This is a genomic window from Pectobacterium sp. 1950-15, from assembly GCF_037136835.1.
In the GTDB taxonomy this organism is placed as follows: domain Bacteria; phylum Pseudomonadota; class Gammaproteobacteria; order Enterobacterales; family Enterobacteriaceae; genus Pectobacterium.
The window spans coordinates 57,672-159,254 of the sequence record NZ_JBBBQR010000011.1; the positions used below are offsets into that span (position 1 = coordinate 57,672).

The window sequence follows — 101,583 nt, forward strand, 5'->3', positions numbered from 1 at the left end:
CACTGGACAAGGTTGGCCTGCTGGATAAAGCGAAAAATTACCCTATCCAACTGTCTGGCGGTGAACAGCAGCGCGTTGGCATTGCGCGCGCGGTGGTGAACAAACCCGCCGTGTTGCTGGCGGATGAACCGACCGGCAACCTGGACGACGCGTTGTCAGAAGGCATTTTACGCCTGTTTGAAGAGTTCAACCGCGTCGGTGTTACCGTCCTGATGGCGACGCATGATACCGGGCTGATCGCCCGCCGTAATTACCGTGTGCTGACGCTGTCGGATGGCCGCATGGTGGGGGGAAACCACGATGGCGAATAACGTCCGTAATGCGAAAAAGCCTGCTGCAAAATCGAAAGCGTTGCGCGGCGGCTGGCAGGAACAGTGGCGCTATGCCTGGACGAATACGCTGGCTGATATGCTGCGCCAGCCGCTGGCGACTTTCCTGACCGTCATGGTGATCGCCATTTCGTTGGCATTGCCCAGCATTTGCTATCTGGTGTGGAAAAACGTCAGTCAGGCTGCTACACAGTGGTATCCCTCGCCTCAGCTAACGGTCTATCTGGATAAATCACTGGATGACAATGCGGCGCAGGCGGTGGTCACGCAGCTTCAATCTGAAGACGGCGTTGATAAAGTCAATTACCTGTCGCGCAATGAAGCGATGGGCGAGTTCCGCAACTGGTCTGGCTTTGGCGGCGCGCTGGATATGCTGGAAGAGAATCCGCTGCCGGCGGTGGCGATTATCACGCCGAAAATGAGCTTTCAGGATTCCACCACGCTGACGACGCTGCGCGATCGCGTGGCGGCGACGCAGGGCGTGGAGGAAGTTCGGATGGACGACAGCTGGTTTGCACGGCTGGTGGCGCTGACCAATCTGGTCGGGCAAATTTCCGCGACGATTGGCATTTTGATGATTGTTGCCGTCTTTTTGGTGATCGGTAACAGCGTGCGTCTGAGCATTTTCAGCCGCCGTGAAACCATCAACGTAATGAAGCTGATTGGCGCGACGGACGGGTTTATTCTGCGTCCTTTCCTGAATGGTGGCGCGGCAATGGGCGTCGGTGGCGCGGTGCTATCGCTGATTCTGTCGCAGGCGCTGATCTGGAAGCTGGATGCGGTGGTGGCACAGGTGGCGTCCGTCTTTGGTACGACGTTCGCCGTTAAAGGGCTGAGCTGGGATGAGTCTCTGTTGCTGCTGTTAATCGCTGGCATGATTGGCTGGCTGGCCGCCTGGTTGGCTACCGTGCAACATTTACGCCGTTTTACACCACAGTAAGCGTTTTCTGGTATAATTATCCCCTGTAATTCAGACCGTATTGCAGGGGAAATCTCCTCAGCGACATCTCTTCTTTGCGCTTCCCGCTGCGTTTTCCCCTTGGTTTTTCGTGCGTTAACGGTTCGTTTTCTCCCTGCTTGATCTCTGGCAGGAGGTGAATAAAATGATAGGAACTTGCGAGCGAAATCACAGTCTGAATAGACAGATTTTAGGATTTGAGTAAATACGTTTTAAAGATGTCGTGTTTTGCCATTTTCGCGCAAAACGATGCGGCGAAGCAGTGCTAAGATAGTCGACTGCAATATGACGAGTAGAGCAACTGAGAGGGTTGAATGACCAAAGATATGCAAACTTTCACCTTAGTTCCCCAGGGCAGTCTGGAAGGGTATATTCGTGCCGCCAATGCCTATCCGATGCTGACGGCGGAGGAAGAGCGGGCGCTGGCTGAACGGCTGCATTATCAGGGCGATCTGGATGCGGCTAAGCACCTGATTCTGTCACACCTGCGTTTTGTTATTCACGTTGCCCGTAACTATTCCGGCTACGGCCTGCCGCAGGCGGACCTGATTCAGGAAGGGAACATCGGCCTGATGAAGGCGGTACGTCGCTTTAACCCTGAAGTGGGCGTGCGTCTGGTTTCTTTCGCCGTGCACTGGATCAAAGCAGAAATTCACGAATACGTGCTGCGTAACTGGCGTATTGTGAAAGTCGCGACCACCAAAGCACAGCGTAAACTGTTCTTTAACCTGCGGAAGACGAAAACGCGTCTCGGCTGGTTTAATCAGGATGAAGTCGAACTGGTGGCGCGTGAACTTGGCGTGACCAGCAAGGACGTGCGCGAGATGGAATCCCGTATGGCGGCGCAGGACATGACGTTCGATCCAACGCCGGAAGAAGATTCGCACGACGGCAAGGCGATGTCGCCGATGCTTTACCTACAGGATAAATCGTCTGACTTTGCCGACGGCATTGAAGAAGATAACTGGGACACGCATGCGGCGGATAAGCTCACCTACGCGCTGGAAGGGCTGGACGAACGTAGCCAGCACATTATCCGCGCCCGTTGGCTGGATGATGACAACAAATCCACCTTGCAGGAACTGGCCGATCAATACGGTGTTTCCGCCGAGCGTGTGCGTCAGTTAGAAAAGAATGCGATGAAAAAACTGCGAGCGGCGATAGAAGCGTAATCACTCTCATCGTCTCTTTCTGTAGCGACCGGGTAATGCCCGGTCGTTTTGTTTTTGTCTGATGTCAGGCTTGGGCTATGGTTTATCTGAGTTGATTTCGTCAAGAATCAGCGGTGTTTCCTTTCTGCGAATATAGCGCCAGCCGCCGGATACCGGTGAGAAGCCACAGGACACCATAAACCGCGCCAGCACTTCCTCTTTGATCGCCGCGTAGTCAGCGGTCGCTAGCCACCACTCTTTAACTTCGGGAAGTTGACGGAACGCTTCATCAATTAAAAGTTTTCCTACCCCACGTCGGCGTGTGACTTCTCTTACCATCAAGTCGCTCAACTCTGCATACTCCCCTTCGATCTCAACCAGTACGCCACCGAGTAGTCGATCGTTAAAACGAGCAACAAACAATCGTTGATTGGGAGTGAGTTCTGCTTCGAGCAAATCAATATTTTGATGCGGCCAGATTTTCGCCAGGTCAATTTTGTCCTGGGGGCTGAATTGGGTGAGGCATTCGACGGTGAGTTTCATTTTTATCGGCACTCCATCATATGAGTGAAGAATAATGTAGTTGTTTTGTAGTGGAACGGTTGTGTAATTTGGGTGTTATGGTTAATAGGGCAAATGTTTTTCTCATTCTTTGTTTTTCGAGTAATCCATCAACAATTAATGCACAAAGTAGAATATCTGACTATATATAAATTAAATGCTGGATTTTGCATCTGGTGTTTTGTGCTGTTTGCTCCGCTTGTTTCTGACAATGTGAGTTGATTTGCAGCATAATATTCCTGTTTAATAATATGAAAAATAAAGCCTTATTAGAAACTATTACTAATAATAACCTAAGCCTTTCTTACTTATAAGAAAATAGCAGGTTATGGCAGAAGGCGGTCAGGTTTTCGGCAATATCCATAATGACAGATGGGGTAAAAAGAATGAAATTCAGTAAAGGTAAAGTATTGCTGATGGGTTGTATGGCTGCGGCGTTTAGCCATGCGGTCAGTGCTGCCGATATTAAAGTTGCGGTTGTTGGCGCGATGTCTGGCCCGGTTGCCCAGTATGGCGACATGGAATTCATCGGCGCGCGTCAGGCGATTGCTGATATCAACGCAAAAGGCGGCATAAACGGTAACAAACTGGTTGGCGTGGAATATGATGACGCGTGCGACCCCAAGCAGGCGGTTGCTGTAGCGAACAAGGTCATCAATGACGGTATCCGTTATGTGATTGGCCATCTGTGTTCCTCCTCTACGCAGCCTGCGTCTGATATTTATGAAGAAGAAGGCGTGATCATGATTACGCCTGCGGCAACTAATGCCGACTTGACCACGCGCGGCTACAAAATGGTGCTGCGTACGACGGGGCTGGATTCCGATCAGGGACCAACCGCAGCGAAGTACATCGTTGAAACCATCAAACCGCAGCGCATCGCCGTGGTGCATGACAAACAGCAATATGGTGAAGGCCTAGCCCGCTCTGTTCAGGATAGCCTGAAAAAAGCCGGTGCGAATGTTGTGTTGTTTGAAGGTGTGACGGCGGGTGACAAAGATTTCTCTACGCTGGTTGCGCGCCTGAAGAAAGAGAACGTCGATTTCGTGTATTTTGGCGGCTACTACCCGGAAATGGGGCAGATTCTGCGCCAATCGCGTCAGGCTGGCATGACCACCAAATTCATGGGGCCGGAAGGCGTGGGTAACTCCTCACTGTCCAACATTGCGGGCGATGCGTCTGAAGGGATGCTGGTCACGCTGCCGAAGCGCTACGATCAGGTTCCTGCTAACCAACCGATTGTGGATGCGCTGAAAGCTAAGAAGCTGGACCCGACTGGGCCGTTTGTCTGGACAACCTATGCTGCGCTGCAATCGCTGACCACCGCGATGGCGCGTACGGGTAGCAATGAGCCGGAAAAACTGGTCGCGGATCTGAAAGCGAACTCCGTGGATACCGTAATGGGACCATTAAGCTGGGATGCAAAAGGCGACCTGAAAGGGTTTGAATTTGGCGTATTTGAGTGGCACAAAGACGGTACCTCCAGCGCAGTGAAATAATCACCATGCCGGGGCGGATAACGGATGAATCGCCGTTGTCTGCCTCTTTGGCGTGAGGAGCATTCTCCGCCCGCTGAGTGTGTACCAATAATAATCCCTCAATACCGAGCCCCCGTTGCCGCAAGGCGCGGGGGCAGCATTTAAGGTTAAGGTATGTCCGAGCAGTTCCTTTACTTTTTTCAGCAGATGTTCAACGGCCTGACGTTGGGCAGCACCTATGCGCTGATCGCCATTGGCTACACCATGGTTTACGGCATTATCGGCATGATTAACTTCGCACACGGCGAAGTGTATATGATCGGTAGTTATGTCTCCTTTATTGTGATTGCGGCCTTGATGATGATGGGCATCGATGCTGGCTGGCTGCTGATTGGCGCCGCTTTCATTGCCGCCGTGGTCATTTCCAGCGCCTACGGCTGGAGTATCGAACGGGTGGCCTATCGACCCGTTCGAACGTCAAAGCGCCTGATTGCGCTGATTTCTGCCATCGGGATGTCAATTTTCCTGCAAAACTACGTCAGCCTGAATCAGGGCTCGCGTGATGTTGCGCTGCCGAGTCTGGTGACCGGCCAGTGGGTGCTGGGCGAAAGCAATGGCTTTGCCGCGACCATTAGCTCTATGCAGCTGATCATCTGGATTGTGACGTTCCTCGCCATGCTGGCCCTGACGTTGTTCATTCGCTATTCCCGTATGGGACGCGCCTGCCGCGCCTGCGCGGAAGACCTGAAAATGGCGAGCCTGCTGGGTATCAGCACCGATCGCGTCATTTCCCTGACCTTCGTCATCGGTGCGCTGATGGCCGCCGTTGCAGGCGTGCTGTTGGGGCAGTTTTATGGCGTCATCAACCCCTATATCGGCTTTATGGCCGGGATGAAAGCCTTTACCGCGGCGGTACTGGGCGGAATCGGCAGTATCCCTGGCGCGATGATCGGTGGGCTGATTCTGGGCGTAGCCGAAGCGCTGACGTCCGCGTACCTGAGCACGGAATACAAAGATGCGGTGTCGTTTGCCCTGCTGATTGTGGTGCTGCTGGTGATGCCTACCGGTATTCTGGGCCGTCCGGAGGTTGAGAAAGTATGAAACAGCTCAACCTGTTTAACGCGCTGGTTTCCGCGCTCATGTTGCTGGTGCTTGCCTCGTTCTTAATGGGCATGCAGTTGGCGCTGGATGGCACCAAACTGGTGGTGCGCGGTGCCGATCAAGTTCGCTGGTACTGGATTGGCGCAGGCTGCGTCGTGGTGTTCTTCTTCCAACTGATCCGCCCGTTCTTCCAGCAAAGCATCAAGAAATTTTCTGCGCCGTCGCTGGTGCTGCCGAGCTTTGATGGCAGTACGCCGCGGCAGAAAGTATTGGCAGCGGCATTGATCATCGCCGCTATCGCCTGGCCGTTTCTGGTGTCGCGCGGTACGGTGGATATCGCCACCCTCACGCTGATTTACGTGATGCTGGGTCTGGGGCTGAACGTGGTGGTTGGCTTGTCCGGCCTGTTGGTATTGGGTTACGGTGGGTTTTACGCCATTGGTGCGTATACCTATGCGCTGCTGAACCACTATTACGGATTGGGCTTCTGGGAAAGTCTGCCGCTGGCGGGCATGACGGCGGCGCTGTCTGGCTTCCTGCTGGGGTTCCCGGTGCTGCGGTTGCGCGGCGACTATCTGGCGATCGTGACCCTCGGATTCGGCGAGATTGTTCGTATCCTGTTGCTGAATAACACCGAAATTACCGGTGGCCCGAACGGCATCAGCCAGATCCCTAAACCAACCTTCTTTGGTCTGGAATTCAGCCGCAGCGCGCGCGATGGCGGTTGGGATACGTTCCACAATTTTTTTGGCCTGCAATACGACCCTAGCGACCGTATTATCTTCCTGTATCTGGTGGCGCTGCTGTTGGTTGTGTTGACTCTGTTTGTGATTAACCGCCTGCTGCGGATGCCGCTGGGCCGTGCCTGGGAAGCGCTGCGCGATGATGAAATCGCCTGTCGTTCTCTGGGGCTGAGCCCCACGCGCATCAAGCTGACGGCCTTTACTATCAGCGCCGCGTTTGCAGGTTTTGCCGGTACGCTGTTTGCCGCCCGTCAGGGCTTCGTCAGCCCGGAATCGTTCACGTTCGCCGAGTCTGCCTTTGTGCTGGCCATCGTCGTGCTGGGCGGGATGGGGTCGCAGTTTGCGGTCATTCTCGCGGCAATCCTGCTGGTGGTGTCTCGCGAGCTGATGCGCGATCTGAATGAATACAGCATGCTGTTGCTGGGTGCCTTGATGGTTCTGATGATGATTTGGCGTCCGCAAGGCCTGCTGCCGATGAAGCGTCCTGAGATGAAGTTGAAAGTCGCGAAGAAGGAAGAGCAAGCATGAGCACGCAGCCACTATTATCAGTCAGAGGTCTGATGATGCGTTTTGGCGGCCTGCTGGCGGTCAACAACGTTGAAATGGATATTCATGCGGGTGAAATCGTTTCGCTGATTGGCCCGAATGGGGCGGGAAAAACCACGGTCTTCAACTGCCTGACCGGTTTTTATCGCCCGAGCGGTGGCACCATCATGCTGCGCGATCGTCATCTGGAAGGGTTACCCGGACAGGCCATTGCCCGCATGGGCGTGGTGCGTACGTTCCAGCACGTTCGCTTGTTCCGTGAAATGACGGTGGTGGAGAACCTGCTGGTGGCACAGCATCAACACCTGAAAAGCGGCGTGTTTGCCGGGCTGTTGAAAACACCGAGCTTTCGTCGTGCGGAAGCGGATGCGCAGGAGCGTGCCGCGGTGTGGCTGGAGCGTATCGGCCTGCTGGATTTAGCGAACCGTCAGGCGGGGAATCTGGCTTACGGCCAGCAGCGCCGTCTGGAGATTGCCCGTTGTATGGTGACGCGGCCTGAGCTACTGATGCTGGATGAGCCTGCGGCCGGTCTGAACCCGAAAGAAACTGACGAGTTAAATCAGCTGATTGCGGAACTGCGCGATAGCCATCAGGTATCGGTGCTGTTGATTGAACACGATATGAAGCTGGTCATGGGGATTTCCGACCGGATTTATGTCGTCAATCAGGGCACGCCGCTGGCACAGGGCACTCCAGCTGAAATTCGTAACAACCCGGATGTCATTCGTGCCTATCTGGGTGAAGGATAACGTTTATGCTGTCATTACATCAGGTTTCGGCCCACTACGGAAAAATTCAGGCGCTGCATCAGGTTAGCCTGCACATTAATCAGGGTGAGATTGTTACGCTTATCGGTGCGAACGGCGCTGGTAAAACCACGCTGCTGGGCACGCTGTGTGGCGACCCGCGCGCGACGGAAGGCACCATCACGTTTGACGGTAAGGACATCACGAACTGGCAGACCGCGCAGATTATGCGTGAAGCTATCGCGATTGTACCGGAAGGCCGTCGCGTCTTTTCCCGCATGACGGTAGAAGAAAATCTGGCGATGGGTGGGTTCTTTGCCGATCGCGAGCAGTATCAGGAACGCATTGCGCGTGTCTACGATCTGTTCCCGCGCTTGTATGAGCGACGCGCCCAGCGTTCCGGCACGATGTCCGGCGGTGAGCAGCAGATGCTGGCGATTGGCCGTGCGCTGATGAGCCAGCCGCGTTTACTGCTGCTGGATGAGCCGTCGCTGGGGCTGGCGCCGATTATCATCCTGCAAATTTTCGATACGATCCAGCAACTGCGTGAAGAGGGCATGACCATCTTCCTGGTGGAACAGAACGCCAATCAGGCGCTGAAACTGGCCGACCGGGGTTATGTACTTGAAAACGGCCATGTCGTGTTGGAAGATACCGGTGCGGCATTGTTAGCTAATGAAGCGGTACGTTCGGCCTATCTGGGCGGATAATTAAAGTTTTGTTGAAAGGTTAAGAAGAGATGGCCATTGAAGGGTTGTTAGCGCACCGTATCGCTCAGTTAAAAAGTTCCGCCATCCGTGAACTGCTGAAACACAGCAAGATGGAAAACATTATCTCGCTGGCTGGCGGGATTCCGTCAGATGCATTGTTTGATTTTGAAGGATTAAGCCAGGCCACGCAGTTAGCGATTACCGAACAGCCGAAAACGGCATTCCAGTACGGTTTAACCGAAGGCAGCGGCGTGCTGCGCGATCGCATTGCCGAGCTGTGTGCTGTGCGCGGCGTAAAAACGCGCGGTGACGATATTGTTGTAACGGCCGGTTCACAGCAGGCGCTGGATCTGATCATGCGCTCGATGGTTGATCCGGGCGACGTGTTCGTCGTTGAACGCCCGACCTATCTGGCAGCGCTGCAAACGCTGGAACTGGCGCAGGCGCAGGTGATGTCTGTGTCATCCGATGCCGACGGCATGGTCGTCGATGAGCTGGAAGAGCTGCTGAAGAAACAGCGCATCAAAGGCGTTTATATCGTTCCGAATTTCGGTAACCCGAGCGGCGTGACGCTGAGCTATGAACGTCGCCTGAAATTGATTCAACTGGCGGAACGCTACGGTTTTGTCATTATCGAAGACGATCCCTATGGCGAGCTGCGCTTCACCGAGGAGCGCAACCCGACGCTGTTCCAACTGGCGCAAGAGCAACTGGGTAGCACGGAATACGTGCTGTATACCTCCACGTTCTCGAAAGTGCTGGCACCGGGGCTGCGTCTCGGCTGGGCGATTCTGCCGGACTGGCTGTTGCACAAAGTGGCGATTATCAAACAGGCCGCTGACCTGCACGCCAGCGCGCTATCGCAGACCGTCGCGGAATGCTATCTGGGTCTGGGTCGTCTGGATTCGCAGATCGAAAAAATTCGCCACGCCTATAAGCACAAAGGCGAACTGCTGGCGCAGCTGGTCGAGAAAGAATTGGGTGATGTGATCACTTTCAACCAGCCGAAAGGCGGGATGTTCCTGTGGGCGAAGTTCCGCCAGAACGATTTCAACACGACGGAGTGGCTGAAGAAGACGCTGGAGCAGGGCGTGGTCTTCGTGCCGGGCGAGTTCTTCTTCCCAGACAATCTCGATTACTCAACGCTGCGTCTGTCCTTTGCGACGGCGACAGATGAGCAAATGCATGAAGCGGTGGCTCGCCTGCGTCGGGCGCTGTAATCGCCGATAACAGGCTATCCGTTAATGTAAAAAACCGCTGAAATATCAGCGGTTTTTATTTATCAGCGCAGCATTAACAGGTGATAGCTTTAAAAGGTTTCCCAGTTTGTGTGACCCGAATTAGCGGCCAGCGCCAGTTTGGGCCTGGATAGCGTAGCGGCCCGTGGTGCGACCTGCTGTGGCTGGATACCGTCGATTTTGAACACGCTCATTAATTCAACCAAATGTCTGGCTTGTTGGTTCAGACTGTCTGCGGCGGAAGCCGATTCTTCAACCAGCGCCGCGTTCTGCTGGGTGACCTGATCGAGCTGATTAACCGCATCGTTCACCTGAGAAACGCCCTGTTCCTGCTCGTGGGTGGTCAGTCCGATCTCATTGATAAGATTGGCGACACGCTGCGACTGCTCCACGACTTCCTCGATGGTTGCGCCCGCTTCGTTTACCAGCAGTTCTCCCGCTTCCACTTTCCCAACACTGATGCTAATCAAATCCTTGATCTCGCGTGCCGCGGAGGCAGAGCGCTGTGCCAGCGAACGCACTTCTCCGGCAACGACGGCGAAGCCACGCCCCTGTTCTCCGGCGCGTGCCGCTTCGACGGCGGCGTTGAGCGCCAGAATGTTGGTCTGGAAAGCAATGCCGTCAATCACACCGATAATATCGCCGATTTTACGTGAGCTCGCGGTGATCTCTTCCATTGTCCGCACGACATTATTCACGACATCCCCCCCTTTGCGGGCGGCGGCGCTGGCCGTATTCGCGAGCTGTGCGGCGCTACGCACGGTGTCGGCGTTTTGTTTGACGGTGGTATTCATCTCCTCCATGGAGGCTGCGGTTTCCTGTAGGTTTGCGGCCTGTTCTTCCGTACGTTGACTCAAATCGGTATTGCCAATGGCAATCTGGCTGGCGCCGGTGGCGATAGACTCGCTGCTTTGATGGACTTGCCCGACAATACTGCTCAGGCTTTGGCGCATTTCCTCCATTGCGGCCAGAATGCTGGTGGTGTCTCCGTCACGCCGATCAATGGCGATGGCAAGATTTCCCTGTGCGACCTGACGGGTAATCTCCAGTGTATAAGCCGGTTCTCCGCCCAACTGACGCTTGATTTTCCGGGTGATCCACCAGGCAACAACGCCTCCCAGTAAGGAAGCACACAGTGTGAGAACCAGCATTAACGTACCGGCATTTAACGCTTCCTGCTCGGACTGGTTGGCGATGTCGACCGTGAGGTGTTTCTGTCTCTCGGCCATTTTATCCAGCGCGCTGAATACGTCAGCTTGCGTGGTGCGCACCTCCGTCAGAAGAAAATCGCGAAACGCGTCGTGTTGGCTGCTCATAGCCAGTTCGATGGCTTTTTTCATGTTGTTGATATAGGCCGGCAGCACCTGTTCCAGTGAGGCAATCTGCTCTTTAGCCTCACTGCTCATTGCGTTTTTACGTATTGCCGCCAGCAAATCGTTATTACGCACGATGGATTTATCAATACGTTCCTTTTCCGTCTTCATCTGCTGTTGATCGGTGAGAAGCGCAATATTTCTGATGGCGCGTGCTGTGTCGTTGACGTTGTCTTTAAATTCCTGCATCAGCAAAAGATTAGTAATACGCACTTGTGACAAGATCTGAATGTTTCCGCCAAGTTTTTCTAACTGGACACGACCCAGTATGGCGACTAAAAACCCAATCACGATAATTAGCGTAAAACCTGTGCCTAACATTTTTCCCAAGCTTATATTCTTCATGATGTACCTTTTTTATTTATTGAAATTTGACACGGCAGGTGTCGTTATTTTTTGTTAAGAGGCGATGGTACAGATGCGACTCACCCCGTGAACTCCATGGCTTTCATCATTCCCCTATCTCCCGATGTCTTTCTGGTACAGGAAGATCAGCGGCATTTATGCCCCGATCGCTACATTATCGAACGGAGCTCTCTGTCGCTTGCATACAGGTATGGAATGTTTGTTGGGAATATTTACAGACTAAGGGAATGACAAATAAAGTGTAGACAATAACGTGGTAGGTTGATGGGAGAATAAACGTAACAAAAACCCCTGATTTATTAGATGGGGAAAATTTAATATTATTTTCTTATGGTGATAAGAATAGATAATAAATATTAATCAATGATGCTCTACCTAATAAGAGTCAGATCTTTTCCTTATTTTTATTATTTTGTAACTTTTCATTTTTAATTGTGATATTTATTAATTGATGCGGTTTTTTTAACCTTATTATTTATGCATTTTATCCTTATACAATAAAAAGCCGCTGAAGACTCAGCGGCTTTATTCTTTTTCGACAAGACTGGGGAATCTGTCGATCGACCGTGTTCGTTAAAACGTTTCCCAGTTATTGCTGCTTGTGCTGCCCGATTGGCTTGCCAGAGCCAGTCTCGGCGCTGTTGGTTGCTTCACTTGTGCGCTCAGACGTGGCGCTTGGGCTTGAACGCCCCTGATTTTAAACACGCTCATTAATTCCAGCAGCGTTCTGGCCTGCTCACTCAAGCTGTCGGCGGCGGAGGCTGATTCTTCAACCAGTGCGGCGTTCTGCTGGGTCACCTGATCGAGTTGATTCACGGCATCATTCACCTGAGCAACACCCTGTTCTTGCTCGTGTGTTGTCAGGCCAATTTCACTGAGCAGGTTGGCAACATGCTGAGATTTTTCTACGAGGTCATTGATGGTGACGCCCGCGTCATTCACCATTTTCTCGCCCATTTCCACGTTAGCCAGGCTTACGTTAATCAGATCTTTGATTTCACGGGCGGCGGAGGCGGAACGCTGTGCCAGAGAGCGCACTTCACCCGCGACCACCGCGAAGCCGCGACCTTGCTCACCGGCTCTGGCGGCTTCAACGGCGGCGTTAAGTGCCAGGATGTTGGTCTGAAACGCAATGCTGTCGATAACGCCGATAATGTCGCCGATCTTACGCGAGCTGGCGGTGATATCTTCCATGGTACGCACAACGTTATTGACCGCATTGCCGCCTTTTTGCGCCGTGGTGCTGGCGGTATGGGCCAGTTCCGTTGCGGTGCGCACGGTCGCCGCATTCTGCTTCACCGTGGTATTCATCTGTTCCATTGAGGCGGCAGTTTCCTGAAGATTCGCGGCCTGTTCTTCCGTACGTTGGCTCAGATCGGTGTTGCCCATGGCAATCTGCGTCGCGCCGGTGGCGATAGATTCGCTGCTCTGATGCACCTGACCGACGAGGTTGCTCAGGTTTTGACGCATATCTTCCATTGCCGCCAGTACGCTGGTGGTGTCGCCATCGCGCAGTTCAATCGCGACGGCCAGATTCCCCTGTGCAACCTGACGCGTCACTTCCAGCGTGTAGGCTGGCTCACCCCCGAGCTGACGTTTAACGGTACGGGTAATCCACCATGAGATGATTGCGCCCAATACGACAGAAAGCAGAGCGATGATGACCATCAGCGTGCCCGCGTGAGTCGCATTTTTTAAAGACTGGTCGGCGATTTCGACCGTGAGTTTCTCTTGCCAGTTGACCATGTCATTCAGAGCCTTGAAGACGGTTTCCTGTTTCGCCCGCACGTCTGTTAATAACAGATGTTGCGCTTCGCTGTTCTTATTCGCCATGGCCAATGTGAGGGCGTCCGTATAGCTACTGCTATAGGCCGGGCGCACGCGCTCCAGTACCGCGACCAGGTCCTGAGCATGTTTGTCGACGGCGCTGTCATGGATTTTCGAGAGTAACGCGTTGTTGCGGGAGATGACCTCCTCGATACGTGCCTTCTCTACCTGCAGTTTCTGGAGGTCTTCCTCCATGGTCAGGTTTCTAATGGCGAGGGCATTGGCGTTTATGTTGTCTTTAAACTCCTGCATCATCAGGAGATTGGTAATGCGGACCTGCGACAGCAGTTGGATGTTTTCCCCAAGCCTATCTAATTGGATTCGACTAAATACCGCCACCAGAAAACCGATAGCGATGACTAGGGTAAAGCCTGTCCCTAGCATTTTACCCAAGCTGCTATTTTTTATGAGATTCATTGTGTCCCTTATTATATGCTGAAGATGAATATGGTTGGTGTAGGTGTGCTTTAAATGTGAAATAGGCGTTGCGCAAACGTATTTATTTTGCAAATGCTATCACGTTGCGGTTTGAGCTCTTTCAGGTAAATCCTTTCCTTTAATCACTGCCTGTTTCCTTTCGGCTATAAATGTATTTCACGTTACTTTTTCTGGTTACTCGCTTAGCAAAGTAGGGTTGTGTCCGGTGCGGTAGAACCTATTCTGATGACAGGGAAATGATGGCGCAGGAGTATAAAAGGCGGCGGTAAAAGCCGCAATATCTCTATGGGTTAGAGAAAAAATAAACTGATATCGTGCTGTAATGTTAAATTGACAGTCATGTTAATAAACACGGTGATGATGATTTGTTGCTTGTTTATTCAGCTTTCAAGGATGGTGTTATTCTTTTTGTTTATTCTTCTTTTTCGAAAGACATGCTGTTTTTACCATCATATATTTGATGTTTTTATCATCGCAAATTGTCATTCCTATTGTTTTTATTGGTTTTATTCTATTTTGCTTAATATGAAGCCAATTGCTGATTTTTCTTTTTTATTAATTGCTTTTCCCTATTGAAAAAAAACCGCTGATCGCTCAGCGGTTTCGGCATGTTTTGATTAACCGCTAAAAGGTTTCCCAGTTTTGCTTATCGCTTCCCGTGGCGCTTTTCGGGTTGGCGAGTGAAAGTTTTGCGCTGTCAGGCCTTTTTAACTGTGGAGCGAGGCGCTGCGGCGCCCCGCCTTCAACGATGAAGACTTTCATCAGTTCTACCAGATGGGCGGCTTGCTCGCTCAGGCTATCGGCGGCAGATGCGGATTGCTCAACGAGTGCGGCGTTCTGCTGCGTAACCTGATCGAGTTGGTTCACGGCATCATGAATCTGTGAGACGCCGGATTCCTGCTCCTGCGTGGTCACGCCGATTTCGTTAATCAGATCGGCAACGTGGCGCGCCTGACGAACCAGCTCTTCGATTGTCGTTCCCGCATCGCTGACCAGCGCGGAGCCTGCCTCCACTTTCTCAACGCTGTGGCCGATCAGTTCTTTAATCTCCTTGGCGGCGGTGGCGGAGCGCTGTGCCAGCGAGCGAACTTCGCCTGCCACCACGGCAAAGCCACGACCTTGTTCACCGGCCCGAGCCGCTTCGACCGCGGCGTTGAGGGCCAGAATATTGGTCTGGAAAGCGATGCCGTCAATCACGCTAATGATGTCGTTAATCTTGTGCGAACTGTCGGTAATTTCTTTCATGGTGACCACAATATTGCCGACGGCTTCACCGCCTTTAGCCGCGGTATTACTGGCGGCCTGCGCCAGTTGAGCGGCGTTACGCACCGTATCGGTATTTTGACGCACCGTTTGGCTCATTTCTTCCGTAGACGCTGCGGTTTGCTGTAAGTTGGCTGCCTGTTCCTCCGTGCGCTGGCTGAGATCAGCACTGCCTGCGGCGATCTGTCTGGCACCGGTGGCGATAGATTCGCTGCTCTCACGCACCTGTTCAACAATACTGCTTAAACTTTTACGCATGTTATTCATTGCGAACAGCAAACTGGTATTGTCGCCTGACGTAAGAGCGACCGGTATTGCGAGATTACCTTGTGCGATTTCTTGTGTGACCTGTGTGGCATAGGCAGGTTCACCCCCCAATTGCTTCTTAATATGGCGGGTAATCAGCCAGGCGATGCAGGCGCCGAATAATGAGGCGATGACCGCCAGAACCAGCAGGGAATTGCCATCGTAGTAGGACTCTTCAATCGCGTTGGTTGCCGTTTGCGTGGTGTAGTCTTTCTGCAACTGAATCATGGTGTTCAGATTGTTAAAAAGCTTGGTTTGTATAGGTTCAAGCTGGGTTTTAACTAACTCGATAGATTCAGCCTGTCTATTGCTGAGTGACAGTGCGACGGCCTGGCGGCCTACTCTGGCAAATTCAGTGCGGTTTTGCTGCAGCTCACCCAGAATATTGCGGACCTCGGTTGCCCGTAAATTGGTTTCCAGTTGAGTGACGAGCTGCGTGTTTTTGGCACTCGTGGTTTCAATCAGTTTTTGATTGTCTTCGAGAACCTTTTGCTCGGTAGCGATAAGCATACGCAGTGTGGCTTTGATCGTGACGTTAAGATTATCTTTCAGTTCTTGTAGCACGATGAGATTGGCAAGGTGGTGTTTGGCCAGCCTGTCCGTAGCATTACCGAGGCCAACCAGGTGCATTCTGCCGAAGATAGCCACTAATAGGCCAATAATAATAACAATGGCAAAACCTGAACCGACCTGAGTACCCAGTTTCATTTTTTTTGTATGCTGCATGTTATCCTCATGACTTATTTACAGTATTTATTGTTATTAAGCAGATTTTCCTTTGCACGATGGAGGCATGTGCTGCTGCGGTTTCTCGATCCCTCTGATGAATAATTAAGCACTTCACTCTAGAATATCGGCATGACCGGAGAAAACATTGATTTTAATTGCCGCCTTTTCAGCGTAGCGCACGTTGATGAGGAAAAACAGAAAACGTAGGGGATGGCGGAGACTGGGTGTGAAAGTAAACAGGGGGAGGTCATCCCCCTGTGTAGAATCAGAACTGTTCCCAGTTTTGAGTATCGCTTCCCGTGCGGCTTCTGGAATTGGCAAGCGAGAGTTTGGCGCTGTCAGGCCTTTTCAATTGCGGAGCAAGGCGCTGTGACGAGCCGCCTTCAACGATGAAGACTTTCATCAGCTCGACCAGATGGGCTGCCTGATCGCTCAGGCTATCGGCGGCGGACGCGGATTGCTCAACGAGTGCGGCGTTCTGCTGCGTAACCTGATCGAGTTGGTTCACGGCATCATGAATCTGTGAGACGCCGGATTCCTGCTCCTGCGTGGTCACGCCGATTTCGTTAATCAGATCGGCAACGTGGCGCGCCTGACGAACCAGCTCTTCAATCGTCGTTCCTGCATCGCTGACCAGCGCGGATCCTGTTTCCACTTTCTCGACGCTGTGACCGATCAGCTCTTTAATCTCTTTGGCTGCGGTGGCGGAGCGTTGCGCCAGCGAGCGAACTTCACCAGCCACCACGGCAAAACCACGGCCTTGCTCACCCGCCCGAGCCGCCTCGACCGCCGCGTTGAGCGCCAGAATGTTGGTCTGGAAGGCGATGCCGTCAATCACGCTGATGATGTCGCCAATTTTATGCGAGCTGTCGGTAATTTCTTTCATGGTGACCACGATATTGCCGACGGCTTCACCACTTTTAGCGGCGGTATTGCTGGCGGCCTGCGCTAACTGCGTGGCGTTACGCACGGTGTCTGAGTTCTGGCGTACGGTTTGACTCATCTCTTCCATTGAGGCGGCGGTTTGTTGCAGGTTGGCCGCCTGCTCTTCTGTACGCTGGCTGAGATCGGTGCTGCCTGCGGCGATCTGGCTGGCGCCGGTGGCGATGGATTCACTGCTCTCACGCACCTGTTCAACAATGCCGCTCAGGCTTTTGCGCATCGCATTCATGGCTGCCAGCATGCTGTGATTATCGCCGGGACGCAGGTTGACCGTGACGGCCAGATTTCCCTGTGCGACTGCCTGAGCGATTTGTGCGGCGTAAGCCACTTCACCACCCAGCAAGCCTTTGATGGTGCGGGTAATCAGTACGGAAACCAGAATGCCAACGAGCACCGCAATGGCTGCGAAGACGATCAGCATGTTGCCGTCTGAGCGCGCTTCCTGCATCGCGCTGGTTGTCATATCCAGCGTCCGTTTCTTCTGCAATTCCCTCATGCTATCCAGCGCGGCGAAAACCGGCGCCTGCGTCACCTGCATCTCATTGACCATGATCTGTACGGCACGCGCTCTTTCTTCTGCATTTTCGGACAGGCCGAGTTCAACTGCTTTATTTACGGCATCCCGATAGGCCGGACGCGCCTGCGTCAGGCTCTCCAGCGAGTCGCGGGTTTCTGGTTCAGACAGGTGTTCATACAGTTTGCTCAGGGTTTCAGTATTGCGGGCAATTTGCTGATCGATTAGGCGCTTTTCTTCCTGAATACGGTTCCTGTCATCGGTCAGGCCAATGTTACGCACTGAACGCGCCACGGCATCAAAGCCGCCCTTGGCGTCCTGTATCAGGATGAGACCGGCCAGATTTTTTTCGGCCAGCGATTCAATATCTTCCCCCAGATCGAGCAGATGGAAACGCCCCAGAACGGCGACCATCAGGCCAATGATGATGACAGAGGCGAAGCCGGTACCGAGCATGGTACCAAGCTTCATTTTTGCGAGAAAATTCATAATGTTCCTTTATTATCGGTGATGCAGGTTCTGCTTTGTGGATTGGGTCTCTTCTGCGACAGGTCAGGAATAGGGCGTACTTCTGATGACGTCATGTGTTGGTATGCAGACTTGCGTAGCGGTGGCAAGGGAACGCGCGGTTCTTTACCCCATGCACAGTATAAAGACAGGGGGCTGATAGGCAGATGTGGAATATAGAAGTAAAACGGGCGCATTTTCCGGCATAAGAAGAAAAACCGCTGAATATCAGCGGTTTTTCCTTTAGTGAAGCATCGTAAAGGGGGAAAAATGAGCGGTTTACATCACCAGCCACAGCGCCCAGGTGAAGAGGAATCCGGCTAGCCCGAGGATGGTCGTCAGTACCGTCCAGGTGCGCAGGCCATCGGCGACGGACAGCCCCAGATATTTGGTGACGATCCAGAAACCAGAGTCATTGACGTGCGATAGACCCAGTCCGCCAAAGCAGGCAGAGAGCGTTACCAGCACCAGCTGCATCTGGTTTAGGCCGCTGACGGCTTCGCTCAGTAGGCCGCAGGTGGTGAGAATGGCGACGGTGGCGGAGCCTTGCGAGGCGCGTAGCGCCAGTGAAAGAATAAATGCGGCAGGCACCAGCGGCAGGTGAATACTGGTCAACGTATCCGCCAGCGCTTTACCAATGCCCGATTCCACCAGCACTTTACCGAACACGCCGCCGGCACCGGTCACCATAATGACCATCGCCGCGGCAGGCATGGCATCGCCCATCACACCGCTGGCTTTCTCCAGCGACCAGCCGCGACGCAGGGCAATCAGCCAGAACGCTAACGCCAGTGCAATCAGCAGCGCCACGGCAGGAGAGCCGACCAGCGACATCACGTTACGCACCGGGTGTCCGGCAGGCAGAATGGTCGCAGACACGGTGCCGAGCATGATAATGGCAATCGGAATCGCAATCAGCGCGGCGATCAGCCCGGCGGAGGGGGCAGAGACGGGGGCCGTATCCGGCGTGGCATCTTCCGGCTTCGCCAGCTGTAGCTGCTCTAATACTTCGACGGAAAGCGCATACTTACGGCGGTTCATGGCCTTGGCAGCCCAGTAGCTGATGATGCCGACAGGAATCGACACCAGCAGGCCAATGATGGTCAGCCAGCCGATATCCGCATTTAACAGGCCAGCGGCGGCGACCGGACCGGGATGCGGCGGCAGCGCGACGTGCACTGTCAGCATTACACCCGCGACGGGCAAACCGAATTTAATCGGAGAGACTTTCGCGACTTTCGCAAAGCCGTAAATAATCGGGGCGAGGATAATAAAGCCGACATCGAAAAAGACCGGAATACCCAGAATAAAGGCGGCGATGGTTAATGCTGCCACCATTAATCCCGGCCCCATTAATTGGGCAAAGCGGTGCGCCAGGGATTCCGCGCCGCCGGATACTTCGATCATTCTGCCCAGCATGGCGCCGAGGCCGATAATAATCGCCACCGAACCGAGAATACCGCCCATACCGGAGGTAATCACCTTCATCACGTCGCCAGTGGGAATACCCGTTGCCAGGGCAACGAGTAAACTGACAACCAGCAGGGCGACAAAGGGCTGAATTTTAAATTTAATGACCATCAGCAGCAGGAGTAATACCCCGGCGATAGCGATGCAGAGTAAGAGCGAGGTGGCCATGTTCTTATCCTCATTGACCCATTTTGCAATTCAGAGGCTGAAAAGGTATTGGGTTATTGTTTTATTTGAAGAAAAGGGTGACCTGATTCCCACATTGAAATAATGCGGGAATCTGACCTTTTCTCGTATTTTATAAAGGTGTCTCTGGTGTTTGCTTTTTTATAAAATAGTCATGCATTACGGCGATAATTTATTTCTTCAGCCAGGGTTTAATCCATCCCAGCCCGTCTTCCGTTTTGCCACGCGGGTTATATTCACAGCCAACCCAGCCGGCATAATTCACGCGATCCAATTCGGCAAAGATGAACGGATAATTAATTTCTCCTTCATCGGGTTCATGCCGTGCAGGCACCGAGGCAATTTGAATATGTCCGATGCGGCCAGCCAAATCGTGAATAATTTGCGTCAGGTTGCCATCGACAATCTGCGCGTGGAAGAAATCCAGCTGAATATAGACGTTCGGCCGATCGATCAGGTTGGCTAATTCCAGCGCCTGATACTGACTGGCGAACAGATAATTCGGCTTCACTTTCGCGCTCAGCGCTTCAATCATGATATTGATGCCGTGCGGTGCAAATTTATCGGCGGCGTAGCGCAGGTTATCGATAAAGGTTTGCTGATAGGCCGCGCGGTCTTCACCGGGCGGGACGACGCCTCCCATCACCAGTACTGAAGGACAGTTGAGCGCCAGCGCGTATTCCAGCGCGTTATCGATATCCCGGCGAGCATCTTCAATGCGATCGGGCAGGGCGGAGACGCCCCATTCGCCCGCGGCGATATTGCCGGGCGCGGTATTGAACAACACCTGTTTCAGGCCATTTTCCCGCAGCTTTTCCGCCAGCAGCGGTGCCGGATATTCATAAGGAAACAGGTATTCGACCGAGGTGAAACCCGCATCGGCAGCGGCTTTAAAACGATCGAGAAACGGCACGTCGGTAAACAGCATAGAAAGATTGGCAGCAAACTTAGGCATAGTTAACTCCTCGGCTCATCAAGAGAGCTCGGCAATATCGTCAGCGGTGAGGTAGCGAATTTTTCGGTTACCGAGAATAAAAATCAGCTTGGCGGTTTCTTCCAGCTCTTCCATGTTGTCCGCCGCCGCGCGTAGATCTTTGCCGGTAACGACCGGGCCGTGGTTAGCCAATAAGAATGCCTTGTAGCGTGAAGCCAGCTTCGCCAGATCTTCCCCGAGCCGAGCATCGCCGGGGCGGTAATAAGGGACGACGGGCACTTTACCGACGCGCATCACCACATAGGGCGTGAACGGCTTGATGGCATCCTGCGTATCCAGCCCTTCCAGACACGAGAGCGCCGTCAGGTAAGTGCTGTGCAGGTGAACGATCGCCTTGCATTCGGGATCGTTACGGTAAATCGACAGGTGAAAGCTGACCTCTTTCGACGGCTTATCCCCGGAGATCCATTCGCCGCTCAGGCTGACTTTGGACAACCGCTCGGCATCCAGGTCGCCGAGACAGGAGCCGGTTGGCGTTGCCAACAGCGTGCCGTCATCCAATAGCAGCGAGAGGTTGCCCGCTGAGCCAGTGGCGTAGCCGCGCTGGAAAAAGGACGCGCCCAGCTTGACCATTTCCGCGCGTGCGCGCTGCTCGTTGTTCAGCGCGACTTCGGTGCTGTGGTGTGTTTCACTCATGCGGCAAACTCCTTTTGAGCGCGGGCAAAAAAGTCTTCATCACCGAAATTGCCGGATTTCAACGCCAGCGAAAGCGGATGATGGGTGGAACGCACCCACGGCACGCCAGGAGAAATAGACGGCCCGATATGGAACGCGTGAATGCCCAGCGTTTGCACCACAATGCTGGAGGTTTCCCCGCCCGCGATGATGAAGCGCTGGAAGCCGTCCTGCTGAAGCTGGTGGGCGACGGCGGCAAACAGTTTCTCCACCGCCTGGCTGCTGGCTTCTGCGCCCCAGCGCTGCTGAATCTGCGCCAGTTCGTCGGGTGATGACGTGGCGTATAGCAGCGGCGCGAGTGCGTCATCACGATGTGCTTTTACCCAGTCGGCCAGTTCCTGCACGTAGGCTTGCTGGGCATCATCGCTTTCCAGACAGCGAGCGACGTCAATCGCGCGACCCGCCGCCTGTTTCAGGTAGTGAGCAACCTGCTTGTTGGTCATCACTGAGCAGGAGCCGGACAGCACAACGCCTGAGCCGGATTGTGGCTTACCTGCCTCGGTGGCGGAACCGGTTTGTTTTGTTGAGTCTGCCAGCTGGCGTGCCAGACCCATCGCCAAGCCGGAACCGCCAGTGACCAGTTTCATGTCGCGCAGTGCTTCACCCTGTGTTAGCAGGTGTTGTTCGTTCAACGTATCCAGCACCACATAGCGGATGCCCTGTTCTTTCAACTGTGCCAGCCGCTGTTTGACGGCTTCCGCGCCCTGATCCATCACGGCATACGGCACCAGACCGCATTGCCCCGCCGCCTGCTGTTCCATGACGCGCATCAGGTTGCTGTCCGTCATCGGTGTAACCGGATGGTGGCGCATCCCGGATTCGGACAACAGCTGATCCATCACGAATAAATGCCCTTGATAGACGGTTCTGCCGTTCACCGGCAGCGCTGGAGAGATGATGGTCTGCGTTTCACCGAGCTGTTCCAACAGCGCATCGGTCACCGGACCGATGTTGCCTTTTGCTGTGCTGTCGAAGGTGGAGCAATATTTAAAGTAGAACTGCTGGCAGCCCTGCTGTTGCAGCCATGCCAGCGCCTTGAGTGAATCCGCCACGGCCTGTTCCGCCGGGCAGGAGCGCGATTTCAGGCTAATGACCACGGCCTGCGTGTCGACCTTAAAATCGGACGGCGGTACACCGTTGAGCTGCACGGTCGGCAGCCCGTTGTTGACCAGAAAGCTGGCGATATCCGTGGCACCGGTAAAATCGTCGGCGATGACACCTAGCTTGATCATGGTGCCTCCTTCTTTTCCGGCAGCGTAATGCCGTTAAAAATCTTGATGACCGCGCTGTCGTCTTCTTTACCGAATCCGGCGTTGCTGGCGGCGGTAAACATGTTGAATGCGGTAGAGGCCAGCGGCAGCGGGAAATGGAGTGATTTGGCGGTGTCGGTAACCAGCCCCAGATCTTTCACGAAAATATCAACGGCGGATTTTGGCGTGTAGTCGCCATCGACAACGTGACGCATGCGGTTCTCAAACATCCAGGAGTTCCCTGCGGCGTTGGTCACCACGTCATACATAATATCCAGCGGGATATCGGCACGGGCGGCTAGCGCCATTGCTTCCGCACCAGCGGCGATATGTACGCCTGCCAGCAACTGGTGAATAATTTTAACCGTTGCGCCCAGCCCGATTTCTTCACCGATGCGGTAAACCTTGCCCGCGACGGCATCCAGCACGGGCTTCAGTTTCTCAAAAGCCAGATCGGAACCGGATGCCATGACCGTCATGTCGCCTGCGGCAGCTTTTGCCGCCCCGCCGGATACCGGTGCATCCAGCATGATCAACTGATGCTCAGCCAGACGCTGTTCAATGTTTTTGGCATCCTGCGCGGAGATTGTGGAAGACACCATGACCACGGTGCCGGGCTTGAGTTTCGCGGCGACCTGCGGTTCACCGAACAGAATCCCGTTAACCTGTGCGGCGTTTACGACCAGCAGCACCACGGCATCCAGCTTGTCAACGAAGGCATCAATACGCGTGTCGGCCTGCGCCGCACCCGCTTGACGTAACCGTTCCAGCGCCTGCGGGTTGATATCGACGCCGTATGTCGTCAGGCCAGCATTGATGCAGGACGCCGCAGCGCCAAAACCCATGGAACCCAGACCGATAACGGCGACAGCATAATCAGAAGTCTTTTTCATCGTGGTTGCCTTGTTAAAATTAGTGATTTTTTGTTCTCTGGTGTTAAATATAAGCACTATCAGAACAAATTATGGTGATTTTTATCACATAAATTAACATTCAGATCGTGATGATTCAGTGTAGCTGAACACCGTCGGGAAAGAGGTGCCCTTAATTTTCTTTGTATATCATGTAATTAAACATGATTTCTCGCTGCGTAACGATGAATGCAATTATGTCTGGCGTGGTGTATGACGTGAATTTATGATAATTATCGTCATCAAACGGGGTATCTCTCACAATATTTATCAAACCAGAGTTATCAGACCAGCACTCTCAAACAGGGAACGAACAGCGTGATTCCAGTAGAACGTCATCAACAGATTCTGGCGCTGATCGCCGAACGCGGCGTGGTAAGCATCAATGAATTGACCGAGCGGCTGGGCGTGTCGCACATGACGGTACGGCGCGATGTGCAAAAGCTGGAGCAGGATGGCCTGCTGCTGAGCGTCTCCGGCGGCGTGCGCTCGCCCGAGCGTCTGGCGATTGAACCGTCGCATCAGGATAAATCCGTGATGTTCAGCCAGCAGAAAGCGGCGATGGGTAAACTGGCGGCGCAGCACATTCCGTTGAATAGCTGCATTTATCTGGATGCAGGCACCACGACGCTATCGCTGGCGCGCGAGCTGGCGGAACGTGACGATCTCCTGATTGTCACCAACGATTTTGCGATTGCCGCTTTTCTCATTGAGTCCAGCCAGTGCCGCATGATCCACACCGGCGGCACGCTGTGTCGGGAAAACCGCTCCTGCGTTGGGGAAGCCGTGGCGCAGGCGCTGCGCAACCTGTTTATCGACATCGCCTTTATCTCCGCCTCTTCCTGGAGCCTGCGCGGGTTGTCCACGCCGAATGAGGACAAAGTGGTTGTGAAACGCGCGGCGGTAGAAGCCAGCAGCAAGTGCGTACTGCTGTGTGACACCTCGAAATACGGCCGCATCGCCACCCATCTCGCCACGCCGCTCAGCGTATTCGACAGTATCATCACCGACGACGGCCTACCTGCCGCCGCCAAAGAAGCCTTGAGCAAAATGGGGGTGGAGGTGCTGGTGGCGGGATGAGGGGGCAGCTCATTTCAAAGGGAAGCGAAGAGGTGAAGGCTCTGTTTGCTAGGCATAGCGATGTTTTTGTAATGTAATAGACTAATCATTCATGATCATATCTGAGAGTTTTAATTTAGTTATGATATATTGTTTAGTACTCATTCCTTACAGTTTAACCACTTGAGAGAATACTATGGATATCATTAAAATAATTCTCAGTTTTTTTCTCACAGTTATCGTTGGGTCATATATGGCTCAACGTTATCAAAGGCGTAATTTTATTCATCAAATAAAAACTGCAAAAATAGAAAAGGAAATAGAAAGAATAAGGGTGCTGGCAAATAGCATAGAAAAAATGGCCGGAATGCGAATCTTTTACGGCAGACAACTTATTGACGTTTTTTTAGATGGAAATGATAATGTGCAGATTGATAAAAGTCGAGAAGATTACAGAAAAAGTATTAGAGATTGGAATGAGAACTTATCTTCATTTTATATAGAAATAAAAAGTTTGGGTCTTGGTGACTTGGATTTAAAACTAGAAAGAGGCGTCCACGATAATCTTCGTAACGCTCATCTTATAATTGATGATAAAGTCAGGAGAAATAAAGAAATTATTATAAGTGAAATAGGTTATTATCATTCAAGAGCATTTATTGAAATGAAAAATGTATCAAGGGAACTCATCTCAAATATTGATTTGAGATGGGATTCGATTGTGTCAAACAATGAGGTTAATCTTTCAATATCTAACCTAGAGCAAGCGAGTGTATATACTTTACTTATTGCGCTCTTTCACAAAAGGCCTCATACGTTGCGCATAAGAAGCTCTGTTGTTGACTGAATTGAACCACGTCTGGCTAGGGTTTAATGGTTTTGGCTTTAAAAGCATTGCTGCAATAAATGACTTTTCTTCAAATGTCAATTCATGGGTCATTTTATTGTAAATACTCAGTGATGCATTCTCATGGCCGTATAATCCTGAGCCAAAAAAAGCATGTCTTAAATAGCATCGTATAATCTGCTTTTTATTAAATTTGTGATTTATAAGATATGCTAAAATAGACTCGTATATCTTTCTGAATAAGGTATGTTCTTTGAATCCAGTTATTGTTCTAACCATTTGCATATCTATAGTGCTTGCCCCTCCATGTTTTTTGAAACGTATTGCTTTCAGTGCCTCTCTGACAAATGAGCGAATATCAATTCCGCAATGTCTCATATAACGTCTATCTTCCAAAGTCATAACTAGATATTCAAAATCATTATAATCATATGAATTATCGCCCTCATCCATATATCTTGCTATAAGAAGGAGGTCGAAATTTAGTGACACAAGAATATTTCTAAAATTACGAATTATTTTTCCGTTGTTAGGTTGACTATCCATTTCTACACCTTAATGCGCTGAGTTTAATTTTTTATTAAAGTATTTTGGGGTATCATCTATCCCCTTGGCTCTACACCCTTCTTCTTTAATTCCTCACGTGCGAGATTTTTAAACCAATTCGCTAGGCTGATCCCTTCTTCGGTAGCGGCAGCATCAAGTTGCTCACGTAATGCAGGATCTATGCGCATTTTGAATTGTGGGGATTGTCCGCCACCTTTTGGTTTTTTATCGCGTGTCGTGATTGACATGGGGCCACCTATTTATATATTCTGGACTAATAGGAGGCCACCTTAACATGTGATCACCTAAAGTCAACGCCCCGATGTGCGCCAACACAATCGGAGCGTCTAACCACCACCAACTATAACGGAGTTGATTATGGCTGAGAGACATTCTACCTCAACGAAGAGGATTTCAAGAACCGATCGGCAGGTCATTGTGGGATATCGCCCGCAACAAGGGGATACCAGTACGCCGAAGATTATTCTTTGCGGTAAGTGGCTACGTGACGCAGGCTTTGAAACGGGTCAAAATGTGACAGTAAAGATTGCTGATGGTTGTCTGACGCTGCTGCCTGTGATCGAATCGGATGTGTAAATAAGCCACAGATTCCAGCTTTTGTTACTATGGAAGCTGGAATTCGCTGACGACTTTGTTCGTGTAGCTTCCACGGCTTTCTTCCTGCGAATGTTTTAGAGATATGAAAAGAAGAATAAGAATACTGCTAAGTATATCGATCCTAATTGCCTTACCGCTTATCTATTATTGGCCTGCCATGGTTATTCTGACGGAGGGGAGTTCTCGCTACACGGAACAGGACACCCGACGATATGAAATGCTGACGGATGAGATCATTAAAAATTGCCCGCGTATTTCTTCTATCTATGATTTTGGCTATGCCACGGTTGATGGCCCTGCATTGGAAGTCAGCAATATTACGTTTCAAAACACCAATGACGCGACAAATATACGCGGCTATCTAGCGTCGCTTGGTTTTACGCTGAGCTACACAGACACGACGGGTGAGTATTGGAAGTCTACGGATTCAGATAAAACGATACATATAGGAATCATCAACGATCCGAAAACCGTTATCGTTGATGTCATACGAAAATAGCCCTGAGTAGAGTATTCAGTGCGTTTGAATGTATGGGTGATGTTCTCGTGTGTAGCATTTTTGTACACGTCATGTAGGGTTGTAGAGAGATTCACTACACAGGCATGATGATGAAACCTGAAACTAAAGAAGTACGAATCACTATTCGGGCCAAAGCCTCCCAGCGGGATTGGATCGATATGGCTGCAAACCTTGTGTCAAAATCACGTACCGACTTTATGCTCGAAGCAGCCTGCCGCGAGGCGCAGGACATCTTGTTGGATCAACGTTTGTTTATTCTGGACAACGAACAGTTTGATGGATTGTTGGCCGAGTTGGATGCACCTATCACCGCAGAGCGTCATGCCCGCATTAACGATCTTATGTGTCGTCAATCGCCATGGGAATAACAGCACCAGAGCCATTACTGATAATTGTTCTTGGTGGCATGCTATTTATTGAATACATCCTTATTTAGCCACTTTTTAAATATCAAAAAAGTGGCAAATAGGTTCCATCTGCTGATGCAGGATTCGGATGATAAGAAGATCTTCTTCTCGTATGCGGTAGAAAATAGCGTGTTGCCTATGATCGAATCGGCGCACACCCTGGCTAATTTCAGGGTACTCTTGGCCTATATAAGGGGATTCTGCTAGCAGAATCAGCGTATTCTCTAGTGACTCCGTATAATTGTCAGCCTGACTGATGCCAGAGTTGATCAATGTGTACTCAAAGATGCCTGCGAAATCTTCTGCTGCAAGATTAGAGAGTTTATACATTCCGTTCGCGCTTCTTTTTTGCCGCAATTTCACGCAGCGTCAACGAACTTTCTCCACTTTGCTCCCCTGCATAAATCGCTTTTTTCAGAGCCTCTGTTTTGGATTCTTGTTGTTCAAGAAGACGAAGTGCTGACCTGATGACTTCACTGGTAGAACTATAGCGACCGCTATCTATTAATTTGGAGACAAAATCATCCAGTTGTTCGCCGATCGTAATACTGGTCGTTCTAGGCATAAAAACCTCCTGTGTTATCTATTAACACAGATGGTAGCACAGAACAGCCTATTTAGTAGCCAATAAGAAGACCTTCTTTCCTTGTCACTTTCCCGTCATCTTCCAGTTATTTTTCTGTCATGCACTCATGTCATGTTTACCTTCGCATAAAAAACGCCGTGATGATGGCGCATTTAATTGATTGCAGGAGACAGGCATGTTCAACAACACAATTCGTAAAACACATGCTATTCGCACCGCCGCGGCGTGTGTGGCATTAGCGCTGATGAGCGCCAGTGCGCAGGCCGCGACAGAAATTCCTTTCTGGCACTCTATGGAAGGCGAGCTAGGGAAAGAAGTGAATTCTCTGGCTGACCGTTTTAACAAAGCACACAGCGATGTAAAAATTGTGCCGGTCTACAAAGGCAACTACGAGCAGAACCTGGCTGCCGGGATTGCGGCCTACCGCGCGGGGAATGCGCCCGCCATTTTGCAGGTCTATGAAGTCGGCACGGCCACCATGATGGCAAGTAAAGCCATCAAACCTGTCTATGAAGTCTTCAAAGAGTCAGGCATTAATTTCGATGAGTCGGTGTTTGTGCCGACTGTCTCTGGTTATTACACCGATGCGAAGAGCGGCCACCTGCTGTCGCAGCCGTTTAACAGCTCTACTCCGGTGCTGTACTACAACAAAGATGCCTTCAAGAAGGCCGGTTTAGATCCTGAGCAGCCGCCGAAAACCTGGCAGCAAATGGCTGAGTACACCGCCAAACTGCGTGCAGCCGGGATGAAGTGCGGCTATGCCAGCGGCTGGCAGGGCTGGATTCAGATTGAAAACTTCAGCGCCTGGCACGGTCTGCCAGTTGCGAGCAAAAATAACGGCTTTGACGGCACCGATGCCGTACTGGAATTCAACAAGCCGACGCAGGTTAAGCACATTCAGCTGTTGCAGGACATGAACAAGAAGGGTGACTTCACCTATTTCGGGCGTAAGGATGAGCCGACCGAGAAATTCTACAACGGCGACTGCGCCATCACGACCGCTTCTTCTGGTTCTCTGGCGAATATCCGGGAACACGCCAAGTTCAACTACGGCGTTGGCATGATGCCGTATGACGCTGATGCGAAAGGCGCACCGCAGAACGCCATTATCGGTGGAGCCAGCCTGTGGGTGATGGGCGGTAAAGATGCTGCGACCTACAAAGGCGTCGCTGAGTTTATGAAGTTCCTGGCCGAGCCGGAAAATGCTGCTGAATGGCACCAGAAAACCGGCTACCTGCCAATCACGACTGCGGCGTACGAGCTGACGCAGAAGCAGGGCTTCTACGAGAAAAATCCCGGTGCGGATATCGCCACGCGTCAGATGCTGAACAAGCCACCGTTGCCGTTCACCAAAGGCCTGCGTTTGGGCAACATGCCGCAAATTCGTACCGTTGTGGATGAAGAATTAGAAAGCGTATGGACAGGCAAGAAGACGCCTCAACAGGCGTTGGATAGCGCAGTAGAACGCGGTAACGCGCTGCTGCGTCGCTTTGAGCAATCGACGAAGTAATACGCTTCTGTTGAGCAATACCGGGCCGAAGGGAATCGGCCTGTTTCTTTTCTGTTTGCAATGAGTTACCGCATGACATCATCCCGCCCCGTTTTTCGCAGCAGTTGGTTGCCTTACGTGCTGGTGTTACCTCAACTGCTGATTACCGTGATTTTCTTTATCTGGCCCGCTGGTCAGGCGCTGTGGTATTCGGTGCAGAATCTTGATCCGTTTGGGTTATCCAGCGAATTTGTCGGCATGGAAAACTTCAAACAACTGTTCAATAACCCGTACTACCTCGATTCGTTCTATACCACGCTGATATTCAGCTTTCTGGTAGCCGGGTTTGGCATGTTGATTTCACTCTTTCTGGCCGCGCTGGTGGACTATGTCATCCGTGCCAGCCGCCTGTACCAGACGTTGATCATCCTGCCCTATGCTGTAGCACCTGCCGTCGCTGCCGTATTGTGGATGTTCTTGTTTAACCCCGGTCTGGGGCTGATTACCCATTTTCTCGGGCTGATGGGCTACACGTGGAACCACGCGCAGCACAGCGGTCAGGCGATGTTTTTAGTCGTCCTTGCGTCGGTCTGGAAGCAGATTAGCTATAACTTCCTGTTCTTCCTCGCGGCGTTGCAATCGATCCCTCGTTCACTGGTGGAAGCGGGCGCGATTGATGGCGCTGGGCCCGTGCGGCGCTTCTTCAATCTGGTGCTGCCGATGATTTCTCCGGTGAGCTTCTTCCTGCTGGTGGTCAATCTGGTGTACGCCTTTTTCGATACTTTCCCGATTATCGATGCCGCGACGGCCGGTGGGCCGGTGCAGTCGACGACCACGCTGATCTACAAAATTTATCGCGAGGGCTTCGCAGGGCTGGATCTGTCCAGTTCGGCAGCGCAGTCGGTGGTACTGATGATGCTGGTTATCGGGCTGACTATTATTCAGTTCCGTTTTGTTGAACGGAAGGTGAACTATCAATGAAGGTCGATAGCAATGATTGAGAATCGTCGCGGGTTGGATATTTTCAGCCATGTCATGCTGATTGTCGGCATCCTTGCCGTATTGTTTCCGCTGTACGTGGGGTTTGTGGCTGCCACGCTGGATAATCAGGAAGTCTTTCAGGCACCGATGACGCTCATCCCCGGTTCTCACCTGTGGGAAAACCTGCGTTATATCTGGCTGCATGGCGCAGGCAACAACACCACGCCGTTCGGACTGATGCTGCTTAACAGCTTCGTAATGGCACTGGCGATTACGGTGGGCAAAATCACCGTATCCATTCTGTCCGCTTACGCCATCGTCTATTTCCGTTTTCCGCTGCGCAACCTGTTCTTCTGGATGATTTTCCTGACGCTGATGCTGCCGGTGGAAGTGCGTATTTTCCCGACAGTGGAAGTGATCGCGCGGCTGGACATGATGGACAGTTACACCGGTTTAACGCTGCCGCTGATGGCCTCGGCGACCGCGACCTTCCTATTTCGCCAGTTCTTTATGACGCTGCCGGATGAACTGATGGAAGCGGCGCGTATCGACGGCGCCAGCCCGATGCGTTTCTTCTTCGACATGGTGTTACCGCTGTCGAAGACCAATCTGGCGGCGCTGTTCGTGATCACGTTCATCTACGGCTGGAACCAGTATCTGTGGCCGCTGCTGATTATCAGCGATGCCAATCTGGGTACTGCGGTCGCCGGGATTAAAAGCATGATTGCTTCCGGCGATGGCGCGACCCAGTGGAATCAGGTGATGGCCGCTATGCTGCTGACCATGCTGCCGCCGCTGCTGGTGGTGTTACTGATGCAGCGCTGGTTCGTTCGCGGTCTGGTCGACAGCGAAAAATAAATAGGTCATACCGTTGGTAAACCTCTTCATAGAATGAGAACGGTGATAATGGGATAGAAGAGTAAAGCGTTTGCGCCAGGGATGGCGCAATCCGAGCGTACAGGGATGTATTTACAGCGTCTTTACGATCTACCCATTATCACCGCACCGCTTATCAGGTTTAGCAGCGATTTATCGAGACGAATTTCGGAAACGCTTATGGCATGTTTAAAACTTCAGGCTGTCACCAAGTCTTACGATGGCAAAACACAGATTATCCAACCCATCGATCTGGATGTCGCTGACGGCGAATTCGTGGTGATGGTGGGTCCATCGGGCTGCGGTAAATCGACGCTGCTGCGCATGGTGGCAGGCCTCGAACGCACCACCAGCGGCGATATCTATATTGATAACCAGCGGGTCACCGATCTGGAACCGAAAGATCGCGGTATTGCGATGGTGTTCCAGAACTATGCGCTTTATCCCCATATGAACGTGTTCGACAATATGGCCTACGGCCTGAAAATCCGTGGTTTCGGCAAGGCGCAGATTCGTGAGCGTGTTGAAGACGCGGCGCGCATTCTGGAGTTGATGCCGCTGCTGCAACGCAAACCGCGTGAGCTATCAGGCGGCCAGCGTCAGCGCGTGGCGATGGGGCGGGCGATTGTACGTGAACCGGCGGTGTTCCTATTTGATGAACCGTTGTCGAATCTGGATGCCAAACTGCGCGTACAGATGCGGCTGGAATTGCAGCAACTGCACCAGCGCCTGAAAACCACCAGTCTGTACGTCACGCACGATCAGGTTGAAGCCATGACGCTGGCGCAGCGCGTCATCGTCATGAACAAAGGGATCGCCGAGCAAATCGGCGCACCGGCTGAGATTTATCGCCGTCCGGCCTCGCTATTTGTGGCCAGCTTTATTGGTTCACCGGCCATGAACCTGTGGTCGGGCCGCATTAGCGATGATGGCTGCCGCTTTGAAATCGGCGGCGACATCGCGCTGGCGCTGCCTGAGCCGAAGCCGCAGTGGCGCGGTAAAGCATTGACGCTGGGGGTACGACCAGAGCATATTCAGCTGGCAACGCGCGAAACCGACGGTATTCCGTTGCAGATCGACACACTCGAACTGCTGGGCGCGGACAATTTAGCGCATGGTAAGTGGGGCGGGCAGAACGTGATCGCGCGACTCTCTTATGAGCACTGTCCCGCCATCGGTTCGACGCTTTGGCTGCATTTACCGACGTCATCATGGCACCTGTTTGATTCGCAAAGCGGATTACGGATGGAATAATGGAAACAATCTGGCCTTACCCGAGCATTGTCGCCCATCGCGGCGGTGGTTCACTGGCACCGGAAAACACGCTGGCGGCGATTGATGTCGGCGCGAGCCTCGGTCACAAGATGATCGAATTTGATGCCAAGCTGTCGCAGGACGGCCAGATTTTCCTCCTACACGACGACACGCTTGAGCGCACCAGCAACGGCTGGGGCATTGCAGGTGAACTGCCGTGGGACAAACTGGTCGGGCTGGATGTCGGCGGCTGGTACGGCCATAAATTTGTGGGTGAACGCCTGCCGCTGCTATCGGAAGTGGCAAAACGCTGTGTGCAGTACGGCATGGCGGCCAACATCGAAATTAAACCCACTACCGGATATGAAACCGAAACCGGACGGGTGATTGCGCTGGCAGCGCGTCAGCTGTGGGCCGATCATCCGGCAGCACCGCTGCTGTCATCGTTCTCCATCGATGCCCTGGAAGCCGCGCAGCAGGCTGCACCGGAACTCCCGCGCGGGCTGTTGCTGGATGAATGGGACGAGGACTGGCTGACGCTAACGCAGCGCCTGGGGTGCGTGTCCATCCACCTGAATCACAAACTGCTGACGGCAGAACGCGTTGCGGCGCTGAAAGCCGCGGGTTTACGCATTCTGGTTTATACCGTTAACCAACCTGATCGCGCGCAAACTTTGCTGGATTGGGGCGTTGACTGTATCTGTACTGACCGGATAGATTTAATTGGGGCAAGCTTCGCGACCGGCTGAGGTCTGCCTCTTTCCCGTAATAGCGTGCTGCGGCGATATTGATATCGTCGCAATAAAGATAATGCGGCGATCCCCTTTCTGACTTGGTGCCGGTAATAAGGAAGTGGCTTCATGCCCGCATTTATTGTTTCGCTTTGGCACCAGATTTTTCTGTCGTTACCCCTCTTTGTTCTGATTGCGCTCGGCTATAGCCTGATTCGCTACGGTAAATGGCCGACCACCGTGACTGACGGCATGACGCGTTTTGTCTTCTCCGTCGCCATGCCCGCCATGCTGTTCCGCCTGATGTCGGATTTCTCCAAACGTCCGGTGGTGGATGCCCGGCTGCTGATCGCCTTTTTTGGCGGGTGCCTGCTGGTGTTTGTCTTAGGCCGCATCGTGGCGCGCAAGGTCTTTCATCTCGATGGTGTCTCCGGCTCGTTGTTTGCGCTGAGTGGCATTTTCTCCAATAACGTGATGCTGGGGCTGCCGATTGCCACGTTGATGCTGGGTGAAGAAGCGATCCCGTCGGTCGCGCTGGTGGTGGTGTTTAACGGGCTGATTTTGTGGACGCTGGTGACGGTGTCGGTGGAATGGGCGCGTAACGGGGCACTGTCGCTACAGGGCTTTACCAAAACCGCGCTGGGCGTGCTGAAGAACCCGCTGATTATCGGCATTCTGTCCGGTACGGCGTTCAGCCTGACCGGCCTACCGCTGCCGTCGTATGTCGATCAGCCGCTTTCCATGCTGGGGCAGATAGCCGCGCCGCTGTCGCTGGTGGCGTTGGGAATGGGACTGGCGGAATACCGCGTGCGCGACGGCTGGCAGATCAGCACGGCGATTTGCACGATCAAGCTGCTGGTACAGCCGCTGGTGATCTGGGGGATTGCGATTGCACTTGGCCTGCCGGAAATGGAAACGCGTGCGGTTGTGCTGCTGGGGTCGATGGCGGTGGGCGTCAATGTCTACCTGATGTCACGCCAGTTCGATGTACTGGGTGGCCCGGTGGCATCAAGCCTGCTGCTATCAACGGCGATGGCGGCATTAACCACGCCGTTGATTCTGACGCTGATGGGTGTGCGGTTATAAGGCCGCAGCAGCCTCAGGGGGTCTTTTGAATTGGCGGTGGCGGCGTGGTTCTCTGCGACCGTTGTAAATCCTGCTGTAGCTGCTGCTGACGTTGTTGATTCAACTGTTGATTACGCTGCTGGAGCTGCTGATTTAACTGTTGTTGCTGCAATTTCTGGCTCTGCTGCATATTCTGCTGCAACTGTTTCTGGCTGCTGATGCCGCTCTCAAACTGCTGCTGAGGCGTGGGCGCTTGTGTCGCGTTAGCGCTTGCCAGAAGCGGCAGGCCGAGCAGCACGGCACAGGCCAATAATGTCGTAGGGTGTTTCATTAAACCTCCACACAGGCTGTATGCCCGCATCGTGTTTTCATCAGTACATTAGCCTGATGTGTTTCCTTAAGTGTAATCGCTGAGGATGAAAACGTCGTGCAGAGTAATCCGCAATCCTGCACGCACAGGTTTTGGGTTGCCCTGTCGGAATGCGTTATACTGCGGCGGAATTTTCCTTCGTGGTTGACGTTATCTCATGTTCCATATCGCGCTCTATGAGCCTCAAATTGCACCAAACACCGGCAATATTATCCGACTGGCGGCCAACAACGGCTGTACGCTTCATTTGATTGAACCGTTGGGGTTTGATTTTGAAGAGAAAAAACTACGCCGTGCGGGGCTGGATTATCACGATCTGGCGAACGTCAGCCGTCATAAAAACTATCAGGATTTTCTGGCCGCGGTTCCGGGTAAACGCATTTTCGCCTGTACCACCAAAGGCAGCCGTCCTTATGATCAGCCGAGCTACCAGTCAGGTGATGTCTTGCTGTTTGGATCGGAAACGTCTGGTCTGCCGGATGAGATTCGCAATGGCTTCGAACCAGATTTCCGTATCCGCATTCCCATGCAGTCCAATAACCGTAGCCTGAATCTGTCGAATGCGGTTGCGATTATCAGCTATGAAGCCTGGCGGCAAAATGGCTTCGGCGGTTGCCTGTAGCCACGGCTTGCTACAGCCTGCCGGTGGCGGGTTTTTTCAGTGGCGAATTCACCAGAAAGACCACTTCCCCGCGATAATACGGTGAAGTGGCAAGGCGCTGCTGCCACTGCGGTTCCCACTTGCCGTTTTGTACCAGTCCTACCCGGAAAGGCAGAGCCAGTTTCATCAGCGCGGGCAGGTACTCGGCGTAGTTGGTAATGGTGTTACGCCCCTGATAGGTCTGCACCACCACTTCATCGAGCTTACCCTGTAAGCGGTTCAACGCCGACACATCCCCGGTTTTTGACCAGTCGAGCAGCCCGGTAATGCTGAGTTGACAATCCTCGGGTAAACGCTCACGCAGCTGTGTCAAAAACGCGACATAGCCAGCCAACTGATAGCTTTTCGCGTCAAAGTCGATCTGAATCCCGACAACCTGATTACCGTGGCGCTGCCATTTTTCCCGTAGCTTTAGCATCCGGTTCAGATGGCGATCGGAAAGTTCCAGCGTGGTCATGCGGAAAGCCAGCCAGACGCGGTTAACGCGCAGCTGGCTCGGCGGGATCCCCTGGCGCAGAAACACGACCTTGCCCTGACGGCGAGCCACTTCTCCCTGATGCAGGTACAACGTCTGGGCTTGATGCAGGATGGGCTGCGGCTTTACCGCTGCCCACAGCCAGAAATCCTGATAGCGTGTCGCATCGACGGTGGTGTTCGCCGCGTTGACGGTTGAAGGTGCTGCGTTAATGGAAGTGGCCTGCGTACAGAATGAGAGTATGCAGGCCAGCACGATTGACGGCGTTACCAGTAATAATCGAGCTTGTCTGCCCACACGCTGCCTTTGTATTTGGTTTTCAGTTGAGTAAACCAGGCTTTGCGGGTTGCCTTGCTGATTTCCTGTGGACCACAGTCGTTATAGCCGCTCGGCGCATAGCAGTAGACCGCGCGATACAGGGCATAGGTTTTATCTTCCGGTGGCGCTTTCGGATCGGCAATCACCTTCATATAACCATCCAGACGGTTATATTCGGTGCCGACGAATTGCGTTGGCGCGTTGGTGAGCCCGCTCAACATGCTGCCTTCACCCCAGTCGAAGCCCACGCTGTTATTGGTGCGCAGGAAGAACTCGCCGAGGCAGTTAATCGCACGCGCGTCATTCGGCCGTTGGTTCAGTGTTGTAACCACGTCGTTCAGCGCCGGACATTGATAGTCTTCTTCGGTGTCGCTGCCATCCCAGTCAAATGCCGTCAGATCTTCCTGATTCCAGCTTTGATTTTCGCTGCTGACCAGTGGTGCGATGTCTTTTCGCAGCTGAATATCCTTGAGATAGCTGGCGTAATCGCCGTGTGTCAGCGATTTGGTTAACAGCGTATGCAGCGCAATGGCCCGCTCCTCATGGCTCTGCTGCGCGCCCGTTTGCTGACGGAGCACATCGGCGTTGGCGCTAATCTTCAGCACGGCGGAACGGAAACGCAGGTTTTTCACCGGGCTATCGGCGGTAAAAATTCGCTCGGGATGGCCTGCCTTGACCAGCGTTTCTGCCAGCGCCAATTGCAGGAACTGATTCTGTGTGTACCCCATCTTGTGCGTTAACAGCTGGCGCCAGTGCGCTTCTGCCTCATCCCAGCGCTCCAGACGTACCAGCGCCCGACCGCGTAATACTTGCAGACTAAAACGCACGGTATCGGTCAGATCGTTCTCCTGCGTAGCGGGAACGCTGTTAACCACGGCGGCGTAATCTTTTTGACCATAAAACAGCTGGGCGGCTTGAAGGTAGCTGAACGCGTCCTGCATGTTGTCTTGCTCAAACAGCGGTTTCTGCGCGGCCAGTTCGTCGGTGGATAAGGCGGGTAAGGCCAGCCAACCTTCATCCGAACGCAAGCGCTTGAGATCTTGTATCATCGTCAACGGTGCGCTGCCGGGCGCGCTGGTGAACTGCCGATTTTCCAGCAGCTTATTGTCGATCTCATCGTTCAATTCAAGGAGGTCTTCGACGTCGGTGGTACCGTCCAGTTCGTGTTGGTACGTTTTCGCCAGGGCATCCGTATCATTCATGATCCAGTAGGCGCGGCGGTACAGTCCGTTAGCGGAATCGACGTATTGCCCCTCGGGATACTGTTTCAGGTAGTCATCAATATGCTGAACGGCCAACTGAGCAGTGGCCTTATCGGCTTTACCAGCGTCGAACATGTTGTATTCATCAAGCGCGTTTTCCATGGCTTTATTGATTGCCACGCGAATCAGCATATAGCGTGAAGTTTCGGCCACCCAGGGCTGTGGTGATGATACCAACGCCTGAAAACCGCTTTCCGCCTCATCAAAGTGACCCTGATAGAACGCCAGAACCGCGAATAAATATTGCATAAGTGCGCCGGCATGCCCTTCGTCCGGCAGGCTTACGAGACCCTCGTTCAGCGCGTCTTTGGTATACAACGGATTGAGGAGATTCACCCGCTGATGTGCCAGCAGCGTGCGCTGTTCCTCGGTGAGCTGTTTATCCGCCAACAGGACGTCGAAGAACGCCTCCAGCGTGGAGAGCGCATTGGAAATATGCCGTCCTTCGTTATCATCAGGCGAAAACGTGGATATAGTGCTCTGAACGGACAAAGGAAGGTGCAGTTGCTTCGCTTTGTTGAGCGTCGAGAGGTAAGGTGCATCAGCCGTGACGTCCTCTCCTGACTCTGGCGTCTGAGGCGTTTCCGTCGCCGCGATCCCCATGACTCGGTAGGCCGTGAAAGGGTCGATACGTGAACGTGCTTGATCGGGTAAAGGATGGGGTAACGGAAGCGAAATTCCGTGGAGACGGCTTTGCAGCAACATCAGATTCGTACGCGTGTCATTACCCGGTTGCAGGTAAGGCAGGGCGGACATGCCACATTCTGAGTCGGAAAAGCCGCACACTCCATCGCTGGAACTGAATGCCTGACTGCTCATTAACGCGGTCAGTACGCCAGCCAGCAGCGTTACTCCTTTCATGGTTGGTATCCTTCATTTAACACGGGTCTTGCCTGTTTTCGGCATGAGTGGCGATCACTCTACGCAATCGCGTAAAAAACGCAATCCAGTGTAACTTTGAGAAGGTAAACAGAAGATGACAGGTGCCCTATCGGGCACCTGTCATCTGAGTTGTTGAGGGAACGTCGGCAACGGGGGAAGAAGCTGCCCGATTTACCGTTGATGCAACGGCAGCCAGATGATCAAGCGCAATCCACCCAGCGGGCTGTCTTCTGCTTTGACCCAGCCTTTGTGCTGCGTAATGGCGGTTTCCACGATAGCGAGGCCCAAACCGCTGCCGCCGGATTCGCGATCGCGCGCTTCATCGGTACGGTAGAAGGGGCGGAAAATCTGTTCGCGATCTTCCGGGCTCACGCCGGGGCCGTCATCATCCACTTTGATGGTGATGCCCTGGTTATCCACTGAGAAGGCCACTTCGATGTGGTTGTGCGAATAGCGCAGCGCATTGCGCACGATATTCTCCAGCGCACTGTCGAGCGAAGCAGGGTTGCCAAAGAGCGTCCACGGCCCCGGTGGGTAAGGCACTTCCAGCGTTTTTCCCATCTGCTCGGCTTCAAAGGCGGCATCGTCCAGCACATTGCCCCACAGTTCATCGGCACGCAGGAACTCACGGGTCAGTTCGTTCTTGTGCTGATTGCGTGAGAGCACCAGCAGATCGTTGATCATGCTGTCGAGTCGCTGGGTTTCCGTCTCGATGCGGTTCAGTTCATTGCCTTCCCCCTGACGCCGACGCAGCAGCGCCGTCGCCAACTGCAAGCGCGTCAACGGCGTGCGCAACTCATGAGAGATATCCGAGAGCAGACGTTGCTGTGCGGTGACCATCCGTTCCAGTGCGCTGACCATCTGGTTAAAGCTGACGCCCGTCGCCTGAAATTCCTGCGGGCCGGACTCCAGCTCAGGGTGCTGGCGTAAGTTGCCTTTAGCGACTTCGTCGGCCGCGTGTTTGAGCTTACGTGCGGGTTTCGCCAAACTCCAGGCGAGCCACAGCAGCAGCGGTGAACTGATCAGCATGGTGAAGATCAACAGCAGTAGAGGACGGTCAAACAGCAGGCTGATGAAATCTGACTGCGGGCTGCTGGCAGGACGAATCAGGTAGAGCTGATAGTTGTCATCACCATCGCGGATCGCAAAAGGGCCGAGAAGCTCAATGCGGCCGTAATTTTTCTTTTGTGGGTGATCGGCGTTATCCGACAGCCCGATAAAATTACGCACAATTGGGGTTTCATGCTTCTCTACGCCGAAGATACGGCCTTCACTGGTGACCAGAAAAAGGCGCTGTCCCGGCGGAGCCCACTTCTCCAACACCCAGAACAGCCGTAGCCACCAGCGCAGATCGTTGGCGGGCGTGTTGGCAAGGTCTGCTTCAATATGCTGTTCCAGCATGATGCCCTGCCGCTGCTCGTTTTCCAGCAGGGCGGTAAGCTGGCGCGAGTCCAGCTTGGGCACCATCAGAACCAGCATGAGTACCAGCGCCAGCGTTAACCAAAAAATGGCAAAAATACGGGCGGTCAAACTATTGATCATGCAGCCGATACCATCAAATAGCCTCGTCCACGCAGCGTTTTAAACCAGGGCAAGCCGTCCTTGCGTTCTGGCAGTTTACGACGCAGGTTCGAGATGTGCATATCGATCGCACGGTCAAACGGCGTCAGTCGTTTCCCCAGCACTTCCTGGCTTAAATGTTCGCGTGAAACCACCTGTCCCAACCGCTGTGCCAGCAGGTAGAGCAGTGTGAATTCGGTGCCTGTCAAATCCAGTACGATATCGTCAAAGCTGGCTTCCTGACGCCCGGGGTTCAGACGCAGGCCGTCAACTTCCAGCGTCGGCGCGCTGTTATCGCCAGCTTGCTGCTGATCGGTCCAATTGGAACGGCGAAGAATCGCGCGAATACGCGCCACCAGTTCTCTGTCGTTAAAGGGCTTCGGCAGATAGTCATCCGCACCCAGTTCCAGACCAAGAACGCGGTCTAATTCACTGCCGCGGGCGGTCAACATGATGACCGGCGTTTGATGCTGCTGTCGTAGTTCTTTTAATGTATCGATACCGTTTTTCTTCGGCATCATCACATCCAGTAATAACAGGTCAATGGTGTTATCTAATATCTGTAACGCCTGCTCGCCGTCATAGGCGACAACGACGTTAAAACCTTCCATTTCGAGCAACTCTTTCAATAAAGATGTCAGCTCTCTATCGTCATCAACCAGCAGAATTTTATTCATGTTTTCTCTACCTCCAAGGGCAAAATACGACATAGATTAGCGCTATTCCATGACTTTACGTAGTTTTACATCCTCTGACGCATGTTTGCAGCAAGATGCGTAAACTCCTGCTCATTGATTCACAAAATGACGTACCGCTCTGGAGAGTTATCGATGCAACAGTTCGCAACCTTATCTCTTGCTTCACTGCTTATGCTAGGCACTTTTACCGCCGTCGCAGCAGAAAGTGGAGACGCCCCGGCGAGCGGCTGGCATATCGATGATTCCGCCATAAAAGGGGTCTCCGGCCAGCAAGGTATGTTCGATGGCGTGAGGTTGACTGAGCAACAGCGCCAGCAAATGCGTGATTTGATGCACCAGAGTCGTCAGGACAAACCGGCGTTTAATGCCGAAGATGTTAAAGCCATGCACAAGCTGGTGACGGCAGAAACGTTTGATGAAGCGGCGGTGCGAGCGCAGATAACCCGAATGATGAGTGTGCAGATTGAGCGTCAGATTCAGATGACCCGAGTGCGCAACCAAATGTATAACCTGCTGACGCCGGCGCAGAAAGAGATCTTAGATGTGAAGCATAAGCAACGCATGAAAGAGATGCAGCAGCAGATATCCATGTTTAACCAGATGGCCGCGCCAGCACCAGGCACGACAAACCAGACTGAGACAGAGAATCCCGAGTAGTAGCGCTAGTGTAGTAAGTAGTCTGTAGTAAACGTAGTGCAGTCCGAGTAGTAATGTGTAGTAGGTACACACCCTGTTTTTCCTTGCCATAGACACCATCCCTGTCTTTTTGCCCTCCATGATGGAGGGCTTTTTTTTGCCTAAAATTCGGCACGAAAAAATCAGCACAATATGAGATATAACGCGTAGAATATGAACACCAAAAATGATGCTCATGAATGCTCCCTTACCTGTCTTCAGGCTTTTGGCTGACATCCTCATAAAAGCACGCTGAAACACCCTTGGCCGCTCGCCGATTACATGGCGATGTCATACTTTCCCTGTACCATTGCTCCATCGCGCTAGCCTCTGCCACGACAGAGGGCGCATTCTTTTATTTTAACTTTTGATATCAATACCATGACCCGTTCTTCCCGTTCGACCGCCTGGTTACGCGTCGTCAGCCTTTCTCTGGCGGCATTCATTTTTAACACCGCGGAATTTGCCCCTGTTGCGTTGTTGTCAGATATCGCCGCCAGCTTTTCCATGAGCGCCGCGCAGGTTGGGCTGATCATTACGATTTACGCCTGGGTGGTCGGGCTGATGTCGTTACCCTGTATGCTGCTGTCCAGCGATATGGAACGACGTAGCCTGCTGATCAAAATCTTTATCCTGTTCGCCATCAGTAATGTGCTATCCGGTCTGGCCTGGAACTATTGGGTACTGGTGATCGCCCGTATCGGCGTGGCGCTGGCTCATGCAATATTCTGGTCGATTACGGCATCGCTGGTGGTGCGTCTGGCGCCTGCGGACAAAAAAGCGCAGGCATTAAGCCTGCTGGCGACCGGCACGGCGTTGGCGCTGGTGCTGGGGTTACCGCTGGGACGTGTGGTCGGTCAGTATCTGGGGTGGCGTGTGACGTTTGTCCTGATTGGCCTGATTGCTGCGGCGATTATGGTGGGTCTGATGAAACTGCTGCCCGTGTTGCCAAGCAGCAATTCCGGTTCATTGAAGAGTTTGCCTCTTCTGCTGAAACGTCCGGCACTACTGTGCGTGTACGGCCTGACCGTCATGATCGTGACGGCGCATTTTACCGCCTACAGTTATATTGAGCCGTTTATCCAGAAAGTGGCGTTGTTGAGTGAGAACTTCACGACCATCTTGCTATTGATTTTTGGCGGTGCCGGAATCATTGGTAGCATGCTGTTTAGCCGTTACAGCAGTAAGTATCCGGCGGGCTTTCTGATTGTTTCCTTCGCGTTTTTAGCGGTGTGTTTGCTGCTATTGCTGCCCCTGTCATTCAGCGGTTGGAGCCTGTCGACGCTGTGCATCGTCTGGGGCATCGCGATTATGGCGCTGAGCCTGGGTATGCAGGTCAAAGTGCTGACGCTGGCATCGGATGCGACCGACGTGGCAATGGCGCTCTATTCGGGGATTTATAACATTGGCATCGGCGGCGGTGCGCTGCTGGGAAATCAGGTTATTATCCATTTGGGCTTGCCCGACATCGGCTTCATGGGGGCGGCGATGGCGATGCTGGCGACGGTATGCTGCATTTTGACGTTTGTTCGCTATTCCCGTGTGTTAAAAACATCATTAACGAGTTGAACGTGGGTAACAACCCAGACGATCGGTTTTCTGTGAGGGCATGATGAATCCACACTATGCGCGTCTAGTGACGCTGGCAGCAGTGAGCGCAACCGCTGTGGCGCTGGTACTGTTCATAATGAAAGTGTTTGCCTGGTGGCACACGGGTTCGGTGAGCCTGCTGGCGTCGCTGGTTGATTCGCTGGTGGATATCGCCGCGTCGCTGGTGAATCTGTTGGTGGTGCGCTACTCATTGCAGCCAGCGGATACTGAACATGCGTTCGGCCACGGTAAAGCGGAATCGCTGGCTGCGCTGGCACAGAGCATGTTTATCTCCGGTTCGGCGCTGTTCCTGATTCTGACGGGGCTGCAACACTCGCTGGAACCGCAGACGCTGCACGCGCCGGAAGTGGGCGTGTGGGTGACGCTCATTGCGTTAGTGGCCACGCTGCTGCTGGTATCGTTCCAGCGTTGGGTCGTGAAGCGTACGCACAGTCAGGCGGTACGTGCGGATATGCTGCATTATCAGTCCGACCTGTTGATGAATGGTGCGATTCTGGTGGCGTTGGCACTCAGTTGGAAAGGTGTTACGCGCGCCGACTCGCTGTTTGCTCTGGGTATCGGCGGCTATATTTTATATAGCGCGTTGCGCATGGGGTATGACGCTGTGCAGTCGCTGCTGGATCGGGCGCTGCCGGATGACGAGCATCGTGCGATTGCTGAGGTTATCGTGAACTGGCCGGGCATTCGCGGCGCGCATGCGTTGCGTACCCGACGTTCTGGCCCAACGCGCTTTATTCAACTGCATCTGGAAATGGATGATGCACTGCCGCTGGTTCAGGCCCATCAAATTGCCGACGATTTGGAGCAGGCATTACTTAAACGTTTTCCGGGTGCTGACATTATTATTCATCAGGATCCGATTTCCGCCGTGCCGGAAAATCAGCGCGGCAGGTTGGCGATATAGTCGGCTATGTTTTCAGCATTTTATGTTAAAAACGTGATAGGCCATGAAAATTTATGCACAATTTAGCCTGACCTGAATCAATTCAGCTTCGGGTGTTTGTTATAATATGCTAATAAAAGAATAAGGCGTTGCTGCCGTGTCACGGCGGCGGTGAATTTACGATAGAAGAATCCTGCAAAATTACATCTACAAGTCCAGAGGTTGTCATGATTAGAAGAATCGGAGTGTTGACGAGCGGTGGCGATGCACCAGGTATGAATGCGGCAATTCGTGGTGTGGTTCGCGCTGCACTTACGGAAGGGCTGGAAGTTTACGGCATTTATGATGGTTATCAGGGCTTGTACGAAGATCGCATGGAGCAGTTGGATCGCTACAGCGTATCGGATGTGATTAACCGTGGCGGCACGTTCCTGGGATCTGCGCGTTTCCCGCAGTTTCGTGACGAAGCAGTGCGTCAGGTTTGTGTAGAAAATATGAAAAGACGCGGTCTGGATGCGCTGGTCGTTATCGGCGGTGACGGTTCCTATATGGGTGCCAAGCGTCTGACCGAAATGGGTTTCCCTTGTATCGGCTTGCCCGGCACGATCGATAACGATGTGGCGGGTACGGACTACACGATTGGCTACTTTACCGCGCTGGAAACCGTGCTGGAAGCGATTGACCGCCTGCGTGATACCTCCTCTTCACACCAGCGTATTTCCATTGTTGAAGTCATGGGACGCCACTGCGGCGATCTGACGCTGGCGGCGGCGATTGCTGGCGGTTGTGAATTTATCGTTCTGCCGGAAGTGCCGTTCAGCCCGGAAGATCTGGTCTGCGAAATCAAAGCGGGTATCGAGAAAGGCAAGAAACACGCGATTGTGGCGATCACCGAACTGGTGTGCGACGTCGACGAGCTGGCGAAATACATTGAAAAAGAAACGGGGCGCGAAACCCGTGCGACCGTACTCGGCCACATTCAGCGCGGTGGCTCACCGGTTGCGTATGACCGCATTCTGGCTTCGCGCATGGGTGCCTACTCGATTGAACTGCTACAGCAGGGCTACGGCGGCCGCTGTGTCGGTATCCAGAATGAGAAAATGGTGCACCACGATATCGTTGACGCCATCGAGAACATGAAGCGTCCTTTCAAAGGGGACTGGTTGGATACGGCGAAAAAGCTGTTCTAATCCACGAAAGCTGATGCGCTCTATCTCTTCGTCCATTTTTATGCAGATGTTGAGATAGTTTCGTGCGCGATAATGGCATTATTTTCATGCTACCTCGTAGCACGCGCCCGACACGGGACGGCTCAAGCGCCGCTCGCCCCGTGACCCCAGGCTTTCGGCGCGAATTATGCCGCTACGCGGTGCCTTCGTCGGTATCTGGCTTAAAGGACCGCTTGCGACACGTTCCCTACGTGGCGCAAGCTTGAGCCGCATCCCTGCGGCTCATCCTAAGCCCGCTATCTCCTCAGCATAATTTTTTACGCCGGATAACGGCAAAACTCGCGATGTCTCTGGGTTGACGTACAAGAGACCGCGCTGCATATATAACCGACGAGAATATAAACATCGGTTTTATTATTTTTTCCGCACGTCTAGACCTGCTAGCCTGCCTATTCCTTCCGTCTTGATGACACGCCGATTGCCGCTATGAACATCGATCTTCGCCAACTGCGCCACTTTATTGCCCTGATTGAGCATCGAAATTTTACGTCGGCAGCACAGGCGATGAAGCTTTCCCAATCCGCCTTCAGCCGCAGCATCCAGTCGCTGGAGCAGACCATTGGCACGCGTCTGATCGATCGTATGAATCAATTAGAGCCAACGCCGAAAGGACTGGTGGTGCTTGAACATGCGCGCCGCCTGATTAATCAGACGCACGATCTGTTTAACGATATTCAGCAATTCAACGAGAAAGAAGCGGGCGAAGTGAATTTTGGCTGTGGTCCAGCTCCCGCGGCTTGGCTAATGCCGCAGGTGATCGGGGATTTCTCGCGACATTACCCAAAGGTGCGGATGGTCTTTCGCGTTGATAACTGGCAGGCGCTGGGCCACCGGCTCATGGCCGAAGAGCTGGATTTTATCGTGGCGGACATGCGCAATTTTGAATTCGATACCCGTTATCGGGTGCAGCCGCTGAGCCAGCACCGTTGGGGCTTCTGCTGCCGTAGCGGGCATCCGCTGGCGGCGCAGGAAGAGATCACTGTCGAGCAATTCTTTTCCTACCCGCTGGCGGCAACGATCCGCCCACCCAACCTGCATCGTGCGCTGGTGCAACTGAGCGGTAAACTGGATATTCGCACCAGCATTGAGTGTGAGAATGGCTACAGCCTGCTGGATGTGGTTCGTCATTCAGATGCCATCGGGACAACCAACCATTTCAACGAGCCCGAACGACACGGTCTGCATATGTTGAAGATTGCGGGTCTTGACGACAACACCGACGAGTTTTATACCCACTACGGCATTATTTATCTGGCGGATGCCCGTCTATCTCTGCTGGCACGCAAGCTGATTGACACGTTTGTGCAGGTCGACAGCGACCTGCACGGTACGCCAGCGGTGCTTACAGCGGAGTGATGCTGAAGTCGCTGATTTCCTGACGCGAAAATACCGTCCGAAAGCCGAAATAGCCGGGAGCGGGCGTATTCGGATAGCTGGCGTGGAAATAGAGCACATCGTCGACCCAAAAACGCGTTTCCCGCCGATCCACCTCAATCACGATGCGATAGCGATGATTAGGACGCAGCAGGTGCGTGGCATCGGTGTATTCGCCGAGCAGCAGGCGCTCACCGTGACCGTCGTAATAACGGAAGCGCGTAGTGCTGTTCCAGTTGCCGCCCATCCCGACATAGTACAGATTCAGGCTGTCATATTCGTTGAGCTTGCCGTACCGGGTAAACAGGTTTGGGTGGTGCAGGTCGCGCGCGGCCCAGAACTGGTTCAGGTCGGATACACGGTCGTAGGGACGATCTGCGACCAACACTTCGCGCGTGAAGGCAATGCGATAGGTGCCTGAAAGTGGGGCGTCCAGCCAGATCGTCAGCCCGGCGGCGCTTTCCAGCGCCAGATGCTCTGGCGTGGTCTGGATTGCCGTGCGGTCAGGATCTTCCTGCTCCACCTGCCAGCGTAACGGCTGGCCGATGGAATCCGTGGACCAGATAAACGTTGAACGGTGTGGCGAATCAATAATGTCATGAGTGTCGTCTGCCTGCGGTGACAGGAGAAGCGTGTTTTCAGTACAGCCTGGGTCAGTCATGGTGATGTCCTGTAGCGTGCCGCCGGCTGGCGGCATTAAGAAGAGGGAATGTCATCCAGCAAAGCCAGCAGGGCGATGGCCGTTAACCCCCACTGGGCGACGGCGTTGGTCGCCAGATTGACGGCCGTAGTGCTGCCAGAATGTTTATCAATGGTGGAATCGATGACCGGCTCGTTGATGGGGTAGAGCACGGTAGGTGGCGTTACACGTCGCTGCTCGAGCGTCGGATGGGCGATGCCGCCGCTGCCAGCGGTAAACTCTGCCCAGGCGCGCTGTGCCAGTGCACGCTCGTTCAACCGTCGTGCGGCAAACGCAGTCAGTCGGGCATGTCCCTGCGCCAGATTGAGCTTTTTCACCGTTTTACCCACGGTTGCGCTTAACGCGATGGGGTCGTTATACAGTCGACAGTAGTCGAGCCACGCGCGTGTAAAAGCGGGATCGGGCAACGCTTCAACCAGCTCGCTACAGATTTCTGTCAGACCGAAAACCGCGCTCAGGTGTGAAATTTCTACCTGATCCGCAGACGCGGGAAGAAAGCGGCCGGTGTCGGGATCGATGGCGGCGCTGCCAGTGAAAAAGCCGTGCGGCTGGGCTGCAATGGTCTGCATACTGGTGAGCAGGCGTGCGCGCATTGCTGGATCGCCATGGCGTTCCCACGCGGTGAGCCACGCGGCAGCAACGGCCCCCCAGTCGGTGCCGAACCCCAGACTGATATGGTTTGGGTTATCGGGATGCGTCTGGCCGATTTTGCGGCCGGGCAGGACGGTGCCGAGCGTACGCAGCGCCTCGACCTGCTCGTCCATCAGTTCACCGATGCGCTCATCGGCAGTGAGGTAGTAGAGAAAGCGGCGGTTAGCGACGGTAGAAATGCGCAGCTGTTTGGCGCTGTCGCCCCAGTGGCGGACATTGTGCCTCGACCCCAGTGGACTGAAGCGTCCCAAATGGTGTACGTCCACTTCGCCCGTGTGGCGCGTCATGGCTTCCGCCATGCGAAACGCCTCAGCGCGCCCGCTGTGCAGAAAGTAATACCAGAGCCACAGATCGGTGCTGAGCTCCGAGTTATCCCACGCGTAGCCACCTACGTCGTAGCGCCAGACGTGACGGTCGCTGTCATAGGTGTGCATCACGTCGCCGAAATCCCAAAAGCCGTACCATTTCCGCTGCTCGACCTCCTGCTGGTAGACGTCGAAATACGTATCCAGCTGTTTCTCCAGCCGAATTCGGGCTGGCGTGGTGGCAGAGGAGGGGGCCCACATTGATCCAAACGCCTGCGCGCGGTGCAGATCCTGAGCGTCTGCCACCAGCAACGGCGGTTGCTGCATGCGTCGCGCCCGATTCACCAGATCTTCCGCGTCTGGCGTCGCAGGTAGCACATCAATAAACAGTTCGCTGGTGCGCGCTACGCCGACTGCCGAACCGAATCCCGGTTCGTAATCTTCATAGGTAATGGCCAGTCCTTCGCGCTGTTTGTCATGGGTATCCTGACCCAGCCCGTCATGATAAAAGCGCATATCCATCGGTTCCGCCCAGGGTGACCACAGCCAGAGTGTGACGGTCGCGACGTCGGTGTGAGCATTGTCAATTTCCAGACAGGCCGGGTAGCTCTGCCAGAAATGGCGTATCCCGAACGCCACACCGCCGGTTGGCGTGCCCAGATAGCCGACGCCCGCCGCCCGTTCGCCGGTGGCGGAAAGTAACCAGCCCTGTCCGGCCGCCGTGCGTTTATGTATCTGGAAACCGTCGGGATGGTGCTGCGTCAGGCGGTAGCTGCCAAACGCGGGAATATAATCCAGCCGTTTTCCGACCTCCGGTGAAAAATCCGCGATCGGCGGCGTGGCTTGCCCGGCCAACTGTGCTGCGATAACGGCCGGACCGGGATCGCGCCGTAGCCCGCTCAGGCCACGTACCGCCTCACGGAAGAGCCCGCCCTGATCCGAGACGAAACGGACGTGGCGGTCGTGCAACTCCCCCTGTAACGGAACGTCGAACGCCAGTCCAAGTCCTTTCAGGCTGACGAGGTCATCATCGTTGTCATAGATCAGCGTGTGTAGGACACGCAGTGAATCGGTGTTCGCATAGCTATAAAGCCGGATAATAAAGGGGATGCGCGTTACCCCCTGCTGTGGTGCGTGGTGTGTACCGCGTAGTGCAATCACCGTCCGCTGCGGCCCGTTTTGCTCCACCGTGACCGTGTCGATCACGCCCTGATATGCGTCCTGCGTCAGCGTACTCTCCGTTTCCGCGCCTCGCTGCATGCGCAACACCAGCCTGCCGTTGGTTAACGCCAGCCGATTATCCCGCCATATTTCTGAGATCAAACGAGTGCCAGAGCGTGGGATCTCGTAGCGAATGCGGCCCGTCTCCACCGTCCAGCCGTGCTCATGCTCGCGGACTATTGCTGAACCCGTCGAGCCGTCCTTAGCGGGAATCGGTCGCAGTATTAGTCCGTCTTCCGGCGGCGTGTCGCCACCCAGGGCATGTGCCGACCATTTAATCGAACCGTCCGGCCAGCGCGCCAGCGGCCAACTTTGCAGATCGTAAGCGCGCTGTTGCGCATCGCGCAGTTGGAAGCCGCTGTCGTTGCGCACCGCTCCCTGCGGCCAGGCGACGCCCCAGGTCACGCCGGTGAACGCGCGGGGCCGCTGCCCGTCCAGCCAGCGCAGGTTGACCTGCGGTGCGGATTCGCCCGCGTAGGCAGAGTCACGAGGCGCGGTGGCGTGCGCCGATGTCCAGAACGGAGCCGACAGCGCCAGCAGCGTGCTGTCGCGCAGGAAACGTCGGCGTGAGTAAGGCATCTTGCTCATGACGTTAGCCCTTGAAGTCGTAGCCGACCGATATTCCGACCATGCGCGGTTCACCGATCACACCCGTTGTGGCGCTGGAGCCTCTGACGGAGCGGTAGTAGTTTTTATCCAGCGCATTTTTCACCCATAGCGATACGTTCCAGCGGTTGTCGCCTTGCTTGCCGCCCAGCCCGCTGGACAGGTTCAGGACGCCATACGCTGGAATGCGATTGTATTCGGAATCGTCGAGCGTACCGTAGGCCCAGCTCCGCCATGACCATTGACCGGAAACCGAGGCTTGCAGATTATTTGGCGTATCCCATTGGTAACGCACACGCGTGTTGTAGCTCAGCGTCGGGGACTTGAAGACGCGTTTCCCCGACATATCGCACGAGACGGCGGAGATCTCTGCCGGGCAGCGGGCGTTAGGGAAATTCAGGTAGCGGGCATCCAGAACGGTACCGGCCAGACTGATGCTCAACCCGTCAATCGGGCGCACCGTCAGTTGCGTTTCACCGCCGCGCGAGCGGAATTTCCCGGCGTTAATCAGGTAGCTGGTATCCGTTGCTTCGTCATAGGCATTGTTCTGGAAATCTTCGACGACGCTCCAGAACAGCGCGGTATTCCATTCCACTTTGCGCTGTAGCCAGTGGGTTTTAACCCCCAGTTCCGCTGAACGGGTTTTCTCTGGATCGACGTACAGCGAATCGATTCCCAGCTGTCGTGCGGCTCCGGATGAGACGTTCAGGCCACCGGATTTTTCCCCGTAGCCCAACGTGACGTACGGAGTCACATTCGGTGCCGCAAACCAGTTCAGGCTGATGGAGCCCGAAGGCAGGCGGTTGGTTTGCGAGAGCGGGCCAGAGTCAAAGGTTGCGCGGTTTTTGCGCACAAACGTCCCCTCCTTTTTCTCATAGGTCTGGCGCAGGCCGACAATCACATCCAGTTTATCGGCGGCATGCCAGGTTCCGCGGCCATAGACGGAATAAACGGTGTCATCCAGCGTACCAAAGCGCTGAACGTTAATGCCCTGATAGCCATTTCCTACCCATGTCCGCACACGGTTGTCGTTGTAGTAGCGACTGTTTGCCTCGGTGTCGAGATTCTCTCCCCAGTAATCGACCCCCAGCGAATAGTCGAACGTGTTGCCTTTGGGCGAATCCAGCCAAAAACTTTGTGACCAGACGCGATCGCGTACGTCAGCGCCGCTATCGTGATAGAGCGGAATATTCCAGTTGTCCGCCGTGCTGGGTAATACGCGGAAATAGCGCAGTGACGACAGCGAATTGACGCTATAGCCGTTTTTCAGCCTCCAATTGGCCTCTACCGAGCCACCGCCTTGCGCAACACGAATAATATTCTCGTCGTCCATGGCGACCTGGCGACCGCCGACGACCTTGAGGCCGGTCTGCTGCGCACGGGTACGAAATGCGTCGGTTGCGCTCACCAGCACGGAAACCGGACGCTGGGTGGAATCGCTGTAGTCGCCGGTAATTCTGAGGCTAAAACTGTCATTAGGCTGATAAAGCAGTTGGCCGCGCACGCCGTTATTGGTGCTGCCTCCCAGCTTATGGCCGTTTTCTATATTCGTGACGTTTCCACCGCGTTCCGTGCGCGACAGGTTGATGCGTCCCGCCCAGTGGTCGCTGAGTGGCCCGGACGCCATCAGTTTGGATTGCAGATAGCCGCGCTGCCCGAAGGATTGCTCCAATGAATATTCAGGCGTGAAGGTCGGCTTGCGGGTGCGGATATCAATGGCGCCGCCGGTAGTATTAAAACCGTAGGCCGCGCCCTGTGGGCCTTTCAATACGCGGGTGCTGTCGATATCCAGCAAGTCATTAGAGATGACGCCGGGGCGGGATAAGTAAACACCATCGACAAACAGCCCTACGCTGCCCGGCATCCCGATATTCGTCCCGCTCTCGCCGCCGTCGCCAATCCCACGAATGGTCACGGTAGTGTCCATCACATCGACGGTATCGACATCCAGCCCTGTTACCAGCTGCGACAGTTCTTCAAAGCGATATATCCGTTCTTCTTCAAGCGTTTTGCCATCGATCACTGATGCCAGTGTGGTGGGCGGCTGAACGGGCGTACGCTGGGCGTTCACTTTCACGCGTTTTAGTTGAACGGGGGCGGCGGTCGTTGCCTCGGTTCGTGGAACGTTATCCGTTGTAATTTGCGGATCGGCTGCTCGCGCCATCGCAGGAAGCGTTAAGACGCAGCTCATTAAAATGCCCGATGTTATTTTGCGCTGGTGTTCTTTTAAATACTGCTGGTGTTTTTTTAAATACATAGCTTCTTCCGAATGTCGTCAATAGGCTGCCGATTGCCGTGAATGTCACGGCAATACGTGGGTTATAATTTGGGGGGGAGTAAATTACTGCGTTGCTTTTAGATAAGAGTCATCCAGCCATTTATCGACATCAAAAGGTTGCCGAATAAGACGTGACTCATAGGCCAATGTGACGGCGCGTTTTAATTTTTCCACAAAGGCTTTATCCAATTCGGGTGAAAGACGCTCGGTTAATGGCGGCAATGTATCCCATTCGACGCGTAATATATTTTCCGGATAACCTGATTGGGTGGCTAAGAGTCGAATAAATTCATCTTTATTTTTTTCATCGCTGGCCCAGTTTGCCGCTTCTCGTTGAACTTTGACCAGGCGGCGCAGAATATCCTCGTTACCTTTGGCAAATTTCTCATCCACCAGCAGGAAGCCGCTGAGCTGGCCTGCGCCATTCAGGTCACGGCTAGACAGTGGGATGTCCGCCAGCCCTTTATCTCTCAGCGAAAGCGTATTGCTGCCGCCCCAGGTGGCGTCAATCTGTCCGGCGGCTAACGCCGCGCTGGCCGCCGCGAAGTCGAGATTAATCAGCTTCACATCAGAGGGTTTTAGGCCCTGGGAATCAAGCGCGCTGACGAACGAAAGCTCACCGGCTGTTCCGCGAAAGATCCCGATGCGTTTACCTTTCAGATCGGCGATTTTCTCAATACCGGAACCTTTCGCCACCGCCAGATAGTGATTGATGCCGCGTGATGCCACGGCGATCACGCGCGTATCCAACCCGCGCGCACGGCCGATAATGCTGGCTAAATCCCCCAGATAGGCCACGTCAACCTGATGGTTGCCGAACGCTTCATTGATAACGGGGCCTGCGCCTTTAATAAACGTCCAGCGGACGCTGATCCCGTCTTTGCCAAACTCGCGCTCCAGCAGCTTCTGGCTGTGGATGACGTCAAGCAGGCCGCCGCCGCTGGGTTTTGTGCCTGCGCCGATGTCTGGCGCGGCAATACGAATTTCAGTAATCGCCGATGCAATGCCTGACCAGGCTATTCCCATTGCCAATAAGCTGGTCACTAACCATTTTCGTCCTGATGTTTTCATTTTTCGCCCGCCAGTGATGAAGTGTTTGAATGTGAGTGTGCGAATATCTCTGTTGTTATTGCGCCGGTTTAGCGCGGCGTCATCTTGTTGCAGAAACACATTTAAAGGCTTGGCAATAAACTGACTAATACAAAAAAAGCATTATTATTTTTAGTAAATAGCTAAATCAGCATTCATCGCTTATTTCATCGTTATGCAGCGAACGAAAAAAAACTATTCCAACTATGCATTAGCCTGTTTGGGTTTATTGCCTTTAGTTTGTCGGTAAGCAGGAACGTCATTATCTTTTCGATGAAATAAATAATTATATCCTAAATAATTCGAGTTTCAGGAAGGCGGCAAGGAAAGGAATCCCGATGAGCTTACTCAGGTAAGTGATTCGGGTGAGTGAACGCAGCCAACGCACATGCAACTTGAAGTATGACGGGTATAAATGAATATCGATATGCAGATACATACGTTGACTTTATTAAGCACTCGGAAAGAATCGCTTATTCCAGCGCTATTTTAGGTTACCTCTCAATGTCGCCTGCAAGTTAAAGCATGACGGGTATCAATCAACACGGTCAGGAGCACTAACCATGACGGAATTACTCTATGCGGGAGCGGTGTCAGGATCCCGGTCTTATTCACCGGAGCTGACTCCGCACGCCAGCCGGGTGAACGGCGTCGTGCAGTCGCGCGTGCCGGCGTTGAATACGACGGTTTCGTCCCGACCGGAGCGTTGGCTGGCGGCGATCGCGACATTGTTATTGCACGCGGCAGTATTGGCGTTATTCAGCAGCGCGTCGACACCGCCCGTTACGGTGCCCGCCCGGCCACAGCCTATTAGCATCGAACTGGTTGCGGCGGTTGCCGATCCGGTACTGCAAGCCCAGCCGGCTGAACCTGAAGTCGTAGCCCCTCCGCCGGAACTCACTCCGCCCGTCGTCGACAAGCCAGTGGATGACAACGCGCTATTGCCGCCGGAACCTGAAAAAAAAGAACCTGAGAGAAAAGTGCCTGAGAAAAAGCCGGAACCCGCGCCGAAAAAGGTCGCGGTGAAAAAGACCCCGCCTGCGCCGACGCCAAAACCTCAGGCTGAAACGGTATCGGCAAGTGCCCCGGTCACGCCAGCTCCGGTGGCACAACAGGCGGTCGCGCCACCCGTAGACGCGCCGTTAACGCCGCCGCTGGCGAATGCGGACTATCTGCATAATCCGGCGCCGTCTTATCCCGACGTGGCAATTAGCCGCGGTTATGAAGGCACCGTACTCCTGAATGTGCAGGTACGTGCCGATGGCAAGGTGCAAACCATTCGGATTCATCAATCAAGCGGCTATCCCTCACTGGACGATGCCGCCAGAAACACGGTGCTGAGCTGGTCTTTCGTTCCGGCGCGCCGCGGCAATCAGCCAGTGAGCGGTTGGGTGGTTGTTCCCGTCGATTTTTCGCTGAACTCATGAGGTATTGGTTATGACGCTTGGACACATTGAGCTTTTTTCTGCGGAAGGCGCAGTGATTCTGTTATTGCTGCTGTTTTCCCTCGTCACCTGGGGGCTGGGGCTGCTGAAATTCGTCCAATACGGGCGAGCGCAGCGGCGCGATCGGCGTTTCCGCGCGGCGTTCTGGCAGCAGGATGACGTGAGTCAGACGTCGGAAACCAGCGCCAAACAGCCCGGCTCACTCGCTAATCTGGCGTTGGCCGCCGTTAAAGCGCCGGAGCAGATGAGTGGGCAGCTTGCGTTGAATATTCATCTGCCCGATCGGGTTGAGCGCGCGCTGCAACGGCAGATTCAGCGCGAGCGCCGTACGTTGGAAAGCGGGCTGGCTGTACTGGCCAGCATCGGTAGTACATCGCCGTTTATCGGCCTGTTTGGCACCGTCTGGGGGATTATGGCGGCCTTACAGGAGATCGGGCTTTCTGGTTCTGCCAGTCTCGATACCGTGGCGGGGCCGATTGGTAACGCGCTGATTGCGACCGGAATCGGGATTGCCGTCGCGGTGCCTGCGGTGCTGATCTACAACTACTTTTTACGTCGCCTCAAGCTGGCCGTCGCGGACATGGATGACTTTGCCCATGATGTCTACAGCGTGATGCAGGCACACGATTTTCATGTCAGCACGGTTCACGCCAGCGCGGAGCCATCGTCTGCCGCCTTCTCCGTGAAGAACCTGAGAGAGGTGGTCTGATATGGCGTTTACCTCGCGTAATGATGAAGACGTCATGAGTGAAATGAATATCACGCCGCTCGTGGACGTCATGCTGGTACTGCTGGTGGTGTTTATTGTTACCGCGCCGATGTTGACTAATGCCATTCCGATTCAGCTCCCGAAAACGTCGGCGGTGGCACCCGCAGACCGTGCCGATCCAGTAGTGATTAGTATCGATGGTGAGCAGCGCGTGTTCATCAATAAAGAGAATCTGGCACGCGAACAGCTGGTGCCGCACCTGCAACAGGCTAAAGCAGGTAATGCGGAGCTGGTGGTGCAGGTGCAGGCAGATAAAGATGCGAGTTACGGTGCTGTCGCCGCGCTGCTGGCTGATGTCGAGCAGGCGGGGATTACCCGTCTTTCCCTGCTGACGCAAAAATAACGCCGCCGGATACCGACGATCATGATGCCCAAATATCCGCTGCGGATACGCTCCGCCCCTGATGCTTCGCTGACTGCCGTTGCGCTGTCGGCGGGATACTCTGCGTTAGTCGTGTCTCTGGTTGTGCCGCTGCTGGTGCTTGCAGGCTGGTGGCTTGCCAGTCGTCACGGGTGGATGTCTGAACAAATCCTGCCTTCACCACTGGCTGTCATCGATAGCGCACGGGCTTTTATCCCCGAAGAACTGGTTCATCAGTTGCCCATTAGCCTGCTGCGGCTGGCGATTGGCTTTAGCGGGGGGATCGTGCTGGGTCTGGTGCTGGGTAGCTTGTTCGGCCTGAATCGACGGCTGAATGCGCTGTTTATGCCGTTGTTCACCGTCATTGCGCAGATCCCGACGCTCGCCTGGATTCCGCTCTTAATGCTGTCACTGGGTATCGGGGAGGCGCTGAAGCTGGTCGTGCTGGTGAAATCGGTGACGGTGCCAGTGACGCTCTACACCTGCGCTGGCATTCAACAGACGCCGCAAAAGCTGCATGAAATGGCTCGTAGCCTGCGTTTATCGTCTGCCGCTTTCCTGCGCTACCTGATTCTGCCTGCGATGCTGCCCTATGTGATGACGGGCGTGCGGCTGGCGTTTTCTACCGGATGGGTCGCGTTGATTGCGGTTGAACTGCTGGCATCCAGCGAAGGGTTGGGCTATCTGCTGGTACAAAGCCGCCAGCTGTTCATGTTGGATTTAGTGTTCGTCTGCATTCTGATTATTGGAATCCTGGGATTTGCCGGAGAGCGTGTGCTGCTGAAGCTGGAGCGTCGCTGGATTCACTGGCCTGCACCGGTGCTGGGGCGCGATAGCTTGGGCTATGCGCTGCCGAGCCTGTCGCTGACGCCCTGGTTAGCACCACTGGTACTGGTTGTGCTGTGGCAGGTTAGTAGCACCTACGAGTGGGTGAATATGGCTTTCCTTCCTGCGCCGAGTCACGTGATCGACGCGCTGTGGACAGGTCTGGCTCAGGGAGGATTGCAGGCTGACCTCAAGGCCAGCCTGCTGCGTGCGCTACAGGGTTTTACGCTGGGGAGTGCGATCGGCGTGCTGGTAGGTGCGATGCTCGGTGGCTGGCGTATTGCCGACAGGCTGTTTAATCCGGCGCTGTCCGCGCTGCGCTGCGTGGCGCTATTCGCCTGGCTGCCGCTGATCACCGCCTGGTTCGGTTTAGGGGAGAGCGCCAAAATCGTGTTTATCGCCGTGGCGGCATTCTTTCCCGTGATGCTGGCAACCCGTCAGGGGATCGCCCAGCTTCCCCCTGCGCTGTTGGAAGTGGCGCAGGTGCTACGTCTGACGCCAGTTCAGACGCTCCGCACGCTGATACTGCCCAGCGTATTGCCGCCGCTGTTTTCCGGCCTGCGGCTGGCGTTGATGCACGCGTGGACAGGCGCGATTGGCGCAGAGTATTTCATGCCGTCGGGAGAAGGGCTGGGCGGCATGATGATTCGCGCGCAGCAGTTGCTTGAATCCGATCGCATCATGGCGGGTGTGGTGCTAATTGCTGCCGTCGCCGCGCTCTTTTCCCGGCTGATTACCTTATCTGAGCGGCGGTTGACCCGCTGGCGCTTTGCGTGACCGTTAACGGAGAAGCTATGTCCCTGCATTTTCAGCACATTACCAAACACTTTATCGTCAACGGCACCCCGCTGACGGTGTTGCAGGATATCGATCTGTCGCTGCATGCGGGCGAACTGGTTGCCATTATCGGTGCCAGCGGCTGTGGCAAATCGACGCTGCTGCGTTTGGCGGCCGGGATTGATACCACGGAACGCGGACGCATTCTGATTGGCGAGCGGCCTGTGCGCGGTATTCCCGACGATGTCAGTCTGGTGTTTCAGGAACCGCGCCTGTTTCCGTGGCTCACCGTGACGGACAATATTCGCCTCGGTATGCTCAACCTCAATCTTTCTCCTGCTGAAGTAGAGCGACGTATTGCGCACTATCTCCAGATGATGGGGCTGGAAGGCTTTGCCGACGCATGGCCGCATCAGCTATCCGGGGGAATGGCGCAGCGTGTGGCAATTGCTCGTGGGCTGGTGTCGACGCCGCGCATTCTCTTGCTGGATGAACCTTTTGGGGCATTGGACGCGCTAACCAAGCAGCAGTTGCAGGCGCGTTTGGCAGAGATACGCCAGCAAACGGATTTGACGATCCTGCTGGTGACACACGATGTGGAAGAGGCGGTTTTTCTGGCGGACAGGGTGGTGGTGATGTCGCCCCGACCCGGCCGGATTAGCAGGATTCTGCCGATAAATCTCACTTATCCCCGCGACCGAACTAGCACTGCATTGTTGGAGCAACGACAAGCGGTCAGCCAGGCTTTACAGCAGGCGGATACTGTTGAAGCCTGATGCTGCTGTCTACTGCTTTCTCTCAATCTTAATCATTGGTAGAAACCGCCGTGGAAAAGGCGGTTTTTCTTTTCTGCTCGTCACGCGAGATCATTCATTTTCAGCATAGTGAAGTCTCGTCATTAACTGGCATAATGCGCATGTCATTTTCGGTCAATACCTTAACAGGATATTCCTATTGGGTATGCGCAGGTGTGTTGGCCTATACTCGTCATACTTCAAGTTGCATGTACGTTGGCTGCGTTCACTCACCCGAATCACTTACTTGAGTAAGCTCATCGGGATGAAATGAGAGACATCCTGTCTCTCACCGGAGGCCAGCCTTTGGCTGGTCAAATTCGTTCCCGACGAATTTGTCCTTCTCTTGCCGCCTGCCTGAAACTTGAATTATTTAGAGTAGACACTCGTTAAGGCCGCGCAGGTGAGCGCCGATGCATAATCGTGACCGAGAGAAACACTTATTGCCGATACTTGCCGCTGAGAAAGGGCGGGTATATATCGTTATTATTGAGGTTTTCGCATGAAAAAAGTTACCGTTGCCGCAACACAAATGGCGTGTTCCTGGGATCTGCCTAAGAACATTGAAAACGCCGAAAAACTGGTGCGACAAGCGCATGCAAAAGGCGCGCAGGTTATCCTGATTCAGGAACTGTTTGCCGCACCGTATTTCTGTATCGATCAAAGCCCAGAGCATTATGCGCTGGCGCAGGAGCTGGAAACCAGCCCGCTGATTAAGCATTTTTCCGCACTGGCGGCGGAGCTGAACGTGGTGCTGCCGTTGAGCTTCTTTGAGCGTGCCAATAACGCCTATTACAATTCGCTGGTGATGATTGACGCGGACGGTGCCGTGCTGGACGTTTACCGCAAAACACACATTCCGAACGGCCCAGCGTATCAGGAGAAGCAATTCTTCATTCCGGGCGATACCGGTTTTAAAGTCTGGCAGACGCGCTACGCAAAAATCGGCGTGGGCATTTGCTGGGATCAGTGGTTCCCGGAAACCGCACGCAGCCTGGCGTTGCAGGGCGCAGAGCTGATTTTCTATCCGACCGCGATTGGTTCCGAACCTGCTTACCCGGATATCGACAGCCAGCCGCATTGGACCCGCGTTCAGCAAGGTCATGCCGCCGCGAATCTGGTACCGGTGATCGCCTCCAACCGTATCGGTACGGAAGCCAGCAAATACATCGACGGTCTGGAAATGACGTTCTACGGCTCGTCCTTCATTGCCGACCAAACGGGTGCGCTGTTGGCACAGGCCAATAAGACGGACGAAGCGATTCTGGTGCATGAGTTTGATTTAGAAGCCATTGCTGCACAGCGTGCGTCATGGGGCCTGTTCCGCGACCGTCGTCCGGACATGTACGGCAGAATCGCCACTTCTGACGGCAAGACCTGGAGATAAGTGATGTCACAGCTAGCTACTCCTCATCTCACCACGCCGCATCAGGATGGTTTTGCGATGCCCGCCGAATGGGCGCCGCATGATGCCGTGTGGATGATTTGGCCGTATCGCACTGACAACTGGCGCGAACAAGGCATTCCAGCGCAAAAAACGTTCGCGCGCGTGGCAGAAGCTATCGCTCAGAATACGCCGGTTATCATGGGTGTGCCCGCACGTTACATGGCGAATGCGCAACAAGTGATGTCGGTAAATGTCACGCTGGTGGAAATGGAAAGCGACGACGCCTGGATGCGCGATACCGGCCCAACCATCGTGCTGAATCAGGCGGGTGAACGTCGGGGTATCGACTGGCAGTTCAACGCCTGGGGCGGCGAACTTGGCGGTCTGTATGAAGACTGGCGTCAGGATGAGAAAGTCGCGGCACAGGTGCTGGACTATCATCAGGCTGCGCGTTACGCCGCGCCACTGATTCTGGAAGGCGGCTCGATCCATGTCGATGGTGAAGGCACATTGCTGACCACAGCGGAATGCTTGCTCAATCCGAACCGTAACCCGCATCTGAGTAAGGCAGAAATCGAACAGCTGATGCGTGATTACCTCAGCATCTCGACGATTATCTGGCTGGAAGAGGGCGTATACAACGACGAAACCGACGGGCATATCGATAACATGTGCTGCTTCGTACGCCCCGGTGAAGTGGCGCTGCACTGGACGGATGACGAAAACGATCCGCAGTATGCCCGCTCCGTTGCGGCCTATGAGGTGCTATCGGCCGCGCGGGATGCACAAGGGCGTGAGCTGAAAATCTGGAAGCTGCCGGCCCCTGGCCCGCTGTATGCGACCAAAGAGGAAGCGCAGGGCGTGGACAGCGGCGATGCGGTTGAACGCCTTGCCGGTTCTCGTCTGGCGGGTTCCTATGTGAATTTCCTGATCAGCAACCAGCAGATAATTTTCCCACTGCTGGATGAGAAGACAGATGGCGTTGCCCGCGACCTGCTGCAACAGATGTTCCCTGGCTACTTGATTAGCGGCGTGCCTGCCCGGGAAATCCTGCTGGGCGGTGGAAATATTCACTGCATTACGCAGCAAATCCCTGCGGTGAAGTAACTGTTGAGCCGTTAACTGACGGCTTAGAAGAAGGGTGACGGATAGGGATATCCGTCATAAAAAAAGCCGGTTGGCGCGAGAGCGTGAACCGGCTTTTTGATCGGGCGAAGGTTTGTTTCGTCCGTTTTCTATAAACGCTTAGCCGCGTTTCGCGTCGGCTGCGGCTTTCACGATAACGGCAAAGGCGTCGGCTTTCAGTGAAGCACCGCCAACCAGCGCGCCATCGATGTCCGGCTGGGTGAACAGCTCGGCAGCATTCGCTGCATTCACAGAGCCGCCGTACTGGATGATCACTTGTTCAGCAACTGCGGCATCTTGCTTGGCGATGTGGTCACGGATGAATTTGTGAACGGCTTGCGCCTGAGCTGGAGTTGCAGATTTTCCGGTACCGATTGCCCATACAGGTTCGTAGGCGATAACGGTGTTTTCAAACGCTTTCGCGCCCAGCGTGTTCAGCACGGCGTCCAACTGACGTGCACAGACGGCTTCCGTCTGGCCTGCTTCGTTTTCTGCTTCAGTTTCGCCAATGCACAGCACCGGAATCAGGCCCGCGTCTTTCAGCACGCCAAATTTCTTCGCAATGAATTCATCGCTTTCTTTGTGGTAGGTGCGGCGCTCAGAGTGGCCGATGATGATGTATTTCGCGCCGATGTCTTTCAGCATGTCGGCAGAGGTTTCACCGGTGAAGGCACCAGAGAGGTTCACGTCAACGTTCTGCGCGCCCAGTGCGATGCGGCTGCCAGCCAGTTGGTGATTAGCCTGATCGAGGTAGAGAGCAGGTGGTGCAATCGCTACGCCACAGCCGTCAACGGTGCTGAGCTCTTTACGCAGACCCGCGATCAGTTCGTTGACCATGTGAGTGCTGCCGTTCAGCTTCCAGTTACCCATAACTAATGGATGTCGCATCTTTTTTCCTCCAGCCGGAATCGCGAATGAATCAAGGCATTAATAAATGAAAAGTTTAATAAATCAATGCGTTATTGAGGCGACGCATAAATTTTACTGCCGTCAGGCAATATGACCTGCCCACAGTATAGAGACGAAATGTGATCGTGGCTCTGTTTTTCGTCATGAATTACCGTGTTGATCACGGTTCAGATAGCGTTAGCTTAATCGGTTCAACAGCAAAAGTTAGCCCTTTTTCGCCATCATCTGCAACAACATAACGCAAGGCGCCTTCCGTTTGCGGATAAAAGCGCTTTCCTTTGCCCTTTTCCAGCAGTTCGGTGACTTTTTTCACGCTCTGTTCTTCCGTCAGCGACGGGGCGAACGTGCGTGCCAGCGCGGCCATATAGTCGATAGCCTGCTTACGACGCGCTGCGGTCTCTTGATCGCTCTGTGGCTGCGGTAGCCAGGTGATTTGCAGCGTTTTGATTTTCCCGGTGCCTTTTTCCAGCGCGGTTGAGGCATAGAGGTGGTCGTTGATTCGGCTGGCGGCGCGGGTCAGCATGCTGGTGATATTACCGGTGTCGACAACCCGAAATTCACCGATCGGCAGCGTTGGGTTGCTCAGGTTGTAGCGGGAACGGAACTGCGTGATGGTTTGATCAAAGGTTGGGGCTCCGGCCAGCAGGTACGGCGCATTGGCTGAGGGTTTGGGCGGGAACGTCGGATCGGCTGCCGCGTGAGTCTGGTACAGCACCAGCGATGATAAAACCAACAGTGAAGCGATGCGTTTTCGTGTCATAGGGATTCGGGTCAGCCACTTCAGAAGATGTCCAGGCCAATAACGGCGGAATACGTTTGATTAAAGCGGCATTTGTACGTCGTTGTCAAAAATAGTACGTCGTTGTGAGAAATCGCACGTGGCTGACAAAAATCGCGTAAAGATTGCGGGCAACTGTCTAGGTTGAGGTAAAATCAGCCAGCATAAAATACAGATTAATTCGGTCAGACAGGCTGACAATTCAGGGCGTTATCGTTAATGACATTACAGCAGTGGTGCTTCTCGTTTAAAGGCCGGGTCGGTCGTCGTGATTTCTGGCTTTGGATGGCTATCTGGGTCGCGCTGATGGCGGTGCTGTTTACGCTATCCGGCCAAAGCTGGCTGGATACGCAATCGACGGCGTTTGGTTTGGTGGTATTGCTGTGGCCGACGGCGGCGATTATGGTGAAACGGTTGCACGACCGTAATAAGAGCGGCTGGTGGGCACTGCTGTTAGTGGTGGCGTGGATGCTGGCTTCGGGGAACTGGACGATGTTCTCATCCATCTGGCAGTGGGGAATTGGCCGTTTCCTGCCGATCCTGATTGTCGTGATGACGCTGCTCGACTGCGGTGTTTTCCTCGGAACAAAAGGGGAAAACCGGTTTGGCGTAGAGGCGGAGCCGTTTCGCTTCCGCCGCTAATTAAAATAACCGGCTGTTTACCAATAGTTTTCGGCTGTCATATGACCAGGTCTGCGGCGCAGGTGCTTGGTCATTTGCCGTTCTTCTTTCAGCAACAGCTGGGTGTCGCGCACCATCTGTGGGTTGCCGCACAGCATGACGTGGCTGGTTGCCGCATCCATCGGCAAGCCCACGGCAGCTTCCAGCGAACCGTTGCTGATAAGCTGAGGAATGCGGCCTGTCAGCGAGCCTGTTTCCTCTTCCCGGCTGACTACTGTCTGAATACGCAGCTTGCCGTGGTAGCGCTGCTGTAATTGCTGCATCAGCGGCAGATAGCTCAGATCGTGTGAGAATCGAGCGGCGTGAACCAGCACGATGTTCTTAAAGCGCTCCAGATCCTTGCCTTCCTGAAGGATTGACAGATAAGGGCCAATGCCCGTCCCTGTTGCCAGCATCCACAGCGTTTCACAATCAGGGACCTCTTCCAGCACGAAAAAGCCGGCAGCTTCTTTGACGATCAGGACGTCTGAGCCCGGCTTTAGCGCATGCAGGTGGGGGCTGAGCTTGCCTTCCGGCACCGTCACCAGATAGAACTCAAGCGTGGGATCGCTGGGCGCATTCACGTAGGAATACGCGCGCTGCACTTTCTCACCCTCAATCTCCAGCGCCAGTTTGCCATACTGTCCGGCAGTGAATGAATCGGTGGGCGCGTGAACCCGAATGCTAAACAGACTCTCTGTCCAGTTTTCCACCTGAACCACTTTGCCTGTCACCCATTCAGCCATATTTTTTGCTCCTGTTGTACCCGTCATACTTCAAGCTGCATGTGTGTTGGCTTCTCTTACTCGCCCCAGTCACTTACTTGAGTAAGCTCCTGGGGACTCGCGCGGTTGCCGCCTTCCTGCAACTCGAATTATCTAGGGTATTGACGCCACTATTCGTGCATTTAAGTCGTGCGTTTAAGATACGCTATTTATTAACAACTGTGAAACAATCAGTCAGCCGGGCAATCGCCTGTTACAGCAAAAATTCGTGCAGCGTGCGATCCTTGCGATCCAGATAGTGTGTCGACTTAATCCGGCGGATCGTGCGGGATTTGCCGCGGATCAGCAGCGTTTCCGTGGTGGCCATGTTGCCTTTACGCGCGATCCCGTCCAGTAAATCACCTTTGGTGATGCCGGTCGCGGAGAAAATCACGTTGTCATTACGTGCCATATCATCAAGTTTGAGGACGCTGCCCGCCTCGATGCCCATTTGTCGACAGCGTGCCAGCTCATCTTCACCGATGCGGCGGTTTTCAGCGCTATCGCCTTTAACCTGATGACGTGCCAGCAAACGCCCTTGCATATCGCCATCAAGCGCGCGAATCACGGCCGCCGAGATCACGCCTTCTGGCGCGCCGCCGATGCCATATAGCACGTCAACTTCGCTGTCCGGCATGCAGGTGAGAATGGATGCGGCTACGTCGCCGTCTGGAATGGCGAACACTTTCACGCCCAACTGCTGCATTTCCGCGATGGAGGCATCGTGGCGCGGTTTAGCCAGTGTCGTTACGGTTAACTGGCTGAGCGGTTTACCCAGCTTCAGTGCGATATTGCGCAGGTTGTCTGCCAGCGGTAGGTTGAGGTCAATCGCGCCTTTCGCTTCAGGCCCGACGATCAGTTTTTCCATGTACATGTCTGGCGCGTGCAGAAATGCGCCTTTTTCGCCAACGGCCAGCACGGCCAGCGCATTCGCCTGACCCATTGCCGTCATCCGCGTGCCTTCAATCGGATCGACGGCGATGTCTACGGCATCGCCCTTGCCGGTGCCGACCTGCTCACCGATAAACAGCATAGGTGCTTCGTCGATTTCCCCTTCGCCGATGACAATCTGACCGTTGATATTGACTTGATTCAGCATGATACGCATCGCCTGTACGGCGGCATTGTCGGCGGCATTCTTGTCGCCACGACCTAACCACTTATAGCCTGCCAGCGCGGCTGCTTCGGTGACGCGCGAGAACTCGATGGCTAATTCACGTTTCATAAATACCTGTCTGTTGTCGTTCGGGAAAGAAGTGGCCTTATGTTAGCCACTTAAGCCTGGATTTAGGTGAAACGCGGTGATGAGGTTCCCGCAGGGACGCCTCGCACCGTGGTCGCCCCGGTATCTCGGTTCTTAAACGATCAACATTAGGATATGGGCGAGGATTTTATCACAACGGGGGAGAGTGGCGGTTGGGCGATAGGGAAAAAACGGGCGCGACAGGCGCGCCCGATGTGGTGATGGATTAGGCGTCGTGATCTTCCCAGTTACGGGCGCGAGCCACGGCTTTCTGCCAGCCGCTGTAACGATAATTACGCTCCACGGTTTCAATGCTGGGGCGGAATTCGCGCTCGATCGTGGCTTTGCTCTTCACTTCGTCCAGATCGTTCCAGAATCCAGTGGCGAGGCCTGCCAGGAAAGCCGCACCCAGCGCGGTGGATTCGCGCACTTCTGGGCGTTCCACGCGCGTGCCGAGAATATCGGACTGGAACTGCATCAGGAAGTTGTTGGCGACCGCACCGCCGTCGACACGCAGCGCTTTCAGGCGGGTATCGGCATCTGCCTGCATGGCATCCAGTACATCGCGGGTCTGGAAGGCAATGGATTCCAGCGTCGCACGAATGATGTGGTTCGCGTTCACGCCGCGGGTCAGACCGAAGATCGCGCCACGGGCATACGGGTCCCAGTAAGGTGCGCCCAAACCGGTGAAAGCCGGTACGACGTAGACGCCGTTGGTGTCCTTCACTTTCGTTGCGAAGTATTCGGAGTCCATTGAGTCGCCGATCAGCTTCAGCTCGTCACGTAACCATTGGATAGAGGCGCCGCCAACGAACACCGAGCCTTCCAGCGCGTAGTTAACTTCGCCGCGTGGGCCGCAGGCGATGGTGGTCAGCAAGCCGTGTTTGGACAGCACCGCTTCTTTACCGGTATTCATCAGCAGGAAGCAGCCGGTGCCGTAGGTGTTTTTCGCTTGTCCTGGGTTGACGCAAAGCTGGCCGTACAGCGCCGCCTGCTGGTCACCCGCGATACCGGCGATAGGAATACGTGTGCCGCCTTTACCGCCAATGTTGGTCTGACCGTAGACTTCTGAAGATGCGCGTACTTCCGGTAGCATCTCACGCGGGATATCCAGCGCTTCCAGCATGCGGGTATCCCACTCCAGCGTATGAATATTAAACAGCATGGTGCGGGAAGCGTTGGTGTAATCCGTTACGTGAACACGCCCCTGCGTCATTTTCCAAATCAGCCAGGTATCAATCGTACCAAACAGCAGTTCGCCGCGTTTGGCGCGTTCACGAGAGCCTTCAACGTGATCCAGAATCCATTTCACTTTGGTGCCGGAGAAGTAGGGGTCGACCACCAGTCCGGTGGTGTTGCGAACGTACTCTTCCAGACCGTCTTTCTTCAGCTTTTCGCAAATGTCCGCGGTACGACGACACTGCCAGACAATGGCGTTATAAATCGGCTTGCCGCTCTCTTTTTCCCAGACGACGGTGGTTTCACGCTGGTTGGTGATACCAATGCCCGCGACTTCATCCGAGCTGATGTCGGCTTTGGCCAGCACTTCGACCAACGTTGAGCTCTGTGACGCCCAAATCTCCATTGGGTCATGCTCTACCCAGCCCGCTTTTGGGTAGATCTGGGTGAATTCACGCTGTGAAACGCTCACGATGTTGGCATCGTGATCCAACACGATGGCGCGGGAGCTGGTTGTGCCCTGGTCGAGTGCGACGATGTATTTTTTTTCCGGGTTCATAAATCCAATCCTGTAATGATTAACCGTGAAATAGGATGGTCGTGGCGTTAAGTTTAACGGCTTTCACGACGCGTGGTAGTTTCTGCCTCGGGTTCGCACACATCGCATGGCAAATTACGGCCAATCAGTGCGCGATAACCGAAGGCACCCAGACAGGCACCGATGATGGGGCCAAAGATAGGAACCAGGAAGTAAGGGATTTCGCGTGCGCCAGTAAAGGCGACGTTGCCCCAACCCGCCAGGAAAGCGAACAGCTTAGGACCAAAGTCACGCGCCGGGTTGAGGGCGAAGCCGGTCAGCGGCCCCATAGATGCACCGATGACAGCAATCAGAATACCGATCAGCAGGGGAGCGAGTGGCCCGCGTGGGATACCGTTACCATCATCGGTCAGCGCCAGAATCAGACACATCAGGATGGCGGTGATGACGGTTTCAACCAGCAGCGCCTGCATGACGGAAATGTGCGGGTTCGGATACGTTGAGAAAATGCCGGCTAAACTCAGGCTTTCCGTACTGCCGCGCACCATGTTGTTGGTCTGCTCGAAATCAACGAACAGATTGTGATACAGACCGTAGACCAGTGCGGCGGCACAAAATGCCCCGGCAATCTGCGCCAGAATGTAAGGCACCACTTTGCGCCCATCGAAACAGGCAAACAGCCACAGCGCGATGGTTACTGCTGGGTTGAGGTGGGCACCGGAAATCGCGGCGGTCAGGTAGATTGCCATCGCAACCCCCAGACCCCAAATGATGCTGATCTCCCACTGTCCGAAGCTGGCTCCCGCCAGTTTCAATGCGGCGACGCAGCCGACACCGAAGAAAATCAGCAGGCCAGTGCCGAGAAACTCGGCGATACACTGGCCTTTTAGCGTTGAACGTTCTGCTTGGCTCATATTTTTTTCCTGCTGGGTAACATACAGAGTGGTAGGTCTAAGGATACCGCTGAGTGGCATCCTCTGTTTTAAATGTATTTATGATGTGAATTTATCGTTAATGCTCGAAAACGAGAAATATCGAAATTGAAATGTGTGTTGCGCGTCAAGAAAATGAGCGTATTCGCTTATAAAATGACTCGCCGTGGTTTTTCGCACAAGGTTGATAGTAACGCTCAGGTTAAATTTATTAACACTTACCCGTCATACTTCAAACTGTATGTGCGTTGGCTTCCCTTACTCACCCCAGTCACTTACTGGTGTAAGCTCCTGGGGATTCGAGCGATTGCCGCCTTCCTACAATTTGAATTATTTTGGGTAACATAGGAGTAATGGGGAAGCGAACAGGAGTAGTTTTCAACCTATGCCACTCGCTTTTCCGTTTGCGCAGCCTGTTTTTCAGTTTGTACTGCCCGTTTTTAAGTTTGTACTGATAGTGTTACGTAAGAAAAGCTGCCACACTCGCGTAGTGGGGGATGTGCGCTAGACAGGTGGCGGTTGGCTACATACAATTTCGCTATGGTCTGTCTTGCCAGCCGTCCCGCGGTCAGGATTATGTTTACGGGCGGATGGCGACACCGTTGGGTGTTGGTTACAGAGTCCGAAAGCCAGCGTTAACCGATCTTTGCCTTGTTGCGATTAAAAGGGGTTTGAAGAATGTCATTTGAAGTGTTTGAAAAGCTGGAAGCGAAAGTTCAGCAGGCGATTGATACCATCACGCTGTTGCAAATGGAAATTGAAGAGCTGAAAGAGCAGAACAATGCGCTGTCGCAGGATGTTCAGGCGGCTGCGGGTTCACGTGAAGCGCTGGTGCGCGAGAACGAACAGTTGAAAGAAGAGCAAGTGGTATGGCAAGAGCGCCTGCGCGCGCTGTTAGGCAAAATGGAAGAAGTCTAATAGGACTTGTCGGCTCAGGCGACGGAATCGATTATCGATTGAGCCAAATAAAAAAGGGCGTATATCGCCCTTTTTTGTGATGACATTGCCGCGATAAAAACGCGGAGATTCAACGGGGATTATTCAATATCCAGCGGGTCTTCCGCCAAAATAATACCGGTGTTATCGGCATACAAATGGTCACCGGAGAAGAAGGTTACGCCACCGAAGTTGACGCGAATATCGCTCTCGCCGATGCCTTCGCTGCCTGCGCCGACCGGAATAGCCGCCATCGCCTGAATACCGATATCCAACTCAGCCAAGTCGTCAACCTGACGCACTGCGCCATACACGACAATGCCTTCCCATTCGTTTTGCGTCGCCAGCCGGGCGATTTCCGCGTTGATCAACGCACGGCGCACGGAGCCCCCGCCATCGACCAGCAGCACGCGCCCGAGGCCGTTCTCTTCAAGGAGATCGAAAAGCAGGCCGTTATCCTCAAAACATTTCACCGTGGTGATTTTGCCACCAAATGAAGTACGCCCGCCAAAGTTAGAGAACAGAGGCTCAACAACATTCACCTCTTCGTGATAGATATCGCACAGTTCGGAAGTATCGTATTTCATAGGATTAACGTCTGTTTGCCGCTGGAATCATGAGTATATCCCTTTCTGGCGGCTGTTGGCAAAATCATCAAATGTTAACTTGATGCGCATCAGTAAATACGTGCCGCTTTTCGCCTGCGCTCACTTTACCCGCACTAACTCAGTATCACGCCAACGGCGAACAGAATGTTGGTCAGCAGCGCGCCTTTCACCGTTTTTTCCAACATCGGACGCATGCTGAATGCGCTGGTTTCACGCAGCACATAGCGCGCCTGTTTAATCAGCAACGGGAGCGTCAGAATAAAAAGCCAGCCCGCCAGGCTGTGCAGATAAAATGTTGCAAACAGACCGAGACAAACCGGCGCCAGCAACAGCAGCATCGTGTGGTAGAAACGCGCTTTTTCCGCGCCGAGGCGCACAGCCAGCGTGTTCTTGCCACTGATGCGATCGTTGTCGATATCGCGCAGGTTATTGATGTTCAATACTGCTGTTGCCAACAAACCGCAGGCCGTCGCAGGGAGCATGACGATGCTGTCGAAGTGGCCGGTTTGCAGATAATACGACCCGGCGACGCTGAGCCAGCCGAAAAAGATCAGCACCGAGATATCGCCGAGCCCAATGTAACCATAGGGTTTATTACCGACGGTATAGGTGATGGCGGCGAAAATCGCCAGCAGCCCCAGAATCAGGAAACCAAAGATATCCGCCGGCTTTTCACACGCCAGAATCACCAGACTCACGCCGGAAATGATGGTAAGCACGACCGTCACGATCAGCGCATTGCGCAGCTGCGTCAGCGTAATGGCGCCGGTCTGGATGCCGCGCAGCGGCCCGATACGGTCCTCGGTATCGCTGCCTTTTACCGCATCCCCATAGTCGTTAGCCAGATTGGAAAGGATTTGCAGCAGTCCGGCGGTCAACAACGCCAGTAATGCTACGCCCGGTTTAAAGCTGCTATGCCAGCTCGCAATCGCCGAGCCAGTGACGATAGATGCGAAAGCGAGTGGCAACGTTTTTGGACGCAGACTATCCAGCCAGGCTTTGGTTTTGCTGCTATGGGTTGATAAGGTCATGGTGCGCTTCAATTTTTATTGACGATCCAATTGCGTGAATCATCCGTTTATAAACAAGAAAAGTCAGTGATGGCGGCGTCAGAAACAAAAGTGGGAGGCCAACGCCTCCCACTTTATCGTTAATCGTGCGATCCGCGAAAACGGATTATAAGATAAATCGACTCAGATCTTCATCTGCTACTAATTCATCCAGATGATTACGTACGTAATCTGCGTCAATGGTAACGCTTTGACCGTTCATTTCGCTGGCGTCATAAGAAACGTCTTCGATCAGACGCTCCATCACGGTATGCAGACGGCGCGCGCCGATATTCTCGGTGCTTTCGTTTACCTGCCAGGCGGCTTCGGCAATGCGGCGGATACCATCAGCGGTGAACGAAATATCCACACCTTCCGTCGCCATCAGCGCTTTGTACTGTTCGGTCAGCGAAGCGCTCGGCTCTGTCAGGATACGCTCAAAATCTTCCGTCGTCAGCGCCTGCAATTCCACGCGAATCGGCAGACGTCCCTGCAATTCTGGAATCAGATCGGACGGGCTGGCAACCTGGAATGCGCCGGAGGCGATAAACAGGATGTGGTCGGTTTTGACCATACCGTGCTTGGTAGACACAGTGCAGCCTTCAACCAGCGGCAGCAGGTCACGCTGAACGCCTTCACGAGAAACATCCGGGCCGGAGCTTTCGCCACGCTTACAGATTTTGTCGATCTCGTCGATGAACACGATACCGTGCTGCTCAACGGCCTCAATCGCCTGCTGTTTCAGCTCTTCCGGATTCACCAGCTTGGCGGCTTCTTCTTCCACCAGTAGTTTGAACGCGTCTTTGATTTTGATCTTGCGGGCTTTTTGTTTCTGGCCTGCCAGATTCTGGAACATGGACTGTAGCTGGTTGGTCATCTCTTCCATGCCCGGCGGAGCCATGATCTCGACGCCAACGGGTGCGGCAGCCAGATCGATCTCGATCTCTTTGTCGTCCAACTGGCCTTCACGCAGTTTCTTACGGAATGCCTGACGCGCAGCGGAAGGTTCTGGTGTGCTTTCTGCCTGACCCCAGTTGTTTTTCGCTGGTGGAATCAGCACGTCCAGAATGCGGTCTTCTGCCATCTCTTCCGCACGGAAGCGGTTTTTTTCGATGGACTGGAGGCGCACCATCTTGATCGCGGAATCCGTCAGATCGCGGATGATGGAGTCAACTTCTTTACCTACATAGCCCACTTCGGTGAATTTAGTGGCTTCCACTTTGATGAACGGCGCATTGGCGAGCTTCGCCAGACGGCGAGCAATTTCGGTTTTACCGACGCCGGTCGGGCCGATCATGAGAATATTTTTAGGCGTCACTTCATGACGAAGTGCTTCGTCCAACTGCATACGGCGCCAGCGGTTACGCAGCGCGATGGAAACGGCGCGTTTCGCTTTATGCTGGCCGATGATATAGCTGTCGAGTTCGCTGACTATCTCGCGCGGGGTCATTTCAGACATAGTTGATCCTTACGCCTTGGAGGCTAATTCTTCTATCGTGTGGAACTGGTTGGTATAGATACAGATGTCGCCAGCAATCCCCAGAGATTTCTCGACGATATCACGTGCACCCAGCTCGGTGTTTTCCAGCAACGCACGTGCGGCGGCCTGCGCATAAGGACCACCGGAACCAATAGCGATCAGGTCATTTTCAGGCTGCACGACATCGCCATTACCGGTAATGATCAGCGAGGCATTTTCGTCCGCGACGGCCAGTAGTGCTTCCAGTTTGCGTAGCATACGGTCGGTACGCCAGTCTTTCGCCAGCTCGACAGCGGCTTTCACCAGATGACCCTGGTGTAATTCCAGCTTACGTTCAAAAAGCTCAAAAAGGGTGAAGGCATCCGCCGTGCCGCCTGCGAAACCAGCAATGACGCGGTCATGGTAGAGACGACGTACCTTACGCACGTTGCCTTTCATCACGGTGTTGCCCAGAGTGGCTTGTCCATCACCGCCAATGACCACCTGGCCATTGCGGCGTACGCTTACAATTGTTGTCACGAGTCAGTCCCCGTTTGAAGAAAAAGATCCCCGCATGATTCGGGGCGCATTGATGTTATAGATGGGGGAAGGCGTGGGGTTTTTCAACCCCCGCTGGCAAGAGGAATACAGTTTGATGCGCCCGCGCTTTTCAGGCGTTGGATCATGCTATCCGCGGCAGCACGGTTGTTGTAAGGCCCCAGCATAATACGGTTCCAGCCGCCGTTAGAGGTGATGCGGCTTTCGATACCGGCAAATGCCAGCTGCGCTCTCACTGATTCGGCAGGGTCCATGGTTTTGAAGGAACCACACTGAATCGCCCAACGTTGAGTTTTCTCGGCTTTTGGCGCTTCAGGCTGTTTGACCGGCTGTTGCTTCGGCGCTTCCTGTTTTGGTGCTTCTTGTCTTGGCGTTTCTTGTCTTGGAACAACAGGCGTCGTTTGCGTGACCGCTGGTGCACGCGTTGCGGGCTGTGTTGTCACAACAGGCGGCTGCTGCATCGGTTGCGTCGACGGCTTAATCGTTACCTGAGAGCGCGGAACCTGCGTCTGGTCGTTATACGGCACCTCAGAGAGCTGCGTTGGCTGACGACGCATATCAGACTGCATCTGTTCTAACAATTGGCGCTGTTCATCGGTCAACTGTACCGGCGAGCGGATCTCACCACCTGCAGAAGGCTCCGTTGGCGTTGTGACGCCCAACTGACGATTTTCCAGCTCTTTGATGTAGCGCCAGCGTTCTTCCGGCTTAGGTGGCAGCCCATTACCTTTGCCCACGTTTTGATGCGGCAGAACGGGGGACTCGTCCGGTTTGTTATGGGCGATAAAGTACAGACCGCCCGCGAAGGTGACCAAAACGGCAACAGCGAGTGCGATCATCGTTTTTGATGCACCTGAAGCCTTGCCTTTTTTTCGGCTATTTGTCGTTTTCCGACGCGTCCCTGATGAACGTCCCCGGCTCACGTAGTCTCTTTGTGCCACTGTTGTTTCGCTGTGAATTTATAAGTAAATAACATAATTAGGGGGTCATGTTACTGAACCCTCAAATATTTGACCAGCACCTGAAGTCTTAAAGCCTGTTACGGGCGTAATTCGGCGCGGCGACGCTGTCGCGTATAACCAGTTCGCTGGACAACAGACGGGAACCGCTTTGTACCGTGTTGCCTTGCAACTGCTCTAAGAGTAGCAGCATTGCCTCGCGTCCGATCTGATAACGCGGTTGGGCGACAGAAGTCAGCGGGGGCCAGCAGTACTGTGCCTGTTCGATATCGTCAAAACCGATGACGGAGAGGTCGCGCGGGATATCCAGTCCCATCTTTCTGGCCTGCGCCAGTACGCCCAGCGCCATAAGATCGCTATGACAGAAAATCGCGCTGGGCGGCTGTGGGTGCTGCATCAGCGCAATCAGGCCATTTATTCCGGTTTCGTAGGTGAAATCACCGCGAAAGATATACTGATTATCGATAAGAATCCCGTTGCGCCGCAGGGCTTGAATATAGCCCTGTAGGCGATATTGGCTCAGGTGCATGTGCTCTGGGCCGGCAATACAGGCGATGCGCTGGTGACCCGCCTGATGCAGATAATGTACGGCTTCAAAGGCGGCGGTCAGGTTATCGATATGCACTGTGGGCAGAGCCAGATCCGGTGAAAACTCATTCGCCATCACCATTGGCGGCAGATTACGCTGCTCTTCCTGGCCTGCGTCAAACGGCAGATTAGAGCCGAGTAACAGCATGCCGTCGATCTGCTTGGTAATAATCAGGTCGACGAAGGTTTTTTCTTTCTGATGCTGGTGGGCGCAGTCGCCAATCAACACCAGATAGCCGTGTTCGGCTGCCGTTTCCTCGATCCCGCGAAATATTTCAGAGAAATAAGGATCGCAAATATCTGGCACGATCGTCAGGATCGTGCGTGACTCGTTACGCTTGAGGTTCCTGTTGAGCGCGTGGGGCGAATAGCCAACGGCGATGACGGCCTGCTCGACCTTCCTGCGGGTGGTCGCAGAGACTTTTTCTGGGTTCATTAACGTTCGGGATACGGTTGCGGTGGAAACGCCCGCCTCATCCGCCACGTCTTTCATCGTCGCCGTGGTGACGCCTTTCTTCTGCTTCAACGCTTTTCTCCTTGCGTCAGCGTTAACTGGCGCTGACTGTCAGCAGAACGCTCCTGCCTGCTGACTCTCTATGATAACGGGTAACGCTTTTCGGTGCAGTATGCCGATGGAGTGGCGCTATGCGTCAGTACACGACCAGCCTCAGCATACTGCCTGCGCCGACAGTGATAACAGATTGAACGCAGGTTTTGTTGCTTAATTTGCACAGAAAGTGTGATGAATATCGTGTTCTCGACGCCGCTCGCAAAAAAGGCGTGGCAAAAAAACGAAATGATCTAACAGGAAACGCTAACCGTCCGTGGGGTCGACATCCAGCATCCATTTCACTTTACGTGCCTGCGGCAGCGTGCCGATCAGCGCCATTGAGGTTCTGACCAGTTTTTGTAATAGCGCTCGGGAAGGGTGCTGTAGCAAGAGCTGCCAGCGGAAGCGCCCCGCACGTTTTGGCTGTAAGGCAGGGACTGGGCCCAACAGCCAGAGTGATTCATCCCGCAGCGGGCTTGCTTCCAGTAAATTACGCAGCTGCTGGAGGAATAACGCGGCCTGCTGATTATCGTGATCGTCAGCGCGGAAGAGGATATGGCTGGTAAACGGCGGCAGAAAAACGCTTTTCCGTTCGGTAAGTGCCTGGCTGGCAAAGGCATCGTAGCCCTGTTGCAGCAGCGTTTGTAATAGCGGATGTTCCGGGTGGTGAGTTTGCAACGCCACTTCGCCTGCCTTGCCTGCACGTCCCGCGCGACCCGCCACCTGAGTATAGAGCTGGGCAAAACGCTCTGCCGCGCGGAAATCGGCAGAGAACAGCGAACCGTCCACATCCAGTAGGGCAACCAGCGTTACGTCAGGGAAGTGGTGGCCTTTCGCCAACATTTGTGTGCCGATGAGAAGACGTGCGCCGCCCTGCCTGACCTGCGAGAGCTGTTGCTCAAGCGCCCCTTTGCGGCTGGTGGTATCACGGTCGATGCGGGTGATCGGAACATCGGGAAAGATCGGCGCAAGGCTTTGCTCAAGCTGCTCGGTGCCCAGACCGACGGGCACCATATTCGTCGAGCCGCAGCTGGGGCACTGCTGCGGCACCGGGCGCTGGCTGTCACAGTGGTGGCAGCGCAACATCTTCTGATGCTGGTGATAGGTATAGTAGTGATCGCAACGCTGACACTCGGCAATCCAGCCACATTCGTGGCACATCACCACCGGGGCGAATCCGCGCCGATTAAGGAACAAAATGACCTGATTATCGTTCGTCAAATGATGGCGGATGCGAGTAATCAGCGGTTGAGATAACCCCGCCGTTAGCGGCAGCCCTTTCAGATCGATAACGTGCTGTTTGGCCAGCGCGGCATTGCCCGCTCGTTTGGTCAGGTTCAGACGACGATATTTGCCGATCTGGACGTTATACAGCGTTTCCAGCGCGGGCGTCGCCGTCCCCATAACGATGGGAATGTCTTCCTCTCTGGCGCGGAATACCGCCAAATCGCGGGCGTGATAGCGCCAGCCTTCCTGCTGTTTATAGGAGCTGTCGTGTTCCTCATCGATCACAATCAGCCCCAAACGGGCAAAGGGCGTAAATAACGCTGATCGCGTCCCGATAACGATGGCCGCTTCGCCACTGCGAGCGCGTAGCCAGACGGCCAAGCGTTCGCTGTCGTTGAGTGCCGAGTGCAGTACATCCACCGGCGCGTTAAAGCGTTCGCGAAAGCGGGCGATGGTTTGCGGCGTCAGGCCAATTTCCGGCACTAACACCAGCGCTTGCTTGCCCTGCGCCAGTACGTTCTCCAGCACGCTGAGATAGACTTCGGTTTTGCCCGAACCGGTGATACCCGCGAGCAGCCAGGCGGCAAAGTGGTTATCTTCGCTGCGGATCGCACCGACGGCAGTAGCCTGTTCGGTGTTCAGACGCAGCCGGTCAGTTGCCAGACTAAAGCTTTGACGCCAGTCATGAAGCGTTTGCTCCGCAGCCTGTAATTCGCATAGCCCTTTGCTACGCAGTGCCTGCAACGCCGTTTCCGTCAGCCCGATTTCGCTCACCTGGTGGCGATAAAGCGGCGACTGAAGTAAAGCTGCCAGCGCCTGCTGCTGCTTCACGGCGCGTTTGAGCGTGCTGAGCGGCGTCGCCCGACCTTGTTCGGTGGCAAACCATTGCCAGAGTGGGGCGCGGTGTGCGGGTTTTCCCTGACGCAGGAGGATCGGCAGCGCGTGGAACAGCACTTCGCCAATCGGGTAGTGATAGTACTCAACGGCCCACAGCAAAATGCGCCACAGGCTGGGGGGGAACAGCGGCTGCTCGTCCAGCACGTCATGCACGGGTTTTAATTGCTCAAGCGGAAGTTCGCTGGTGTCGCTCAGCGCGGTAATAATGCCGATCGCTTTACGGTTACCAAAGGAGACGCTGACGCGCGCGCCGACCTGCGGAGCGATGCCTCCGGCGGGTAGCAAATAATCGAATGTACGTGCCAATGGCACGGGCAAAGCGACCTGAGCGACAGACATAACTTCTCCGTGATAGTCGACGTAGATTGGCGCGGCGATCAATGACATAACCGAGTGGTCTGTATCATGCGCGACGCGGGGTGAAAATAACGCAAGGCGCTAGTGTACATGCTGCAAGGGATAATGTGTGGATGCGATTGCATCAGGGTAGCGGATTCTGTATGATCCGCCGCCATTGTGCCGTTTGCATAATGAAACTTACTTATACAACTTTCGTGTGGTGTCTGGCGGAACAGGGCTGGATAGCGACACGGCCTTAACTGAGGTTTCCCCATGAAAAAAGGTATTCACCCTAATTATTCTGCAGTTACTGTAACTTGCTCTTGCGGTAACGTGATTAAAACCCATTCTACCGTGGGTCGTGACCTGAACCTGGACGTTTGTGGCGAATGCCACCCGTTCTACACCGGTAAACAACGTGATGTTGCAACGGGTGGTCGTGTTGACCGCTTCAACAAGCGTTTCTCCGTACCAGGCACTAAAAAATAAGTTTTACTGGTCAATTGGCACTGTCCTTTTTGGCATTGCCCCTTTTGACATAGTAACTTTCGACAAAGGCACCGACAGGTGCCTTTGTTGTTTCTGGCGTGTCAGCATTGTTCATCAAGAAATTGTTCATCGGGAAGACGAAATTCGCTCTAATGCCGCCTGTGCAAGAAAACCCGAACGACTTTTAAATTCTGGATTACTCGCCACACAACGATCAATGCGGTCAATCAGCGATTTGGGCAATGTAACGTTAATTTTTTCTGAGCCACCCATTAAACGAGTTACATCAATATCAACAACCGCCCACGTGTATCCTGCATACTCAGACCCTTTTGCTAACTGACCTACTGTTGATACGGTGGGAATATCCTGACCCATCTCAACCAGTAGCTCGATATGTCCGGTAATCGCTTCTTTAGCATTCGCGATAGCATCGTCTAGCGTATCGCCTGCAGAAAAACAGCCCGGTAAATCTGGTACTGTTACGCCGTATGCATGAGTATCGTCGCCTGCTTCAATTGCAATGGGATAAAACATAATTCAGCCTCTTCGAGTCAGCGATGATCATATTCCTGCCTGTTTCCTGATGCTTTTTACCGTACCTATTGGTAAATCCTTCTTGGGGTGGGGGATTGTGACTAATCCCGGTTTGCTGGGGGGCATAAAATGGTGGTGGCTTCCGTTCACTCGTATCAGATCCCACCCATCGGCCTTGATTTCTGCGATTAACGTCCTGCTATCCATCCCTGCACTCCGCTCCCTTTTATTAAATAACAATAACCCCAATAACTCCGGCAGGCAACATTTTAGAGTTATTGGAGTTATTTTGAACTTACATTTTTCATCCCTGCTGACGTTTTACCAGCATCCCCAGAACGAAGATGCCGCCTAATCCCGCCGTAATAATCCCGATGGGCAATTCCTGTGGTGCCAGTAGCTGCCGGCTGAGCCAATCGCCACCGCACAGCAGTATCGCACCTAGTACGGCTGTCATTGGCAGAAGCCTCTTGTGTAGCACGCCGCTCAGCGGGCGGGCCAGATGGGGAATCATCAGGCCGATAAAACCGATCACGCCGGTCAGCGCAACCAGTAGCGAGGTGGCAAAAGCGCAGCAGATGAAAATTTCCACCCGAACACGAGACAGGTTAACCCCCATTGAGGCCGCGGTTTGTCCGCCAGCCAGCAGAGCATCAAGCGCACGCCAGCGTAGGGCTGTGAGGCCGAATAGCAGCAGAACGCTGAACACCGCAAAAGGTAACGTGTCCCAACGGGCAAGGCCCAGCCCGCCCAGCGACCAGAAAAGAATCGAGCTGGCGGCCCGCTGATCGCCGGAAAACACCAGATAGTTCGTCAGTGCGCCGAACAGAAACGAGATCGCCAATCCGCAAATGATCAGACGTTCTGCACCGCGCGCCTGTTGCAGCAGGAACAACACCGTCACGGCGACGGCCGATAAAATACCGCCACAGAAAGCCGCCATCGGCAGCGCCCAGTCACCGAGTTGTTCGCCAAAACGGGTGATAACGGCGACCGCCCCCGCCGAGGCACCGGCAGACAGACCAAACAGAAAAGGGTCGGCCAGATCGTTACGGGTTGCCGTTTGCAAAAAGGCTCCGACCATCGCCAACCCCGCACCGCACAGTGCCGCCAGCAGGCTGCGGGGAATGCGCAGTTCCAGAATGATACGTGACGTCATCGGCGAGACATCCGCCGATGATAACCCTAAGACGCTGGCGACCTGCGTGAGGGGAATTGTCGTGCTGCCTGTCGCAATATTTACCAGCATCAGCCCGACCAGTATCAGCAGCGCAATAACGAAGGTTGCGGCATAACGTGAAGACGTTGGGCTCACTGAAAGGCATCCGGGTAGAGTGCGTGCGCCAGTTTATCGACGGCCGCGATATTCGCCGGCCCCGGAGTGAGCTCCGCATATTGCAGCTTCAGATAGCGATGCTGCTGTACGGCGGGGGTAAATTTCATCAGCGGGTGTGATTCCAGAAAACGTCTTAACGCATCTGCGCCATTGCCCGTCTGGTAATCCAGCAAAATAATAAAATCAGGCTCGCGTGCCGCTACGCCTTCCCACGATGTCGAGGCCCAGCTCGTTTCCATATCGTCCATGACGTTCTTGCCGCCCGCCGCCTCAATGATGGCAGTTGGCATGGCAAATTTCCCGCTGGTAAACGGCTTATCGTCGCCAGAGTCATACAGGAAAACCGTCTGTTTTGGCCGATCGCCAATACGGGTTTGCAGGGCAGCAATATGCTGTTTCCAGCCGTCAATCTGTTCCTGAGCTTGTTCCTGCTTACCGAAGATCTTCCCCAGTTTCAGCATGTCGCCGTAGAGCAGATCCATGCTGGCTCGCGGACGCTGCTGCTGCGGTTCGGTGAAAACGCAGCTTTCGCTGAGCACCAGCGTCTGAATGCCATATTTTTTCAGCGCTTGCGGCGTGACTTCACCACCGACTTTCATGCCGTAGTTCCACCCTGCAAAGAAGAAATCCGGGTGTACGGCCAGCAGGTTTTCCAACGTTGGGTACTTTGCTGCCAGCTCAGGGATCGTGCCCTGCTGTTTGATAAAGTCAGGGGGGGCTTTATACCAGCCAGTGATACCCGTCAGCCCGACAATACTTTTTTGCAACCCAAGTGCAAATGCCATTTCCGTCATATTCAGGTCATGAATAACGGCACGCTGCGGCGGCTGGGTGAACGTTAACGGTTGCCCACAGCTGTCGACCGTGACCGGAAAACCAGAGGCGTTCGCCCAGCACGACGTCAATGCCAGCAGTCCAGACAGAAGCGTTATTTTCATCAGAATTCCTTAGTGCAGTTCAGGGGCTTCAAAGATGCGAATGGGCGAGCCGTTTATCGGATGCGGCACCGTAAAACTCTCCATCCCAAAGACGGATTTCACACAGTCGGCGCTCAGCGCGTGTGCAGGCGTTCCCCAGCGGAGTAGCGTGCCCTGTTGCAAAACGGCGACGCGATCGGCAAAGGGCGTGATGAGGGGCAGGTCGTGCAGCACTGCCAGCGTTGAAATGCCGCGTTTCCGTACCAGAGACAGCAGCTGTGCGCGCGCCAACGGATCGAGGTGGTTTGTCGGTTCATCCAGCAGCAGGAGCTGCGGCGTTTGCGCAAAAGCGCGCGCCAGCGCGGCGCGTTGACGCTCCCCACCGGAGAGCGTGCCTAGCAGGCGGTGGCGCAGTGGTAATAATCCGGTATCGTCCAGCGCTTCTTCGATGAGCTGGCGATCGTACGCAGGCGTGCTGAATCCGTGATGGGGAATCCGCCCCAGAGCGACATATTCCGCGACCCGCAGACGCAGATCTGGCGTATCATTCTGCGCCAGAATCGCGATGCGCTTTGCTCGCTCATGGCGGCTGAGCGTATTCAGCGGCTGACCGTTCAGATGAATGTATCCCGTTGTCGTGCCGAGCTCGCTGGTTAACACACGTAGCAGCGTGGATTTGCCGCTGCCGTTGGGCCCAATCAGCGCTAAACGTTCACCCGCCTGCATGGACAGAGAAATATCACTGAGCCTCGGTGCGCGATTGGCGTCGGCAACGGAAACATGGTGCAGCTGTAGCAGCACGGGGCTGGCGGAGAGAGGCTCTGTCATGATGCGGGCATATCACCGTTATAGGTTAAAAGTGATATGTTATAACATAACAAATTAAATGCAATCCCGATTCACAGCGTGAGTGGAAGACGAAGCGTTCGGAAGAAGTGCGAGCGGTGGAGGGGCGAGGTTTTAGAGGTTAATGAAGAGTGATGTGTTGAGCGGGATTCTCTGCATAGCAAAACCCCGCCGGAGAAGGCGGGGTTAGCGAGAAAATCGATAGCGCAAACGCGATCAGTATTCCCACGTATCCGGGTCGATACCCATTTCGCGCATGATGATTTTCGCGGCTTCAGGAATTTCATCGCTGCGTTCTTTACGCAGGTCTTCGTCATTCGGTAACGGTTGACCCGTGAACGCGTGCAGAAACGCTTCGCACAGCAGTTCGCTGTTGGTGGCGTGGCGCAGGTTGTTCACCTGACGACGCGTGCGTTCGTCAGTCAGTATCTTTAATACTTTCAGAGGGATAGATACTGTTATCTTCTTGACTTGCTCGCTTTTTTTACCGTGTTCAGCGTAAGGGCTGACATACTCGCCGTTCCACTCAGCCATGGGATACCTTAAAAATTAATCTAATGAAGACAGCATCTGTCATGAAATGCCACGATTCTAACGGTTATTCTGCCTGTGCTCAATCTATACGCAAAGAGGTTTAGATGTCTAGATGTATTGACGTCTATTGAAACTGCGTTTACTCTTAAGTTCCTATCTTTTCAGCCTCCAGCCAGGAAATGAGCCGATGACGCGTAAACAGGCAACGATCGCAGTCCGCAGTGGGTTAAATGATGATGAACAGTATGGCTGCGTCGTCCCCCCCATTCACCTTTCCAGCACGTATAACTTTACCGGGTTCAACCAGCCACGCGCACACGACTATTCGCGTCGCGGTAACCCCACGCGTGATGTCGTACAGCGTGCGCTTGCCGAACTGGAAGGTGGCGCAGGTGCGGTAATGACGAGCAGCGGAATGTCGGCGATTATGCTGGTTTGTACGGTGTTCCTGCGTCCCGGCGATTTGCTGGTGGCGCCGCATGATTGCTACGGCGGCAGCTATCGTCTGTTTGACAGCCTGAATAAGCGCGGCGCGTTTCGCGTCAAATTTGTCGATCAAAGTGATACCGCTGCACTCAACGCGGCGCTGGCAGAAAAGCCGAAGCTGGTGCTGGTGGAAAGCCCGAGCAATCCGCTGTTGCGTGTCGTGGATATTGCCGCGATTTGTCAGGCTGCGCGTGAAGCGGGTGCGGTTAGCGTGGTGGATAACACTTTCCTGAGCCCGGCGTTGCAGAAGCCGCTGGAGCTGGGTGCCGATCTGGTGGTGCATTCGTGCACCAAGTACCTGAATGGCCACTCTGATGTGGTGGCGGGTGCGGTAATCGCCAAAGATGCCGATACCATTACTGAATTGGCCTGGTGGGCGAACAATATCGGTGTCACAGGCGCGGCGTTTGACAGCTATCTGTTGCTGCGCGGCCTGCGTACTCTGGCGCCGCGCATGGCAGCCGCGCAGCGTAACGCGCAACAAATCGTTGAATTCTTACAGACGCAGCCGCTGGTGAAGGCGTTGTACCATCCTTCACTGCCGAACAATCCCGGTCATGATATTGCCCGCCGTCAACAATCTGGCTTTGGCGCTATGCTAAGTTTTGAGCTGGATGGTGATGAAGATACCCTGCGGCGTTTTCTGGCATCGCTGGAGCTGTTCACGCTGGCGGAATCGCTGGGCGGGGTTGAAAGTCTCATTTCTCATGCGGCAACGATGACGCATGCCGGTATGGCGCCAGAAGCGCGTGCCGCGGCGGGTATCTCTGAAACATTACTGCGTATTTCCACTGGCATTGAAGACGGCGATGATCTGGTTGCCGATCTGGATCGTGCGTTTCAAGCCGCAGCCAAGAGGTAAGAATGAGTGCATTAGGAGTAGCGCCATCGGTAACGGGCCGACAACTGCATAAGTTTGGCGGTAGCAGTCTGGCCGATGTGAAGTGTTACCTGCGCGTAGCTGGTATTATGGCGGAGTATAGCCACCCCGGTGATTTGATGGTGGTGTCTGCCGCGGGCAGTACCACAAACCAACTGATTAGCTGGTTGAAACTCAGTCAGAGCGATCGTCTGTCGGCGCATCAGGTGCAGCAGGCGTTACGCCGCTATCACAGCGAACTGATTGCCGGCCTCCTGCCTGCGCAAACGGCAGAGACGCTGACCGCTCAGTTTATTCGCGATCTGGAGCGGTTGGCTACGCTGCTGGATGGCAAGATTACCGATGCCGTTTACGCCGAAGTTGTCGGACACGGTGAAATCTGGTCGGCTCGTCTGATGTCCGCCGTATTGAATCAGTCGGATATGAATGCGGCCTGGCTGGATGCGCGCGACTTTCTCTGTGCAGAACGTGCCGCGCAGCCGCAGGTTGATGAAGGTCGTTCCTGGCCGCTGTTGCAGCAATATCTGACGCAACACGCAGGGCAGCGTTTAGTGGTAACGGGTTTTATCTGTCGTAATAACGCGGGTGAAACGGTGCTGCTGGGGCGCAACGGAAGTGACTACTCCGCCACGCAAATTGGTGCGCTGGCGGGGGTTGAACGTGTGACTATCTGGAGCGACGTCGCTGGGGTTTATAGCGCCGATCCACGCAAAGTGAAAGACGCCTGTCTGCTGCCGCTGCTGCGGTTGGATGAAGCCAGTGAGCTGGCGCGTCTGGCTGCGCCGGTACTGCATACGCGTACGTTGCAGCCTGTTTCCGGCAGCGATATCGACCTACAACTGCGTTGCAGTTATCAGCCTGAACAGGGGTCGACGCGTATCGAACGCGTGCTGGCCTCGGGCTCGGGTGCCAAAATTGTCACCAGCCACGATGACGTGTGCCTGATTGAAGTTCAGGTTCCTTCAGAACACGATTTCGCGCTGCTACAAAAAGAAGTCGAACAGCTTCTGAACCGTGCGCAGCTGAAACCGCTGGCAATCGGCGCTCATCAGGATCGTAACCTGCTGCAACTGTGCTACACCTCTGAAGTGGTGGATAGCGCGCTGCAGCTGCTGGTACAGGCCTCGCTGCCGGTTGAACTCAACCAGCGTGACGGACTGGCGATGGTTGCGATGGTTGGTGCGGGCGTGGGTAAAAACCCGCTGCATAGCCACCGTTTCTATCAGCAGTTGAAAGATCAGCCGATTGAATTTGTCCGCCAGGCCGATGATGGCATCAGTCTGGTGGCGGTGCTGCGTGTCGGCCCGACGGAGCACTTGATTCGCGGGCTGCACCATTCGCTGTTCCGGGCAGAGAAGCGCATCGGTCTGGTGCTGTTCGGCAAAGGCAATATTGGTTCACGCTGGCTGGAGCTGTTTGCGCGTGAGCAGAGCAATCTGTCTGCACGTACTGGCTTTGAATTTGTCCTGGCTGGCGTGGTGGACAGTACGCGCAGCCTGCTGAACTATGATGGATTGGATGCCAGCCGCGCGTTGGCTTTCTTCGAAAGTGAAGCGCAGGAGCGAGATGGCGAAGATCTGTTTCTGTGGATGCGGGCGCACCCCTTTGATGATTTGGTGGTGTTGGACGTCACCGCCAGTGAGTCGGTCGCCGATCTGTATCTGGATTTTGCCAGCTATGGTTTCCACGTCATCAGTGCCAACAAACTGGCAGGCGCATCTGGTGGCAATAACTATCGCCAGATCCGCGATGCGTTTGCGAAAACGGATCGCCACTGGTTGTATAACGCAACCGTGGGCGCGGGTTTGCCGGTCAATTTTGCGGTACGCGATCTGCGGGAAAGCGGCGACAGTATTCTGGCGATTAGCGGGATTTTCTCCGGCACGCTCTCCTGGCTGTTCTTGCAGTTCGACGGCACCGTGCCGTTCACCGAACTGGTCGATCAGGCTTGTCAGCAGGGGTTGACCGAGCCGGATCCACGCGTTGACCTCTCCGGTCAGGACGTCATGCGTAAGCTGGTGATTCTGGCGCGTGAGGCGGGCTATGATATTGAGCCTAGTCAGGTTCGGGTTGAGTCGCTGGTGCCGTCGGGTTGTGAACAGGGTTCCGTCGACTACTTCTTCGAGAACGGCGATTCGCTTAACGATCAGATGCTGCGCCGTCTGGAAGCGGCACAGGAGATGGGGCTGGTTCTGCGTCACGTCGCACGCTTTGACAGCAACGGGAAAGCGCGCGTGGGCGTTGAAGCCGTTCGCCCCGATCATCCTCTGGCGTCGCTGTTACCGGGTGATAACGTGTTTGCGATTGAAAGCCGCTGGTATCGGGATAACCCGCTGGTTATCCGTGGGCCGGGCGCGGGGCGCGATGTGACAGCAGGAGCGCTTCAGTCTGACCTGAACCGCTTGGCGCAGTTGTTGTAGAACCTGTTGTAAGCGCGACATACCGTTGGCCGTCTCTTAGTCATATTTTTATGCAGACCAAGAGACGGTTTCGTGCGCCACAACCCCGCCATTTTCATGCTACCTCGTAGCAAACGCCCGACACGGGGCGGCTCACGCGCCGCTCGCCCCGTGACCCCTGGCTTTCCGGCGAAAATTATGCCGCTGACGCGGTGCCTTCTTCGATATCCGGCTTAACGGACCGCTTGCGACACGTTCCCTACGTGGCGCAAGCTTGAGCCGCTTCCCTGCGGCTCATCCTAAGCCTGCTATCTCTTCAGCATAATTTTTTACGCCGGATAATGGCAAACTCCGCAGAGCTTTCGCGCACTTATATAAGGCGAGCGTTTAGAGTATTTCCCCATATTCCCCACCAGTCGTGTCATTGAAATGTCATGGTGACAACACGCCACTGACACGATGTCACCGCACAATCAGCGCATTGTTTGATTATCGTGGAATGCACAGCTGTGCAAAAAACAACTTCCTCTGCGGCATCACCGCACATTGTCATCGACCACCTACACGTTGGATACGGCACGACCGTCGTATTGAACGATATCCATCTGGAGATTGCACAGGGCGAATTCGTGGCATTGCTCGGTTCGTCAGGATGCGGCAAGACGACGTTACTGCGTACGGTCGCTGGGTTCTCGTCACCGAGAGCGGGAGCGATTCGCGTTAACGGGCAGGATATGACGCAAGCGCCGCCGGAGAAACGCGGAATGGCGCTGGTGTTTCAGAGTTACGCGCTGTGGCCGCATATGACGGTGGCACAGCATATTGCTTACGGGCTGCGTTTACGCCGCGTACCGCGTGCGGAGATTGCCAGCCGTGTGGCGGAACTGGAAACCATGCTTGGGTTGACGGGGTTGAGCGCCCGTAAGCCTGCGGAGCTGTCCGGTGGGCAGCGTCAGCGCGTCGCCTTGGGGCGTGCACTGGCGGTGAGGCCCGATATTTTACTGCTGGACGAACCGCTCTCCAATCTGGATGCCCGCATTCGCCTACAGCTGCGTGATGAGATCCGTGCGCTGCAACAGCGGCTGGGATTGACTGCCATCCACGTGACGCACGATCGCGAAGAAGCGATGGTGATGGCAGATCGCATCGTGATTTTGAATCAGGGCCGCATCATGCAGGCGGGTAGCCCGCAAGAGGTGTACCACCATCCGGCCAGTTCGTTTGTCGCGGCGTTTATGGGCGCAGAGAATCGGCTGGTGCTGGACGCGCGTTATGACGGCGATATGCTGATGATTTCCGGTGATGCCGAAAGTCATTCGCTGGTGCCGGCGAATACGTCGCTACCGCCCGGCCCAATAGAAGCACGTTTTCGTGCGGAAGCGGCATGTCTTTACGATGCAGCCGATGTTCCGCTCATCCAGCCGGGTGTGTTGATGCGCTACGGCACGGTACAGGCACAAAGCTACCCCGGCGGATACTGGCTACATACGATTTCCAGCGGCACCTGGCGGATACAGGTCCATGCGACGCATCCCTATGCCATCGGGCAGCGGGTTGCGGTGCAGATCCCTGCCGAGGCGCTGTTTCTTTTCCCACTGGCAGAAGAGGCTACGTCTTCGTCGGCGGTACCCGATACCACTTCACGTTATTCCCCGCTTCCCGGCCTGACGGCCTGATCCTGAATTGGAGACAAATGAGATGAAACGCATTTTTGCTGCAACGCTGATGATGAGTACACCACTGGCTGCTGTACAGGCTCAGGAATTAACGGTGTTGACGGCGGGTGACCAGAATATGGTCGACTATGTCAATGAATATCTGGGGCCGCTGTTTGAGAAACAGCATCCCGGCGTAAAAGTACGCGCAGTCGGCACCGGACCGGGTGATGCGGGGTCGCAGAAGATTCTTGAGCGTTTCAATGCACAGCAGGCTGCGGGTGCCAAAGTCTGGGACACCGATGTGGCGGTCGTGCATGAGAAATTTGTCGGTCCGATGGTGCAAAAAGGCGACCTGCTGAAATATCGCGATGATATTGCCAGCGGTAAGCTGGTTAGCATGGCTGCGGCGGATAAAGCCATGGGAACGGACGTAAAAGGCTATGTCATGCCGATGTTCAGCAGCCAGACAGCGCTGGCCTATAACCCCAGCATGGTAGCGAACCCACCTAAAAGCTATGACGAAATCCAACAGTGGGCCGCCGCGAATCCGAAAATGTTCGGCTACAACGGGATTAAAGGCGGCGCGTCGGGCGTGAGCTTCGTGATGGGCTGGATTTACGCTTACGGCGGCGATGCCCAGAAGCTGATGAACGGGCCGTTTGACGAAGCGGAAGCGCAGAAATGGCAGCCAGCGTTTGAACGGCTGAAAGCCTTTAACAAGAACGTGACGTTAACGCCGGGTAACGCTGGCACGCTCGATATGTTGAGTCGTGGTGAAATTGCCATGGGACCGGTGTGGGTCGACATGTTCTATTCCTGGAAAGCGAGCGGACAGCTGCCGGACAATTTCAAATTGCTGCTGCCTGCGCCCGGTATGCCGGGGCAGCCGATGCACTATGTCATCCCCGCTCAGGCACCAAACCGCGAACTGGCTAAGCAGTTTGTCGAACTGGCAACCAGCGCCAAAGTACAGGCTGAAGGGATTGTGGAACGCTTTAACTGGTATCCGGGGATCGATGCCAAGTACGTTCAGGCCGAGCTGAAACCCGCAGTCTGGCAACGTCTGTTCACGGACGTGACGCCTGATGAGCTGGCGAGCAAAGGAAAGACGTTCCCTATCGCGCCTTACCACACCGCGATTTTGAACGCCTATGAGCAGGCGATGGCGAAGTAATTATACCCGTCATACTTCAAGCTGCTTGTGCGTTGGCCGCCCTTACTCACCCCAGTCACTTACCTGAGTAAGCTCCTGGGGACTCGTGCGGTTGCCGCCTTAATGCAACTCGAATTATTTAGGGTATATACACTTAGTACCACATGCGCTCTGGCGGGATGAAGCCAGAGCGCGGAGATATTCATGTTGCAAGTATCCCAATTTTCTTCCCGACTGGCGGGTATCGCACTTGTGCTCCCCGCGCTGGCGGTGGTGGCGGTCTGTTTTATCACGCCGCTGGGGCTGTCGGTTGGGGGCGCTTTTGTTAGCCAGAATGGCGTGGGCATTGATAATTTTGTCACGGCATTGACGCTGTATCTGCCCGATATCCTGTTTACCTTACTGATTGTGAGCCTCGCGACGCTGCTGATCGGCCTGCTGTCGGTCATGATCGGCGGTTACCTGACCTTAGGTGAAAGCCCACGTATGGTGGCGTTACTGCGCTGGGTCTATCGCTGGCCGTTGTTTATTCCGTTTATCGTGACCGGGCAAATTTTACGCACGTTTCTGGCCAAAAACGGCTGGCTGAATGGCGCACTGGATACGCTCGGCATTGTCGATATGGCCAGCGCCAGCAACTGGCTGGACTGGCGCGGCATCGTGTTCGCCTTTGTCTGGAAACAGACGCCGTTTGTGGCGCTGCTGGTCGCGGGTGCGATGGCGTCACTGGATCGCACGATGATTGAGTCTGCCCGTAACTTAGGCGCGTCGCGCTTGCGTATTCTGTGTGAAATTGTCGTGCCTCAGGTTGGGCAAACGCTGCTCACCGGGCTCATTCTCTCTTTCGTCACCATGATGTCGGTGCTGTCCGTACCGATGATGATCAATGCCCAGTCGCCGACGATGTTAACCGCCAATATTGCCTTTCGCATTAACGCCTACGGCGATTATGGCGTGGCGAATGCGTTGGGGGTAATTTCCCTGCTGATGACTGGCCTGTTTGCTGTGATTTATCTCCGCCTGAACATGAGGGATAAAGCATGAAGAACGTACTGTGGTGGATCCCGAGAATGCTGATTCTGGGGACGCTGATTTTCTTGATCTTTGGGCCATTGGCTAACCTCCTGCTGTGGTCGGTGGCGGAAAAATGGTTCTATCCTCATCTGTTGCCCAATGACTGGGGCTTCGCCTTCTGGAAGCGGGTATTTTCACCGCGCGGGGTGGCTTGGGAAGCGTTGGGGAATAGCGTGCTGGTGGCGGTGTTCACCGTGCTGGCCTCGCTGTCGCTGGCGATTCCGGCGGGATATGCGCTGGCACGCCTGCCGCTGCCTGCTCGTGGATTGATACTGCTGGTCTTCCTGATCCCGCAGGCGTTTCCGAATCTGACGGTGTACGTCAATATCGCTCGCCTGTTCTATCAGTGGGGGCTAAACGGCACGCTGCTGGGCGTGGTGCTGGTTCACACGGTTCACGGACTGGTGTTTGCCGTCTGGATTGCCTCGGCGGCGTTCTCGGCGGTGGGGCGTGAAATGGAGCAGGCGGCACGATCGATTGGTGCCGGACCGTGGCGTGCCTTTGTCGATATCACCCTGCCGCTGGCTATGCCGGGGCTGATGGCGTCCGCCATCTTTGTTTTCCTCGAATCGCTGGATGAATTTACCGGCAGCTATTTCGTGGGAGCACCAGATGTGCAGATGATGCCGCTGCTGCTCTATACCGCTGGAGCGGGCGGCAACTACCAGATCGCTTCTATTACCGCGCTGGTGCTGCTGATCCCTTCTGTGCTGTTCATGCTGGTAGTGGAGCGTTTTTTGAAGGCCGATGTCATGGCAAGGATAGGGAAATGACGGTGGGTAAACAGGGCTACGTCAGCGCACAGGATGTCGCGCGCCGGGCTGGTGTATCGCGCTCGGCGGTATCCCGCAGTTTTACCCCCGGCGCAAGCGTGTCGGCTGCCACCTATGCCAAGGTGATGACGGCGGCACAGGAGCTGGGCTATCAGGTTAACGATTTAGCGCGTGGCCTGCTGGCGAACAGCAGCCGTCTGGTGGGACTGGTGGTGACGCACCCTGAAGTCGGGTTTCGTGCCAATCTGGTGGCGGAACTGTCGCAGGCGTTAATTCAACGCGGTTCGATTCCTGTTCTCATCAATACCGGCCATGTGCGGGAGGCGATGGCGGCCGCGCGTTCCATTCTGTTTGGTCACCGGGCGGAAGCGACGATTGTGCTTTCCGGCTCGCCACCGAAAGAGTTCGTTGAACTGGCGCAGCTAAACGGTCAGCCGCTGATTGTCATCGGGCGGCACGAACCGGCGTGTGACAGCGTACACATTGATAATGACACCGCAGCTCGTATGGCGGCGCGGTTGTTTGCCTCATCAGGCAGAACGCGTCTGGCGCTGGCCGGAGCGGCTTCGGCAACGCCCAATATCATTGAACGTGAACAGGCGTTTTGTGATGAGGCGCGGGCGTTAGGGCTGCCCGTGGCCGTGGTGCGCGGCGGCGATACGGATTATGGCGACGGGCTGGTAGTCGGGCAGACGCTGTTTTCGCTGCCTGAAGCCGTCAGGCCGGATGCGGTGTTCTGCGTTAACGATTTAGTCGCGTTCGGCGTGATCGATCGCGCAAAGCAGTTTGGGCTTGCCGTTCCGCAGGATCTCATGGTGATCGGATTTGATGATATTCCGGCCGCAGGGTGGGATGCCTATGCGTTGACGACGTTTCGTCAGGATCCCGCCACGATGGCGGCACAGGCGTTGGCGTTGCTCGATCGACGCCATTCTCAGGTACAAGAACCCGCGTGTCGAGCGAAAGTGGCTGCTCCGCTAATCCGCCGCCAGTCGGCGTAACGGTAGTGACGGGCAAGAGCGCGTGGCTAGTGAAAATCGAGGATAATATGAAACTGATTCAACTTTCTGACCTCCATCTGATCGCACAAGGTGGCAAGTTTCATGGGCGCGACCCAGAACAGCAACTGAAAGCAGCGATTGCCGACATCAACGCGCACCACCGCGATGCCGATCTGGTGGTCATCTCCGGCGATCTGTCCGATGACGGCAGTGCGGCATCCTATACGTTTCTGGCCTCAGCGCTGGCTGAATTGCAGGTTCCCTGGTGTGTGACGATGGGGAATCACGACGATCGGGAAATGTTTTTGGCTCAATTCCCGACGCTGGTGGATGAGAACGGGTTTGTGCAGAACGTGACGTCCGTGGGGGACGATTGCGTCATTCTGCTGGACTCGTTGCAGGCCGGTGAAGTGGCCGGAACGCTGTGTTCCGCGCGGCTGGCATGGCTTGAGCGACAGCTTCAGGCAGCGGAAGGCAAGAATGTGTTCCTGTTCCTGCACCATCCTCCGATGTCGATCGGGCTTCCGGCGCTGGATAGCGTGCGATTGGCTCCCGAAGCGGCAGAGGCGTTGTATCAGGTGTGTCACCGTTTCGGCAATGTGCGGCATATTTCCGCAGGGCACGTCCATCGGCCTGCCAGCGGCGGCTGGCGAGGAATATCGTTCAGCACGATACGCGGCACCAATCATCAGTCCGCCCTGCGTTTCGCACCCGGATTTGAGATCAGCCTGGAGGCCCCGCAGTACGCCATTTTTCTGACGACGGAAGAAGGGCACACCGTACATTTTCACGATTTCCCCTGTGGCTGAGGGCGTATTTACCAGGTTATCGTGATTGCACGCAAATAATACAGAGCTCTGTGGGTTTTGCTGTTATCCGGCGTAAAAAATTATGCTGAGGAGATAGCTGGCTTAGGATGAGCCGCAGGACGCGGCGAGAGCTTGCGCCACGTCGGGAACGTGTCGCAAGCGGTCCGTTAAGTCAGATACCGACGAAGGCACCGCGTAGCGGCATAATTCACGCCGAAAGCCTGGGGTCACGGGGCGAGCGGCGCGTGAGCCGCCCCGTGTCGGGCGCGTGCTACGAGGTAGCATGAAAATAGCAACATTATCGCGCACGAAACTGTCTCCGCGTCTCCATAACAATGTGACTACGAGACAGCGCTTTTGCGAGAAACCCATCATGAACTTTTTTCATTTACCGTGAGTAATCATCACCACCTGCTGAGCTGAAAAACGTTGACTCTTTAAGCAGATTACGTCATTTTCTATATAGACGTCTAAACGTATAGACGTGTAGCGAATGATAATAACAATCACGGTCAACGGGGTAGCAGGTATGAGCTTTTTTCACGCAAACCAGCGGGAAGCGCTGAATCAAAGTCTGGCGGAATTGCAGGGGCGAATTAATGTGTCGTTCGAGTTTTTCCCGCCGCGTACCAGCGATATGGAAGAAACCCTGTGGAACTCTATTGATCGGCTGAGCAGCTTGAAACCCAAGTTTGTTTCCGTGACCTACGGGGCGAACTCTGGCGAGCGTGACCGTACTCACAGCATTATCAAAACGATTAAAGAGCGTACAGGTTTGGAAGCCGCGCCTCACCTGACCTGCATTGATGCGTCGCGTGAACAACTGCGTGAAATCGCTCAGGATTACTGGCAGAGCGGTATCCGCCATATTGTTGCGCTGCGTGGCGACTTGCCGCCAGAAGGTGGCAAACCGGATATGTATGCGGCAGATCTGGTTTCCCTGCTGAAAGAGGTTGGCGATTTCGATATTTCCGTTGCCGCCTATCCTGAAGTGCACCCTGAAGCGAAAAGCGCGCAGGCTGACCTGATTAACTTGAAACACAAGATTGACGCCGGCGCGAATCGCGCGATTACACAGTTCTTTTTCGACGTAGAAAGCTATCTGCGATTCCGTGACCGCTGTGTGGCGACGGGCATCGATGTCGAAATTGTGCCGGGCATCCTGCCCGTGTCGAACTTCAAGCAACTGCAAAAGTTTGCCACGATGACGAACGTCCGTGTGCCAAGCTGGATGACGACGATGTTTGACGGTCTGGATAACGATCCCGAAACCCGCAAGATGGTGGGGGCGTCTATCGCGATGGACATGGTGAAAATTCTCAGCCGCGAAGGCGTAAAAGATTTCCATTTCTATACGCTGAACCGCGCGGAGCTGAGCTATGCGATTTGCCATACGCTGGGCGTCCGCCCTGATGTGGCACGCTGAGGCGACACGCAATATTTCAGGAAGAACGAGGCCGCATGCGGTAATGAAGAATAAGGGTATCGGAATACCTGTCAACGTGACTTACAGCGGCCATGAAAAGGGGGAGTCTCAGGGATGAGATTCCTATTCGCACGGCACATCACAGTATGATGGTCACGCGGCGACGTGATTAGCTATCCCCTCTGAATATCCAATCCTATTTTCTCTTCACCAGTTTCGATGCTTTCCTTGCTTTGCCGCTGGTCAGCTTTCCAGACATCATTCGCAAGGGTATTGTTGCCCGACGCACACAAAATGCTGTCGCTGCCAAATCGCTTGAAGATGTTAGCCTGCTTGTTATAGCGTGGCTAGAGTCTGGCAGATACCCTAGTGGTACCGAAATCGTAAAAATATTGTTTTATTCCTGTAGAAATAAATAGATACGCTTCGGTGGGATATATTATTCATTTTGGATGTTGATAGGGATTGTCGTTCATTGATATCCTATCTATCGCTGTTAGCTATCATGATAAGGAGAATAATAATGAATATTCGGGACTTAGAGTATCTTGTCGCGCTGGCAGAACATCGTCATTTTCGGCGTGCGGCAGATTCCTGCCATGTGAGTCAGCCAACACTCAGTGGACAGATTCGTAAACTGGAAGATGAACTCGGCGTGATGCTGCTGGAGCGAACCAGTCGCAAAGTCTTGTTTACACAAGCGGGGCTGTTGCTGGTCGAGCAGGCACGAACGGTATTACGCGAGGTAAAAGTACTAAAAGAGATGGCGAGCCAGCAGGGTGAAACCATGTCCGGGCCTCTGCATATCGGCCTGATCCCCACGGTAGGACCTTATCTGCTGCCGCAAATTATTCCAATGCTGCATCGCACGTTTCCCAAGCTCGAAATGTATCTGCACGAAGCGCAAACCCACCAGTTGCTGGCCCAGTTGGACAGCGGCAAATTGGACTGCGCCATTCTGGCGATGGTGAAAGAGTCCGAAGCCTTTATCGAAGTTCCGCTCTTTGATGAGCCGATGAAGCTGGCCATTTATCAGGATCACCCGTGGGCGAACCGCGAACGTGTGGCGATGTCCGATCTGGCGGGTGAGAAACTGCTGATGCTGGAAGACGGCCACTGCCTACGCGATCAGGCCATGGGCTTTTGTTTTCAGGCGGGGGCGGATGAAGATACGCACTTCCGGGCGACCAGCCTGGAGACGTTGCGTAATATGGTCGCTGCCGGAAGCGGTATTACGCTACTGCCGTCGTTGTCGGTTCCGCGCGAACGCGAACGCGATGGCGTCTGCTATTTGCCGTGCTATAAACCGGAGCCCAAGCGCACTATCGCGCTGGTGTATCGCCCCGGTTCACCGCTGCGCGGACGTTATGAGCAACTTGCTGATACCATCCGCGAGCATATGCAGGGCTATATGGAAAACCTGTCAAAATAAGCGGTTAAGCCCGTTCAGCGCGGCTACACGGTACGCTTCTGCCATGGTTGGATAGTTGAAGGTAGTATTAACGAAATATTCGATAGTATTGCCTTCACCTTTTTGTTCCATGATGGCCTGCCCGATGTGGATAATCTCCGCAGCGCGCTCACCAAAGCAGTGAATACCCAGAATCTGCTTCGTTTCACGGTGAAACAGAATCTTCAAGCTCCCCACATTCATCCCGACAATCTGCGCTCGTGCCAGATGTTTGAACTGCGCGCGCCCGACTTCATAAGGGACTTTCATTGCGGTGAGCTCTTGCTCGGTTTTCCCCACGGAGCTGATTTCCGGGATGGTATAGATGCCGGTTGGGATATCTTCGATCAGATGCGCGCTGGCGTCGCCTTTGATAATCGCCTGCGCGGCGAGCCGACCCTGATCGTACGCTGCTGATGCCAGGCTGGGATAGCCGATGACATCGCCAATAGCATAAATATGCGCCAGCGCCGTCTGGTACATGCTGTTGACCTTGAGCTGGCCCCGGCTGTCGGTGCTCAGGCCAATATTCTCCAGCCCCAGCGTTTCCGTATTCCCCGTGCGTCCATTGGCATAGAGCAGGCAGTCTGCCTTCATCTTTTTGCCTGATTTCAGATTAACGATAACGCCATCAGACAGCCCTTCAATACTCTCGAACTCTTCGTTGTGGCGAATTACCACGCCGTTGTTCCAGAAATGGTAGGACAGGGCATCCGACATTTCCTGATCGAGAAACGCCAGCAGCCTATCGCGGGTATTGATCAAATCGACCTTAACGCTCAGGCCGCGAAAGATAGAAGCATATTCGCAGCCGATAACGCCCGCGCCGTAAATGATGACGTGCTGAGGCTCGTGATCGAGTTGCAGAATCGAGTCGCTGTCGTAAATACGCGGGTGGTTGAAGTCGACTTCTGCCGGATGATACGGACGTGAACCGGTCGCGATAATGATATTTGCGGCGGTCAGCGTTTCATGGGTGTTGTCTGGGTAGTGAACGGCGATCGTGTGTGCATCGATGAAGCTGGCTTCGCCGGAAAACAACTCGCACTGGTTACGCTCATAAAATCCTTGTCGCATACGGGTTTGCTGACCAATGACGCTGTCGGCGTGGCGCAGGATGTCGGAAAATGAGGAGCGAATAATGCGGGAGTTGTCACTGTAGAGGGGGTTTTGATTGAACTCGATAATACGGCTGACGGCGTGGCGGAGGGCTTTGGAAGGAATCGTACCCCAGTGGGTACAGCCGCCGCCGACATTGTAGTGACGTTCAATCACCGCAATTTTGGCACCGTGCTTGGCCAATCCCATTGCTGCACCTTCACCGCCGGGACCGGAACCAATCACAATGGCATCATAATCGAATTGATGTTCTAGAGTCATGGTAGGTTAAACCTGTTTTTATACAAAATAATAACGTGGCCTTAACATCGTGCGATTGTAACATCGACGGCGGCAGAACCCAATCATCCCTGCCTTTACTATGGAAACAGATTCTCACATTCTTAATATGGCAAACTTTGTCTCATTCTGCGGACAATAAAATTTGCTATAGTGCCCCTCTGGAAAGGGGAGTAGATCATTTGGGCAGCATAATGGGTGTCAGAGCACAACAAAAAGAACGGACTCGTCGTTCCCTTATAGAAGCTGCATTTAGCCAGTTAAGCGCTGAGCGCAGTTTTGCCAGCCTGAGTCTGCGTGAAGTCGCCCGCGAAGCGGGTATTGCGCCGACATCTTTCTATCGTCATTTTCGTGACGTGGATGAACTGGGGCTGACAATGGTTGACGAAAGCGGGCTGATGCTGCGTCAGTTAATGCGACAGGCTCGGCAGCGTATTGCCAAGACCGGTAGCGTAATCAGGACGTCGGTTTCCACCTTCATGGAATTTATCGGCAATAATCCCAATGCGTTCCGGCTGTTGCTGCGTGAACGTTCAGGGACGTCGGCGGCTTTCCGTGCGGCAGTTGCGCGCGAAATTCAGCATTTTATCGCTGAACTGGCGGATTACCTTGAGGTAGAAAACCATATTCCCCGCAGTTTTGCGGAAGCGCAGTCGGAAGCGATGGTGACCATTGTTTTCAGCGCGGGGGCAGAAGCGCTGGATGTTTCTCTGGAACAGCGTAAACAGCTGGAAGAGCGGCTGGTACTGCAACTGCGGATGATCGCCAAAGGTGCTTATTACTGGTACAGAAAAGAACACGATAGTAGCTTTACCGTGCCATAAAGCCTCTATACCAACAACATGAAAAGGGAGAAACCATGACAGAAAAACCTCACCAAGAAAAAGGTACGCTGGTGCTGGCGTTGATTGCGGGCTTATCCGTCAATGGCGCATTCGCCGCCTTGTTCAGCAGTATTGTTCCGTTCTCGATTTTTCCCTTGATTGCGCTGGTCTTGTCTATTTATTGCCTGCATCAACGCTATTTGCACCACAGTATGCCGGAAGGTATTCCGATGCTGGCGGCGGCCAGTTTTCTGCTGGGCTTATTGATTTACAGCGCCATTGTGCGCGTTGAATATCCTGCCATTGGATCGAACTTTATTCCTTCAATCCTGTGCGTGGTGTTGGTTTTCTGGATTGGCCTGAAACTGCGACGCAGAAAAGAGTCGGATTCCGTATCCGCAGACGAGAGCGAGACGTTATAGCCGGTGATGCTGGCGGGGTAGCCCGCCAGCTTGTATGCGTTACTGACGTTTTTCCAACAGCACGCCACACTCCATATGGTGGGTGTAAGGGAATTGATCGAACAGCGCCAGACGGCGAATGTCGTGGGTTTCTGAGAGTGTTTGCAGGTTGTTGCTCAGCGTTTCCGGGTTGCAGGAAATATAAAGAATGCGCGGATATGCCTGCACCAGTTTAACCGTTTCGTCATCCAGTCCGCTGCGCGGTGGGTCAACAAAAATGGTCTCGCACTGGTAGCTTGTCAGGTCGATGCCCTGTAAGCGGTTAAACTGACGCACACCCTGCATGGCCTGCGTAAATTCTTCGGCCGCCATGCGGATAATCTGCACGTTCTCTATCTGGTTCGCCGCGATATTATACTGTGCTGCCGCGACGGATGGCTTGGCGATTTCCGTCGCCAGTACGCGTTCGAAATTTCTTGCCAGCGCGAGTGAAAAATTACCATTGCCGCAATACAGCTCCAGCAAATCTCCCGTCGATCCCGCCGTCGCATCCAGCGCCCACTCCAGCATCTGAATATTGATTGCGGCATTCGGCTGCGTGAAGCTGTTTTCTACCTGTCGGTAAATCATATCCCGACCTGCAACCGGCAGGCATTCATCGACATAATCGCGATCGAGGCAGATTTTGGTTTTTGTCGCGCGGCCAATCAGTTGTAGACGGAACCCCTGCGCCGTCAGGCTATCGCGCAGCGCACGGGCGTGTTCCTGCCACTCCTCGTCCAGAGCGCGGTGATACAGCAGTGAAACGATCACTTCGCCGCTCAGGGTGGACAGATAGTCTATCTGGAACAGTTTGCGGCGCAGGACGGAATCGGGCTGGATTGCAGCAAGCAGCTCCGGCATCAGGCGGTTGATTAACTCGCTGGCTGCCGGAAAGCGATCGACCCGAATGCGCTGTTTGGTTTGCTGGTCAAACATGATGTGGTAAAGCTCGTCACCCTCGTGCCAGATGCGAAATTCGGCACGCATTCGATAGTGACTGACGGGAGAACGGAAGACGACAGGCTCTGGTGCATTGAACGGTGCCATCATCCCACGCAGACGCTCGGTTTTCTCTGCAAGCTGGTCGTCGTATTGTTCGATGGGCAGGATTTCTGGCGTCATGGTTTTCTCGTCAACAGCGTCTAAAAGGGTGTTATTGGCCGGGAATTGTAGGGAATCCGGCCAGGAAGTCCAGTTTTGTTACGTGATTATTCTGTAGTGATATAGAAGTCTAGACTTCCACAATTCGCGATTGTAGGATGAGCGTCCGGCCTTGTACCACAAGTTAAAAGGGAATCCAGTGTAAATCTGGAGCTGACGCGCAGCGGTAAGGAATGCCCCGGCGATAGCATTATTATGCAGACACTGTCTTCAACTTTTGAGGATGGGAAGTCATCGCTTTCGTTGTATCCCCTACCGTCGTTGACGGTTTGTGGCGACAACGGCATCCAAGCCCGAAGACCTGCCGGAATACGTCGCAATTGGTTCTGCATATCGCGTGCTATTAACAGAGCCTGCGGCATCCTTATTATTTCTCGGATGCTTTAACAATGATTAAAAAAATTTCGCTGCTGACGGCGCTTTCCGTCACGGCATTTTCTGGCTGGGCGCAGGAAAGCCAAAATCCGTCATCGGAAAAAAATGCCGATGACATGGTTGTAACGGCAAATCGTTTCGCACAGCCGGTTTCTTCGGTGCTGGCGGCAAACAGTATCGTAACTCGGGCTGATATCGAACGTTGGCAGGCCAAGTCGCTCAATGATGTGATGCGTCGTTTACCAGGAGTAGATATTGCTGAGAATGGTGGCCGAGGACAACTTGGTTCGATGTTTATTCGTGGCAGCAATTCTAACCATGTATTGGTACTGGTTGATGGCGTTCGTCTTGCCTCTGCAGGCGTCTCTGGCAGTGTTGACTTCAGTCAGATACCTATGTCGTTAGTGCAGCGTATTGAATATATTCGTGGCCCTCGTTCTGCTGTGTACGGTTCTGATGCTATCAGTGGCGTCATCAATATTATTACTGAACGTACTCAGGATGGAGGTGTGCTAAATGCTGGTTATGGTTCTCATGCTTATCAGAACTATGATGGTTCAGTACGTGGTCATGTGAGTGAAAATACCGTTGTCAGTGTTGCAGGAAGCTATGAAGCTACCCATGGGTATAATGTTTATCCTTCCTCGCCTTGGCCAGCAGACAGAGATAACGATGGTTATCGCAGCAAATCCTTTTGGGGATCGCTGGAACAGCGTTTCTCTGAAAATACTTCCGGTTTTTTCCGTGCCTATGGATATGACAATAATACGGATTATGATGTTGTTGGTACTTATCAAGGTAATGATAAAAGCTACTTAAATACCCGGAATTATGATGCAGGGTTAAAATTCCATGAGGGTATTTATTCAAGCCAATTAACAGCCAGTTATCAAACTTATGATTCTCTCAATTTTAATGACATCATCGGAAAATATAACGGAACGATTACGCAAATTGAGCAACGTAATCTGCAATGGGGCAATGTCTTCAATGTAGGAAATGGTAGCGTAAGTGTCGGAGCTGACTGGCGCAATGAACGAGCACAACCGGGGGGAGGAGCAGCCTATACCCAGGCTCATAGTCGTGATAATTCGGGTGTCTACTTGACGACCCAGCAGCAATTGGGGTCTGTTACGTTAGAGGGGGCTGTGCGTGGTGATGATAATCAACAGTATGGTCGACACGGTACGTGGCAAACCGGTGCCGCATGGGAGTTTATTGACGGTTACCGAATTTTAGGCTCTTACGGTACAGCATTTAAAGCACCGACATTTGACAAGATATATGACACTGCATACTCGCAGGGGAATCCCAATTTATCGCCTGAAGAAAGTAAGCAGTGGGAACTTGGCGTAGAAGGCTTAAGTGGTCCGGTGAACTGGCGGGTGTCCGGTTACCGTAATGAAGTTGATAACCTCATTAACTTTCGTTCACTCCCTCTAGGCCAGAGTACCTACGATAATATCGGTAAAGCGGTAATGACTGGGGCTGAGTTTACTGCAGCGTATGACACTGGGTGGCTTTCGCATCAAGTCACTTTAGAGTACCTAGACGCCAAAGATAAAACTACAGACAAAGGTTTGGCTCGCCGTGCCCATAAGAAAGCGAAGTATGAACTTGCTACAACATTGGAAAATAATGTCAATGTGTCGTTGACGTGGCTTTACCAAGGTGCTCGTTCCGATTCGGATTTTGATCCTATTACTTTCCAACCTAAACCCGTGAAGCTTGGAGGATATAGCCTTTGGGATCTCGCCGCCTCATATCCGATCACCTCTCATCTGACAGTTCGTGGTAGAATCGCCAACCTGTTTGATAAAGATTATGAGACGGCATATGGCTACCGCACGGCAGGGCGAGAATACTATCTCACAGGAAGCTATACCTTCTAACCTGCCATCCCGTCCTACGGTTCTGGTCTTCGATTCCGGTGTAGGCGGGCTGTCTGTTTATGATGAAATCCGGCAGCTCTTGCCGGATCTTCACTATATATACGCATTCGATAACGAAGCGTTTCCTTATGGTGAGAAATCACAGCAGTTTATTATCGAGCGCGTGGTTGAAATTGTTAACGCCGTTCAACTACGCCATCAGCTCGCACTGGTTGTGATTGCCTGTAATACGGCGAGTACGATTTCTCTTCCTGCATTACGTGAGCGTTTTACTTTCCCTGTCGTGGGTGTTGTCCCTGCGGTGAAACCTGCGGCTAAGCTGACGCGCAACGGTGTCGTTGGCCTACTGGCGACGCGCGCAACGGTTCAACGCCCCTATACGCACGAACTGATTGCCCGTTTTGCGACGGATTGCCAAATTTTGTCTCTCGGGTCGTCAGAGCTGGTCGAATTGGCAGAGGCAAAATTGCAGGGGGAGACGATTTCCATTTCCGAACTGCAAAAAATCCTGCGTCCCTGGCTGCGTTTACCGGAGCCGCCAGATACGGTTGTTCTGGGTTGTACGCATTTTCCGTTGTTAGCAGAAGAGCTGAAAGCGGCGTTGCCAGATGGAACACGTCTTGTCGATTCTGGTGCCGCTATTGCCAGAAGAACCGCGTGGCTAATTGCCAATCTGGATAATCCGCCACTTTCGACAGATAAGAATCTGGTTTATTGCCTGGCGATTACACCTAAAGTCGCCACGTTGTGGCCAATATTGCAGCGTTATGGCTTCGATTCGCTGGAAAAACTACCGCTTTGATAGTTTTGTGGGTGAATAGTAGACAAACAGAAATTATTTTGCATTTAGCGCTTGTCAGGCGGCGAGAAGTCCCTATAATGCGCCTCCACTGACACGGCAACAGCGACACGCGGTTGCGGTAACAG

General features: G+C 54.1%; 94 protein-coding genes and 1 riboswitch (1 of these 95 cut by a window edge). Of the genes, 50 read left to right on the top strand and 44 right to left on the bottom strand.

Translation table 11 applies throughout. The features are described from left to right. The 3 genes from ftsE to rpoH all read left to right on the top strand — a co-directional run. Positions 1-311, top strand: partial view of a cell division ATP-binding protein FtsE gene (gene ftsE / locus WCT94_RS13620; RefSeq protein WP_225086445.1) — the 3' portion only. 361 nt of this gene lie to the left of the window's left edge; 311 of the gene's 672 nt are visible here — the last part of the coding sequence; its start codon lies off the left edge, out of view; its stop codon occupies positions 309-311. Next, the gene (gene ftsX / locus WCT94_RS13625) at positions 301-1,269 is read left to right on the top strand and encodes a permease-like cell division protein FtsX (RefSeq protein ID WP_336869990.1); all 969 of its coding nucleotides are present in this window, start codon (positions 301-303) and stop codon (positions 1,267-1,269) included. The genes ftsE and ftsX overlap by 11 nt, the downstream gene beginning before the upstream one ends. A 332-nt stretch (positions 1,270-1,601) precedes the next feature. Then, the gene (rpoH, locus tag WCT94_RS13630) at positions 1,602-2,459 is read left to right on the top strand and encodes an RNA polymerase sigma factor RpoH (RefSeq protein ID WP_012772845.1); all 858 of its coding nucleotides are present in this window, start codon (positions 1,602-1,604) and stop codon (positions 2,457-2,459) included. A 75-nt stretch (positions 2,460-2,534) separates the two neighbouring features. Here the strand turns inward: rpoH and panM are convergent, their stop codons facing one another. Beyond that, positions 2,535-2,981, bottom strand: coding sequence for an aspartate 1-decarboxylase autocleavage activator PanM (gene panM, locus WCT94_RS13635; protein ID WP_336869991.1), 447 nt, complete (start codon positions 2,979-2,981; stop codon positions 2,535-2,537). A gap of 404 nt (positions 2,982-3,385) precedes the next feature. Between panM and WCT94_RS13640 the strand changes: the two genes are divergently transcribed. The 6 genes from WCT94_RS13640 (at position 3,386) to WCT94_RS13665 (ending at position 9,543) form a co-directional block, all read left to right on the top strand. Next, positions 3,386-4,498, top strand: a complete 1,113-nt coding sequence (locus WCT94_RS13640) for a branched-chain amino acid ABC transporter substrate-binding protein (protein WP_336869992.1) — start codon at positions 3,386-3,388, stop codon at positions 4,496-4,498. Between the two features lie 153 nt (positions 4,499-4,651). Next, positions 4,652-5,578: a high-affinity branched-chain amino acid ABC transporter permease LivH gene (gene livH / locus WCT94_RS13645; protein WP_012772848.1), complete on the top strand. Its 927-nt coding sequence runs from the start codon at positions 4,652-4,654 to the stop codon at positions 5,576-5,578. Next, positions 5,575-6,849, top strand: coding sequence for a high-affinity branched-chain amino acid ABC transporter permease LivM (locus tag WCT94_RS13650; protein ID WP_336869993.1), 1,275 nt, complete (start codon positions 5,575-5,577; stop codon positions 6,847-6,849). The genes livH and WCT94_RS13650 overlap by 4 nt, the downstream gene beginning before the upstream one ends. Further along, the gene (gene livG, locus WCT94_RS13655; RefSeq protein WP_336869994.1) at positions 6,846-7,616 is read left to right on the top strand and encodes a high-affinity branched-chain amino acid ABC transporter ATP-binding protein LivG; all 771 of its coding nucleotides are present in this window, start codon (positions 6,846-6,848) and stop codon (positions 7,614-7,616) included. Before WCT94_RS13650 ends, livG begins: the two co-directional genes overlap by 4 nt. Before the next feature lie 5 nt (positions 7,617-7,621). Further along, complete coding sequence (livF, locus tag WCT94_RS13660; RefSeq protein WP_012772851.1) at positions 7,622-8,323, top strand: high-affinity branched-chain amino acid ABC transporter ATP-binding protein LivF; 702 nt, start codon at positions 7,622-7,624, stop codon at positions 8,321-8,323. A gap of 29 nt (positions 8,324-8,352) precedes the next feature. After that, positions 8,353-9,543 (top strand): aminotransferase-like domain-containing protein, encoded by a 1,191-nt coding sequence (locus WCT94_RS13665; RefSeq protein WP_336869995.1) that lies wholly within the window; start codon positions 8,353-8,355, stop codon positions 9,541-9,543. A gap of 89 nt (positions 9,544-9,632) precedes the next feature. Here WCT94_RS13665 and WCT94_RS13670 read toward each other — a convergent pair whose 3' ends face one another. The 9 genes from WCT94_RS13670 to ltnD form a co-directional block, all read right to left on the bottom strand. After that, positions 9,633-11,279, bottom strand: coding sequence for a methyl-accepting chemotaxis protein (locus WCT94_RS13670; protein WP_336869997.1), 1,647 nt, complete (start codon positions 11,277-11,279; stop codon positions 9,633-9,635). Positions 11,280-11,873: 594 nt separating this feature from the next. Further along, on the bottom strand, positions 11,874-13,544 hold the full coding sequence (locus WCT94_RS13675) for a methyl-accepting chemotaxis protein (RefSeq protein ID WP_336869998.1): 1,671 nt from the start codon (positions 13,542-13,544) through the stop codon (positions 11,874-11,876). Between the two features lie 645 nt (positions 13,545-14,189). Then, complete coding sequence (locus WCT94_RS13680; RefSeq protein ID WP_336870000.1) at positions 14,190-15,860, bottom strand: methyl-accepting chemotaxis protein; 1,671 nt, start codon at positions 15,858-15,860, stop codon at positions 14,190-14,192. Positions 15,861-16,128: 268 nt separating this feature from the next. After that, positions 16,129-17,808 (bottom strand): methyl-accepting chemotaxis protein, encoded by a 1,680-nt coding sequence (locus WCT94_RS13685; protein ID WP_336870001.1) that lies wholly within the window; start codon positions 17,806-17,808, stop codon positions 16,129-16,131. A gap of 297 nt (positions 17,809-18,105) precedes the next feature. Beyond that, positions 18,106-19,464 (bottom strand): GntP family transporter, encoded by a 1,359-nt coding sequence (locus WCT94_RS13690; RefSeq protein WP_180779122.1) that lies wholly within the window; start codon positions 19,462-19,464, stop codon positions 18,106-18,108. Between the two features lie 190 nt (positions 19,465-19,654). Further along, positions 19,655-20,437, bottom strand: coding sequence for a 2-oxo-tetronate isomerase (otnI, locus tag WCT94_RS13695; RefSeq protein ID WP_336870002.1), 783 nt, complete (start codon positions 20,435-20,437; stop codon positions 19,655-19,657). Positions 20,438-20,455: 18 nt separating this feature from the next. After that, on the bottom strand, positions 20,456-21,112 hold the full coding sequence (otnC, locus tag WCT94_RS13700) for a 3-oxo-tetronate 4-phosphate decarboxylase (protein WP_336870003.1): 657 nt from the start codon (positions 21,110-21,112) through the stop codon (positions 20,456-20,458). Further along, positions 21,109-22,383, bottom strand: a complete 1,275-nt coding sequence (gene otnK / locus WCT94_RS13705) for a 3-oxo-tetronate kinase (RefSeq protein ID WP_336870004.1) — start codon at positions 22,381-22,383, stop codon at positions 21,109-21,111. Before otnK ends, otnC begins: the two co-directional genes overlap by 4 nt. Continuing rightward, positions 22,380-23,294: an L-threonate dehydrogenase gene (ltnD, locus tag WCT94_RS13710; protein ID WP_336870006.1), complete on the bottom strand. Its 915-nt coding sequence runs from the start codon at positions 23,292-23,294 to the stop codon at positions 22,380-22,382. Before ltnD ends, otnK begins: the two co-directional genes overlap by 4 nt. Before the next feature lie 336 nt (positions 23,295-23,630). Between ltnD and ygbI the strand changes: the two genes are divergently transcribed. Both ygbI and WCT94_RS13720 read left to right on the top strand, forming a co-directional pair. After that, positions 23,631-24,392: a DNA-binding transcriptional repressor YgbI gene (ygbI, locus tag WCT94_RS13715; RefSeq protein ID WP_181845693.1), complete on the top strand. Its 762-nt coding sequence runs from the start codon at positions 23,631-23,633 to the stop codon at positions 24,390-24,392. A gap of 175 nt (positions 24,393-24,567) precedes the next feature. After that, positions 24,568-25,218: a hypothetical protein gene (locus WCT94_RS13720; protein ID WP_336870007.1), complete on the top strand. Its 651-nt coding sequence runs from the start codon at positions 24,568-24,570 to the stop codon at positions 25,216-25,218. Here the strand turns inward: WCT94_RS13720 and WCT94_RS13725 are convergent. Together WCT94_RS13725 and WCT94_RS13730 are read right to left on the bottom strand one after the other, a co-directional pair. Further along, positions 25,153-25,764 carry a biosynthetic peptidoglycan transglycosylase gene (locus WCT94_RS13725; RefSeq protein WP_336870008.1) on the bottom strand — a complete coding sequence of 204 codons (612 nt, stop codon included), beginning with the start codon at positions 25,762-25,764 and terminating at the stop codon, positions 25,153-25,155. The genes WCT94_RS13720 and WCT94_RS13725 overlap by 66 nt on opposite strands. Positions 25,765-25,820: 56 nt before the next feature. Further along, on the bottom strand, positions 25,821-26,012 hold the full coding sequence (locus tag WCT94_RS13730; RefSeq protein ID WP_336870009.1) for a toxin-antitoxin system HicB family antitoxin: 192 nt from the start codon (positions 26,010-26,012) through the stop codon (positions 25,821-25,823). Between the two features lie 130 nt (positions 26,013-26,142). Between WCT94_RS13730 and WCT94_RS13735 the strand changes: the two genes are divergently transcribed. The 3 genes from WCT94_RS13735 to WCT94_RS13745 all read left to right on the top strand — a co-directional run bounded on the left by WCT94_RS13735 (position 26,143) and on the right by WCT94_RS13745 (position 27,270). After that, complete coding sequence (locus WCT94_RS13735) at positions 26,143-26,361, top strand: SymE family type I addiction module toxin (protein ID WP_193397782.1); 219 nt, start codon at positions 26,143-26,145, stop codon at positions 26,359-26,361. Between the two features lie 103 nt (positions 26,362-26,464). Continuing rightward, entirely contained in the window at positions 26,465-26,881 is a 417-nt protein-coding gene (locus WCT94_RS13740) for a hypothetical protein (protein ID WP_336870010.1), read from the top strand. 110 nt (positions 26,882-26,991) lie between these two features. Continuing rightward, on the top strand, positions 26,992-27,270 hold the full coding sequence (locus tag WCT94_RS13745; protein WP_336870050.1) for a type II toxin-antitoxin system TacA family antitoxin: 279 nt from the start codon (positions 26,992-26,994) through the stop codon (positions 27,268-27,270). Between the two features lie 75 nt (positions 27,271-27,345). Here WCT94_RS13745 and WCT94_RS13750 read toward each other — a convergent pair whose 3' ends face one another. Both WCT94_RS13750 and WCT94_RS13755 read right to left on the bottom strand, forming a co-directional pair. Next, positions 27,346-27,639, bottom strand: coding sequence for a type II toxin-antitoxin system RelE/ParE family toxin (locus WCT94_RS13750; RefSeq protein WP_336870011.1), 294 nt, complete (start codon positions 27,637-27,639; stop codon positions 27,346-27,348). Continuing rightward, a complete protein-coding gene (locus WCT94_RS13755) occupies positions 27,632-27,874 on the bottom strand; it encodes a type II toxin-antitoxin system ParD family antitoxin (protein WP_012772867.1) in 243 nt (80 codons plus the stop codon). Before WCT94_RS13755 ends, WCT94_RS13750 begins: the two co-directional genes overlap by 8 nt. A gap of 196 nt (positions 27,875-28,070) precedes the next feature. Between WCT94_RS13755 and ugpB the strand changes: the two genes are divergently transcribed. From ugpB to WCT94_RS13785, 6 genes are all read left to right on the top strand, one after another. Further along, positions 28,071-29,405, top strand: coding sequence for a sn-glycerol-3-phosphate ABC transporter substrate-binding protein UgpB (gene ugpB, locus WCT94_RS13760; protein ID WP_010303220.1), 1,335 nt, complete (start codon positions 28,071-28,073; stop codon positions 29,403-29,405). Positions 29,406-29,477: 72 nt separating this feature from the next. Continuing rightward, positions 29,478-30,365, top strand: a complete 888-nt coding sequence (gene ugpA / locus WCT94_RS13765; RefSeq protein WP_012772869.1) for a sn-glycerol-3-phosphate ABC transporter permease UgpA — start codon at positions 29,478-29,480, stop codon at positions 30,363-30,365. 12 nt (positions 30,366-30,377) lie between these two features. Continuing rightward, positions 30,378-31,223, top strand: coding sequence for a sn-glycerol-3-phosphate ABC transporter permease UgpE (gene ugpE / locus WCT94_RS13770; protein WP_014698433.1), 846 nt, complete (start codon positions 30,378-30,380; stop codon positions 31,221-31,223). A gap of 198 nt (positions 31,224-31,421) precedes the next feature. Next, positions 31,422-32,495, top strand: coding sequence for a sn-glycerol-3-phosphate import ATP-binding protein UgpC (locus WCT94_RS13775; RefSeq protein ID WP_181845689.1), 1,074 nt, complete (start codon positions 31,422-31,424; stop codon positions 32,493-32,495). After that, positions 32,495-33,244 (top strand): glycerophosphodiester phosphodiesterase, encoded by a 750-nt coding sequence (ugpQ, locus tag WCT94_RS13780; RefSeq protein ID WP_336870012.1) that lies wholly within the window; start codon positions 32,495-32,497, stop codon positions 33,242-33,244. The genes WCT94_RS13775 and ugpQ overlap by 1 nt, the downstream gene beginning before the upstream one ends. Before the next feature lie 111 nt (positions 33,245-33,355). Then, entirely contained in the window at positions 33,356-34,312 is a 957-nt protein-coding gene (locus tag WCT94_RS13785; RefSeq protein WP_225086469.1) for an AEC family transporter, read from the top strand. 13 nt (positions 34,313-34,325) lie between these two features. Here WCT94_RS13785 and WCT94_RS13790 read toward each other — a convergent pair whose 3' ends face one another. Beyond that, positions 34,326-34,622, bottom strand: coding sequence for a hypothetical protein (locus WCT94_RS13790; RefSeq protein WP_336870014.1), 297 nt, complete (start codon positions 34,620-34,622; stop codon positions 34,326-34,328). 196 nt (positions 34,623-34,818) lie between these two features. Between WCT94_RS13790 and WCT94_RS13795 the strand changes: the two genes are divergently transcribed. After that, a complete protein-coding gene (locus WCT94_RS13795; RefSeq protein ID WP_336870015.1) occupies positions 34,819-35,283 on the top strand; it encodes a tRNA (cytidine(34)-2'-O)-methyltransferase in 465 nt (154 codons plus the stop codon). A gap of 10 nt (positions 35,284-35,293) precedes the next feature. Here WCT94_RS13795 and WCT94_RS13800 read toward each other — a convergent pair whose 3' ends face one another. From WCT94_RS13800 to cpxR, 4 genes are all read right to left on the bottom strand, one after another. Next, positions 35,294-36,094, bottom strand: coding sequence for a DUF3142 domain-containing protein (locus WCT94_RS13800; RefSeq protein WP_336870016.1), 801 nt, complete (start codon positions 36,092-36,094; stop codon positions 35,294-35,296). Then, positions 36,064-38,238, bottom strand: coding sequence for a hypothetical protein (locus WCT94_RS13805; RefSeq protein ID WP_336870017.1), 2,175 nt, complete (start codon positions 38,236-38,238; stop codon positions 36,064-36,066). Before WCT94_RS13805 ends, WCT94_RS13800 begins: the two co-directional genes overlap by 31 nt. Before the next feature lie 192 nt (positions 38,239-38,430). Continuing rightward, positions 38,431-39,801 carry an envelope stress sensor histidine kinase CpxA gene (cpxA, locus tag WCT94_RS13810; RefSeq protein WP_010281575.1) on the bottom strand — a complete coding sequence of 457 codons (1,371 nt, stop codon included), beginning with the start codon at positions 39,799-39,801 and terminating at the stop codon, positions 38,431-38,433. Further along, entirely contained in the window at positions 39,798-40,496 is a 699-nt protein-coding gene (gene cpxR, locus WCT94_RS13815) for an envelope stress response regulator transcription factor CpxR (RefSeq protein ID WP_048263111.1), read from the bottom strand. The genes cpxA and cpxR overlap by 4 nt, the downstream gene beginning before the upstream one ends. Before the next feature lie 153 nt (positions 40,497-40,649). Here cpxR and cpxP point away from each other — a divergent pair, with 153 nt between their 5' ends. The 5 genes from cpxP to WCT94_RS13840 all read left to right on the top strand — a co-directional run bounded on the left by cpxP (position 40,650) and on the right by WCT94_RS13840 (position 46,271). Beyond that, positions 40,650-41,174, top strand: coding sequence for a cell-envelope stress modulator CpxP (gene cpxP, locus WCT94_RS13820; protein WP_336870018.1), 525 nt, complete (start codon positions 40,650-40,652; stop codon positions 41,172-41,174). A 399-nt stretch (positions 41,175-41,573) separates the two neighbouring features. Continuing rightward, positions 41,574-42,761 carry a sugar transporter gene (locus tag WCT94_RS13825; RefSeq protein WP_256554151.1) on the top strand — a complete coding sequence of 396 codons (1,188 nt, stop codon included), beginning with the start codon at positions 41,574-41,576 and terminating at the stop codon, positions 42,759-42,761. A gap of 43 nt (positions 42,762-42,804) precedes the next feature. After that, positions 42,805-43,707 carry a CDF family cation-efflux transporter FieF gene (gene fieF / locus WCT94_RS13830; protein ID WP_336870051.1) on the top strand — a complete coding sequence of 301 codons (903 nt, stop codon included), beginning with the start codon at positions 42,805-42,807 and terminating at the stop codon, positions 43,705-43,707. Between the two features lie 206 nt (positions 43,708-43,913). Beyond that, positions 43,914-44,876 (top strand): 6-phosphofructokinase, encoded by a 963-nt coding sequence (gene pfkA / locus WCT94_RS13835; RefSeq protein WP_012772882.1) that lies wholly within the window; start codon positions 43,914-43,916, stop codon positions 44,874-44,876. A gap of 465 nt (positions 44,877-45,341) precedes the next feature. Then, positions 45,342-46,271, top strand: a complete 930-nt coding sequence (locus WCT94_RS13840; RefSeq protein ID WP_012772883.1) for a LysR family transcriptional regulator — start codon at positions 45,342-45,344, stop codon at positions 46,269-46,271. Here the strand turns inward: WCT94_RS13840 and WCT94_RS13845 are convergent. The 4 genes from WCT94_RS13845 to WCT94_RS13860 all read right to left on the bottom strand — a co-directional run bounded on the left by WCT94_RS13845 (position 46,258) and on the right by WCT94_RS13860 (position 53,121). After that, the gene (locus tag WCT94_RS13845) at positions 46,258-46,986 is read right to left on the bottom strand and encodes a DUF6250 domain-containing protein (RefSeq protein WP_336870019.1); all 729 of its coding nucleotides are present in this window, start codon (positions 46,984-46,986) and stop codon (positions 46,258-46,260) included. The two genes, WCT94_RS13840 and WCT94_RS13845, sit on opposite strands and share 14 nt — an antisense overlap. Continuing rightward, positions 46,986-49,754 carry an exo-rhamnogalacturonan lyase family protein gene (locus WCT94_RS13850; protein WP_336870020.1) on the bottom strand — a complete coding sequence of 923 codons (2,769 nt, stop codon included), beginning with the start codon at positions 49,752-49,754 and terminating at the stop codon, positions 46,986-46,988. The genes WCT94_RS13845 and WCT94_RS13850 overlap by 1 nt, the downstream gene beginning before the upstream one ends. 4 nt (positions 49,755-49,758) lie before the next feature. Then, positions 49,759-52,029 (bottom strand): TonB-dependent receptor, encoded by a 2,271-nt coding sequence (locus WCT94_RS13855; RefSeq protein WP_336870022.1) that lies wholly within the window; start codon positions 52,027-52,029, stop codon positions 49,759-49,761. A gap of 84 nt (positions 52,030-52,113) precedes the next feature. Next, on the bottom strand, positions 52,114-53,121 hold the full coding sequence (locus WCT94_RS13860) for an ABC transporter substrate-binding protein (protein WP_336870023.1): 1,008 nt from the start codon (positions 53,119-53,121) through the stop codon (positions 52,114-52,116). 581 nt (positions 53,122-53,702) lie between these two features. Between WCT94_RS13860 and WCT94_RS13865 the strand changes: the two genes are divergently transcribed. The 7 genes from WCT94_RS13865 to aguA all read left to right on the top strand — a co-directional run bounded on the left by WCT94_RS13865 (position 53,703) and on the right by aguA (position 60,604). Next, on the top strand, positions 53,703-54,566 hold the full coding sequence (locus WCT94_RS13865; RefSeq protein ID WP_336870024.1) for an energy transducer TonB: 864 nt from the start codon (positions 53,703-53,705) through the stop codon (positions 54,564-54,566). A gap of 10 nt (positions 54,567-54,576) precedes the next feature. Beyond that, positions 54,577-55,293, top strand: coding sequence for a MotA/TolQ/ExbB proton channel family protein (locus tag WCT94_RS13870; RefSeq protein ID WP_336870025.1), 717 nt, complete (start codon positions 54,577-54,579; stop codon positions 55,291-55,293). 1 nt (position 55,294) lies between these two features. Next, the gene (locus tag WCT94_RS13875) at positions 55,295-55,696 is read left to right on the top strand and encodes an ExbD/TolR family protein (RefSeq protein WP_336870026.1); all 402 of its coding nucleotides are present in this window, start codon (positions 55,295-55,297) and stop codon (positions 55,694-55,696) included. 21 nt (positions 55,697-55,717) lie between these two features. Next, positions 55,718-57,316 carry an ABC transporter permease gene (locus WCT94_RS13880; RefSeq protein WP_336870027.1) on the top strand — a complete coding sequence of 533 codons (1,599 nt, stop codon included), beginning with the start codon at positions 55,718-55,720 and terminating at the stop codon, positions 57,314-57,316. Positions 57,317-57,333: 17 nt separating this feature from the next. Continuing rightward, positions 57,334-58,092 (top strand): ABC transporter ATP-binding protein, encoded by a 759-nt coding sequence (locus WCT94_RS13885; RefSeq protein WP_336870028.1) that lies wholly within the window; start codon positions 57,334-57,336, stop codon positions 58,090-58,092. 520 nt (positions 58,093-58,612) lie between these two features. Beyond that, positions 58,613-59,497 (top strand): N-carbamoylputrescine amidase, encoded by an 885-nt coding sequence (gene aguB, locus WCT94_RS13890; protein WP_336870029.1) that lies wholly within the window; start codon positions 58,613-58,615, stop codon positions 59,495-59,497. 3 nt (positions 59,498-59,500) lie between these two features. Further along, positions 59,501-60,604 carry an agmatine deiminase gene (aguA, locus tag WCT94_RS13895; protein WP_336870030.1) on the top strand — a complete coding sequence of 368 codons (1,104 nt, stop codon included), beginning with the start codon at positions 59,501-59,503 and terminating at the stop codon, positions 60,602-60,604. A 138-nt stretch (positions 60,605-60,742) separates the two neighbouring features. Here aguA and tpiA read toward each other — a convergent pair whose 3' ends face one another. Together tpiA and WCT94_RS13905 are read right to left on the bottom strand one after the other, a co-directional pair. Further along, a complete protein-coding gene (gene tpiA / locus WCT94_RS13900; RefSeq protein WP_225086490.1) occupies positions 60,743-61,510 on the bottom strand; it encodes a triose-phosphate isomerase in 768 nt (255 codons plus the stop codon). Positions 61,511-61,691: 181 nt separating this feature from the next. Next, a complete protein-coding gene (locus tag WCT94_RS13905) occupies positions 61,692-62,291 on the bottom strand; it encodes a YiiQ family protein (RefSeq protein WP_336870031.1) in 600 nt (199 codons plus the stop codon). Between the two features lie 237 nt (positions 62,292-62,528). Between WCT94_RS13905 and WCT94_RS13910 the strand changes: the two genes are divergently transcribed. Continuing rightward, positions 62,529-62,951 (top strand): DUF805 domain-containing protein, encoded by a 423-nt coding sequence (locus WCT94_RS13910; RefSeq protein WP_319849604.1) that lies wholly within the window; start codon positions 62,529-62,531, stop codon positions 62,949-62,951. Between the two features lie 17 nt (positions 62,952-62,968). Here the strand turns inward: WCT94_RS13910 and fpr are convergent, their stop codons facing one another. From fpr to WCT94_RS13930, 4 genes are all read right to left on the bottom strand, one after another. Then, complete coding sequence (gene fpr / locus WCT94_RS13915; RefSeq protein ID WP_336870032.1) at positions 62,969-63,715, bottom strand: ferredoxin--NADP(+) reductase; 747 nt, start codon at positions 63,713-63,715, stop codon at positions 62,969-62,971. 232 nt (positions 63,716-63,947) lie between these two features. Beyond that, positions 63,948-64,958, bottom strand: coding sequence for a class II fructose-bisphosphatase (gene glpX, locus WCT94_RS13920; RefSeq protein ID WP_182101209.1), 1,011 nt, complete (start codon positions 64,956-64,958; stop codon positions 63,948-63,950). A gap of 244 nt (positions 64,959-65,202) precedes the next feature. Then, positions 65,203-66,714, bottom strand: a complete 1,512-nt coding sequence (gene glpK / locus WCT94_RS13925) for a glycerol kinase GlpK (protein ID WP_012772900.1) — start codon at positions 66,712-66,714, stop codon at positions 65,203-65,205. A 53-nt stretch (positions 66,715-66,767) separates the two neighbouring features. Then, on the bottom strand, positions 66,768-67,607 hold the full coding sequence (locus WCT94_RS13930) for an MIP/aquaporin family protein (RefSeq protein WP_012772901.1): 840 nt from the start codon (positions 67,605-67,607) through the stop codon (positions 66,768-66,770). A 696-nt stretch (positions 67,608-68,303) separates the two neighbouring features. On the opposite strand from WCT94_RS13930, the gene zapB reads away from it, so the two are divergent. Beyond that, the gene (gene zapB, locus WCT94_RS13935) at positions 68,304-68,543 is read left to right on the top strand and encodes a septal ring assembly protein ZapB (protein WP_010281529.1); all 240 of its coding nucleotides are present in this window, start codon (positions 68,304-68,306) and stop codon (positions 68,541-68,543) included. A 119-nt stretch (positions 68,544-68,662) separates the two neighbouring features. Here the strand turns inward: zapB and rraA are convergent, their stop codons facing one another. The 7 genes from rraA to priA form a co-directional block, all read right to left on the bottom strand. Then, positions 68,663-69,148, bottom strand: a complete 486-nt coding sequence (rraA, locus tag WCT94_RS13940) for a ribonuclease E activity regulator RraA (RefSeq protein ID WP_010281528.1) — start codon at positions 69,146-69,148, stop codon at positions 68,663-68,665. A 134-nt stretch (positions 69,149-69,282) separates the two neighbouring features. Next, the gene (locus tag WCT94_RS13945) at positions 69,283-70,200 is read right to left on the bottom strand and encodes a 1,4-dihydroxy-2-naphthoate polyprenyltransferase (RefSeq protein ID WP_180779151.1); all 918 of its coding nucleotides are present in this window, start codon (positions 70,198-70,200) and stop codon (positions 69,283-69,285) included. Positions 70,201-70,345: 145 nt separating this feature from the next. Further along, the gene (gene hslU / locus WCT94_RS13950; RefSeq protein ID WP_180779152.1) at positions 70,346-71,677 is read right to left on the bottom strand and encodes an HslU--HslV peptidase ATPase subunit; all 1,332 of its coding nucleotides are present in this window, start codon (positions 71,675-71,677) and stop codon (positions 70,346-70,348) included. Between the two features lie 9 nt (positions 71,678-71,686). Beyond that, positions 71,687-72,217, bottom strand: coding sequence for an ATP-dependent protease subunit HslV (hslV, locus tag WCT94_RS13955; RefSeq protein WP_005973334.1), 531 nt, complete (start codon positions 72,215-72,217; stop codon positions 71,687-71,689). An 83-nt stretch (positions 72,218-72,300) separates the two neighbouring features. After that, positions 72,301-73,176, bottom strand: coding sequence for a cell division protein FtsN (ftsN, locus tag WCT94_RS13960; protein WP_180779153.1), 876 nt, complete (start codon positions 73,174-73,176; stop codon positions 72,301-72,303). 88 nt (positions 73,177-73,264) lie between these two features. Next, a complete protein-coding gene (gene cytR / locus WCT94_RS13965; protein WP_431892055.1) occupies positions 73,265-74,275 on the bottom strand; it encodes a DNA-binding transcriptional regulator CytR in 1,011 nt (336 codons plus the stop codon). Positions 74,276-74,596: 321 nt separating this feature from the next. After that, the gene (priA, locus tag WCT94_RS13970; RefSeq protein WP_336870035.1) at positions 74,597-76,795 is read right to left on the bottom strand and encodes a primosomal protein N'; all 2,199 of its coding nucleotides are present in this window, start codon (positions 76,793-76,795) and stop codon (positions 74,597-74,599) included. 273 nt (positions 76,796-77,068) lie between these two features. On the opposite strand from priA, the gene rpmE reads away from it, so the two are divergent. Next, positions 77,069-77,284, top strand: a complete 216-nt coding sequence (gene rpmE, locus WCT94_RS13975; RefSeq protein ID WP_012772907.1) for a 50S ribosomal protein L31 — start codon at positions 77,069-77,071, stop codon at positions 77,282-77,284. A gap of 126 nt (positions 77,285-77,410) precedes the next feature. Here rpmE and WCT94_RS13980 read toward each other — a convergent pair whose 3' ends face one another. From WCT94_RS13980 to metJ, 6 genes are all read right to left on the bottom strand, one after another. Next, on the bottom strand, positions 77,411-77,821 hold the full coding sequence (locus WCT94_RS13980) for a type II toxin-antitoxin system HicB family antitoxin (protein WP_180779155.1): 411 nt from the start codon (positions 77,819-77,821) through the stop codon (positions 77,411-77,413). Between the two features lie 27 nt (positions 77,822-77,848). Further along, the gene (locus WCT94_RS13985) at positions 77,849-78,028 is read right to left on the bottom strand and encodes a type II toxin-antitoxin system HicA family toxin (protein ID WP_336870036.1); all 180 of its coding nucleotides are present in this window, start codon (positions 78,026-78,028) and stop codon (positions 77,849-77,851) included. Positions 78,029-78,125: 97 nt separating this feature from the next. Next, a complete protein-coding gene (locus tag WCT94_RS13990) occupies positions 78,126-79,136 on the bottom strand; it encodes a FecCD family ABC transporter permease (RefSeq protein WP_336870037.1) in 1,011 nt (336 codons plus the stop codon). Then, entirely contained in the window at positions 79,133-80,095 is a 963-nt protein-coding gene (locus tag WCT94_RS13995) for an ABC transporter substrate-binding protein (RefSeq protein ID WP_336870038.1), read from the bottom strand. Before WCT94_RS13995 ends, WCT94_RS13990 begins: the two co-directional genes overlap by 4 nt. Before the next feature lie 9 nt (positions 80,096-80,104). Further along, the gene (locus tag WCT94_RS14000; RefSeq protein ID WP_336870039.1) at positions 80,105-80,902 is read right to left on the bottom strand and encodes an ABC transporter ATP-binding protein; all 798 of its coding nucleotides are present in this window, start codon (positions 80,900-80,902) and stop codon (positions 80,105-80,107) included. A gap of 234 nt (positions 80,903-81,136) precedes the next feature. Further along, the gene (gene metJ, locus WCT94_RS14005) at positions 81,137-81,454 is read right to left on the bottom strand and encodes a met regulon transcriptional regulator MetJ (protein WP_005973355.1); all 318 of its coding nucleotides are present in this window, start codon (positions 81,452-81,454) and stop codon (positions 81,137-81,139) included. Positions 81,455-81,641: 187 nt separating this feature from the next. On the opposite strand from metJ, the gene metB reads away from it, so the two are divergent. The 10 genes from metB to oxyR all read left to right on the top strand — a co-directional run bounded on the left by metB (position 81,642) and on the right by oxyR (position 94,545). Next, positions 81,642-82,802 (top strand): cystathionine gamma-synthase, encoded by a 1,161-nt coding sequence (gene metB, locus WCT94_RS14010; protein WP_012772912.1) that lies wholly within the window; start codon positions 81,642-81,644, stop codon positions 82,800-82,802. Positions 82,803-82,804: 2 nt separating this feature from the next. After that, positions 82,805-85,240 (top strand): bifunctional aspartate kinase/homoserine dehydrogenase II, encoded by a 2,436-nt coding sequence (locus WCT94_RS14015; protein ID WP_336870040.1) that lies wholly within the window; start codon positions 82,805-82,807, stop codon positions 85,238-85,240. A gap of 488 nt (positions 85,241-85,728) precedes the next feature. Then, on the top strand, positions 85,729-86,895 hold the full coding sequence (locus WCT94_RS14020) for an ABC transporter ATP-binding protein (RefSeq protein ID WP_336870041.1): 1,167 nt from the start codon (positions 85,729-85,731) through the stop codon (positions 86,893-86,895). 22 nt (positions 86,896-86,917) lie between these two features. Beyond that, entirely contained in the window at positions 86,918-88,051 is a 1,134-nt protein-coding gene (locus WCT94_RS14025; RefSeq protein WP_104209604.1) for an extracellular solute-binding protein, read from the top strand. A 183-nt stretch (positions 88,052-88,234) separates the two neighbouring features. Further along, complete coding sequence (locus tag WCT94_RS14030) at positions 88,235-89,074, top strand: ABC transporter permease (protein WP_039281143.1); 840 nt, start codon at positions 88,235-88,237, stop codon at positions 89,072-89,074. Further along, positions 89,071-89,877 carry an ABC transporter permease gene (locus tag WCT94_RS14035; RefSeq protein WP_039281140.1) on the top strand — a complete coding sequence of 269 codons (807 nt, stop codon included), beginning with the start codon at positions 89,071-89,073 and terminating at the stop codon, positions 89,875-89,877. The genes WCT94_RS14030 and WCT94_RS14035 overlap by 4 nt, the downstream gene beginning before the upstream one ends. After that, entirely contained in the window at positions 89,874-90,878 is a 1,005-nt protein-coding gene (locus WCT94_RS14040; RefSeq protein ID WP_336870042.1) for a LacI family DNA-binding transcriptional regulator, read from the top strand. The genes WCT94_RS14035 and WCT94_RS14040 overlap by 4 nt, the downstream gene beginning before the upstream one ends. Then, positions 90,830-91,687, top strand: coding sequence for a phosphodiesterase (locus tag WCT94_RS14045; RefSeq protein WP_336870043.1), 858 nt, complete (start codon positions 90,830-90,832; stop codon positions 91,685-91,687). Before WCT94_RS14040 ends, WCT94_RS14045 begins: the two co-directional genes overlap by 49 nt. Positions 91,688-92,216: 529 nt before the next feature. Further along, on the top strand, positions 92,217-93,113 hold the full coding sequence (gene metF / locus WCT94_RS14050; RefSeq protein WP_040043755.1) for a methylenetetrahydrofolate reductase: 897 nt from the start codon (positions 92,217-92,219) through the stop codon (positions 93,111-93,113). Between the two features lie 523 nt (positions 93,114-93,636). After that, positions 93,637-94,545, top strand: coding sequence for a DNA-binding transcriptional regulator OxyR (oxyR, locus tag WCT94_RS14055; protein ID WP_010281486.1), 909 nt, complete (start codon positions 93,637-93,639; stop codon positions 94,543-94,545). Here the strand turns inward: oxyR and sthA are convergent. Continuing rightward, positions 94,537-95,943 carry a Si-specific NAD(P)(+) transhydrogenase gene (sthA, locus tag WCT94_RS14060; protein ID WP_012772922.1) on the bottom strand — a complete coding sequence of 469 codons (1,407 nt, stop codon included), beginning with the start codon at positions 95,941-95,943 and terminating at the stop codon, positions 94,537-94,539. The two genes, oxyR and sthA, sit on opposite strands and share 9 nt — an antisense overlap. A 212-nt stretch (positions 95,944-96,155) precedes the next feature. Between sthA and fabR the strand changes: the two genes are divergently transcribed. Together fabR and WCT94_RS14070 are read left to right on the top strand one after the other, a co-directional pair. Beyond that, on the top strand, positions 96,156-96,785 hold the full coding sequence (gene fabR / locus WCT94_RS14065) for an HTH-type transcriptional repressor FabR (protein ID WP_010308157.1): 630 nt from the start codon (positions 96,156-96,158) through the stop codon (positions 96,783-96,785). 35 nt (positions 96,786-96,820) lie between these two features. Next, entirely contained in the window at positions 96,821-97,207 is a 387-nt protein-coding gene (locus tag WCT94_RS14070; RefSeq protein ID WP_336870044.1) for a YijD family membrane protein, read from the top strand. A gap of 39 nt (positions 97,208-97,246) precedes the next feature. Here WCT94_RS14070 and trmA read toward each other — a convergent pair whose 3' ends face one another. After that, positions 97,247-98,350, bottom strand: a complete 1,104-nt coding sequence (trmA, locus tag WCT94_RS14075; protein ID WP_010308150.1) for a tRNA (uridine(54)-C5)-methyltransferase TrmA — start codon at positions 98,348-98,350, stop codon at positions 97,247-97,249. A 131-nt stretch (positions 98,351-98,481) separates the two neighbouring features. Continuing rightward, positions 98,482-98,712, top strand: a riboswitch (cobalamin riboswitch). 66 nt (positions 98,713-98,778) lie between these two features. Between trmA and btuB the strand changes: the two genes are divergently transcribed. Together btuB and murI are read left to right on the top strand one after the other, a co-directional pair. Beyond that, positions 98,779-100,656, top strand: coding sequence for a TonB-dependent vitamin B12 receptor BtuB (btuB, locus tag WCT94_RS14080; protein ID WP_336870046.1), 1,878 nt, complete (start codon positions 98,779-98,781; stop codon positions 100,654-100,656). Continuing rightward, entirely contained in the window at positions 100,601-101,458 is an 858-nt protein-coding gene (gene murI, locus WCT94_RS14085; protein WP_336870047.1) for a glutamate racemase, read from the top strand. Before btuB ends, murI begins: the two co-directional genes overlap by 56 nt. Positions 101,459-101,583: the final 125 nt, after the last annotated feature.

Excerpts from the sequence above, each read along its gene's own strand:
- ftsX (WP_336869990.1), top strand. The coding sequence starts at position 301 with ATGGCGAATAACGTCCGTAATGCGAAAAAGCCTGCTGCAAAATCGAAA.
- rpoH (WP_012772845.1), top strand. The coding sequence starts at position 1,602 with ATGACCAAAGATATGCAAACTTTCACCTTAGTTCCCCAGGGCAGTCTG.
- panM (WP_336869991.1), bottom strand. The coding sequence starts at position 2,981 with ATGAAACTCACCGTCGAATGCCTCACCCAATTCAGCCCCCAGGACAAA.
- WCT94_RS13640 (WP_336869992.1), top strand. The coding sequence starts at position 3,386 with ATGAAATTCAGTAAAGGTAAAGTATTGCTGATGGGTTGTATGGCTGCG.
- livH (WP_012772848.1), top strand. The coding sequence starts at position 4,652 with ATGTCCGAGCAGTTCCTTTACTTTTTTCAGCAGATGTTCAACGGCCTG.
- WCT94_RS13650 (WP_336869993.1), top strand. The coding sequence starts at position 5,575 with ATGAAACAGCTCAACCTGTTTAACGCGCTGGTTTCCGCGCTCATGTTG.
- livG (WP_336869994.1), top strand. The coding sequence starts at position 6,846 with ATGAGCACGCAGCCACTATTATCAGTCAGAGGTCTGATGATGCGTTTT.
- livF (WP_012772851.1), top strand. The coding sequence starts at position 7,622 with ATGCTGTCATTACATCAGGTTTCGGCCCACTACGGAAAAATTCAGGCG.
- WCT94_RS13665 (WP_336869995.1), top strand. The coding sequence starts at position 8,353 with ATGGCCATTGAAGGGTTGTTAGCGCACCGTATCGCTCAGTTAAAAAGT.
- WCT94_RS13670 (WP_336869997.1), bottom strand. The coding sequence starts at position 11,279 with ATGAAGAATATAAGCTTGGGAAAAATGTTAGGCACAGGTTTTACGCTA.
- WCT94_RS13675 (WP_336869998.1), bottom strand. The coding sequence starts at position 13,544 with ATGAATCTCATAAAAAATAGCAGCTTGGGTAAAATGCTAGGGACAGGC.
- WCT94_RS13680 (WP_336870000.1), bottom strand. The coding sequence starts at position 15,860 with ATGCAGCATACAAAAAAAATGAAACTGGGTACTCAGGTCGGTTCAGGT.
- WCT94_RS13685 (WP_336870001.1), bottom strand. The coding sequence starts at position 17,808 with ATGAATTTTCTCGCAAAAATGAAGCTTGGTACCATGCTCGGTACCGGC.
- WCT94_RS13690 (WP_180779122.1), bottom strand. The coding sequence starts at position 19,464 with ATGGCCACCTCGCTCTTACTCTGCATCGCTATCGCCGGGGTATTACTC.
- otnI (WP_336870002.1), bottom strand. The coding sequence starts at position 20,437 with ATGCCTAAGTTTGCTGCCAATCTTTCTATGCTGTTTACCGACGTGCCG.
- otnC (WP_336870003.1), bottom strand. The coding sequence starts at position 21,112 with ATGAGTGAAACACACCACAGCACCGAAGTCGCGCTGAACAACGAGCAG.
- otnK (WP_336870004.1), bottom strand. The coding sequence starts at position 22,383 with ATGATCAAGCTAGGTGTCATCGCCGACGATTTTACCGGTGCCACGGAT.
- ltnD (WP_336870006.1), bottom strand. The coding sequence starts at position 23,294 with ATGAAAAAGACTTCTGATTATGCTGTCGCCGTTATCGGTCTGGGTTCC.
- WCT94_RS13720 (WP_336870007.1), top strand. The coding sequence starts at position 24,568 with ATGGATATCATTAAAATAATTCTCAGTTTTTTTCTCACAGTTATCGTT.
- WCT94_RS13725 (WP_336870008.1), bottom strand. The coding sequence starts at position 25,764 with ATGGATAGTCAACCTAACAACGGAAAAATAATTCGTAATTTTAGAAAT.
- WCT94_RS13730 (WP_336870009.1), bottom strand. The coding sequence starts at position 26,012 with ATGTCAATCACGACACGCGATAAAAAACCAAAAGGTGGCGGACAATCC.
- WCT94_RS13735 (WP_193397782.1), top strand. The coding sequence starts at position 26,143 with ATGGCTGAGAGACATTCTACCTCAACGAAGAGGATTTCAAGAACCGAT.
- WCT94_RS13740 (WP_336870010.1), top strand. The coding sequence starts at position 26,465 with ATGAAAAGAAGAATAAGAATACTGCTAAGTATATCGATCCTAATTGCC.
- WCT94_RS13745 (WP_336870050.1), top strand. The coding sequence starts at position 26,992 with ATGAAACCTGAAACTAAAGAAGTACGAATCACTATTCGGGCCAAAGCC.
- WCT94_RS13750 (WP_336870011.1), bottom strand. The coding sequence starts at position 27,639 with ATGTATAAACTCTCTAATCTTGCAGCAGAAGATTTCGCAGGCATCTTT.
- WCT94_RS13755 (WP_012772867.1), bottom strand. The coding sequence starts at position 27,874 with ATGCCTAGAACGACCAGTATTACGATCGGCGAACAACTGGATGATTTT.
- ugpB (WP_010303220.1), top strand. The coding sequence starts at position 28,071 with ATGTTCAACAACACAATTCGTAAAACACATGCTATTCGCACCGCCGCG.
- ugpA (WP_012772869.1), top strand. The coding sequence starts at position 29,478 with ATGACATCATCCCGCCCCGTTTTTCGCAGCAGTTGGTTGCCTTACGTG.
- ugpE (WP_014698433.1), top strand. The coding sequence starts at position 30,378 with ATGATTGAGAATCGTCGCGGGTTGGATATTTTCAGCCATGTCATGCTG.
- WCT94_RS13775 (WP_181845689.1), top strand. The coding sequence starts at position 31,422 with ATGGCATGTTTAAAACTTCAGGCTGTCACCAAGTCTTACGATGGCAAA.
- ugpQ (WP_336870012.1), top strand. The coding sequence starts at position 32,495 with ATGGAAACAATCTGGCCTTACCCGAGCATTGTCGCCCATCGCGGCGGT.
- WCT94_RS13785 (WP_225086469.1), top strand. The coding sequence starts at position 33,356 with ATGCCCGCATTTATTGTTTCGCTTTGGCACCAGATTTTTCTGTCGTTA.
- WCT94_RS13790 (WP_336870014.1), bottom strand. The coding sequence starts at position 34,622 with ATGAAACACCCTACGACATTATTGGCCTGTGCCGTGCTGCTCGGCCTG.
- WCT94_RS13795 (WP_336870015.1), top strand. The coding sequence starts at position 34,819 with ATGTTCCATATCGCGCTCTATGAGCCTCAAATTGCACCAAACACCGGC.
- WCT94_RS13805 (WP_336870017.1), bottom strand. The coding sequence starts at position 38,238 with ATGAAAGGAGTAACGCTGCTGGCTGGCGTACTGACCGCGTTAATGAGC.
- cpxA (WP_010281575.1), bottom strand. The coding sequence starts at position 39,801 with ATGATCAATAGTTTGACCGCCCGTATTTTTGCCATTTTTTGGTTAACG.
- cpxR (WP_048263111.1), bottom strand. The coding sequence starts at position 40,496 with ATGAATAAAATTCTGCTGGTTGATGACGATAGAGAGCTGACATCTTTA.
- cpxP (WP_336870018.1), top strand. The coding sequence starts at position 40,650 with ATGCAACAGTTCGCAACCTTATCTCTTGCTTCACTGCTTATGCTAGGC.
- WCT94_RS13825 (WP_256554151.1), top strand. The coding sequence starts at position 41,574 with ATGACCCGTTCTTCCCGTTCGACCGCCTGGTTACGCGTCGTCAGCCTT.
- fieF (WP_336870051.1), top strand. The coding sequence starts at position 42,805 with ATGAATCCACACTATGCGCGTCTAGTGACGCTGGCAGCAGTGAGCGCA.
- pfkA (WP_012772882.1), top strand. The coding sequence starts at position 43,914 with ATGATTAGAAGAATCGGAGTGTTGACGAGCGGTGGCGATGCACCAGGT.
- WCT94_RS13840 (WP_012772883.1), top strand. The coding sequence starts at position 45,342 with ATGAACATCGATCTTCGCCAACTGCGCCACTTTATTGCCCTGATTGAG.
- WCT94_RS13845 (WP_336870019.1), bottom strand. The coding sequence starts at position 46,986 with ATGCCGCCAGCCGGCGGCACGCTACAGGACATCACCATGACTGACCCA.
- WCT94_RS13850 (WP_336870020.1), bottom strand. The coding sequence starts at position 49,754 with ATGAGCAAGATGCCTTACTCACGCCGACGTTTCCTGCGCGACAGCACG.
- WCT94_RS13855 (WP_336870022.1), bottom strand. The coding sequence starts at position 52,029 with ATGTATTTAAAAAAACACCAGCAGTATTTAAAAGAACACCAGCGCAAA.
- WCT94_RS13860 (WP_336870023.1), bottom strand. The coding sequence starts at position 53,121 with ATGAAAACATCAGGACGAAAATGGTTAGTGACCAGCTTATTGGCAATG.
- WCT94_RS13865 (WP_336870024.1), top strand. The coding sequence starts at position 53,703 with ATGACGGAATTACTCTATGCGGGAGCGGTGTCAGGATCCCGGTCTTAT.
- WCT94_RS13870 (WP_336870025.1), top strand. The coding sequence starts at position 54,577 with ATGACGCTTGGACACATTGAGCTTTTTTCTGCGGAAGGCGCAGTGATT.
- WCT94_RS13875 (WP_336870026.1), top strand. The coding sequence starts at position 55,295 with ATGGCGTTTACCTCGCGTAATGATGAAGACGTCATGAGTGAAATGAAT.
- WCT94_RS13880 (WP_336870027.1), top strand. The coding sequence starts at position 55,718 with ATGATGCCCAAATATCCGCTGCGGATACGCTCCGCCCCTGATGCTTCG.
- WCT94_RS13885 (WP_336870028.1), top strand. The coding sequence starts at position 57,334 with ATGTCCCTGCATTTTCAGCACATTACCAAACACTTTATCGTCAACGGC.
- aguB (WP_336870029.1), top strand. The coding sequence starts at position 58,613 with ATGAAAAAAGTTACCGTTGCCGCAACACAAATGGCGTGTTCCTGGGAT.
- aguA (WP_336870030.1), top strand. The coding sequence starts at position 59,501 with ATGTCACAGCTAGCTACTCCTCATCTCACCACGCCGCATCAGGATGGT.
- tpiA (WP_225086490.1), bottom strand. The coding sequence starts at position 61,510 with ATGCGACATCCATTAGTTATGGGTAACTGGAAGCTGAACGGCAGCACT.
- WCT94_RS13905 (WP_336870031.1), bottom strand. The coding sequence starts at position 62,291 with ATGACACGAAAACGCATCGCTTCACTGTTGGTTTTATCATCGCTGGTG.
- WCT94_RS13910 (WP_319849604.1), top strand. The coding sequence starts at position 62,529 with ATGACATTACAGCAGTGGTGCTTCTCGTTTAAAGGCCGGGTCGGTCGT.
- fpr (WP_336870032.1), bottom strand. The coding sequence starts at position 63,715 with ATGGCTGAATGGGTGACAGGCAAAGTGGTTCAGGTGGAAAACTGGACA.
- glpX (WP_182101209.1), bottom strand. The coding sequence starts at position 64,958 with ATGAAACGTGAATTAGCCATCGAGTTCTCGCGCGTCACCGAAGCAGCC.
- glpK (WP_012772900.1), bottom strand. The coding sequence starts at position 66,714 with ATGAACCCGGAAAAAAAATACATCGTCGCACTCGACCAGGGCACAACC.
- WCT94_RS13930 (WP_012772901.1), bottom strand. The coding sequence starts at position 67,607 with ATGAGCCAAGCAGAACGTTCAACGCTAAAAGGCCAGTGTATCGCCGAG.
- zapB (WP_010281529.1), top strand. The coding sequence starts at position 68,304 with ATGTCATTTGAAGTGTTTGAAAAGCTGGAAGCGAAAGTTCAGCAGGCG.
- rraA (WP_010281528.1), bottom strand. The coding sequence starts at position 69,148 with ATGAAATACGATACTTCCGAACTGTGCGATATCTATCACGAAGAGGTG.
- WCT94_RS13945 (WP_180779151.1), bottom strand. The coding sequence starts at position 70,200 with ATGACCTTATCAACCCATAGCAGCAAAACCAAAGCCTGGCTGGATAGT.
- hslU (WP_180779152.1), bottom strand. The coding sequence starts at position 71,677 with ATGTCTGAAATGACCCCGCGCGAGATAGTCAGCGAACTCGACAGCTAT.
- cytR (WP_431892055.1), bottom strand. The coding sequence starts at position 74,275 with ATGAAAGACGTGGCGGATGAGGCGGGCGTTTCCACCGCAACCGTATCC.
- priA (WP_336870035.1), bottom strand. The coding sequence starts at position 76,795 with ATGTCTGTCGCTCAGGTCGCTTTGCCCGTGCCATTGGCACGTACATTC.
- rpmE (WP_012772907.1), top strand. The coding sequence starts at position 77,069 with ATGAAAAAAGGTATTCACCCTAATTATTCTGCAGTTACTGTAACTTGC.
- WCT94_RS13980 (WP_180779155.1), bottom strand. The coding sequence starts at position 77,821 with ATGTTTTATCCCATTGCAATTGAAGCAGGCGACGATACTCATGCATAC.
- WCT94_RS13985 (WP_336870036.1), bottom strand. The coding sequence starts at position 78,028 with ATGGATAGCAGGACGTTAATCGCAGAAATCAAGGCCGATGGGTGGGAT.
- WCT94_RS13995 (WP_336870038.1), bottom strand. The coding sequence starts at position 80,095 with ATGAAAATAACGCTTCTGTCTGGACTGCTGGCATTGACGTCGTGCTGG.
- WCT94_RS14000 (WP_336870039.1), bottom strand. The coding sequence starts at position 80,902 with ATGACAGAGCCTCTCTCCGCCAGCCCCGTGCTGCTACAGCTGCACCAT.
- metJ (WP_005973355.1), bottom strand. The coding sequence starts at position 81,454 with ATGGCTGAGTGGAACGGCGAGTATGTCAGCCCTTACGCTGAACACGGT.
- metB (WP_012772912.1), top strand. The coding sequence starts at position 81,642 with ATGACGCGTAAACAGGCAACGATCGCAGTCCGCAGTGGGTTAAATGAT.
- WCT94_RS14015 (WP_336870040.1), top strand. The coding sequence starts at position 82,805 with ATGAGTGCATTAGGAGTAGCGCCATCGGTAACGGGCCGACAACTGCAT.
- WCT94_RS14025 (WP_104209604.1), top strand. The coding sequence starts at position 86,918 with ATGAAACGCATTTTTGCTGCAACGCTGATGATGAGTACACCACTGGCT.
- WCT94_RS14030 (WP_039281143.1), top strand. The coding sequence starts at position 88,235 with ATGTTGCAAGTATCCCAATTTTCTTCCCGACTGGCGGGTATCGCACTT.
- WCT94_RS14035 (WP_039281140.1), top strand. The coding sequence starts at position 89,071 with ATGAAGAACGTACTGTGGTGGATCCCGAGAATGCTGATTCTGGGGACG.
- WCT94_RS14040 (WP_336870042.1), top strand. The coding sequence starts at position 89,874 with ATGACGGTGGGTAAACAGGGCTACGTCAGCGCACAGGATGTCGCGCGC.
- metF (WP_040043755.1), top strand. The coding sequence starts at position 92,217 with ATGAGCTTTTTTCACGCAAACCAGCGGGAAGCGCTGAATCAAAGTCTG.
- oxyR (WP_010281486.1), top strand. The coding sequence starts at position 93,637 with ATGAATATTCGGGACTTAGAGTATCTTGTCGCGCTGGCAGAACATCGT.
- sthA (WP_012772922.1), bottom strand. The coding sequence starts at position 95,943 with ATGACTCTAGAACATCAATTCGATTATGATGCCATTGTGATTGGTTCC.
- fabR (WP_010308157.1), top strand. The coding sequence starts at position 96,156 with ATGGGTGTCAGAGCACAACAAAAAGAACGGACTCGTCGTTCCCTTATA.
- WCT94_RS14070 (WP_336870044.1), top strand. The coding sequence starts at position 96,821 with ATGACAGAAAAACCTCACCAAGAAAAAGGTACGCTGGTGCTGGCGTTG.
- trmA (WP_010308150.1), bottom strand. The coding sequence starts at position 98,350 with ATGACGCCAGAAATCCTGCCCATCGAACAATACGACGACCAGCTTGCA.
- btuB (WP_336870046.1), top strand. The coding sequence starts at position 98,779 with ATGATTAAAAAAATTTCGCTGCTGACGGCGCTTTCCGTCACGGCATTT.
- murI (WP_336870047.1), top strand. The coding sequence starts at position 100,601 with ATGGCTACCGCACGGCAGGGCGAGAATACTATCTCACAGGAAGCTATA.